Consider the following 106,819-nt stretch of genomic DNA (forward strand, 5'->3'; position numbering starts at 1 on the left):
GGGGGCGGGGGGTCTCCCCCCCCCCCCGCGTTCTTCGTCCCCCCCCACCCCCCCGGGGGGGGGCCCCCCCCCCCCCCCCCCCCCGGCCCCCCGGGGGGGGGGGGGGGGCGCCGCCCCGCCCCCCCACCACCCCTTCCCCGTTTCCGTGCCGACTGGAGAACCGCCCATGCGCACCCGCACCTCTCTGTACGGTCTGCTCGTCAGCCTGTTGCTGCTGGGCGCGGGCCTGCTCCCGGCCGCCACCGCGACCGCGGCGGACAACGGCACCTGGGGCGTCTTCCCCACGCCCCCGGCCGGTGCGGCGATGACCGACCGCGCGTACTTCTTCCACCAGGGCGAGGCCGGGACCACCGTCCAGGACAGCGCGACGATCCTGAACTCCTCCGACAAGGAGCTGACGTTCCAGATCTTCGCCACGGACGCCGTGAACACCCCGGTGGGCGGGGCGTTCGCCCTGCTGCCGGTGGAGACCCGGCCCAAGGACGTCGGCGCGTGGATCGCGCTGCCGCCGGAGACCGCGACGACGGTGACCGTGCCGGCCAAGGGCCGCAAGGACATCCCGTTCACCGTGAAGGTCCCCGCGGACGCGACGCCCGGCGATCACGTCGGCGGGATCGTCGCCCTGAACACCGCCGTGGAGGGCGTGCGGCAGGAGGGCAAGGTCCAGGTCGGGGTGAAGCGTTCGGTGGGCGCCCGGCTGTACTTCCGGGTGCCGGGTCCGCTGACGCCGGGGCTTAGCGTGGAGGACGTGATGGTCAGCCGGTCGGCCCCGCTGCTGCCCTGGGTCCGGGACGCCCGCGCCACGGTCTCGTACGCCCTGGTCAACCGGGGCAACGTGGTCGTCGAGCCGAAGGTGACGGTCTCCGCCGAGGGGCTGTTCGGGCGGGAGGTGCTGAACCGGCCGGCCCGCGAGCTGAAGCTGGTCCTGCTGCCGGGCCAGCGGATCGAGCTGACCGAACCGTGGCCGGACGCGCCGCAGTTGGACTGGGTGACCGTGACGATAGCCGCCGGGGCGAGCGCCCGTCCCGAGCTCGTCTCGGAGGCCGGTACGGACTTCGTCGCCGTGCCGTGGCCGGCGGCGGGCGCGGTCCTGGTGCTCGCGGGAGCCGGCATCGCCTTCCGGGTCGTACGGCGACGGCGCCGCAGGACCCCGGAAGACACCCCGGCCGCACCGGACTTGGCCCGCTCGCACGCGTAGGCAGGGATGGAAGCCGCGGAGGAAACGGCGGAGGAAACGGCGGCGGAAACGGACTCGCCCCCCGCGATGACGGTCGCGGGGGGCGAGCGGGCCTAGGGGCGGCGCGGTCAGTGGTTGCGGGGGAAGCCCAGGTCCACACCGGCCGGGGCGTCCGCCGGGTCCGGCCAGCGGGTCGTGACGACCTTGCCGCGCGTGTAGAAGTGGATGCCGTCGTTGCCGTAGATGTGGTGGTCGCCGAAGAGCGAGTCCTTCCAGCCACCGAAGGAGTGGTAGCCCACCGGCACCGGGATCGGCACGTTGACGCCGACCATGCCCGCCTCGATCTCCAGCTGGAAGCGGCGGGCGGCGCCGCCGTCGCGGGTGAAGATCGCGGTGCCGTTGCCGAACGGCGAGGCGTTGATGAGGGCCACGCCCTCCTCGTAGGTCTCGGCGCGCAGCACGCACAGGACCGGGCCGAAGATCTCGTCACGGTAGGCGTCGGAGTCGGTCTTCACACGGTCGAGCAGGGACAGGCCGATCCAGTGGCCGTTCTCGTTGCCCTCCACCGTGTAGCCGGTGCCGTCGAGGACCACGTCGGCGCCCTGGGCCGCCGCGCCCTTCACGTACGAGGCGACCTTGTCGCGGTGGGCGGCGGTGATCAGCGGGCCCATCTCGGAGGTCGGGTCGTTGCCGGGGCCGATCTTGATCTTCTCGGCGCGCTCGCGGATCTTGTCGACGAGGGTGTCGGCGATCGAGCCGACGGCCACGACGGCGGAGATCGCCATGCAGCGCTCACCGGCCGAGCCGTAGGCGGCGGAGACCGCCGCGTCGGCAGCCGCGTCCAGGTCGGCGTCGGGGAGCACCAGCATGTGGTTCTTGGCGCCGCCGAGCGCCTGGACGCGCTTGCCGTTGGCGGAGGCGGTGGTGTGGATGTGGCGGGCGATCGGGGTCGAGCCGACGAAGGAGACGGCCGCGATGTCGGGGTGCGCGAGCAGCGCGTCCACCGCCACCTTGTCGCCGTGCACGACGTTCAGTACGCCCGCCGGCAGCCCGGCCTCGCTCATCAGCTCGGCGAGCTTGTTGGAGGCGGAGGGGTCCTTCTCGCTCGGCTTGAGGATGAAGGTGTTTCCGCAGGCCACGGCCAGCGGGAACATCCACATCGGCACCATCGCCGGGAAGTTGAACGGGGTGATGCCCGCGACCACGCCCAGCGGCTGGCGGATGGAGGAGACGTCGACGCGGTTGGAGACCGAGGTCGACAGCTCGCCCTTGAGCTGGGTGGTGATCCCGCAGGCCAGCTCGACGATCTCCAGGCCGCGCGCGACCTCGCCGAGCGCGTCCGAGTGGACCTTGCCGTGCTCGGCAGTGATCAGCTCGGCGATGGCGTCGCGGTTGGCGTCCAGCAGGGCGCGGTAGGCGAACAGCACCTTGGTGCGGGCGGCCAGCGAGGACTGGCCCCAGGTCTGGAAGGCCTCCTTGGCGACCTGTACGGCCGCGTCGACCTCGGCGGCCGAGGCGAGCGCGACCTGGGTGGTGACCTCGCCGGTGGCCGGGTCGGTGACCGGGCCGTAGTTGCCCGACGCGCCCTCGACGGTCTTGCCACCGATCCAGTGGTTGACGGTCTTCATGCCTTTTGCTCCTTCACAGATGGCGACGTCGCTGCGCGGCTTGCCGGTCGTACTCTTCACGGGCCTGGGCCGCCGCCTTGCGGGTCGCGGTCTCGGCCACAGGAACATCCCACCACGCCTGTGCGGGGGGTGGGCCCGACACAGTGTCGGGCGTTCGGGTCTGTGTGTAGACACATGTGGGACGGTCCGCCGAGCGGGCCTCGGCGAGGGCTTCGCGCAGGTCACGTACGGTGCGGGCGCGGATCACGGCCATCCCGAGGGAGGCCGCGTTGGCCGCGAGGTCCACCGGAAGGGGCTCGCCCGTGTACGAGGCGTCCGGCGCCCGGAAGCGGTACGCGGTGCCGAATCCCTCGGCGCCGACCGCCCCGGAGAGGCCTCCGATCGAGGCGTACCCGTGGTTGTCGAGGATCACCACCTTGATCGGGATGCCCTCCTGGACGGCCGTGACGATCTCGGTCGGGTTCATCAGGTACGTGCCGTCGCCGACCAGCGCCCACACGGGGCGGCCGGGCGCGGCGAGGGCCACGCCGATCGCGGCCGGGATCTCGTAGCCCATGCAGGAGTACCCGTACTCCACGTGGTACTGGTCCGCCGACCGGGTCCGCCACAGTTTGTGCAGGTCACCGGGGAGGGAACCGGCCGCGTTGATCAGGATGTCGGTGTCGTCGGCGAGGGCGTCGAGCAGGCCCAGCACCTGGGCCTGGGTGGGCGGCAGGTCCTCGTCGGGGGCGGGCACGGCGTAGGCCTGGCCGACGCGGGCCTCCCAGCGGCCCCTGCCCTGCTGGTACGCCGTCTCGTACGCGGGATCCACGCGGTGGCCGGACACCGCCATCCGCAGTTCGTCGAGGCCTTCGCGGGCGTCGGCGACCAGGGGCAGGGCGGCGAGTTTGTGGGCGTCGTACGGGTCGAGGTTGAGGCCGATGAAGCGGACGGCCGGGTTCTGGAAGAGGGTCGCGGAGGCGGTGGTGAAGTCGGTCAGCCGGGTCCCGGCGGCGATGACGAGATCGGCCTCCCGGGCGAGGGCGTCGGCTGAGGCGGTCCCCGTGTGGCCGATCCCGCCCAGGTCGGCGGGGTGGTCGTACGGGAGGACACCCTTGCCGGCCTGGGTGACCGCGACCGGGATCCCGGTGGCCTCGGCGAACGCGGCGAGGGCCGCCTGGGCCGCGCTGTGCCGGATCCCGCCGCCGGCGACGATCAGCGGCCGCGTGGCCTCCCGTACCGCCCGGGCGGCCGTGGCGAGCTCGTGGCGGTCGGGGCGGGGCCTGCGGACGCCCCAGACGCGCTCGGCGAAGAACTCCTCGGGCCAGTCGTACGCCTCCACCTGCACGTCCTGCGGCAGCGCGAGGGTGACGGCGCCGGTCTGCACGGGGTCGGTGAGCACCCGCACGGCCTGGAGGGCGGCCGGGATCAGGGCCTCGGGGCGGGTGATCCGGTCGAAGTGGCGGGTGACGGGCCGCAGGGTGTCGTTGACGGAGACGTCCCCGGCGTAGGGGACCTCCAGCTGCTGGAGCACGGGGTCGGCGGGCCGGGTGGCGAAGGTGTCCCCGGGCAGCAGGAGCACCGGGATCCGGTTGATCGTGGCGAGGGCGGCGCCGGTGACGAGGTTGGTGGCGCCGGGCCCGATGGAGGTGGTGACGGCGTGCGCGGAGAGCCGTCCGCTCTGCCGGGCGTAGCCGACGGCCGCGTGCACCATGGCCTGTTCGTTGCGGCCCTGGAGGAAGGGCATGGCGTCGGGGCCGGTCTCCAGGAGGGCCTGCCCCAGCCCGGCGACGTTCCCGTGTCCGAAGATCCCCCAGGTGGCCGCGATCAGCCGGCGGCGCTGTCCGTCGCGCTCGGTGTACTGCCGGGCGAGGAAGGCGACGAGGGCCTGGGCGACGGTGAGTTTCATCGGGGTGCCTCCGCGTCGGGGAAGGGCAGCCGGGGGTCGATGTCCTGGCCGTCCCAGGTGGACCGGATCCAGCCGTGGTCGGGGTGGTCGCGGATCAGCCACTCCCTCGTCGCGCCCGGACCGGCCATCACGTTGAGGTAGTACATGTCGTGGCCGGGGGCGGCGATGGACGGCCCGTGCCAGCCGTCCGGGATGAGCACGGCGTCCCCGGTGCGCACCTCGGTGAGGATGTCGGTCTTCCCCGCCGGGGAGGGGGTGACGCGCTGGTAGCCGAGCCCGGGGGTGTCCCCGTGCGGGGCGATCTCGAAGTAGTAGATCTCCTCCAGGCGGGACTCCTCGCCGGGGTGGTGCTCGTCGTGCTTGTGGGGCGGGTACGAGGACCAGTTCCCGCCGGGGGTGAGCACCTCGACGGCGATGAGCCGGTCGCAGCCGAAGCCGGCGGGGCCGGCGGCGGCGAAGTTGTTGAGCTGGCGCGAGCACTGCCCGGCGCCGCGCAGCTCGACGGCCACGGCTCCGGCCGCCCCGTACCGGGCGGGCAGCCGGTTGTCGCACCGGGCCCCGGCAAGGGCGAACCTTCCCCCGTGGGCCGAGGTGACCTCCGCCCGTCCGTCCCGGGGCAGGTAGGCGAAGTCGCTGACGCCGTCGAACACTCCGGCCCGCCCCCGCAGTTCGAACACCTCCGGTCCACTGCTGGGGCTCCGCCCCAGACCCCGCGCCTCAAACTCCCCCAGACTCCGTCCGGGGGGACCCCCAGGCGGGGCCGAATACGGCTGATGTTGCTCGCCCTGCGGAGCCGGCTTGCTGCCGCCTGGCGAAGCCGGAATGGCGCTCCGCGCATTCCCTCCGTCGGGCAGCTCAGCGGGCTGATTGCCGCGCAGCGGCACATCCAGCCCCGCCTGGGGGCCCCTCCCAGCGGTAGCTGGGGGAGTTCGAGGCGCGGGGTGCGGGGCGGAGCCCCGGTCTTTGAGCCCCGCCGGCGATTGAGGCGCCGGGGCCCAGCAGTGGACCTCGCACCCGCCCGACAGGGGGAGGACGATCCACTCCGAGTCCCCGCACGCGTGCGCGTACACCTCCCCCGGCGCGAGGTCGAGGACGACCAGCCTCGTCCAGTCCATCCCCCACTCAGACACCACCGGCACGGCCCAGCACCTCCTCGACCTCGTCGGAGAACGGCATCGCGGTCGAGCACGCCAGCCGCGAAGCCACGATCGCCCCGGCCGCGTTCGCGAAGCGCATGACCCGCTCCAGCTCCCACCCGGCGAGCAGCCCATGGCACAGCGCACCCCCGAACGCGTCCCCCGCGCCGAGCCCGTTGACCACCTCGACCCGCACCGGCGGGACCTCCGCCACCGTCCCGTCGCGGTGGACCGCCAGCACGCCCTCCGGGCCCCGCTTGACCACCGCCAGTTCCACCCCGGCGGCGAGCAGCGCCCGCGCCGCCGCGTACGGCTCGGACTCGCCGGTGGCGATCGCGCACTCCTCGGTGTTGCCGACGGCCACCGTCGCGCCGGCCAGCGCCCGCTCGTAGTACGGCCCGGGCTTCTCGCGCCACAGCATCGGCCGCCAGTCCAGGTCGAAGACCGTGGTCCCGGACTTCGCGCGGGCCTCCAGCGCGGCCAGCGTGGCGGCCCGCGAGGGCTCCTCGCTCAGGCCGGTGCCCGTCATCCAGAGCACCCGCGCGGCCCGTACCGCCTCCAGGTCCAGCTCCTCCGCCGCGATCTCCAGATCGGGGGCCTTCGGCAGCCGGTAGAAGTACAGCGGGAAGCGGTCGGGCGGGAAGATCTCGCAGAAGGTGATCGGGGTGGGGAGTCCGGCCACCTCGGTCACCCACCGGTCGTCCACCCCGAACCCCCGCAGCTCGGCGCGCAGATACGTGCCGAAGGGGTCCGCCCCGGTGCGGCTGACCATCGCCACGCGCCGTCCCAGCCGGGCGGCCGCGACGGCCACGTTGGCAGGGGAGCCGCCGAGGAACTTGCCGAAGGCGTCCACCTCTTCCAGTGGAACACCGGTCGTGAGCGGGTAGAGATCCACCCCGATCCGCCCCATCGTGATCAGGTCGAACCCGATCGGATCGCCGGTCACATCCAGTCCTCCCACTCGTCCTCACCGTCCCTTCGAGCCTCGCACCCTAAGGTGGCCGCTATGACGTCCTCCCCGCCCGCGTTGACCCGTATCCGCGTCGGTTCGGCTCCGGACTCCTGGGGTGTCTGGTTTCCCGACGACCCCCGCCAGACGCCCTGGGAACGCTTCCTCGACGAGGTCGCGGACGCCGGGTACGAGTGGATCGAGCTCGGCCCCTACGGCTATCTGCCCACCGATCCCGCGCGACTCGCCGAGGAAACGGCCAAGCGCGGGCTGCGCGTCTCGGCCGGAACGGTCTTCACCGGACTCCATCACGGGCCCGCCGTGTGGGAGGACACCTGGGAGCACGTGTCGCGGATCGCGGCGCTCACCCAGGCCATGGGCGCGGCCCATCTCGTGGTCATCCCCTCCTTCTGGCGGGACGACAAGACCGGCGAGGTGCTGGAGGACCGCGTCCTCACTCCCGGTCAATGGCGTGAACTGGCCTCCCAGACCGAGCGCCTGGGCCGGGAGGTCCAGGACCGGTACGGGCTGCGGATCGTCGTGCACCCGCACGCCGACACGCACATCGACACCCCGTCGAACGTGGCGCGCTTCCTCGACGCCACCGACCCCGGCCTCGTCTCCCTCTGTCTGGACACCGGGCACTACGCGTACTGCGGGGGCGACAGCGTCCAGGCCATCGAGACCTTCGCCGAGCGGATCGGCTACCTCCACCTCAAGCAGGTGGACCCGCGGATCCTCGCCGAAGTGGTCGCGGAGCGGCTGCCGTTCGGTCCGGCGGTGGGCCGCGGGGTGATGTGCGAACCGCCGTCGGGGGTACCGGCGCTGGAACCGGTGCTGGCGGCGGCCCAGCGGCTCGGCGTGGACCTGTTCGCCATCGTGGAACAGGACATGTACCCCTGCGAGCCCGACCGGCCGCTGCCGATCGCCCGCCGCACCCGCGCCTACCTGCGCTCCTGTGGCGCCCGCTGACCCTTCCCGGGAGGAACACGACATGAGCACGCTCGGTATCGCCGTCATCGGCACGGGGAAGATGGGCGCCGACCACGTACGGCGGATCGGCCGGACCGTCGGCGGGGCCCGGGTGGTGGCCGTGGCCGACCCGGACGGGGACCGGGTCAAGGACGTCGCGGGCGCACTGGACGGCGCGAGCGCGCACACCGACCCGGCGGCGGCGATAGCCGCCCCCGGGGTGGGGGCCGTACTGATCGCCTCCCCCGGGCCCGCCCACGAGGAGGCCATCGGGCTGGCCCTGGAGCGGGGACTGCCGGTGCTGTGCGAGAAGCCGCTCACCCCGGACCCGGCCGGGGCGTTGCGCGTGATGGAGGCCGAGCAGCGGCTGGGGCGGCGCCTGGTCCAGGTGGGGTTCATGCGCCGGTACGACGCCGAGTACGGGCGGCTGAAGGAACTGCTGGACGCGGGCGGGATCGGGCGGCCGCTCTTCCTGCACTGCCGGCACCGCAACGCCGCCTCGCCGTCCTTCTTCACCAGCGACATGCTGATCAGCGACTCCGTGGTGCACGAGGTGGACGCGGCCCGCTGGCTGCTGGGGCAGGAGATCACGGCGGTCACCGTGCTCTCCCCCACTCCTTCCTCGGCGGCTCCCGAGGGACTGCGCGATCCCCGGCTGGTGCTGCTGGAGACGTCCGGCGGGGCCGTCGTCGACGTGGAGATCTTCGTCAACTGCGGCTTCGGCTACCAGGTGCAGTGCGAGGCGGTCGGCGAGTCCGGCAGCGCGCGGATCGGCGACGGCCACGCGATGGTGGTGCAGTCGGCGGGCCGGTGGGGCGGCGAGATCGACCAGGACTTCACGGTGCGCTTCGCCGACGCCTACGACCGGCAGCTGCGGAGCTGGGTGGCGGCCGCCGCGCGGGGCACGGTGGCCGGGCCGGACGCGTGGGACGGCTACGCGGCGGCCGCCGTCTCGGAGGCGGGCCTGGCGGCCGCGCGCAGCGGCGTACGGACCCTCGTGGACCTGGCGGAACGGCCGGCCCTCTACCGCTGAGCCCTTCTGCCTGCCTCCGTACCGGGCATGTCTGCCTTCGTACCGGGCGACCCCTGTGCCGCATCTGTCACAGGGGTCGCCTTTGTGTCACACATATCCGCATTACACGGGTGTTCCGTCACAAGCGATCTACAGCCCCTCCCCTGCCCTCACCTCGCGTCGTTCCCCGGGAACAACCCGAGTGATCGTCACTGTCCACGCGTCGGCTCCCCCGACGGCCTTCCGGCCGGCCCCGCGGCGTGGACAAGGAGGTGTCGTGCAATGAGCGACCGACAGCTGTGGTCGTACAAGGAGATCGCTGCGCACATCCGGGTCCAGCCGGACACCGTGCGCTCCTATCGCAAGCACGGACTGCTCCCCCCGCCCGATCACGTGGAGGGCGCCAAGCCCTATTGGTATGCCGACACGATCCGCGCCTGGGTGGCCCGCCGGCCCGGCAACCGGGGCCGCCGCGAGGACTGACCCCTTACCCCGTACCCCCATCCGTACGCCTCGCCCCTCGGCCCGTGGACGGGGCCCACCCGGGGCTCCGTCCCCCAGGACACCGCTAGGCGGTCCCGGCGGGCACCGGCTCCGGCTCGGCCGCCTCCGCCGCTGTCACCGCCGCTGCTGCCGCCGCCGCTGCCTCCGATGGCAACGACTCCCCCTCGCTCAGCCCGAACCTCTCGTGCAGCCTGCGCAGCGGGCCCGGCGCCCACCAGGTGGCCTTCCCGGTCAGCTTCATGACCGCCGGGACCAGGAGGCTGCGCACGACCATGGCGTCCATCAGCACCGCCAGCGCGATCCCGAGCCCGAGCATCTTGGTGTTGGTCACCCGCGAGGTGCCGATGGCCACCATCACCACGGCCAGGATCACGGCCGCCGCGGTGATCAGCCCACCGGTGCGGGCCAGTCCGGTGCGCACGGCCCCCTCGTGGTCCCCGGTCCGGTCGTACTCCTCCTTGATCCGGGATATGAGGAACACCCCGTAATCCATGGAGAGTCCGAAGGCGATGCAGAACATCAGCACCGGCAGGGTGGTCTCGATGTCACCGGTGGAGGTGAAGGAGAGCAGTCCGGAAAGATGCCCCTCCTGGAAGACCCACACCACCGCCCCGAACATCGCGGTCAGGCTCAGGGCGTTGAGGAGCACCGCCTGGACCGGTATCAGCAGGCTCCCGGTGAGCAGGAACACCAGCAGCAGCGTGGCGAGCACCACCAGGGCCAGCGCGACGGGCAGGGAACCCGCTATGGCCTTCTGGGCGTCGACGAGTCTCGCCGCCTGTCCGGTCACGGAGGTCCGGAAGTCGGCATCGACGTTGCGCACCTCGCCGACCAGGTCCTGGGCCTGCGGCCCCACCGCCTCGCCCTCGGTGGTCACCGAGAAGTACGCGTACCGCGCCCCGGCCCCGGTGCTCACTGGCCCGTCGACCCGGACCACCCCGGGCAGGAGAGCCACCCGGTCCCGGTAGGCGGCGAGCTCGGCCGGGCCGGCCGCCCCCTCGGCGAGCACGGTGAGCCCGCCGCCGGGGCTGCCCGGGAAGGCGTTCCGGATCTGCTGCTGGACCACATGCGACTCCGCGGTCTTCGGCAGCTGCCGGTCGTCCACGGTGCCGAACTTCACGCCGAGGAAGGGCAGTCCGAGGAGCAGCAACCCCGCCGTGGTGGCCACCGCGAACACCGGGGCCCGGCGCATGACCAGCGCGGCCGCCCGCCCCCAGCCCCGCCCCGGTTCCGCCGTGGCGTCCGCCGCGGGACCCCGTCGCCACAGCCGCCGCAGGTCCAGGGAGTTGACCCGCTCGCCGAGCAGCACCAGGGCCGCCGGCAGCAGGATCAGCGCGGCCGCCGCCGCGAGCAGGACCACCGCGACCCCGGCGTAGGCGAAGGAGCGCAGGAAGTACATCGGGAAGAACAGCATCGCCGAGAGGGAGACCGCGACGGTCAGCGCCGAGAACAGCACGGTGCGCCCGGCGGTGCGCAGGGTGGCCCCGACGGCGGCCACCGGGTCCCGTCCGGCGGCGAGTTCCTCGCGGAACCTGCGGACGATGAACAGGGCGTAGTCGATGGCGAGTCCGAGACCGAGCGCGGTGGTCAGGTTCTGGGCGAACACCGAGACGTCGGTGAACTCGGTGAGGCCGCGCAGCACCGCGTTCGTGCCGAGGATGGCCACGATGCCGACGCCGAGCGGCAGCAGGGCCGCGACCGCGCTGCCGAAGACGAGGACGAGCAGGACGAGAGTGACCGGCAGGGCGATCAGCTCGGCGCGCAGCAGATCCTCCTGGATGGTCGTCGTGACCTCGCGCTGGACCGCGACCGGCCCGCCGAGGGAGACCCGCACCGGCCCGTGGTCGCCCCGGTAGCGCGGGGCGATCCGGTCCAGCACGCCGGTGGCGGTCTTCTCGTCGCCCAGCACCCTGGCCGCGATCAGGGCCTGACGGCCGTCCTCGGAGCGCAGCGCGGGCAGCCCCGTGCGCCAGTACGAGCCGACGCCGGCGACCCCCTGCTCGGCGGCGAGCTGTGCGGTCAGCCGCTCCGCTTCGGCGGCGACGGCGGGATCGTCCACCCCGGCGGCTCCCGCCCCGGCGTCGACGAGCAGCAGCAGATTGGGCTGGGAGGCCGGGAACTCGCGCTCCAGGGCCTCGGCGGCGTAGGTGGACTGGGCGCCCGGGTCCTCCCAGCCGCCGCTGCCCATCCGGTCGGCGACGCCGCCGCCCGCGAACACTGCCAGTGCCGTGACCACCAGGGCGAGCAGCAGCGAGAGCCGCGGCCGGGCCGTGACGAACCGGGTCCACCCGCCGCTCTCCCCGGACGACGGCGGCCCGGACGACGGCGGCCCGGACGACGGCGGTTTCTTGACTTCGGACATGACTCGGTGTCCCCTTCACCGTGATTGCCAGGCCGAATAGACTGGCAAACACGAGCAGTCGCTCGCGTTTCCTCAGAATGCGAGCGACCACTCGCGTTTGTCAATCACCCACGGGAAGCAAGGGATTGGACATGCCGGGGACTCCCAAGGGCAAAACAGCGGAAACCGGTGAAACCGCCACCGCTCCGCGCCGCCGACAGGCACGCGGCGAGCGCCGGATCTCCCAGCTGCTGGCAGCCGCCGCCGGGGTGTTCTGCCGCACCGGGTACGCCGCGGCCAGCACCAACGCCATCGCCCGCGAGGCCGGCGTGTCACCGGGCACGCTCTACCAGTTCTTCCCGAACAAGGAGGCCATCGCGGTCGAGCTCGGCGGTCACCTGCTGCAGCGCGCGCACGAGATGCACGGACAGGCCTTCCTGCCCGAGAACCTGGACCGCCCCCTGCCCGAGCTGCTGGACGCCGTCCTGGACCCGGTCATCGCCTTCAACTGCGAGAACCCGGCCTTCTGGGCGCTCATGCACGGCTCCGGCATCCCGGGCATCGCACAGGAGCACGAGGAACTGCACTCCGGCCTGCTCACCCGGGTCGAGGGGGTCCTGCGGACCTTCTGCCCCGAGGCCGCGCCCGCCGAGCTCACGCGCACCGCGAACATGATCCTGGGCATCTTCAAGTCGTCCCTGGACCTGATCCTGGCCCACGAGGGCGCCGAGCGCGCCGCGTACGTCGCGGAGCTGAAGAGCGTCCTGCTGCGCTACCTGGAGCCGATGGTCACCACGCCCCGCTCCCACTGACGGTCCACCCGGCTCGGCCACCTCAAGAGAGCGGGCGCGCATACTCGCATCCATACCCCCTAGGGGTATAGTCTCGGAGTGTCGGGAGGACGGTGGAGCGTCGCCGTTCCCCCGGCGACCGCACACGCCCTTGAAGAGGAGAACGACATGACCGCCGAGACGGACACCCAGACCACCACCGTCTACCGGGTGACCGGCATGACCTGCGGGCACTGCGAGGGCGCGGTGACCACCGAACTCTCCGCCCTGCCGGGCGTCAGCTCGGTCAAGGCCGTCGCCGCGACCGGCGAGGTCACCGTGGCCTCCGCCGCCCCGCTGGCCGAGGAGGACGTACGCGCCGCCGTCGACGAGGCGGGCTACGAGTTCGCCGGCCGGATCTGAGCCCCTCCCGCTTCGCCGGATCCGAGCGTCTTCCCCTTCGGCAGTACCCCGCCGGGGCGTGCCGGCCAGCTCATACTGGTTCCGTACACCCCGGCCCTCCCCCTGGAGCCGGAACATGACCAGTACAGTGCACGACGGACCCATAACGGCGGTCGAACTCTCCATCGGCGGGATGACCTGCGCCTCCTGCGCGGCCCGCATCGAGAAGAAGCTCAACCGGATGGACGGCGTCGACGCCACGGTGAACTTCGCCACCGAGAAGGCCCACGTCTCCTACACCGGGGACGTCCAGGTCGCCGACCTGATCGCCACCGTCGTCAAGACCGGATACACCGCCGAGGAACCCGCTCCCCCGGCGGCGGCCGAAGAGCCGGAGGGCGGCTCCCCGGACCCGGAGCTGGCCGCGCTGCGCGGGCGGCTGCTGGTCTCCGCCGCCCTCGCCCTGCCCGTCGTCCTGCTCTCCATGGTCCCGTCCCTCCAGTTCGACAACTGGCAGTGGCTCTCGCTGACCCTCGCCGCGCCCGTCGTCGTCTGGGGCGCCCTTCCCTTCCACAAGGCCGCCTGGACCAACGCCCGGCACGGCGCCGCCACCATGGACACCCTGGTCTCGGTCGGCACCCTCGCCGCCTTCGCCTGGTCCCTGTGGGCCCTGTTCTTCGGCCACGCCGGGATGCCGGGCATGCGGCACGGCTTCGCCCTCTTCACAGTTCAGGGGGGCACCGTCTCCCGTACCGACGGCTCCTCCGCCATCTACCTGGAGGTCGCGGCGGGCGTCGTCAGCTTCATCCTGCTCGGCCGCTACCTGGAGGCCCGCTCCAAGCGGAAGGCGGGCGCGGCACTGAAGGCCCTGCTGGAACTGGGCGCCAAGGACGTCGCCGTGCTGCGCGCGGGCAGGGAGGTCCGCATCCCGGTGAGCGCGCTCGCGGTCGGCGACCGCTTCGTCGTCCGCCCCGGCGAGAAGATCGCCACCGACGGCACGATCGTCGACGGGAGCTCCGCCGTGGACGCGTCCATGCTGACCGGCGAGTCCGTCCCCGTCGAGGTCACGATCGGCGACCCCGTCACCGGCGCCACCGTCAACGCGGCCGGACGCCTGGTCGTCGAGGCCACCCGGATCGGCGCCGACACCCAGCTCGCCCGGATGGCCAAGCTGGTCGAGGACGCGCAGAACGGCAAGGCCGAGGTCCAGCGCCTCGCCGACCGGATCTCCGCGGTCTTCGTACCCGTCGTCCTGCTGCTCGCGCTCGCCACCTGGGTCACCTGGCTGCTGATCACCGACAACCCCACCGCCGCGTTCACCGCCGCCGTGGCCGTACTGATCATCGCCTGCCCGTGCGCCCTCGGCCTGGCCACGCCGACCGCGCTCATGGTCGGCACCGGCCGGGGCGCGCAGCTCGGCATCCTGATCAAGGGCCCCGAGGTTCTGGAGTCCACCCGGCGCGTGGACACCGTCGTCCTGGACAAGACGGGCACCGTCACCACCGGCCGGATGACCCTCGCCGGCGTCTTCACCGCCGCGGGCACCGACGAGCGCGAACTCCTGCACCTCGCCGGATCCCTGGAGCACTCCTCGGAGCACCCGATCGCCCGGGCCGTCGCCGTCGCGGCGGCCGAGAAGGCCGGCGCCCTGCCGGTGCCCGAGAGCTTCGAGAACGTCGCCGGGCTCGGCGTCCAGGGAGTCGTCGACGGACACGCCGTCCTGGTGGGCCGCGAACAGCTGCTGGCCGACTGGTCGATCGAGCTGCCGGCCGAGCTCAAGGAGGTCAAGGCCGCGGCCGAGGCGGCGGGCAGTACCGCCGTCCTGGTGGCCTGGGACGGCGCGGCGCGCGGGGTGCTGACCGTGGCCGACGCGGTCAAGGAGACCAGCGCCGAGGCCGTCGCCCGGCTGCGGGCCCTGGGCCTCACCCCGGTCCTGCTGACCGGCGACAACAAGGCCGTCGCCGAGACGGTGGCCCGCGCGGTCGGCATCGACGAGGTGATCGCCGAGGTGCTCCCGCAGGACAAGGTGGACGTCGTACGCCGCCTCCAGGCGCAGGGCCGTACGGTCGCCATGGTCGGCGACGGGGTCAACGACGCGGCCGCGCTCGCCCAGGCCGACCTGGGCCTGGCCATGGGCACCGGCACGGACGCGGCCATCGAGGCGGGCGACCTGACCCTCGTACGGGGAGACCTGCGGGTGGCGGCGGACGCGATCCGGCTGTCCCGCCGGACCCTGGCCACCATCAAGGGCAACCTGTTCTGGGCCTTCGGCTACAACGTGGCGGCCCTGCCGCTGGCGGCCGCCGGACTGCTCAACCCGATGATCGCGGGCGCGGCCATGGCCTTCTCATCGGTCTTCGTGGTGACCAACAGCCTCCGGTTGAGGTCCTTCCGCTAACGGTTCGCCTTCGCATCGCACACACCACTTCTTCACACGAGACGCAGATCACAGTGATCGCAACGTAACCATCCGGGGTCGTCATGGGTCTAATGGGGCGATGCCAGGAACGTCTTGGGGGACGTTTCACGGAGGTCTTGGGGGACGTCCGGGGGCATCAGCCGGCCGGGACGCGTGCCCGCGGGAAGCTTTGAGCGGCCCTCCCGACCCGAACGCGGTCCCGGCAGACACCGACGCCCCGGCTCGGGTCCCGTGGGGGGAATCCGTTCCGGGGAAAGGAAAGCGCCCCGACCGTCGACCCGTGGGGGGATCGGCGGCGGGGCGCTTTTCGTATGTCTATGCGCGAGTGTCTGTGCGCGAGCCTCGGGTCAGCGGGACTCGACCGGGACGAAGTCGCGCAGGACCTCGCCGGTGTAGATCTGACGCGGGCGGCCGATGCGGGAACCCGGCTCCTTGATCATCTCGTGCCACTGGGCGATCCAGCCGGGGAGCCGGCCGATCGCGAAGAGCACGGTGAACATCTCGGTCGGGAAGCCCATGGCCCGGTAGATCAGGCCGGTGTAGAAGTCCACGTTCGGGTAGAGGTTGCGCTCGACGAAGTACTCGTCGGCCAGCGCGTGCTCTTCCAGCTTGAGCGCGATGTCCAGCAGCTCGTCGCTCTTGCCGAGCGCCGAGAGGACGTCGTGCGCCGCCGCCTTGATGATCTTCGCCCGGGGGTCGAAGCTCTTGTAGACGCGGTGTCCGAAGCCCATGAGGCGGACGCCGTCTTCCTTGTTCTTCACCTTGCGGATGAAGGCGTCGACGTCGCCGCCGTCGTTCTTGATGCCCTCGAGCATCTCCAGAACCGACTGGTTGGCGCCACCGTGCAGCGGGCCCCACAGGGCCGAGATGCCGGCGGAGATCGAGGCGAACATGTTCGCCTGCGAGGAGCCGACCAGACGCACGGTGGAGGTCGAACAGTTCTGCTCGTGGTCCGCGTGCAGGATCAGCAGCTTGTCGAGCGCCGAGACCACGACCGGGTCCAGGTCGTACTCCTGGGCCGGCACGGAGAAGGTCATGCGCAGGAAGTTCTCGACGTAGCCGAGGTCGTTGCGCGGGTAGACCACCGGGTGGCCGACCGACTTCTTGTACGCGTACGCCGCGATCGTCGGGAGCTTGGCCAGCAGCCGGATCGTCGAGAGGTGGCGCTGCTTCTCGTCGAACGGGTTGTGGCTGTCCTGGTAGAACGTCGACAGCGCGCTGACCACGGAGGACAGCATCGCCATCGGGTGCGCGTCGCGCGGGAAGCCGTCGTAGAAGCGCTTCACGTCCTCGTGCAGCAGCGTGTGCTGGGTGATCTCGTTGCGGAAAGACGCGAGCTGGTCGACGGTCGGCAGCTCACCGTTGATCAGCAGGTACGCGACCTCGATGAAGGTCGAACGCTCGGCCAGCTGCTCGATCGGGTAACCGCGGTAGCGCAGGATGCCCTGCTCACCGTCGAGGTAGGTAATCGCGGACTTGTAGGCCGCGGTGTTGCCGTAGCCACTGTCCAAGGTGACGAGCCCGGTCTGGGCCCGCAGCTTCGAGATGTCGAAGCCCTGGTCACCGACGGTGCTCTCGACCACCGGGTAGGTGTATTCACCGTCCGCGTACCGGAGTACTACAGAGTTGTCGCTCACGTCATCCCTCACCGACGTAGTGCCTCTTCTTCGAGGTGCCCTGACTGCCTCTACCTTCCCCCATTTGGCGCAGGAGAGTGCACTCGGGGTCGGCGTTTGGTCCATTTGACGGCACTGAGTGCCTTCAAGCTGCTCATCCTGCCCCCTCCGCACCTCTTGTCGGAACCCCAAATGATCGATCATTTAGGTGATGTTTCCCACCGGTATCCGGCCGGACAGCCTGGGGGCGACCGCCGTATACCTCCTGCCTGCGGAAACGGTACGCACAGCCTGGCCGAGGGCCTTGCGGGACCCGACGAGGACAACCAGTTTCTTCGCCCTGGTCACCGCCGTGTAGAGAAGATTTCGCTGGAGCATCATCCAAGCGCCGGTGGTGACCGGGATCACCACGGCGGGGTACTCGCTCCCCTGGGAGCGGTGGATGGTGACGGCGTACGCGTGCGCCAGCTCGTCTAGCTCCGTGAACTCGTAGCCGATCTCCTCGTCCTCCTCCGTCCGCACCGTCAGGCGCTGTTCGTCCAGGTCGAGGCCGGTGACCACGCCGACCGTGCCGTTGAAGACGCCGTTGGCCCCCTTCTCGTAGTTGTTCCGGATCTGGGTGACCTTGTCGCCCACCCGGAAGACGCGGCCGCCGAACCGCTTCTCCGGCAGGTTCGGCCGGGCCGGCGTAATGGCCTGCTGGAGCAGGCCGTTGAGGTTCCCGGCGCCCGCCGGGCCCCGGTGCATGGGCGCGAGCACCTGGATGTCCCGGCGCGGGTCCAGCCCGAAACGCGCCGGGATCCGGCGGGCCGCCACGTCCACGGCGAGCGCCCCGGCCGCCTCGGTGTCCTCTTCGGGGAAGAGGAAGAAGTCCGGCAGCCCGTCGGTGATGGGCGGCAGGCCGGTGTTGATCCGGTGGGCGTTGGTGACCACGCCCGACTGCTGGGCCTGCCGGAAGATCCGGGTCAGCCGGACCGCGGGCACCGGGCCGCCCTCGGCCAGCAGGTCGCGCAGCACCTCGCCCGCGCCGACCGAGGGCAGTTGGTCCACGTCCCCCACCAGCAGCAGGTGTGCACCCGGTGCCACGGCCTTGACCAGCTTGTTGGCCAGCAGCAGGTCCAGCATCGAGGCCTCGTCGACCACGACCAGGTCCGCGTCCAGCGGCCGCTCCCGGTCGTACGCCGCGTCCCCGCCCGGTTTGAGTTCCAGCAGCCGGTGCACCGTGGAAGCCTCGGCCCCGGTGAGCTCGGCCAGCCGCTTCGCCGCCCGCCCGGTGGGCGCGGCGAGCACCACCTTGGCCTTCTTGGCCCGGGCCAGCTCGACGATGGAGCGCACGGTGAAGGACTTCCCGCAGCCGGGCCCGCCGGTGAGGACGGCGACCCGGCGGGTCAGCGCCAGCTTGACCGCGTCCCGCTGCTCCGGGGCGAGCTCGGCCCCCGTCCGCCCGGCGAGCCAGCCGAGCGCCTTGTCCCAGTCCACGTCCTGGAAGCCGGGCATCCGGTCGTCCTCGGCGTACAGGAGCCGGCGTACCTGCCCGACCAGGGAGAGCTCGGCCCGGTGGAAGGGCACCAGGTACACGGCGGTCAGCGGGTCCGGACCGCCCTGGGGATCGGGTACGGGCTCCCGTACGACGCCCTCCGGGTCGGCGGCGAGCTCGGCCAGGCAGTCGATCACCAGCCCGGTGTCCACCTGGAGCAGCTTGACCCCGTCGGCGATGAGCCGGTCCTCGGGCAGGAAGCAGTGGCCCTGGTCGGTGGACTGGGACAGGGCGTACTGGAGCCCGGCCTTGACCCGCTCGGGGCTGTCGTGCGGGATCCCGACGGCCTGGGCGATGCGGTCGGCGGTGAGGAAGCCGATGCCCCACACGTCGGCGGCGAGCCGGTAGGGCTGGTTCTTCACCACCGAGATGGAGGCGTCGGCGTACTTCTTGTAGATGCGGACGGCGATGGAGGTGGAGACCCCGACGCCCTGCAGGAAGACCATGACCTCCTTGATGGCCTTCTGCTCCTCCCAGGCGGCGCCGATGAGCTTCGTCCGCTTGGGGCCGAGCCCGGGCACCTCGATCAGCCGCTTCGGCTCGGCCTCGATGACGTCGAGGGTGTCGGTGCCGAAGTGCTCCACGATCCGGTCGGCGATCTTCGGGCCGATGCCCTTGATCAGACCGGAGCCCAGGTAGCGGCGTATGCCCTGGATGGTCGCCGGGAGGACGGTCCGGTAGTTCTCCACCGTGAACTGCCTGCCGTACTGCGGGTGGGAGCCCCAGCGGCCCTCCATGCGCAGCGATTCGCCGGGCTGGGCGCCCAGCAGTGAGCCCACGACCGTGAGGAGGTCGCCGCCGCCACGGCCGGTGTCGACGCGGGCGACCGTGTACCCGCTCTCCTCGTTGGCGTAGGTGATGCGTTCGAGCACCCCCTCGACCACCGCCAGTTGTACCGCCGTCCCGTTGGTTGCCATGGCACGAAGCTACCGTTCGGCGCCGACAACGCGTCAGGCCTGTGGACGGCACCGGGAGACCAGAAAGGGGTCCAGCCTCGCGGCCGGACCCCTATCACGGTTACCCCTCCCGTGTCGGACTTCCCGATCCCCCCAGATCCCCTCCCGGAAGTGCCGACGCACCCCATACGACTCGCGATTCCCGCGAGGGGTTGCACTCGGATCCACAGCTTTGCTTTTCCGTTACCCAACGCCTACTCAAGGTGCCGGCGAATCGGCACAGAAGTAGCGTTTCCGGCATGAGTGAATCTTCCTTCGAGGACGACGTGATCACTGAGCTCGGCGACGACAAGCTGACGGAGATCGCGGGACTGCTCGGCACCGACACCGACGGCGCCCGCGCGACCGTGGCGGAAACCGTCGGCGCGATGTCCGGCGACCTCCAGCAGAAGGCCGGCGCCGATGACGACGACGGCGTGGAGGTGCGCCAGGCCTTCGCGGAGGTGACCGAAGCGCCGCCGCAGGGCGTGGCCACGCTCGGCGGCGGCCTCGGCGGCCTGCTCGGCGGCGGGATGATGGCCGGGGTGCTCGCCAAGGTGAGCAAGCCCGTCGCCAACGCCGTCTCGAAGAAGACCGGCATCCCCGCCCCCACCATCAGCCGCGTCATCGAGATGCTGATCCCGGTGCTGCTGGCCGTCCTCGCCAAGCGCGCGGCCGCCGGCAAGGGCGCGGGCTCCCCGACGGCGGGCGCCCCGACCGCGGGCGCCGCACCCACTCCCGGCGCGGCCCCCGGCTCTGCCCCCGGCTCGGCGCCCTCGACGGGCTTCGACCTCGGCGAGCTGCTCGGCCAGATCATGGGCGGCAAGAAGTAGCCCGTCCGGGGGCCCTCGGCCATCCGGGCCCCCTAGAGTTGCCCCATGGCTGAGAGCGTGCGGCTGCGGGACCCGGAACCGGGTGACCTGGGGTGGATCGTGCAGCGCCACGGCGCGCTGTACGCCTCCGAGTACGGCTGGAACACCGACTTCGAGGGCCTGGTGGCCCGGATCGTCGCGGACTTCGCCGAGGACCACGACCCGTACCTGGAACGCGTCTGGATCGCCGAGCTGGACGGCCGCCCGGTCGGCTCGGTGATGTGCGTCCGCGAGGACGGCGCGCCCGGCACCGCCCGGCTGCGGCTGCTCCTGGTCGAACCGGAGGGGCGCGGCCGCGGCGTCGGCTCCCTGCTCGTCGACACGGTCGTCGACTTCGCCCGCTCGGTCGGCTACCGCGAGCTGGTGCTGTGGACCAACGACGTGCTGACCGACGCCCGCGCGCTCTACCTGCGGGCCGGCTTCACCCTGGTCGCCGAACGCCCGCACCGCTCGTACGGCGTCACCCTCACGGGGCAGGACTGGCGGCTGCCGCTGCAGGAGGGCTCCCCGCGCTGACGCCCCGCCCCGAACCGACCCCCGTACGGTTCGAGGCGCGCGCCGGGGCCAGCGAGGTGAGGGCCACCCCGCCGACCAGGAGTACGGCCGCCAGCCAGCGCGGTCCCGAGACGGACTCCCCCAGCACCAGGGCCGCCGAGGACATCCCGAACACCGGGACCAGCAGCGAGAACGGCGCCACCGAGGAAGCCGGGTAGCGGCGCAGCAGGTAGCCCCAGGCGCCGAAGCCGAAGACGGTGGACACCCAGGCCACGTAGCCGATGACGGCCGCCCCGGACCAGTCCAGGGACCGCAGCGCGGCCAGGTCCCGCCCGGGCCCCTCCAGCAGCAGCGAGAGCGCGAACAGCGGCAGCACCGGGACCGTGCACACCCACACCATGAAGTTCAGCGCGTCGGGCGGGGAGGCCTTGCGGGTCAGCACGTTGGAGACGCCCCAGCAGGCGGCGGCCGCGACGACCAGCGTGAAGCCGAGCACCGGCCCGGAGGTGCCCCCGTCCACGGCGGCCACCCCGATCCCGGCGAGCGCCACGCCCATGCCCAGCACCCGTACCCGGCCGGGCCGTTCGCGCAGCACGACCGCGGCGAGGACGGCGGTGAAGACCGCCTGGATCTGCAGGACGAGGGAGGACAGCCCGGCCGGCATCCCGGCTGCCATGCCGGTGAACAGCAGGCCGAACTTGGCGATGCCGAGGGCCACGCCCACCCCGATGATCCACTTCCAGGCGACCTTGGGGCGGCCGACGAAGAACACGGCGGGCAGCGCGGCGACGAGGAAGCGCAGGGCGGACAGGAGCAGTGGCGGGAAGTGGCCGAGTCCGATCTCGATGACGACGAAGTTGAAGCCCCAGACGGCGGCGACGAGCACGGCGAGTGCGGTGTGTACGGGACGCATGGTCCGAGCATCGGCGTCCCGATCGTGTAGCACCAGCGCGGATCTCTTTCGGGATGGATGAAGCACTGCTTACGATTGGCGCATGCTCGACCTGTCCCGGCTGCGCGCCCTGCACGCCGTCTCCGTCCACGGCTCGGTCGCCGGCGCCGCGGCCGCCCTCGGCTACACCCCCTCCGCGGTCTCGCAGCAGATCTCCAAGCTGGAGCGGGAGACCCGCACCACCCTGCTGGAGCGGCGCGGGCGCGGGGTCGCGCTCACCGAGGAGGCCCGCCATCTGGCGGACACGGCCCAGGAGTTGCTGGCGATCGTGGAGCGCGCGGAGACCACCCTGGAGGAGCGGCGCGGGCAGCCGAGCGGGCTGCTGACGGTGGCCGCGTTCGCCTCCGCGGCGCGCGGGCTGCTGCCGGGGGTGCTGGCCGATCTGGCCCGCCGTCATCCGGCGCTCGACGTCCGCCTCACCGAGGTGGACCCGCACCTGTCGGTGGACCTGGTGGCCCGGGGCGTGACCGACCTGGCCGTGGCCCACGACTGGGACATCGCGCCGCTGCCGGCCCCCGAGGGGGTCGAGCAGGCGGTGATCGGGGACGACCTCTGCGATCTGGTGGTGCCGGCCGGGCATCCGTTCACCGCTCGGCAGGTCGTCCGCCGCTCCGACCTCGGCGGCCAGCGCTGGGTGTGCCAGCCGCCCGGACGGGTATGCCACGACTGGCTGATGCGGACCCTGCGCACGGCCGGTTTCGAGCCCGACATCGCGCACGTGGCGGAGGAGAACCACACCATCGTCGCCCTGGTCGCGGCCGGGCTCGGGGTGGCCGTGGTGCCCCGGCTGGGCACCGGCGGGCTGCCGCCGGGCGCGGTGGCCGTGCCGCTGGAGCCCGGCCCCGTACGCCGGTTGTACGCGCTGTGGCGGACCGGTGCCGCCCGCCGCCCCGCGATCACCGAGGCCGTGCGGACCTTGCAGGAGCACTGGACCGCGTGACGCGTCATCCGGGGGACCTCCCGAGTGTCCGGGCCCCGTGGGGCGCGGCCCGGCAGTAGGGTCCGGCGCGTGCCGTACCACGCCTCCCGCCGGACCCTGCTCGCCGCGGCCGCCATGGCCGCCGTCACGGCCGGCGCCACGGGCGCCCGCCGGGCCCCCGGCCCGCTCCCGCCCGGCCGCGTGCCCGACGCGCCGCTGCGCCGCCTCGTGGAGCGGATGAGCCTCGCCGAGAAGGTCGGGCAGCTCTTCGTCTCCCGGGTGTACGGGCACGCGGCGACCGACCCCGACCCGGCGGACGCCGAGAAGAACCAGGAGCTGTTCGGGGTGCGCACCGCGGCCGAGGTGGTCTCCCGCTACCACCTCGGCGGGATCATCTACTTCGCCTGGGCGCACAACACCCGCACCCCGCACCAGATCGCCGCGCTGTCGGCCGGGCTCCAGCAGGCCGCCCTCGCCACCGGCCCCGGGATCCCGCTGCTGCTCTCCACCGACCAGGAGCACGGCATCATCGCCCGCATCGGCAAGCCCGCGACGCTGTTCCCGGGGGCGATGGCGCTCGGAGCGCAGCACAGGGCGACCGGTTCCGCCGCCGACGCCCGCCGGGCCGCGCGCATCGCGGGGGCCGAGCTGGCGGCCATGGGCATCCGGCAGGACTACGCGCCGGTGGCCGACGTGAACGTGAACCCGGCCAATCCGGTGATCGGCGTACGGTCCTTCGGCGCCGACCCGGGCTCGGTGGCGGAGCTCGTCGCCGCCCAGGTCCGCGGCTACCAGCGGGCCGGGGTCGCGGCCACCGCGAAGCACTTCCCGGGCCACGGCGACACGGAGACCGACAGCCATGTCGGGCTGCCGGTGATGCGGCACACCCGCGCCGTCTGGGAGGAGCTGGACGAGCCGCCGTTCCGGGCCGCGGTGGAGGCGGGCGTGGACGCGGTCATGACGGCGCACATCGTCTTCCCCGCCCTCGATCCCTCGGGGGACCCGGCGACCCTCTCCCGGCCGATCGTGACCGGGATCCTGCGCGAACGCCTGGGCTTCCGGGGGGTGGTGGTCACCGACGCGCTCGACATGGCCGGGGTCCGCCAGAAGTACGGGAACGAGCGCGTGCCGGTGCTGGCGCTGAAGGCGGGCTGCGACCAGCTGCTGAACCCGCCGGACCTGGGGCTCGCGTACCGCAGCGTGCTGGCGGCCGTGGAGACGGGCGAACTGACGGAGGAGCGGATCGACGAGTCGGTGCTGCGGATCCTGGAACTGAAGGCGCGCCGCGGCCTGTTCGACGACGCGGACACCTCGGCGGGGGACATGGGCACCTCGGCCGGGGAGGTGGACATCTCGGAGGCGGGCATCTCGGCCGGGGACGCGGGCACCTCGGACGACCAGGTCGACGCCGTCGTCGGCGTCCCGGAGCACCTGGCGGCGGCGGACGAGATCGCGGCCGCCACGACGACCCTGCTGGCCAATCCGGCCGGGCTGCTGCCGCTGGACGCCGCGGCCGCGCCCCGGCTGCTGGTCACCGGGGCGGACCCGGTCTCCCCCAGCGGCACCACCGGGCCGCCTACCGCCGTCCTCGCCCGGGAACTGACCGCGCTGGGCTGCCGGGCCACGGCCCTGCCGCCCGCCCGCGCGGCGGCCGCGGCTCCCGGGCACGCGGCGGTGGTGGTGTGCACGTACAACGTCCTCGAAGGGGACGATCCGCAGCGCGCTCTGGTGGCCGGCCTGCTGGCCACCGGGGTGCCGGTGATCGCGGTGGCGATCCGCAACCCGTACGACTCGGCGCGGCTCCCGGCCTGCGCGGCGGAGGTGGCGACGTACTCCTGGACGGATGTGGAGATGCGGGCGGCGGCCCGGGTGCTCACCGGGGCGGTACGGCCCGCCGGCCGCCTCCCGGTGCCGGTCCCGGGCCGCTACCCGCTGGGCCACGGGCTGACGTACTAGGCGTCGGCCCGCGGCCCGGCAGAGCGTGTTACGGCCGCAGCTGCGACTCGCGCTCCAGGTCGTGCTGGTCGAGCTGCGCGTCCGGAGCCGCCAGCGGCGCCGCCTGCCGCGCGTCGGCGAGCGAGGCGGCCGGGGCCACCCCCGCCCACTGGAGGATCTTCGCGGTCGCGAGGGCCCTCTCCTCGTCCAGGAGCTTGGCGACGTTCGCGCCGTGGTTGGCGCCCGGCGCGATCATCACGTAGCTGTCGCGCACCCCGTAGCCGAGGTGGAACGGCTCGGCGCCCCACGGGTCGTTCTGCCCGTACACGAACAGCATCTGGTCGGCGTTCTTGCGGACCCAGTTGTCCACGTCCCGCATGGCCGCCGGCTGGAAGGTCATGGGGATGTCGCGGGGCACGAAGTTGCGCGGCGGCTGGTAGCCGTAGTGGCTCAGGCCGGCCAGGTGCGGCTGCTTGATGTTCGGGGAACCGAGCTGCGTGCCCGCCTGGTAGTAGTACGGGGTGTACGTCTCCAGGCCCTGGTCGGTGTAGGCGGAGAAGCCGGAGATCGCGTCGACCGTGTCCCAGATCTCCTGGTCGCTCGCGGTCGCGGCGGCCGGGATGGCGGCGCAGTCGGAGAGCAGGCTGTACTGCCAGAAGGCCCACACGTAGTCGAGCACGACGGCCTCGTAGGCCTTGTCGAGGTTGCCGACGGTGGTGAAGGTCCAGCCGTTCTCGGCGGCGGCGGCCGCGTACTTGGCCTCCAGCGGCTCGCGGCGCACCAGCGCCTCGCGCTGCACCGCTTTCAGCTTGTCGCGGCACTCCTTGGTGCCGACCTTGGCGAAGAACCGGTCGTAGGCCGAGTCCTCGTTGTTGACGACGTCGTTGGGCGCGACGTACGCGACGATGCCGTCCATGTCGCGCGGGTAGAAGCGCTCGTAGTACGTCGCCGTCATACCGCCCTTGCTGCCGCCCGTGGCCAGCCAGTTCTTGGTGTAGATCTTCTTCAGGGCGGTGAAGATGCGGTGCTGGTCACTGGCGGCCTGCCAGACGTCCAGGTTCGCCCAGTTGGCCGGGTCGGGCCGGGAGGGCGTGAAGAATCGATACTCCAGCGACACCTGGTTGCCGTCGACGATGGTCGTCGGCTCACTGCGGCGCGGGTTGGGGTTGACGTTGTAGCCGGAGGTGAAGAACACCGTCGGCCGCGAGACGTCCTTGTGCAGCAGGGTCATGCGCTGCTTGAAGGTGCCCTTCCACGGCTGCCGGTGGTCGACCGGCTGCTCGTAGTTCAGTACGAAGAAGCGGTAGCCGGGGTACGGCTTCTCCTCGATCAGGCTCATCCCCGGAATGCCGAGGATCTGGTCCTTGATGTCCGTCGCGGCCGCCGGCCCCGCGGCGGTGGCCGCTTGTGCCGTGAAGCCGGCCGCGCCCATGGTGCCGATCAGCACCACGAGCGACAGCAGCCATCCGAGCGTCTTGCGCATTCACCCTCCCCTTGAGTTCACTTCGGTCGCCGTGAACCTAGCGGGGTGAACGCGCCGCTGAACAGACCTAGTTGGGCCGGTCACTCAGCACAGGATCCAGCCGGAATCAGCGGATCCGGCCCCCACACTCCCCTTTACATACACACACCGGCCGATCGCACCCACGGTGACAGGCCCGGCATACCGGGTGAATCGCCCGATATCGCGGATCGGGGCCCCGCCGCGCGGCTGAATGCTCACCGCCATGTCCCGCCGCTCGCCGGGGACCCGGGCCACGGCCACGGCGCACGCCTGGGTGCGGCTCTTGTACACGCGCACCTCACCCGCGGCGATCGGCAGCGTCCTGGCGAGCCGGCCCGCGCAGCCGCCGGTGACGGCCGGCGCACTCCGCCCGATCACCGCCCCTGTCCGGGCGGGCGACGCCGCCTGCGCGGACGGCGCCGCGAACAGCCCCCCGACCGAGAGCCACAACGCCGCCGCGAACACCCCGAGGGGTACGGCCCACCGGCGGCACCCCCTCCACCCCTGCAACACCCTGTCCCCCACTCGGCCGTACGTACCACGTGCGTACGCACGTACGACGCCCAGTCCGCCCGGAAGGTTGCGGTCGGCAAGGGTCCGGGGCCCCTACCTCGTACGAGTGCATCCCCAACCCGGCAGCGGGAGAACGCGAGTTCGCGATCCCGCGGCCGATTACGCTAGGTAACCAAGAGGCCTCTCAACGTAGTCACGAAGGGCAATTGCCATGACGAACGACCTGCTCGACCGCAAGCTGGAGCGCGCCTTCACGCACTTCGACGCCGACGGGAGCGGTGTGATCGACGCCGACGACGTCATCGCTCTCGGCTCCCGCCTGCTGTCCGCCCTCGGGGAGCAGCCCGACTCCCGGAAGGCGGAGCTGGTGATGAGCAGCCTGGCCGACTTCTGGCAGGACCTCTTCACCGAGCTGGACACGAACCGGGACGGCAAGGTCACGCCCGCGGAGTACAAGGCGGGCATGACGCGCCTGTACGCACAGGGCGGGCCCGCCTACGACCGGTCGTTCCGGCCGATGGTGCAGGCGATCCTGACCGTCGTCGACAAGGACGACGACCAGCGCATCAGCCCCGAGGAGTTCCACAGGGCCCAGGAGGTCTTCAACCCGGAGCTGAGCCCCGCCGACGCCGAGGCACTGTTCCAGCGGATCGACAAGAACGGCGACGGCACGCTGACCGTGGACGAACTCCTCGACGCCGTACGCGAGTACTACATCGGCACCGACGAGGACGCCCCGGGCAACCTGCTCTTCGGCGAGCTCTGAGCCATCGGCGGGCACCGGCCCTTCGGCCGTCAGGCCGCGGCGCGCTCGTCCTCGCCGGCGAAGGTGCGCCACAGCTCGGCGTAGCGGCCCCCGCGCGCCAGGAGTTCGGTGTGCGTGCCGTCCTCCACGATCCGGCCGCGGTCCATCACCACGACCCGGTCGGCGCGGGCGGCGGTGGTCAGCCGGTGCGCCACCACCAGGGTGGTCCGCTTGCCCGCGAGCCGGTCGGTGGCCTGGTTGACCTGGGCCTCGGTGGCCAGGTCCAGGGCGGCGGTGGCCTCGTCGAGCAGCAGCACGTCCGGGTCGACGAGTTCGGCCCGGGCCAGCGCGATCAGCTGGCGCTGGCCGGCGGAGAGGTTGCGTCCGCGCTCGGCGACGGTGTGCAGGTAGCCGCCGTCGAGCGTGGCGATCATGTCGTGGGCGCCGACCGCGCGGGCGGCGGCCTCCACTTCGGCGTCGCTCGCCCGGGGCCGCCCGTAGGCGATGGCGTCACGGACGGTCCCGGGGAAGAGGTAGGACTCCTGGGGGACGACACCGAGGCGGTGGCGGTACGCCGTCAGGTCCAGCTCCCGCAGATCGGCGCCGTCGGCGGTGATCCGGCCGGAGGTCGGATCGTAGAACCGGGCCACCATCTTGACCAGCGTGGACTTGCCGGCTCCGGTCTCGCCGACGAAGGCGACGGTCTGGCCGGCGGGTATGCGCAGGCTTATTCCGGCCAGCGCCTCGGCTTCCTTCCCGCGCGGCTCCCCCCGCTCCTCGGCGGTGCCGTACTGGAAGCGGACGTCCTCGAAGGCGATCTCCCCGCTCAGCTCCGGGACCTCGCGGGGCCGCTCCGGGCGGGGGGTGGTGGTGGGCTCGCGCAGCAGGCCCTGGATGCGGCCGAGGGAGACGGTGGCCTGCTGGTAGCCGTCGAAGACCTGGGAGAGCTGCTGGACGGGGGCGAAGAACAGGTCGATGTAGAGCAGGTACGCGACCAGCGCGCCGGTGGTCAGGGTCCCGGCCTCGACCCGGCCCGCGCCGACGATCAGCACGGCGGCCGCGGCGCCCGAGGACAGCAGCTGGACGAAGGGGAAGTAGACGGATATCAGCCACTGGCCGCGGACCCGGGCCTCGCGGTACGAGTCGCTGCGCTCCGCGAAGCGGCGGGCGCCGGAGCCCTCGCGGCGGAAGGCCTGGACGATGCGGAGCCCGGCGACGGACTCCTGGAGGTCGGCGTTGACCAGGCTGACCCGGTCGCGGGCGAGCTCGTACGCGGCGACCGACTTGCGGCGGAAGACGACGGTGCCGATCACGAGCACCGGGAGGGTGGCGAAGACGATCAGCGCGAGCTCGACGTCGAGGACGAGGAGGGCGACCAGAATGCCGAAGAAGGTGAAGACGGAGACGACGGCGGTGACGAGGCCGGTCTGCAGGAAGCTGGACAGGGAGTCCACGTCGGTGGTCATCCGGGTCATGATCTTGCCGGTCAGCTCGCGCTCGTAGTAGTCGAGGCCGAGGCGCTGGAGCTGGGCGAAGATCTTGACGCGGAGCGCGTACAGCACGCGCTCGCCGGTGCGGCCCGTCATCCGGGTCTCGGCGAACTGCGCGGCCCACTGGGCGACGACGACCGCGAGGGCGAGGGCCGCGGCGGCCCAGACCGCGCCGAGGGCGGCCTTCTCCACGCCCTGATCGATGCCGTGCCGGATCAGGATCGGCAGGAGCAGACCGGAGCCCGCGTCGACGGCGACGAGGCCGAGGCTGACGGCGAGCGGCGCCCAGAACCCGCGGAGCAGGCGGCGCAGGCCGTAGCTCTCCTCGGCGGCCGCGGCGCGGTCCTCGTCCACGTCGGGCTCGTCGTCGGCGGGGGGCAGGGCCGCCACCTGGGCGAGCAGTTCGGGGGTGGCCGGCATTCCGGCGACGGCCCCGGCCATGGAGTGTCCGGCTCCGGGCGCGCCGCTCCCGGCGGCGGGGGCGGTCCCGGCCTTGTCTTCCCGGCGCCGCCAGAGCTCGGGGGTGATCCCGCCCGCGACCCGGCGCTTGGCGTTGACGGGCTCGGAGTCGATCTCGGCTTCGAGTTCGATGTCCCGCTCGATGTTCCGGTCGAGCTCGCTCTCGAACTCGGCCATGGCCGGGGCGTCCGGGGTCCGCGGCGAACCGGCGCCGAGCGCGTCGGGGTCGGTGAGGAGCCTGCGGTAGAGGGCGGAGCGGCGCTCCAGCTCCTCGTGCGTCCCGATGTCGGAGAGCCGCCCGTGGTCGAGTACGGCGATCCGTCCGGCCAGCGCGAGCGTGGAGCGGCGGTGGGCGATCAGCAGGGTGGTCCGGCCGGCCATGACGCCGCGCAGGGCCTCGTGGATCTCGTGCTCGACGCGGGCGTCCACGGCGGAGGTGGCGTCGTCGAGGAGGAGCAGCCGGGGGTCGGTGAGGATGGCCCGGGCGAGGGCGATGCGCTGGCGCTGGCCGCCGGAGAGGGTGAGCCCCTGCTCGCCGACCTTGGTGTCGTACCCGGCGGGCAGGGCCTCGATGAAGCCTTCGGCCTGGGCGGCGCGGGCGGCGGCGCGGATCTGCTCCTCGGTGGCCTCGGGGTGCCCGTAGGCGATGTTGGAGCGGATGGTGTCGGAGAAGAGGAAGGAGTCCTCGGGCACGAGCCCGATGGCGCCGCGCAAGGACGCGTACGTCAGCTCGCGCACGTCGTGCCCGCCGACGCGGACCGCGCCGTGGTCGGCGTCGTAGAAGCGCGGCAGCAGGAGCGAGACGGTGGACTTCCCGCTGCCGGAGGACCCGACCAGGGCGACGGTCTCCCCCTCCTCGACGGAGAGCGAGAACCCGTCGAGGACGGGCCGCTCGGGGTCGTAGCCGAAGCGGACGTCGTCGAACTCGACGGTGGCGGGCGCGTCGGCGGGCAGCTCGCGGTCGCCGTCCTGGATCACGGGCTCTGTGTCGATGAGCTCGAACACCCGCTCGACGCCGGCGCGGGCCTGCTGGCCGACGGTGAGCACCATGGCGAGCATGCGGACGGGGCCGACGAGCTGGGCGAGGTAGGTGGAGAAGGCGACGAAGGTGCCGAGGGTGACCTGCCCCCGGGTGGCCATCCAGCCGCCGAGGGCCAGCATGGCGACCTGCCCGAGGGCCGGGACGGCCTGGAGGGCGGGGGTGTAGCGGGAGTTGAGCCGGATGCTGCGCATCCGCCCGGCGAACAGCCGCCGTCCGGCGGCGCGCAGCTTGGAGGTCTCCTGCTCCTCCTGCCCGAAGCCCTTGACGACGCGGACGCCGGTCACGGCGCCGTCGACGACGGTCGCGACGGCGGCGGCCTGGCCCTGGGCGTACCAGGTGGCGGGGAAGAGCTTCTTGCGGCTGCGCTTGGCTATGAACCAGAGGGCGGGGGCCATCAGCAGCGCGACGAGGGTCAGCAGCGGGGACAGCGACAGCATGATGCCGAGGGATATCCCGAACAGCAGGAAGTTCCCGATGGTCATCGGCAGCATGAAGAGCAGGCCCTGGATGAGCTGGAGGTCGCTGGTGGCCCGCCCCACGACCTGCCCGGTGGACAGCTCGTCCTGCCGCCGCCCGTCGAGGCGGGCGATGCTGTCGTACATGTCGGTGCGCAGGTCGTGCTGGACGTCGAGGGCGAGCCGCCCGCCGTAGTACCTGCGGATGTAGGTCAGCACGTACACGAGCAGGGCCGCGCCTATGAGCATCGCGGCCCAGGGCCCCATGGGCTTGGTCCTGCCCCCGATGACGTCGTCGATGATCACCTTGGTGACCAGCGGCACGAGCGCCATGACGGCCATACCGGCCAGCGAGGACCCGAGCGCGAGCAGCACATTGACCTTGTACCGCCAGGTGTAGGCGGCCAGCCGCTTGCCCCAGCCCTGTTTCTCCCCAGCCGCCGTCACGTGATGCCTCCCCGTTCGTCCTGTCCTGCCGGAAGCGCCAACGCCCCGACCGGCGGATTTCATCCCACCGCAACAATTCGAACGTGTACGCAGGGCGCCTCCGGCGCACCCGGGGAGCGCCCGATCGGGGCGAGCCCTAGTCCTTCCAGGGGTCCTTCAGCGGCAGGGCGCCGAAGCCGCGGAACCGGGTGTCCAGGTCCTTCAGCTCGCCGAGGCCCTTGCCGATCTTCTCCCACCCCAGGGCCTCCACCTCCCGCGCCTCGTCCTCGGGCAGCGGGGAGGCGGCCAGCGAGGAGGCGGCCAGGACGCTCGCCATGCCGCTGCGGGTGTGCTCCAGCGCGCTCGCCCACACCTCCTGGCTCGGGGCGTCGGGGATCTTCGGGTACGCCTCGGCCTCGCGGAGCGCGCCGGACAGGTACTGGAAGTCGATGACCGCCCGGCCCTGCTCGTGCGCGCCCTGGGAGGAGCGGGCCTCGTCGACCATCTTGTTGTACCGCTCGGAGCCGCCCTGCCCGTACCAGAGGACGACCAGCGCGCCGATCGGTGTCGGCTCGGGCTTCGCGGTCGGCGTCGGCGTCGGCGTCGGGGAAGCACTCGGGGTCGGGCTGACGCTCGGGCTCGACGCTTCGGCTCCGGATCCACCCGAGCAGCCGGAGAGCAGGGCGGCACCGCCCATGGTCAGTACCAGTACTAAGGCGCGGGCCCGCATGGTTTCCCCCTGGGTCGACCGGCCGACCCTCGACCGGTCCTCCCCTACGGTGCCCTACCGCAGCCCTCGCTAGGCCTCGAAGTCGTACTCCAGGACGTAGGCGGAGGCGTCGAGGACCATCTCGTTGACCTCGACGACCCGCCCGTCGGCGGCGAAGGCGGTACGGGCGACCAGCACGACGGGGGTCCCGGCGGCCAGCCCGAGGCTCGCGGCCTCGTCGGGACCCGGCATCCGCGACCGGACCTCCTCGCGGAACCGGGCGGGCCCGACGCCGAGCTCCGCGAGGCGGGCGTAGATCCCGCCGGGCCCGGTGTCGGGCTCGGTGATGGGCGTGCCGGCCACGAGGACGGCATCGAGGTACGAACGGGCAAGCCGTGTACGACCGGCGGACCGAGCTCGGGATCTCGCAGACCGAGCTCGCGCGGCGGGCCGGGATGACGCAGCCGCAGGTGTCCAAGCTGGAGCTCGGGGGCACCGTGCCGACGGTCCCGCTGCTGGCACGGCTGGCGCGGGCCATGGAGTCCGAGCTGAACCTCAAGCTCGTCGGCGAGACGTCCACGGTCGTGTTCACCGCTCAGGAGCACGAGGCGGCCTGACCGCGCCAGAGGCCGACGCGGCTCGGGGGCCGCCCCCTTACCTCACGGGCTGGGCGCCGGCTTGACCACGGGGGCCTGCTCCAGGGGCTTGTTCTCGCAGCCGAGGGCTTCGGTGACGCGACGGGCCATGAGGTAGGTGAGGGTCATACGCCGGCCTTTGGTCGCCTGGTCCACGTCCGGCCGGGACGGGCTGAACCTGTACGTGGTGTCCGCTGTGAGCCACACCTTCTGCGACTGCGCCCCGAGCTCACCGGGCAGGTCGCACGGGACGAGCAGCGTCGAGCTGCTGCTTCGCGCTACACCGCGCGCACCGTTCAATTCGTAGGACACGTCGTTGGGGAAAGAGGGCAGTTCGGAGGTCCGAAGAAGCCACCCGGCCAGGAAGGTCACACCGGAGTCGCCCTGCTCTCCACCCACGCTGTATCCGCATGCGTTCGTGTAGAACGTGTCCCTCTTGGGCATCTTCGGCAGCGCGCGCTCCATCTTGTCCACCAAGACGCTCGTGCTGCCGTAGGCCTTCGTCGCGAAGTCCTCTTTCCCGAGGACCTCGCGCACCAGCGATTCCTCCTCCGAGGACGGGCTGATCCCGCAGGGGTCCGCGGACTTCGACGCGGAATCGTCCGAGGTGCACGATGCCAGGGTCACTACGCAGAGGAGCGCGAGCGCCGACCCTGCGAAAGCCTTCCGCACGTCAGGGCCGGAGGTGCGCACGGGCAGCCTCCCGCCCGCTCGTGTAGGCCTCGCCCGCTTCGTTCTGAGCGTGTTCGGCCTCCGGGTTGCCGTCCATCTGCCGCTGGTCCCTCCATGCGTCGAACAGCTTGTTGGTCCCGTCCATGCCCGCCGAGTAGTTGTCGCTGGACTCCTTCTTGCTCAGTTCCTCGGCCGCGTCCTTGACACCCTCGACCCAGTCGTACTTGGCCGCGTCCATCAGCGAGCCACCGATCGTGCTCACCACCGGGATCTCGCCGATGAGCCCGTTCACGCTCGCGGCCGTGTACTCGGCCGTACCCTCGGCCCACTTGACCTTGTCGTCTTCCTTGTCCTTGTAGACGTCGGCCCCGATGCCGTTGAGGGCTCCGGATGCCGCTCCGATGTCGTGCGCACGGTTGTCCCAGTCGATACTGGCATCGTGTGGAGATCCGGCCTTGAACGGCACGGCAGTCGCGAGCTGTTCCGCCGAATACGCCCGCTCCGCCTGGACCATCAGGCCGTAGGACGGGCCGTCGTCCGCGATGCCGCGCATCACACGGATCAGACTGCCCTGTCCGACCGCGATCTGGGCCTTGTCACCCGAGCCATAGATGGAGTCGCTGCCCGCGTGACCGCCCAGATCGGTGTTCTTACCGCCGAGGATCTCGTGGGTGTCGGCCACGTAGTCCACCAGTGCCCTCGCCATCGGCTCGCGCAGGCCCTCCAGGTCCTCCTTGAACTCGTCGCCCTTCATGCCGTCGTCGAGCAGCTGGATCGCGTTGTGCATCACCCGCGCCTGGCCCTCGGTGTGCGGCCCGGGCGGGCCGAGCTTCTCGCCGTCCGCGTGGCCCGTGGCCGCCGCCTGGATGGCCGCGCCCAGGCCTTCCGCCTTGTTCGGGTTCTCGAGGTCCATGTTGCCGTAGCCGCCCGAGAGCCACTCGGTCGGCCATTCGCGGTCGGTGAGCATGTAGTCGAGGTGGTCGTTCTTGTTGCCGGGTGCGGCGGGGTCGAGGAAGTACTCGGCCGAGGCCGGGTCCTTGGCCATGATGCCGAGGAGGCTGTCCAGCGGGTCGGGGACCAGGTTCGGGCGGGCCGCGTCGAAGGCGTGGTTGAAAACGTACGGCTTCGACTTCTCGGTCTCGATGATGCCGTTGCCGATGTCGTTGAGGAACTGCTTGCCGTAGCCGTCGCCGTTCCCCATGAGGGTCACGAGGGCCTGGTACCCGTGCATCGGCCGCGCGCCCTTGGCGAGGTTGTCGTCGCCCAGCTCCTTGAGCCCGTTGACGAAGGGCTTGTAGGCGTAGCTCTCCGGGTCCTTCGTACCCGAGGCGATCGTCCCCGCGAGACCGGAGTTGATCGACTCGTAGAGCTTCTTGTCGGCCGCCGACGCACCGCGGTCGTTGGACGCCAGGTTCATCTGGTCCGCGAGCAGCAGGGTGTCCTTGGCCCCCAGCGAGTTCAGGTACGCCTCGCTGAAGTGCTTGTCCCCGGAGTTCTGCTTCAGGACGTCGTTGTAGTGCCGCAGCTCCTCCGGGGAAGCCTTGCCGTCACGGATCTTCTGGGTGAGGGCCAGCGCCTCCACGGCCTCGACGTCGTTGACGGGCTTGGAGTTGAAGCCGAACATCGCGGTGCCGTCGGCTCCGGACGCGCTCAGCAGCGCGGTCTTGACGTCCGCGTCGAATTCCGTGACCGCCTTGACCGCGTCCGCGATCCGGCTGGTCCAGGACTGCTCGACGTTCCGCAGGTCGGGATCGTGGCGCACCGCGTTCGCGGTTCCCGGGTCGGCCTTGCTGTAGTCGTAGCTCGCGATGCCCGCGTCCGAGACCTTCATGCCGGCCTCGACCGCGTCCGCGACGGCCGATGTCACCCGGCCCTTGAGCTCCGTGAACCGGGCGAACGCGTCACGGAGCAGCGACTCCATGGCCAGCGCCTCGGTCTGGGCCGCGTCGAACTCACCGCGCGTGATGGAGGAGTTGGTGGCTGCCGTCGTCGCGCTGCTGCCCAGCCAGCCGTTGCCGGCGGAGACGCTCTGGACCTCCTTCTCGTACACGTCCTCCATGGTCTTGAACTGCGTCGCCATCGACTTCCAGCCCTCGGCCGCCGTGGTGAGCGCGGAGAGGTCCGTCTGCATGATCTCGTGATAACTCGGCATGTCTCCCCTACACTCCCGAGACCTTGGACTGCACAGGCCGGAAGCCCTGCCCCGTCAGCTGGTCGGTCCCGGTGAACAGGTTCGACGCCCCGCGCAGGGCCGTCTTCTCCGAGTTCAGCCGCGCCATCAGGCGCTTCACCTGGTCGTCCCACTGAGTGTGGGCCTTCGACAGGCCCACCGCCGTGTCCCAGCCGCTGAATGCCTTGACCGCGTTCGTGGTCGGTTCGTCGGCCGCGTCCGCGGCCTTCGTCGTGCCGGGCTGCAGGACGTTCTCGATGGTGTTGGCCGCCTTCTTCTTCTCGGGAGGGGCCGTGGCCAGCACCCCGTACCCAGCGGGCGCCGAGCCGCCTTGATCGGCGGGGACCTGGTTCAGTCTCATCTGTGGCGACGGGGCCTCGGCCGCGGCCTGCTTGTGTCCGGCCCACTCCTGCTCGAACGACACTGCTCCCCCTTGAACCCCGCCCGACGTGATCACGTCACCCTAGCGAGCCGCGGACGTGCCCCCTAAACGTGCGTCGGGGCGAACATCTTGAGGGCCGTGGGGAGGACCAGGACCGAGGGGCCCGGCTCCGAGAGGGACTTGGACAGGTCTTCGCGGAGGGATTCCGCGGTGGTGGTCGACGCCGGGACGCCGAAGGACTGAGCCAGGGCCACGAAGTCGGGGCGGGTGAGGTCCGTGGCCGTCGCGCGGCCGAAGGAGTCCGTCATGTACTCGCGCAGGATGCCGTAGCCGCCGTCGTCCACGATCAGCCAGGTGACGGCCAGGTCGTGCTGCTTCGCCGTGGCCAGGTCCGCGATCGAGTACATCGCGCCGCCGTCGCCCGAGACGGCCAGGACCGGCGTGCCCGGCTCCGCGACGGCCGCTCCGAGGGCCGCCGGGAAGGCGTAGCCCAGGCCGCCCGCGCCCTGGGCCGAGTGCATGGTGTTGGGGTGCTTCGCGTCGAAGGCCGACCACGCCCAGTAGGACAGGATCGTCATGTCCCAGAAGGACGGGGAGCGGGCCGGCAGGGCCGCGCGGATGGAGGTCAGGAGTTCCTGTTCCAGGGCGACGTCCTGACCGGACAGCCGGTCCGCGATGGCCGAAAGGACCATGCGGACGCGGTCCGGGGCGTACGGGTCCTCGCGCTCGGCCACCGTCTCCAGCAGGGCCTGGAGCCCCAGGCGGGCGTCGGCGTGGATGCCCAGGCCCGCGTGGTTGGACTCCAGCTTGCCGAGGTCCGCCTCGATCTGGATGACCCGGCCCTCGGGGAAGAACGTGTGGTAGTTCGAGGACAGTTCGCCGAGGCCGGAGCCGACGACGAGGAGGACGTCCGCGTCCTCCAGGAAGTCGGTCATGTGGCGGTCCTCCAGCCAGGACTGGAGGGACAGCGGGTGCGTCCAGGGGAAGGCGCCCTTGCCGCCGAAGGTGGTGACCACCGGCGCGTGGAGGCGTTCCGCCAGCTGCTTGAGCTTGCCCGCCGCGTCCGCGCGGATCACGCCGCCCCCCGCGATGATCACGGGGCGGGAGGCCCGCGACAGCCAGTGCGCCGCCAGCGCCGTCAGCTCCGGGCGCGGGGCGAGCTCGTGCGGGGTCGCGTCCATGCCCGTGACCTGTGGGATCAGGGTTTCCGACCGGAGGACGTCCTCGGGGATCTCGACCCAGACCGGCCCGTGCGGGGCCGTGAGCGCCGACTCCCAGGCCGCGGCGACCACCGACGGGATCTGGGAGGGGGTGCGGGCCACGTGGACCGACTTCACCACCTCCCGGAAGGAGGCGGACTGGTCGCGCAGCTCGTGCAGGTACCCCTGCCGGCCGCCGCCCAGGCCCGCCACGGGCACCTGGGAGGAGATGGCGATGACCGGCGAGGACGCGGCCGCCGCCTCCGCCAGCGCCGGCAGGGCCATCAGCGCCCCCGGGCCCGTCGACAGCAGCAGCGGCACGGCCTCGCCCGTGATGCGGCCGTACGCGTCGGCGGCGAAGCCCGCGTTGTTCTCCGTACGGAGGGTGATGAGGCGGAGGTCCGAGCGGCCGACCGCGTCGAAGACGGCCAGCGCGTGCTGCCCGGGCAGCCCGAATACGGTGGTCGCGCCGAGTGAGCGCAGCGTTTCCACGACCAGGTCCCCGCCCGTCCGCCCCGGCGGCGGTGCCAGGGCGGCGGCCGTCTGGGCCTCGGTGGGACGGAGTACCAGGTCGTGGTCGTGCGTCACGCTCTCAGTTGCCCTTCGCGTTCGCCGTCACTTGGCCTTCGCCGCCGCGATCTGACGGCTCATGATCGTGGTGAGCTCGTACGCGGTGTGCGAGGCCGCGACCGAGGTGATCTCAGCGTGATCGTACGCCGGGGCGACCTCGACGACGTCGGCGGAAACGAGGTTGCAGGAGGACAGACCGCGGATGATCTCCAGCAGCTCGCGGGAGGTCATGCCGCCCGCCTCGGGGGTGCCGGTGCCGGGCGCGTGCGCCGGGTCCAGCACGTCGATGTCGATGGAGATGTACAGCGGACGGTCGCCGATGCGCTGGCGCAGCTGGTCGGCCACCTCGTCGGCGCCGCGCCGGTAGACGTCGGCGGAGGTCACGATGCCGAAGCCCATCTTGGCGTCGTCGTCCAGGTCCTGCTTGCCGTACAGCGGGCCGCGCGTACCGACGTGGGAGAGCGCCTCGGTGTCGAGGATGCCCTCCTCGACGGCGCGGCGGAACGGGGTGCCGTGGGTGTACTCGGCGCCGAAGTAGGTGTCCCAGGTGTCCAGGTGCGCGTCGAAGTGGAGCAGCGCGACCGGTCCGTGCTTCTTGGCGACGGAACGGAGCAGCGGGAGGGCGATGGTGTGGTCGCCGCCGAGGGTCATCAGGCGGGAGCCGGCGCCGAGCAGCTCGTCGGCCGCGGCCTCGACCGTCTCGACGGCCTCGTTGATGTTGAAGGGGTTCACGGCGATGTCGCCGGCGTCCGCGACCTGCGCGAGGGCGAAGGGGGAGGCGTCCTGGGCCGGGTTGTACGGGCGCAGCAGGCGCGAAGCCTCGCGGATGGCGTTGCCGCCGAAGCGGGCGCCGGGGCGGTAGGAGACGCCGGAGTCGAAGGGCACGCCGACGACGGCGACGTCGGCGGAGCCGACCTCGTCGAGGCGCGGCAGCCGGGCGAAGGTCGCCGGGCCCGCGTAGCGCGGGATGCGGGAGGAGTCGACGGGTCCGCGCGGCTGCGTGCTCATGAGGGGTGCCCTTCTGAAGGTCCTGCTGGTTCCTGCTGGTGCGGTCCTTCGAGCGTAAGCCGGTGCCCGCGCAGCGGCGAAGTGTACGTTCTATCCATAGACCGTTCCCGATGTGTAGGGAGTATCCATGGAGGCCCCGCCCACCCCGCCGGTCCCCCTCGGCGCGCTGCTCCCCGACCGGGAGCTGGGCCTGCGCCACCTCGCGGGGCCCGCCGAGGCCGATGTGCACGGGGTGCACGCCTCCGAGATGGCGGACCCGTCCCCCTACCTGCTGGGCGGCGAGCTGCTCCTGACGGCGGGGGCGGCGCTCGGCGATGGCGAGGCGTACGTCGCGCGGCTCTCCGAGGCGGGGGTGGCGGCGCTCGGCTTCGGCGTGGCGCCCGTGCACGAGGCGGTGCCGCCGGGCCTCGCCGAGGCGTGCGACCGGTACGGGCTGCCGCTGCTGGAGGTCCCGCCGGGGACCCCCTTCACCGCGGTGGCCCGTACGGTCTGGCGGCTGATGGCGGAGGCCCGTACGCGGGAGCTGCGCCGGATCACCGAGGCCCAGCAGTCGCTCGCCGCCGCGGCCGCGAGGCCCGACCCGGTGCCGGCGGTCCTGTCCCGGCTCGCCGCGAGCCTGGGGGGCTGGGCGGCACTGATGCCCCCGGCGCCTGCGGACACCCCCGCCCGTCCGGAGGGGCAGGCGCCTGCGGAGGCCCCAGCCCCTGCGGACGCCCCGGCCGCCCCGGCGGAGCCCGCCTCGCCCCTGCGGGCCGCCGGGCCCGGACCCGGCGACGACGTCCTCGCCGCCGTGGCCGCACTGGCCCGCCGCGTGTCCCCCGGCTCCGCCATGACGGCCACCGACACCGTGGGCGGCACCCACCTGGCCGCCTATGCGATGAGCGGCCGCCAGGTGCTCGCGCTCGCCACCCCCTCCCGTACGCCGGGCGACCACACCATCGCCTCGGTGGCCGCGGTCCTGCTGACACTGCTCACCGCCGACCGCCCGGCCAGGGCAGAGGCGGCCGCCCTCACCCGGCTGCTCCTCGACGGCGACCCCGCCGCGGCGCTGGCCCCCGGGCCCTGGCACGTCGTGCACGCCCGCGGCTCCGGCGACCCGCGGGCCCTGGCGGCCGCGCTGGGCACCGTACTGCTGGACCCGCGCACGGACCCCGTACGGCTGCTCACCGACCGGGATCCGGCTCCGCAGCCCGGTTGGCGGCTGGGGGTGAGCGCCCCGGCCGCGCCGGCGGAACTGGCGACCGCGACGGCCCAGGCCGGGCGGGCCCTGGACCGCGCGGAGGCGGCCCGCACCCCGCTGGTCCGGCACACGCGCGGCGGTCTGGCCGCCCTCGTCGACCCCGCGGAGGCCCGCGCCCACGCCGAGTCCCTGCTCGCCCCGCTGAACCCGGCGCACCGCGAGACCCTCCGCGCCTGGCTCGCCCACCACGGCAGCTGGGACCGCACCGCGGCCGCCCTCGGGGTCCACCGCAACACGGTCCGCCAGCGCGTCGCCCGCTGCGCGGCGCTGCTCGGCACGGACCTCGACGACCCCGACACCCGGATGGAACTGTGGTTTGCGCTACGTGGCCTGGACAGCGGCGATAACTCGTCGGTAACTTAATCTGAGCAAGCGCTTAGACCTCAACCATCAATTGAGGAACCACGACGGCGCGCAACCACCTCCGCGAGAGCGGCGGCGGTTTAGCCGCAGAGAGGGAGGCCGGCCGTGCGCCGTACCGTATTCAACGAGGACCACGAGGCGTTCCGCGAGACCATCCGCGCCTTCATCGAGGCCGAGGTCGTCCCCGTCTACGACGAGTGGTTCCAGGCCGGCCAGGCGCCGCGCGACTTCTACTACAAGCTCGGCGAGCTGGGCGTCTTCGGCATCAACGTGCCCGAGGAGTTCGGCGGCGCCGGCCTGGACACCCACAAGTTCGAGGCCGTCCTCTACGAAGAGACCTCCCGCGCGGGCGTCAACTTCGGCGGCTCCGGTGTGCACGTGCTGCTCGCCCTGCCCTACATCAAGATGCTCGCCGACGACGAGCAGAAGAAGCGTTACCTCCCGAAGTTCGTCTCCGGTGAGGAGATGTGGGCCCTGGCGATGACCGAGCCGGGCACCGGCTCCGACGTCGCGGGCATGAAGACCACCGCCAAGCTCTCCGAGGACGGCACGCACTACGTCCTCAACGGCTCCAAGACCTTCATCACCGGCGGCGTCCACGCCGACCGCGTGATCGTCTGCGCCCGCACCTCCGCCCCGAGCGAGCAGGACCGCCGCTTCGGCATCTCCCTGTTCGCCGTGGACACCAAGTCCGCGGGCTACTCGATCGGCCGCAAGCTGGACAAGCTGGGCCTGCGCACCTCCGACACCGCCGAGCTGGCGTTCGTCGACGTGAAGGTCCCGGTCGAGGACCTGCTCGGCGAGGAGAACAAGGGCTTCTACTACCTCGGCGCCAACCTGCCCTCCGAGCGCTGGGGCATCGCCTTCGGCGCGTACGCGCAGGCCAAGGCCGCCATCCGGTTCGCCCAGCAGTACGTGACGGAGCGCACCGTCTTCGGCAAGCCGGTCGCGCACTTCCAGAACACCAAGTTCGAACTGGCCGCCTGTCAGGCCGAGGTGGACGCCGCCGAGGCGGTCGCCGACCGCGCCCTGGAGGCCCTGGACGCCGGTGAGCTGACGGCGGCCGAGGCCGCGTCCGCGAAGCTGTTCTGCACCGAGGTCGCGCACCGCGTGATCGACAAGTGCCTCCAGCTGCACGGCGGCTACGGCTACATGAACGAGTACCCGATCGCCCGCCTGTACGCCGACAACCGCGTGAACCGCATCTACGGCGGCACCAGCGAGGTCATGAAGTCCATCATCGCCAAGTCGATGGGCCTTTGACGTGCCCCATGGCCTGACGGCCGGGGGGGCCTCCCCCGGCTAGATGGCCAACTGGGTGGCTTCCTGCTTCTACGCGCTGTGCCGGGACTCTTGTCCTGGTCTCACCTGCGCTCCACGAGGCGTTTAGCCTGTCCGCCCGTCCGGCGGCCAGGGTGTTGATCGCTGCGTTCTCGTCACGGTCGCGCACGGCCCCGCACCCCTTGCATGTCCATTCACGGACATGGAGGGGTTTGGGGCCGTCCCGACGCCCGCAAGTCGAACAGACTTGGGAGGTCGGCTCAAAGCGGCCGATCTTCCCGAAGTACCGGCCATGCTTGACGGCCTTGTACTCCAGCATGCTCACAAACGCGGACCACCCTGCGTCGTGAACCGACTTCGCCAGCCGCGTGCGGCCGAGGGCATGTACAGCAAGGTCTTCCACATACATCGCTTGGTTGTCGCGAATGATCTGTGTGGACGTCTTGTGGAGCCAATCCCTACGCTGGTCGGCCACCCGGGCATGCTGCCGGGCCACTTTGATCCGGGCCTTGGACCGATTCCTCGATCCCTTCGCCTTCCGCGACAGCTCGCGCTGTAGGCGCTTGAGCTTCTTCTCCGCCCGACGTAGAAATCTGGGCGAAGAGATCTTGGTGCCGTCGGAGAACACGGCGAAGGTTGTGAGGCCAAGGTCGATGCCGATCTCGGCCTCGTTCTCGGCCAGCGGGTCAAGGCCGGTCTCCACGACAAAACTCGCGAAGTACCTCCCTGACGAATCCTTCGTGATCGTCAGGGAGGACGGCGCCATCGGTAGCGAACGGGACCACTTGACCTTGAGGTCACCGACCTTGGCCACGTACACCCGGCCGTTGCGCTTCACGCTGAAGGCATTGGTGTTGAGGCGAATGGACTGGCGGGTGTCCTTCTTCGACTTGAAGCGTGGCGGCCCGACCTTGCGACCTTTGGATGCGTTACGTCCACAGCCTGACCGGGCACCTCAGGCTAGATATTGGTGAGGACACTTACCCTTGCAGAATATGAACGAGGCACTGACGACGCTCCTCGATCTGCTCGACCTGGAGCAGATCGAGGAGAACATCTTCCGCGGTACCAGCCGGCCTTCGCTGGTACCGCGTGTCTTCGGCGGCCAGGTCGCGGCCCAGGCCCTCGTCGCGGCCGGCCGGACCGTCCCCGCGGACCGCACCGCGCACTCGCTGCACTCGTACTTCCTGCGCACCGGGGACACCGGCGCGCCCATCGTGTACTCGGTGGACCGGATCCGCGACGGGCGCTCCTTCACCACGCGCCGGGTCGTCGCCGTCCAGCACGGTCAGCCGATCTTCCACCTCTCCGCGTCGTTCCAGACGTACGAGGATGGCCTCGACCACCAGGTCGCGATGCCGTCGGCCCCGGACCCGGAGTCCCTGCCGACCGCGGCCGAGTCGCTGCCCGCGTACCGGGAGATCTTCCGCGACCCGGGCACGGTGGAGCGGCTGATCGAGACCCGGGAGGCGGTGGACCTCCGGTACGCCACGACCCCGCCCTGGGGCAGCATCGGCGAACCGGTGGAGCCGCGCTCACAGGTGTGGTTCCGCACGGCCGGCAAGCTGGACAGCGCCGATCCCCTGCTGCACACGTGCCTGGCCACGTACGTCTCCGACATGACGCTGCTGGACTCGGTGCTGCTCGCGCACGGGCGCGGCGGGTGGGCGGTCGGCGACGTGGTCGGCGCCTCGCTGGACCACGCGATGTGGTTCCACCGGCCGTTCCGCGCGGACGAGTGGCTGCTGTACGACCAGGAGTCCCCGTCGGCCGCGGCCGGCCGGGGCCTCGGCCAGGCCCGCATCTGGACCCAGGACGGCCGCCTGGCCGTCACCGTGATCCAGGAGGGCGTGGTCCGCGTCCCGCGCGGCTAGACCGTCCGGCGTCCGGGCGGCTCAGTCCCACCAGAAGCCCCAGTGGGTGCCGGCGACGACCGCCTCGTCCGTGTAGGCGCGAAGGGTGCCCGAGCCCTGCCAGATGTTGTCGGGCGAGAAGGCGAAGTGCTCCGCCGCGACGGGGAGCGAGCGCACGACCGTACGGGGCGGGGCCGCCACCGAGACGTGGAGTTCGTCGAAGCCGAGGGCGACGACCCGGGCGCCGAAGCGGTCCTCCCAGGAGCGCAGGACCGTGCTGATGAGAGCGGTGTCGTTCTCGTGGTTGGTGGGCCCGCACCAGCCCATCGCGGTGGGTACGTCGGCCGGGCGGCCCGCGGCGACGAGGGCGAGCCGCGGGGCGGGCAGGGTGCCGTCCCCGATCAGCTCCTCCGCGAGAGCGCGGGCCGCCTCCTCGGGGTCCGGCCCGTCCTCCGCCGCGGCGCCCGGGTCCGCGAGGCCCGGCCAGTCCCGGCCGAAGGGGGCGATGAGCTCCTCGCCCTCCTCGCCTTCCTCGGGATCGGGGACCACCGCGTTCCAGAACTCCCGCAGGACCGGCTCGACATGGTGGTCGTCGGGGTCGGACATCCGCTCCGGCGCCAGCCCCTTGACCTCCCACCACCGTTCCAGGCCGCGCCGCTCCTGGAGCAGCACCGTCTGCAGCCCCGCGGCGGCCAGGGCGGGGCTGCCGCGGAACGCGGCGAACTCCCCGGCGCCCACGGGCCCGTCGGAGACCCACAGCAGTGGCTCCGGCCGCGCGCGGCGCGGGCGCCAGGTCCGCGCGGCCGGCCGGGAGACGAGCGTCCCGGGGGGCAACTCCAGCCCCAGGCAGCGCCCTTGGGGATCGTCGGCCAGCACGGACAGCGGGTGGTGCGCCTGCGGCGACTTCGGCGGTGTCGGCATGGGAGCGACCGTAGCCGCGGCCACTGACAACGCCCCCGGCCAGGCCTCAGCCGTCCAGCAGACCCGCCGCGTCCAGCAGGTACGCCACCATCGGGTCGTAGTGGCGCGGGTCGCGGACGTGGTCGTCCAGCGGGATCGCCACCTGGAGGGTGCCCTCGGCCTCGCCGAGGAAGAGCGCCGGGTCGTTGCAGTCGGCGTAGCCCACCGCGTCCAGGCCCCGCTGGGCCGCGCAGCCCGCCCAGCCGTGGTCGGCGACGACCAGGTCCGGCTGCGGGCGGCCCGCCGCCGTGAGCCCGTCCAGGATCGCGGCCATCGGCTCCGGCGAATGGGTGTGCCACAGGGTCGCGCCCCGCTCCAGCACGGCCACGTCCGCGAACTGCCACACCGACCCCTCGTCGGCCGTCAGGCCGGCGGGGATGACCACGATCTCGCACCCGGCCGCCCGCAGGGCCGCCGCCGTGACGCGGTGGACGTCCAGCAGCCCGCCCGGGTGGCCGGTGGCGAGCAGCACGCTCTGCCGGTCCAGTGCCGCCTTGCGCAGCCGCGCCGCCAGCCGGTCCAGGCCGGCCACCGTGAGCTCCGGGTCGATGGTGTCCTGGCCGAAGCGGACCTCCGGGTCGTCCACGACCCCGCACCGCTCCGCCATCACCGCGAGCACGTCCTGCTCGTCGGCCCAGCGGTCGCCCAGCTCCAGGCCGAGCCAGTAGTGCCGGTCGCCGTTGGCGAGCTTGCGGTAGTGGGAGAGGTTGTTCTCGCGCGGGGTGGCGACCTGCCCCGCGATCCGGGTGCGGACCAGGTGGTCGACGAGTTCTGCGCGGCTGGGTACGGGCGTCTCTATCGGCTTCGGCATACGGGCCATTCTGCCGCCGCCCAGGCGGAGCCGTCCCGTCCATCCCGACCCGCGGACGCGCCGGCTCACGCCGACAGCGCCCCGAACGCCCCGTGCGCGAGCCGCCGGAGCAGCGACTCCGTGGCCTCCCGCCCCAGGGCCGCCAGGTGCGGGGTGGAGTTCAGCAGGCCGAAGACCGCGTGCACGGAGACCCGTACCTCCGCCTCGGCCACCTCCGGGTGCAGTGCCCGTACGACGTCCACCCAGAGCTCCACGTACTGCCGCTGCAGCTGCCGGACGAGCTTGCGGTCGGTGTCCCGCAGCCGGTCGAGCTCCCGGTCGTGCAGGGTGATCAGCGCCCGGTCGTCGAGCGCGAAGTCGATGTGCCCGTCGATGAGGGAGGACAGGACCAGGGCGGAATCGCCCGCCGCCTCCTCCACCCGGCGCCGGCCGCCGGTCAGCAGCCGCTCGCTGATGCCGACCAGCAGCTCGGCGAGCATCGCGTCCTTGCCCGCGAAGTGCCGGTAGAGGCCGGGGCCGCTGATGCCCACCGCGGCCCCTATCTCGTCGACGCCGACGCCGTGGAACCCACGCGCGGCGAAGAGGCGGGCGGCCTCACTGAGGATCTGCTCGCGACGGGTCGGGGCGGCGGCCGCTCTGGTGCTCATGGGAAACCATTCTAGACAGGGCCGTTAGCGCTCGTTAACCTAAGCCGTACATGCGTTAACGCTCATTAACAGCGTGCACCGAGCAAGGGAGCTCGACCGATGCAGCAGGCACCAGTGCTGACGAGCGCCGCGGACCCGGCGTCCGAGGCCTGGCGGACCAACGAGGCCGCCCACCGCGAGCTGACCGAGGGGCTGCGGGCCCGGCTCGACGCGGCCCGGCTCGGCGGCGGCGAGAAGGCCCGCGCCCGCCACACCGCGCGCGGAAAGCTCCTCCCGCGCGACCGCGTCGACACCCTCCTCGACCCCGGGTCCCCCTTCCTGGAGCTGGCCCCGCTGGCCGCCGAGGGCATGTACGGGGGCGCGGCCCCCGCCGCCGGGGTCATCGCGGGCATCGGCCGGGTCAGTGGCCGCGAGTGCGTGATCGTCGCGAACGACGCCACCGTCAAGGGCGGCACGTACTACCCGATGACCGTCAAGAAGCACCTCCGCGCCCAGGAGGTGGCCCTGGAGAACCGTCTCCCCTGCCTCTACCTGGTCGACTCCGGCGGCGCCTTCCTCCCCATGCAGGACGAGGTCTTCCCCGACCGGGAGCACTTCGGCCGCATCTTCTACAACCAGGCCCGCATGTCGGGGGCCGGCATCCCGCAGATCGCCGCCGTCCTCGGCTCCTGCACGGCGGGCGGTGCGTACGTACCGGCCATGAGCGACGAGGCGGTCATCGTCCGCGGCCAGGGCACGATCTTCCTCGGCGGCCCGCCGCTGGTGAAGGCGGCCACCGGCGAGGTCGTCACGGCGGAGGAGCTGGGCGGCGGCGAGGTCCACTCCCGGACCTCCGGCGTCACCGACCACCTCGCGGAGGACGACGCGCACGCGCTGCGGATCGTACGGAACATCGTGGCGACCCTGCCCGAGCGCGCGGCCCTGCCCTGGTCGGTCGAGGCTCCGGAAGAGCCGAAGGTGGACCCGTACGGGCTGTACGGCGCGGTCCCCGTCGACTCGCGCACCCCCTACGACGCCCGCGAGATCATCGCCCGGATCGTGGACGGCTCCCGTTTCCAGGAGTTCAAGGCGGAGTACGGCCAGACGCTGGTCACCGGCTTCGCCCGGATCCACGGGCACCCGGTCGGGATCGTCGCCAACAACGGCATCCTGTTCTCCGAATCCGCCCAGAAGGGCGCCCACTTCATCGAGCTGTGCGACCAGCGCGGGATCCCGCTCCTCTTCCTCCAGAACATCTCGGGCTTCATGGTCGGCCGGGACTACGAGGCGGGCGGCATCGCCAAGCACGGCGCGAAGATGGTGACGGCGGTGGCCTGCACCCGGGTGCCGAAGCTGACCGTGGTGGTCGGCGGCTCGTACGGGGCGGGCAACTACTCGATGTGCGGGCGGGCGTACTCGCCGCGGTTCCTGTGGATGTGGCCGAACGCCAAGATCTCGGTGATGGGCGGCGAGCAGGCCGCGTCCGTCCTGGCGACGGTCAAGCGCGACCAGATCGAGGGCGCGGGCCAGGAGTGGCCGGCCGAGGACGAGGAGGCCTTCAAGGCCCCGGTCCGCGCGCAGTACGAGGAACAGGGCAACGCCTACTACGCCACGGCCCGGCTGTGGGACGACGGGGTCATCGACCCGATGGAGACCCGGCAGGTGCTGGGACTGGCCCTGACCGCGTGCGCGAACGCCCCGCTGGGCGACTCCGCTTTCGGCATCTTCCGTATGTGACGTGAGGACCTCTTCGATGTTCAGCACTGTTCTGGTCGCCAACCGGGGCGAGATCGCGGTCCGGGTCATCCGTACGCTGCGGGAGCTCGGGGTGCGGTCGGTGGCCGTCTTCAGCGACGCGGACGCGGACGCGCGGCACGTCCGGGAGGCCGACACGGCCGTCCGGATCGGCCCGGCGGCGGCCGCCGAGAGCTACCTGTCGGTGGAGCGGCTGCTCGACGCGGCCCGCCGCACCGGCGCCGAGGCCGTTCACCCCGGCTACGGCTTCCTCGCGGAGAACGCGGCGTTCGCGCGGGCCTGCGCCGAGGCCGGGCTGGCCTTCATCGGGCCGCCCGCTTCGGCGATCTCCCTGATGGGCGACAAGATCCGGGCCAAGGAGACGGTGAAGGCGGCGGGCGTGCCCGTGGTCCCCGGCTCCTCCGGGAGCGGCCTGTCGGACGCCGAACTGGCCGCGGCCGCGGCCGAGATCGGCATGCCGGTGCTGCTGAAGCCCTCGGCGGGCGGCGGCGGCAAGGGCATGCGGCTGGTGCGCGACGCGGCCGTACTGGCCGAGGAGATCGCGGCGGCCCGCCGCGAGGCCCGCTCCTCCTTCGGCGACGACACCCTGCTGGTCGAGCGGTGGGTGGACCGGCCGCGGCACATCGAGATCCAGGTGCTGGCGGACGCCCACGGGAACGTGGTCCACCTGGGCGAGCGCGAGTGCTCGCTCCAGCGGCGCCACCAGAAGGTGATCGAGGAGGCGCCGTCGGTCCTGCTGGACGAGAAGACCCGCGCGGCGATGGGCGCGGCGGCGGTGGAGGCGGCCCGCGCGTGCGGGTACGTCGGCGCGGGCACGGTGGAGTTCATCGTCCCGGGCGGGGACCCGTCCTCGTACTACTTCATGGAGATGAACACCCGCCTCCAGGTCGAGCACCCGGTGACGGAGCTGATCACGGGGCTGGACCTGGTGGAGCAGCAGCTGCGGGTGGCGGCGGGGCTGCCGCTCGGCTTCGACCAGTCCGAGGTCACCCTGACGGGGCACGCCATCGAGGCCCGGGTGTGCGCGGAAGACCCGGCGCGAGGGTTCCTGCCTTCCGGCGGTACGGTCCTCGCGCTGTCGGAGCCGTCGGGTGGGGCGGTGCGTACGGACTCCGGCCTGACGGCGGGTGTGCCGGTGGGCTCCACGTACGACCCGATGCTGTCGAAGGTCATCGCGTACGGGCCCGACCGGGCGGCTGCCCTGCGGGTGCTGCGGGGGGCTCTGGCCGACACGGTGATCCTGGGCGTCCAGACGAACGCCGGGTTCCTGCGTCGTCTGCTGGCCCACCCGGACGTGGTGTCCGGCGACCTGGACACCGGTCTGGTGGAACGGGACCTCCCGTCCCTCCTGCCGGAGGGGGTCCCGGCCGAGGTGTACGCGGCGGCTGCGCTGCTGGCCGAGGGTTCTTTCCCCCACCCCGCCCCTTCCCGAAACTGGGGCTGCGCCCCGGACCCCGCGCCTCAAACGCCGGCGAGGCTGGGAGGGTGGGTCGACCCGTTCGACGCCGCCAGCGGCTGGCGCCTCGGCGGCACGCCCGCCTGGACGGTCCACCACTTCCGCCTCCCGGGCCAGGACCCGCTGACGGTCCGCACCCGCCCAGCCGGCATCAACTCCGGCTCGGGCTCCGCCCCCAGCTCCGGCGCGGCCTTCAACTTCACGGAGGTCCTTCTGGCCGAAGCCGGGGCAAATCCAGCCTCGCCGGCGTTTGAGGCGCGGGGTCTGGGGCAGAGCCCCAGCGCACCGGCGCGCGGCCGGATCGTCAGCCGCACCACCGACTCCGTCACCATCGAACTCGACGGCGTCACCCACCGGTTCAGCCACGCAACCTCCCCGGAGGGGACCTGGCTCGGGCGGGACGGCGATTCCTGGCACCTCCAGGACCACGACCCCGTCGCGGCAACCCTCAGCGGCGCCGGACGCGGCGGCGCAGACACCCTCGCCGCCCCCATGCCCGGCACCGTCACCGTCGTCAAGGTGGCCATCGGCGACAAGGTGGTGGCCGGGCAGAGCCTCCTCGTCGTCGAGGCCATGAAGATGGAGCACGTCATCTCCGCCCCGCACGCCGGGACCGTCACCGAACTCGACGTCACCCCGGGCACCACCGTCGCCATGGACCAGGTCCTGGCCGTGGTCACCCCGGAACCGGAAGAGGAAGAGGAGGCGGCCAAGTGAACGGCCTGCCCATGACCGTCCCGGCCCCCGGCCTCCCGGCCCGCGTCCGGATCCACGAGGTCGGCGCCCGCGACGGGCTGCAGAACGAGAAGACGGCCGTTCCCACCGCCGTGAAGGCCGAGTTCATCCACCGGCTCGCCGCCGCCGGTCTCACCACCATCGAGGCCACCAGCTTCGTCCACCCCAAGTGGGTGCCGCAGCTGGCCGACGCCGAGGAACTGTTCCCGCTCCTCGGCGACGTACGGGCCGCCCTCCCCGTCCTCGTCCCCAACGAGCGCGGCCTCGACCGCGCCCTGGCCCTCGGTGCCACCCGCATCGCCGTCTTCGGCTCGGCCACCGAGACCTTCGCCTCCCGCAACCTCAACCGGACCGTCGCCGAGTCCCTCGCCATGTTCGAGCCCGTCGTGGCCCGCGCCCAGCAGGAGAAGGCCCACGTCCGCGGCTACCTCTCGATGTGCTTCGGCGACCCCTGGGAGGGCCCGGTCCCCGTCCACCAGGTGGTCTCCGTGGCCAAGGCCCTGCTCGACCTCGGCTGCGACGAGCTCAGCCTCGGCGACACCATCGGCGTCGCCACCCCCGGCCACGTCCAGGAACTGCTCAGCAGCCTCAACGAGGCGGGCGTGCCCACCGACCGGATCGGCGTGCACTTCCACGACACCTACGGCCAGGCCCTCTCCAACACCCTCGCCGCGCTCCAGCACGGCGTGACCACGGTCGACGCCTCCGCCGGGGGCCTCGGCGGATGCCCGTACGCGAAGAGCGCCACCGGCAACCTCGCCACCGAGGACCTGGTGTGGATGCTCGACGGCCTCGGCATCGAGACCGGGGTCGACCTGGCCGCCCTCACCGCCACGAGCGTGTGGATGGCCGAACAGCTGGGGCGTCCCAGCCCCTCCCGTACCGTCCGCGCCCTCTCCCACAAGGAGTAGTCACATCATGTCCCTCGACCACCGGCTCACCCCCGAGCACGAGGAACTCCGCCGTACCGTCGAGGAGTTCGCGCACGACGTCGTCGCGCCCAAGATCGGCGACCTGTACGAGCGCCACGAGTTCCCGTACGAGATCGTCCGCGAGATGGGCCGCATGGGCCTGTTCGGCCTGCCCTTCCCCGAGGAGTACGGCGGCATGGGCGGCGACTACCTCGCCCTCGGCATCGCCCTGGAGGAGCTGGCCCGCGTCGACTCCTCGGTCGCCATCACCCTGGAGGCCGGCGTCTCCCTCGGCGCCATGCCGATCTACCTCTTCGGCTCCGAGGAGCAGAAGCGGGAGTGGCTGCCGAAGATGTGCTCCGGCGAGATCCTGGGCGCCTTCGGCCTGACCGAGCCCGGCGCGGGCAGTGACGCGGGCGGCACCCGCACCACCGCCGTCCGCGAGGGCGACGAGTGGGTCATCAACGGCTCCAAGTGCTTCATCACCAACTCCGGTACGGACATCACCGGTCTGGTCACCGTGACCGCCGTGACGGGCCGCAAGGCCGACGGCCGCCCCGAGATCTCCTCGATCATCGTCCCGTCCGGCACCCCGGGCTTCACGGTGGCCGCGCCGTACTCCAAGGTCGGCTGGAACGCCTCGGACACCCGTGAGCTGTCCTTCGACGGCGTACGGGTCCCGCTCGCCAACCTGGTGGGCGAAGAGGGCCGCGGCTACGCCCAGTTCCTCCGGATCCTCGACGAGGGCCGCATCGCCATCTCCGCGCTCGCCACGGGCCTCGCCCAGGGCTGCGTGGACGAGTCGGTGAAGTACGCGAGGGAGCGGCACGCCTTCGGCAAGGCGATCGGCGACAACCAGGCCATCCAGTTCAAGCTCGCCGACATGGAGATGCGCGCCCACATGGCCCGCATCGGCTGGCGCGACGCCGCCTCCCGGCTGGTGCACGGGGAGCCGTTCAAGAAGGAGGCGGCGATCGCCAAGCTGTACTCCTCGACGGTGGCCGTCGACAACGCCCGCGAGGCCACGCAGATCCACGGCGGCTACGGGTTCATGAACGAGTACCCGGTGGCTCGAATGTGGCGGGACTCCAAGATCCTGGAGATCGGCGAGGGCACGAGCGAGGTCCAGCGCATGCTGATCGCGCGCGAACTGGGCTTCTCCGCCTAGCCGCAGCACTCGTACGGAAGCAGGACAGCGCAGGGGGCCCGAAAAACTTAGGGCCCCCTTACCGCTTTCGGCCAAGGTTAGGCTAACCTTCCCTCCGAACGGCCCAGTGATCGGCCGCCCTGCACGCACGAAAGCGGACATCGACATGCCCAAGTCCCGAACCTCCTCCCTGACCCGTCGCGGATTCATCGCGGCCGGCGGCGCCCTCGGCCTCGTCGCGGCACTCGCCGCGTGCGGCGGCACCGACTCGGCGAAGGGTGACGGCGGCAAGGACAAGGGCGCTGCGGCCTCGGGCCCCTGGACCTTCACGGACGACGCCCTGAAGAAGGAAGTCAGCCTCAAGGCCAAGCCGAAGAGCATCGTCGCGTTCACCGGCACCGCCGCCGCGCTGTACGACTACGGCATCCCGGTCAAGGGCGTCTTCGGCCCGACCAAGACCGCCGACGGCAAGCCCGACGTCCAGGCCGGCTCGATGGACATCTCCAAGGTCGAGATCCTCGGCAACGTCTACGACGAGTTCAACGTCGAGAAGTACGCGGCCCTCCAGCCCGACCTGCTCGTCACCAACACCTGGGACGGCAGCTACTGGTACGTGCCCGAGGCCTCCAAGGACAAGATCCTGAAGCTGGCCCCGGCCGCCGCCGTCTCCGTGGGCGGCGACGTCTCCATGGACAAGGCGCTGGAGCGCACCGCGGAGCTCGCCAAGTCGCTGGGCGCCGACATGAACGCCAAGGCCGCCGTGGACGGCAAGGCCCGCTTCGAGGCCGCGTCCGCGAAGGTCCGCGAGGCCACCAAGGCCAACCCCGGCATCAAGGTCCTCGTGGGCTCCGGCTCCGCCGACCTCTTCTACGTTTCCACCGCCAAGACCTCCGCCGACCTGAAGTACTTCGAGCAGCTCGGCGTCGAGTTCGTCACCCCGGAGAAGCTGGACGAGGGCGGCTTCTTCGAGAGCCTCAGCTGGGAGAACGCCGGCAAGTACAAGGCCGACGTCGTCCTGCTCGACAACCGCACCGGCACCCTGCAGCCGGCGGACCTGAAGGCGAAGGCCACCTGGGCCGAGCTGCCCGCCGTCAAGGCCGGCCAGGTCACCCCGCGCGTCACCGAGCCGATCTACTCGTACGACAAGTGCGCCCAGATCCTGGAGGACCTCGCGAAGGCCATCCAGAACGCCAAGAAGGTCAGCTGACCCCTGACCGCCCTTCACTCCGGCTGAATCCCAGGGGGGACTCTCCGTATGACCGCCACCGCGTCCGACGCCCCGGCCGTAGCGCACTTCCGGTTCTTCGCGCTCGAAGTGCTCCGCACCCGCCGCCTCGGCCACTCGTTCCTGCGGGTCACGTTCGGCGGTGAGTCCCTCGCGGACTTCCGCTCGGGCGGCTTCGACCAGAGCCTGTCGCTCTTCCTGCCGACGGGCGACCAGGAGCACACGGTGCTCCCGTCCACGGACGAGGACACCTGGTTCGGCGCCTGGCGCGGGATGCCGGACGAGGAGCGCCCGGTGATGCGCTCCTACACCGTGCGCGAGCAGCGCCGTACACCCGAGGGCGTGGACGAGGTCGACATCGACTTCGTCCTGCACGGGGACTCCTCACCCGCCTCCCGCTGGGCCGGGCGGGCGGTCACCGGCCGCCGGATCATGGCGATCGGCCCGGCCGTCGAGGAGAACAAGTCCGTACGGTTCCAGCCGCCGGCCGGCAGCGACGCGATCTGGATGTACGCGGACGAGACCGCCCTGCCGGCCGCGGCCGCGATCCTGGACCGGCTGCCCGCCGGGACCCGGGTCCGGGCCTGGCTGGAGGTCCCGCACGAGGACGACCGGCTGCCGCTGGACACGCTCGCCGAGGCGGACATCACCTGGATCGTGCGCGGGAGCGCGGGCCGGGAGCGGACCGAGCAGCTGCTGAGCGTACTGCGGGCCGACGACCCGGCCCCGGCCGAAGCCCCGTACGTATGGCTGGCGGGCGAGTCCGGCACGATCCGCGCCGTGCGCCGGCACTTCGTGCAGGAACGATCCGTCGATCGCCGCGCGGTGCGTTTCACCGGCTACTGGCGGCTCGGCGCGAGCGAGGAGCAGCTCCTCGCCGAGGCGTACGCGGGCCAGGCCCCGAGCGAGGACCCGGCTTCCGAGCTGTAGTCAACCCGCTTACGCCGTAGAGCAGTTGGAGATGGGCCCCGGCTTTCAGCCAGGGCCCATCTCCATTTGGCCAAATATTTAGGTTAGGCTAACCTAAGTCTTGCCACCCCACCCCACGTCCCCCTGCCCGGAGGAAAGTTGATGCGTTCGCATCTGCTGAATGAGACGACCGCGGACCTCTACCGGCGTTCCGTCACCGAGGGCGTCGAACGCGTCGCCGCCAAACTCGCGAGCACGCAGCGGCCCCACACCGGTATATCCGTCGACGAACTCGCCCCGGTCATCAACGGGATCGACCTCGACAAGCCGCTCGAAGACCCGGCCGCCGTCCTCGACGAGCTGGAGGACGTCTACCTGCGCGACGCGGTGTACTTCCACCACCCGCGCTACCTCGGCCACCTCAACTGCCCCGTCGTCATCCCCGCGGTGCTCGGCGAGGCGGTCCTCTCGGCCGTCAACTCCTCCCTCGACACCTGGGACCAGTCCATCGGCGGCACGCTCATCGAGCGCCGCCTCATCGACTGGACCGCCCAGCGCATCGGCCTCGGCCCCGGCGCGGACGGCGTCTTCACCTCCGGCGGCAGCCAGTCCAACTTCCACGCCCTGCTGCTGGCCCGGGACGAGGCCTGCCGGAGCGTGATGCAGCACGCTCCGAACGGCGCGACGGAACTCGCCAAGTCCGAGGTCCTCCCCAAGCTGCGCATCTTCACCTCCGAGGCCAGCCACTTCAGCGTGAAGAAGTCGGCCGCCATGCTCGGACTCGGCTACGAGGCCGTCATCGCCGTCCCGGTCGACCGCAACCGCCGCATGGACACCGCGGTGCTCGCCCTGGAGCTGGAGAGCTGCGCGCGCGAGGGCCTCTTCCCCATGGCCGTCGTCGCCACCGCCGGCACCACCGACTTCGGGTCCATCGACCCGCTCCCCGAGATCGCCCGCCTGGCCGCCGAGCACTCCGCGTGGATGCACGTGGACGCCGCGTACGGCTGCGGACTGCTGGTCTCCCCCACCCGCCGGCACCTCCTCGACGGCATCGAGCACGCCGACTCGGTCACGGTCGACTACCACAAGTCCTTCTTCCAGCCCGTCAGTTCCAGCGCGATGCTGGTCCGCGACCGCGACACCCTCAAGCACGCCACGTACCACGCGGACTACCTCAACCCGCGCAGGATGGCCGAGGAGCGCATCCCCAACCAGGTGGACAAGTCCATCCAGACCACGCGCCGCTTCGACGCGCTCAAGCTCTGGATGACCCTGCGCGTCATGGGCGCCGACGGTGTCGGCTCGCTCTTCGACGAGGTCGTCGACCTGGCCGCCGCGGGCTGGGACCTCATCGACGCCGACCCGCGCTTCGAGGTCGTGGTCAAGCCGCAGATCTCCACCCTGGTCTTCCGCTACGTCCCCGAGGGCGAGGTTCGGGCGGACCTGGTCGACGAGGCCAACCTGCACGCCCGCAAGGCCCTGTTCGCCTCGGGCGAGGCCGTCGTCGCCGGCACCAAGGTGGACGGGGACCAGTACCTGAAGTTCACCCTCCTCAACCCTCAGACCACGACGGCCGACATCGCGGCCGTCCTCGACCTTCTCGCCGCACACGCCGAGCAGTTCCTGGGAGAATCCCTTGCCGTCCACCGCTAAGCCCCACGACTTCATCGGCATCGGCCTCGGTCCGTTCAACCTGGGACTCGCCTGCCTGACGGCGCCGATCGAGGAACTCGACGGCCTCTTCATCGAGTCGAAGCCGCACTTCGAGTGGCACGCCGGGATGTTCCTGGACGGCGCACACCTGCAGACGCCGTTCATGTCGGACCTGGTCACCCTCGCCGACCCGACCTCGCCCTTCTCCTTCCTGAACTACCTGAAGGACCAGGACCGGCTGTACTCCTTCTACATCCGGGAGAACTTCTACCCGCTGCGGGCCGAGTACAACGACTACTGCCGCTGGGCCGCCGACCGGCTCGACAACGTCCTGTACTCCACCTCCGTCACCGAGGTCACCTACGACGAGCGGGCCGGCCTGTACGAGGTCCACACGGACCGGGGCGAGACCCACCTGGCCCGCCGCCTGGTCCTGGGCACCGGCACCCCGCCCTTCGTCCCGGAGGCCTGCGCCCGCCTCGGCGGGGACTTCCTGCACAACTCCGCGTACATGCAGAACAAGGCGGAGCTCCAGAAGAAGAAGTCGATCACCCTGGTCGGCTCCGGGCAGAGCGCCGCCGAGATCTACTACGACCTGCTGGCCGAGATCGACGTGCACGGCTACCAGCTCAACTGGGTGACGCGCTCACCGCGGTTCTTCCCGCTGGAGTACACGAAGCTGACGCTGGAGATGACCTCCCCCGAGTACGTGGACTACTTCCACGCCCTCCCCGAGGACACCCGCTACCGGCTGGAGACCCAGCAGAAGAACCTCTTCAAGGGCATCGACGGCGATCTGATCAATGCCATCTTCGACCTGCTCTACCAGAAGAGGATCAGCATGCCGGGCGCCGTCCCGACCACCCTGCTGACCAACACCTCGCTGAACAGCGCGGCGTACGACACCACCACGGGCACGTACACCCTGGGCCTGCGCCAGGAAGAGCAGGAGCGGGACTTCTCCCTCGCGACCGAGGGCCTGGTCCTGGCCACCGGCTACAAGTACACCGTCCCGGAGTTCCTCGCCCCCGTGCGCGACCGGCTGAACTTCGACGGCCGCGGCCGCCTCGACGCCGCCCGCAACTACAGCGTCGACACCACCGGCCGCGGGGTCTACCTGCAGAACGGCACGACCCACAACCACTCCCTCACCTCGCCCGACCTGGGCATGGCCGCGTACCGCAACGCGTACATCGTCGGTGAGCTCCTCGGCCGCGAGCACTACAAGGTCGAGAAGTCCATCGCGTTCCAGCAGTTCGCAGCCCCGGAAGGCATGCACGCATGAGCACCACCGAGACCCTCTTCACCCGCACCGACGCGGTCCTGGGCACCTTCTCCGTCCGGCCCCTGGACCCCTTCGCCGACGCGGAGCTCCTGCACGGCTGGGTCACGCACCCCAAGGCCTCGTTCTGGATGATGCAGGACGCCTCGCTGCCGGACGTCGAGCGCGAGTACATGAGGATCGCCGCGGCCGAGCACCACCAGGCCTTCATCGGCCTCCACGAGGGCCGGCCCGCCTTCCTGATGGAGACGTACGACCCGGCCGAGCTGGAGCTGGTCGGCCTGTACGACGCCCAGCCCGGGGACGTCGGCATGCACTTCCTCGTCGCGCCGAGCGACACCCCCCTGCACGGGTTCACCCGCGCGGTCATCACCACCGTCATGGCGGCCGTGTTCGCGGACCAGGCGGCCGAGCGCGTCGTGGTGGAGCCGGACGTCCGCAACACCGCCGTGCACGCCCTGAACGAGGCGGTCGGCTTCGTGCCGGACGGCCCGGTCCGGAAGCCGGAGAAGGAAGCCCTGCTGAGCTTCTGCACCCGCGCCGACTTCGAGACGGCCACCGGCATCAGCACCACGAAGGAGCTCGCGATATGAGCCTCGCCGACGCCGTCTCCCACCTGACCCCCGAGCTGTGGGCCCGGGCCAACCGCGCCCTGGTCCGCAAGGCCCTCGCGGAGTTCTCCCACGAGCGCCTGCTGACCCCGAAGCCGCTGGACGCCGGCTCCTACTCGGTCCTGAGCGACGACTCCACGGTCGAGTACCGCTTCAAGGCCGTCCGCCACGCCCTGGACCACTGGTCCGTGGACGAGGCCTCGATCACCCGGCACCAGGACGGCGCCGAGCTCCCGCTGGACGCCCTCGACTTCCACATCGAGCTCCAGCAGGCCCTGGGGCTCAGCGCCGAGGTCCTGCCCGTCTACCTGGAGGAGATCTCCTCCACCCTGGCCGGCACGGGCTTCAAGTACACGAAGCCGCAGATCCCCTGCGCCGTCCTCGCGAAGTCCTCCTTCCAGGACATCGAGACGGGCATGACCGAGGGTCACCCCTGCTTCGTGGCGAACAACGGCCGCCTGGGCTTCGGCGTGCACGAGTACCTCTCGTACGCCCCGGAGACGGCGAGCCCCGTCCACCTGGTGTGGGTGGCGGCCCGCAAGGACGTCTCCACCTTCACCGCGGGCGCGGGCCTGGACCACGACGCGTTCATGCGCGCCGAACTGGGCGAGGCCGCCCTCGCCGGCTTCTCCGCGAAGCTGTCCTCCCTGGGCCTGGACCTGGCGGACTACCACCTCCTCCCGGTCCATCCCTGGCAGTGGTGGAACAAGACCACGGTGACCTTCGCGGCCGAGATCGCGAACCAGCGCCTGGTCCTGCTGGGCGAGGGCTCCGACGCCTTCCTGCCCCAGCAGTCGATCCGTACCTTCTTCAACACGACCACCCCGACGAAGCACTACGTGAAGACCGCCATCTCGGTCCTCAACATGGGCTTCATGCGGGGCCTGTCGGCCGCGTACATGGAGGCCACCCCGGCCATCAACGACTGGCTCCACCAGCTGATCGAGTCGGACCCCGTCCTGAAGTCGGTCGACTTCTCGATCATCCGCGAGCGGGCGGCGATCGGCTACCACCACCGCCAGTACGAGCGCGCCACCGACCGGTACTCCCCGTACCGCAAGATGCTGGCCGCGCTGTGGCGCGAGTCCCCGGTGAACTCCCTGCGGGGCGACGAGCGCCTGGCGACGATGGCCTCGCTCCTCCACGTGGACGCGGAGGGCACGTCCTTCGTCGGCGCCCTGATCGCGGAGTCGGGCCTGACCCCTGCCGAATGGCTGCGGCACTACCTCCGCGCGTACCTGGTCCCGCTCCTCCACTGCTTCTACCAGTACGACCTCGCGTACATGCCGCACGGCGAGAACACGATCCTCGTCATCGAGGGCGGCGTGGTGAAGCGGGCGATCTTCAAGGACATCGCCGAGGAGATCGTGGTCATGGACCCGGACGCGGTCCTGCCGCCCGCGGTCGAGCGGGTCCGGGCGGACATCCCGGAGGACATGAAGCTGCTGTCGGTCTTCACGGACGTCTTCGACTGCTTCTTCCGCTTCCTCGGCTCGATCCTCGTCACGGAGGGCATCTGCGAGGAGGACACCTTCTGGCGGGCGGTCGCGGACTGCGCCCACGACTACCAGGACTCGATTCCCGCCCTGGCGGACCGCTTCGCCCGCTACGACCTGTTCGCGGACGAGTTCCAGCTGTCCTGCCTGAACCGCCTCCAGCTGCGGAACAACAAGCAGATGGTCGACCTCGCCGACCCGTCCGCCGCGCTCCAGCTGATCGGCACCCTCAAGAACCCCGTCGCGGCCTTCGCCCGGCGGTGAACAAGGAGGCGGGCACTCTCGAATACGGTCCCTTCGGGGAAGTGCCCGTCTCTACGGCGTGACGGCGGGGCCGCGAAGCCCTGACTGGCCCTCTTCGCGGCCCTGCCGTCCCGCGAGGTCGGTTCGGAGGCCGACGGGGCCGGAACCAGCTGCTGGGGCCCCTGACCGCGTCCCCTGACCACGGCCCCCGCCGGTCACTGCCACGGCACGTCCGGCGCCCGGTAGTAGCTGATGTCCTGCGCCTGCAGCCGCGGGCCCTGCGCCCCCAGCCGCCGGCTGTACGAGGCCCAGTCGTGCGAGGCCGCGGGGGACCAGCCCAGTTCCGCCAGGCCCAGCACCCGTGGGAACGCCATCAGTTCCCAGTCGCCCCGCGTGGCGATGGTCTCCGTCCACAGCGCGGCCTCCACTCCCAGGACGGCGGACTCCGGCACGCCGGCCAGATAGGCCCCGGGGTTCCAGGAGTACGCCCGCTTCACCGGGACCAACCCGGCCCACACCTGGCCCGGCTTCGTGGCCAGGCCGTACTTCATGTCCAGGTACAGCCGGTCCGCCGGCGACAGGATCAGCGGGTGCCCCGCCTTCGCCGCCGCGACGACCGCCGCCTTCTCCGCGGCCGGTGTCCGGTCGTGCCCCCAGTACTGGAGCACCGCTCCCGCCGCCGGCTGCGCCGTCGCCAGCTGGTGCCAGGCGACCACCGTCTTCCCGTACCGGCCCACCACCGCCTGAGCCCGGTCCATGAAGGCCGCGTAGTCCGCGGCGGGCGTCGAGTGCGCCTCGTCGCCCCCGAGGTGCAGGTAGCGGCCGGGCGTCAGCTCCGCCAGCTCTCCGAGCACCTGGTCGATGAACTCGTACGTCCGCTCCTTGCCGACGCACAGCGAGCTGAAGCCGACCTTGATCCCCGTGTACCGCTCCCGGACCTTGCCGTCGCAGTTCAGCTCCGCGTACGAGGCGAGCGCCGCGTTCACGTGCCCCGGCATGTCGATCTCCGGGACCACGTCGACGTACCGCCGCCCCGCGTACGCGACGAGTTCCCGGTACTCGTCCTTCGTCCAGTACCCGCCGGGTCCGCCGCCGACCTCGCTGCCGCCCCCGTACTCCGCCAGCCGCGGCCAGGAGTCGACCGCCAGGCGCCACCCCTGATCGTCGGTCAGGTGCACGTGCAGGGTGTTGACCTTGTACTGGGCGAGCTGGTCGACGTACCGCTTCACCTGCTCCACCGTGAAGAAGTGCCGCGCGATGTCCACCATCGCCCCCCGGTACGCGAACCTCGGCCGGTCGGTGACCGTCCCGCCCGGCACCGTCCCGGGGCCCGCCACCGGCAGCAGCTGCCGCAGCGTCTGGCCCGCGTGGAACAGCCCGGCCGGGGTCCGCGCGGTGAGGGTGATCCCGCCCGGGCCGGACTCCAGCCGGTACCCCTCGTCGCCGACCCCCTCGGCCTCCTCGTCGATCCGGAGCCGGATCCCGTCCCCGCCGGGCCCGTCGACCACCGGCAGCGGCAGCCCGCTCGGGCCGCGCAGCTGTTCCGCGAGGAGTTCGCCGACCTGCCGGACGTCCTCGTCCGGTCCCGGGCCGGTATGGATGACCGTGCCCGGCCCGACGGCGTACCCCGGGCCGTCGGCGCGTGCGGAGGCGGGCGCCGGCAGCAGCCGTTCGAAGGGGGCCAGGGCGGCGGGGGGATCGTCGCCGGGCCTGGCGTCGTCGCCGTGGGCGGCGGTACACGAGACCGAACCACTGAGGACGCCGAGGACGCCGAGGAAGGTGCCGAAGGTGCCGAGCGTGCGTCGCAGGACTCTCATGGGCCCAGGTATAGGCCAAGTGGCCCGTCTCGGCCGGTGCGAGAATCGTCGGATGGCGGAAATCATCCAGAAGGACGGCACTTGGACCTTCGACGGGGACACGGTGCGCATCGTGCCGGGCCGCGACAAGGGGGTGGGCCTCTTGCGGCAGACCCTGGGCGAGGTGGCCGTACCGCTGCGCGCGCTCGCGGGGATCTCCTACGAGCCGGGCCGCAAGGCGGGCCGGCTGCGCCTGCGGCTGCGGGACGGCGCGGACCCGCTGCTCCAGGTGACCGGCGGGCGCCTGCCGGAGGCGTCCGACCCGTACCGGCTGACCGTGGAGCAGGACCGGACCGGGGTGGCGGAGTACTTCGTGGACGAGGTGCGCAACGCGCTGCTGCTGGAGCAGGTGGAGGCCGGGCCCACCCGGGAGTACCTGCTGCCGGGCCCCTCGGTGCCGATCACGGTGGCCGCGGGCGACGGGAAGGTGGCCTTCGACGGGGACCGGGTGACCCTGGAGTGGAACTGGACGGCCGAGGAGGCCAAGCGTTCCGGTGGGACGACCGGCTTCCAGGTGGCCGACCTCCGGACGGTGGAGTGGTCCCCGTCGAAGGGGCTGAGCAACGGCTGGCTGCGCTTCGTCCCGGCGGGCGTCCCGTCCACCGCCGCACCCAAGTACGACCCCTTCACGGTGGAGCTCTTCGGCTTCAAGTACGACCCGGTGATGGCGCTGGTCGCGGCGGCCGTGGCGCTGCGGCTGCCCCACCCGGCGGCGGCCGCCGCCGATGGCGCTCCCGCCGCGGTCGCCGCCCTCAGTGCGGCCGGGGCGCCGCCGGAGGAGACCGCGGCGGACCACGACACGCTCCTGCGCCGGCTGCGCGAGCTCGGCGAGCTGCATCAGACGGGGATCCTCACGGCCGAGGAGTTCGCGGCGGCCAAGCAGGCCGTTTTGCGGCGTTTCTGACCGGATCCATCCATTCCGCTGGTCCGTACCAGAAGGATCCTGCCCGGATTCGGGCAGGATCTTTTGCATTCGGCGCATTCACCCGCCAGTATCTACGGGTGCTCGATCGCCGCCCGTCACATGACGACCTCGTCGACCACCTGGTGCGCAGCACCGCGCTGCAGCGCGGCGAGGCAGCCCGGGTGGTACTCGACGTGCTCGCGTACTTCGACGAGACGACCGAGGAGTTCGTCCGCCGCCGCCACCGGGAACTGCAGTCCGGCGGAGCGGTGAACGCGGAGATCTTCGAGCGGATCGCGGCCGAGCTGCCGCACCGCGCCGTGGCGCCTCCGGAGCTCTCGCTCCGGCAGCTGCGCCGCATCGTCTACGGCTGAGCCGCCGGCCGCCGCACGCGGCCGCGGACGAGTACAGGAACCGAACTTCAGGAGGGGCAGAACCGTATGTGTGGAATCGTCGGTTACATCGGCAAGCGTGACGTGGCACCGCTGCTGCTGGAAGGCCTGCAGCGGCTGGAGTACCGCGGATACGACTCCGCGGGCATCGTCGTCAACACCCCGAAGGCCCCCGCCCTGAAGGTGGTCAAGGCCAAGGGCCGGGTCCGCGAGCTGGAGTCCCGCGTCCCCAAGCGCTTCGCCGGCACCACCGGCATCGCCCACACCCGCTGGGCCACGCACGGCGCCCCGAGCGACATCAACTCCCACCCGCACCTGGACCCGGAGAACAAGGTCGCCGTCGTCCACAACGGCATCGTCGACAACGCCTCCGAGCTGCGCGCCAAGCTCGAGGGCGAGGGCGTCGTCTTCGTCTCGGAGACCGACACCGAGGTCATCGTCCACCTGATCGCCCGCTCGCAGGCCGACTCCCTGGAGGAGAAGGTCCGCGAGGCGCTCAAGGTCATCGAGGGCACCTACGGCATCGCCGTCATGCACTCCGACTTCGCCGACCGCATCGTCGTCGCCCGCAACGGCTCCCCCGTGGTGCTGGGCATCGGCGAGAAGGAGATGTTCGTCGCCTCGGACGTCGCCGCGCTGGTCGCCCACACCCGCCAGGTCGTCACCCTCGGCGACGGCGAGATGGCCACCCTCAAGGCCGACGACTTCCGCACCTACACGACCTCCGGCACGACGACGACCGCCACCCCGGAGACCGTGGAGTGGGAGGCCGCCTCGTACGACATGGGCGGCCACGACACGTACATGCACAAGGAGATCTCCGAGCAGCCCGACGCGGTCGACCGCGTGCTGCGCGGCCGGATCGACGACCGCTTCAACACCGTGCACCTGGGCGGCCTGAACCTGGACCCGCGCGAGGCGCGCGGCATCCGCCGGGTCAAGATCCTGGGCTGCGGCACCTCGTACCACGCGGGCCTCATCGGCGCCGGCCTCATCGAGGGCATGGCCCGGATCCCCGCGGACGCCGAGCCGGCCTCCGAGTTCCGCTACCGCAACCCGGTCGTGGACCCCGACACCCTCTACATCGCGGTCTCCCAGTCCGGTGAGACGTACGACGTGCTCGCGGCCGTGCAGGAGCTCAAGCGCAAGGGCGCCCGCGTCCTCGGCGTGGTCAACGTGGTCGGCTCGGCGATCGCCCGCGAGGCCGACGGCGGCGTGTACGTGCACGCCGGCCCCGAGGTCTGCGTCGTCTCCACCAAGTGCTTCACCAACACGGTCGTGGCCTTCGCGCTGCTCGCCGTGCACCTGGGCCGGATCCGGGACCTGTCGGTCACCGACGGCAAGCGGATCATCGAGGGCCTGCGCAAGCTGCCCGCGCAGATCCAGGAGATCCTCGACGGCGAAGAGGACATCAAGAAGCTGGCGGCCGAGTACGCCGAGGCCAAGTCGATGATGTTCATCGGCCGGGTGCGCGGCTACCCGGTGGCGCTGGAGGCCTCCCTGAAGCTCAAGGAGATCTCCTACATCCACGCCGAGGCCTACCCGGCCTCCGAGCTCAAGCACGGTCCCCTCGCCCTGATCGAGCCCTCGCTGCCGACGGTCGCGATCGTCCCGGACGACGACCTGCTGGAGAAGAACCGCGCGGCGCTGGAGGAGATCAAGGCCCGCAGCGGCCGGATCCTGGCGGTCGCGCACCGCGAGCAGGAGAAGGCGGACCACACCATCGTGGTGCCGAAGAACGAGGACGAGCTGGACCCGATCCTGATGGGCATCCCGCTCCAGCTGCTGGCGTACCACACGGCCCTGGCCATGGGCCGGGACATCGACAAGCCGCGCAACCTGGCGAAGTCCGTCACCGTCGAGTAGTCACGTGATGTACGAGGACCCCCGTGCGCCCGGCGCACGGGGGTCCTTGTTTTTACGGTGTTCAGCCCGCGGCGACCGCGCCGCGTCCCGAGGCCCTGCCCAGTGCCATCGGCCAGTGCGCCAGCGCCGCGGTGGCTCCGTACCAGGCCAGCAGGCCGGCTACGGCGGCCACCCAGCCGGCGGCCTTGCCCAGAGAGCCGCTGTCGGCGAAGGCACCTATCGCCAGGAGCAGCAGGGAGAGGGTGAACAGGCCGTACACGCCCTGTCCGAACAGTCCGCCCGAGGCACCCATGGTGAGGGTGAGCCCGAGCAGGGCGAACAGGATCAGGAACAGTCCGGCCGCGTCTGCCGAAACCTTTCCGTCGGCTCCGGCGGCCCAGGTGAACCAGAAGGCGCCGAGGCCCGCGAACGCCGTGCCGTTGAACCCGTTGCCGCCGCGGAACTCGAGGAGTCCGAGGACGAACAGGGCGAGACCGCCGACGTAGGTCGCGAGCGATACGGAATTGGCAGCGGTCACGCCGTCGATGACACCGGTGTGGCCGATACCGAACGCGAGAAGGGTGAGACCCAGGGCGATGTGCCCGAGGGTCGAAGTCGAGGCCGTGCTTCCCGCAGAGACACCATTGTCCACGGCGGGCTCCCTTCGATCTGCAGTTGTTTGCTGCGTCCCAGCAGCATTTATCTACCCTTTACACGGGTGCACAACCGCACAATCGGCTTAACAACCGGTCACGGAATGACAACGACCGGTCGCTGTGCGCGCTTGGCCAGCCGGCCCGCCACCGATCCGAAGATCCGCCCCACGATCCCGTGCGTGGAGCCGACGACGATGGCGTCGGCCGAGTACTCCCGGCCGACCTCCTCCAGCTCGTGGCAGATGTCCCCGCCCCGCTCGACCAGGATCCACGGCACCTCGGACAGATAGTCCGCGCAGGCGAGTTCCAGCCCGAGCACCTCGGTGCGGTGATCCGGGACATCCACGAAGACGGGAGGCTCGCAGCCGGCCCACACGGTGGTGGGCAGCCGGTTGGCGACATGGACGATGATCAGACCGGATCCGGAGCGGCGGGCCATGCCGATCGCGTACGCGAGGGCGCGCTCACTGGACGTGGATCCGTCGAATCCCACAACGACCCCGTGCCGGAAGGCCGGATCGCAGGGAAGGCGTGTCTGTTCCACCGCGCGCAGATCGGCGTCCGACGCGCGGTCGGCGAGGCGTTTGCGCTTGCGGTCCGCGGGTTCGGAGAATTCGTGACCGGCCATGGGTGTCTCGGCGAAGAGGTCCTTGGAGGAAGCAACAGGGGCGGAAATCGGCGACGCTGGGTGACGGAGCTCTGTCCGGGAAGCATCTTCCCAAGCCCTTACCCACCAGGGTACGGCGACACTCCTGTCCTGCACAGGGCAGCAGAGGGCTTGCCGCCCTTGGAGAGCGTCCCAGGGAGCATGCCGGAGCGAGCGCGCCTTGGCAATGGCCGCTGTCCCCTACAGCCAGTGACATTCGGCCCGGGCGCCACCCGTGCGCGCAGTGACCGAGCCCGACCCGGCGGCGTTGGGCATGCGTCCGACCGTCCAGGAAGAGCCCGCAGGGAGTACGCCGTGCCCGGCCATCCGGTTCACCCCGTCCAGCCAGCTCAGCCGACGCAGTCCATCCACTACGCCGACACCGTCCCGCAGTACCCCGCTCCCGCCCGCCCCCCTCTTCACTCGTCCGTGCACCCCGCGAGGCGCCCTCACGACGACCCCGCGGGTGACGTGGTGCGCTGGGCCGCCTTCAGCTGCCTGCTGGTTCCCGTGGTCCTCGTCGTCTACGGGACCTCCTTCGGCGGGGCGGCCGTCGCCACCCTCGGCCTGCTCGCCGTCACGGCCGCGTGCCGGACGCTGCTGCGCCGGTCGGAGCGGACGGAGCGGGCCACGGCCCGGATCCGGGCGGAGGAGCGCCTTCCGTCCGGCCACCGGGGCCGCCACTCGCGCGGCGGGTCCGGGACTCACCGGGTCTGCGGCGGCTCCGAGCGCCTGTCCCCGCACGACTGACTCATTCGCACACCCACACCCGCATGTTTTCAGCCAACTTCCCGACAGGGTGCCCCCCTTGCCGGAATGTCACCCCAACCCCCCTACCACCAGCGACGACAGACGCCGGGGGGCGTGGCGACCCTACGGGTACTGGCCACGACCGGACGGAATGGCCCTCCGGCAGGTAGCGGAGCGGAACCGTTCCTGATCGAATGCTTTTCGCCAAGTTGAGAAGTCGACATAGCGCTGCGTGCTGAACTTGTCACGCCGACACCACGGGACGCAGTAGATTCGATCATGTATTTACGGCGGGGGATCCACGTGCAAGGCCGAGGGGAAACGTGCAGGTGCGACCAGACCAAGGAGTCGCGACACCCAAGGGGGGCTTAGCGCCATGAGCCAGGATTCCACCGCCGTCGTCGCGGACGCCGGCCGGAAGCTCGCGGGGCGTCGCCGCAGGGAGATCGTCGCGGTGCTGCTCTTCAGCGGCGGACCGATCTTCGAGAGCTCCATTCCACTTTCCGTGTTCGGCATTGACCGGCAGGACGCGGGAGTTCCACGCTACCGATTGCTCGTGTGCGCCGGTGAGGACGGTCCGCTCAGGACCACCGGCGGACTCGAACTGACCGCGCCGTACGGGTTGGAGGCGATCGCCCGGGCAGGCACGGTCGTCGTGCCCGCATGGCGTTCCATCACTTCACCACCGCCCCCCGAGGCGCTCGACGCACTGCGTCTGGCGCACGAGGAGGGAGCCCGGATCGTCGGACTGTGCACGGGAGCCTTCGTGCTCGCCGCCGCCGGTCTGCTGGACGGCCGGCCCGCGACGACGCACTGGATGTACGCGCCGACGCTGGCCAAGCGGTACCCGTCCGTCCATGTCGATCCGCGCGAACTGTTCGTCGACGACGGCGACGTGCTCACGTCCGCGGGCACGGCGGCCGGAATCGACCTCTGCCTGCACATCGTGCGCACGGACCACGGCAGTGAGGCGGCCGGGGCTCTGGCCCGCCGGCTCGTCGTACCGCCGCGCCGTACGGGCGGCCAGGAGCGCTATCTCGACCGGTCGCTGCCGGAGGAGATCGGCGCCGACCCGCTGGCCGAGGTCGTCGCCTGGGCGCTGGAACACCTCCACGAGCAGTTCGACGTGGAGACCCTGGCGGCCCGCGCCTACATGAGCAGGCGCACCTTCGACCGCCGGTTCCGCTCGCTGACCGGCAGCGCGCCGCTCCAGTGGCTGATCACCCAGCGGGTGCTCCAGGCACAGCGGCTGCTGGAGACCTCCGACTACTCGGTCGACGAGGTCGCCGGGCGCTGCGGGTTCCGGTCGCCGGTCGCCCTTCGCGGGCACTTCCGGCGGCAGCTGGGGTCTTCCCCGGCCGCCTACCGCTCCGCCTACCGGGCACGGCGGCCACAGGCCGACGTGGCTCAGGTGTCCCAGCTCTCGGAGAGCCCGGTCCCGCACCAGCGCACTCCGCAGCCCCAGCGGGCGGCGGCGGCCCTGGCCGCGGCGGGCCCGACGGTGACGGAGCTGTACGCCCCGGGCCGGGTCCTGCGGGAACACGCGTAACCGTTCCTTATTCAGTGAGCAGGAGTGAGTCTTGGACCCATTCCTGCTCACTGCGGACATCCCGAACGGTTTTGGGTGTCCTGGTCACCCGCGTTCGCTCCGCGTCCGGTGACACGCATCGTGTGCGTGGTCCGGGGATGCGGGGGCGGGGTTCCTCACGCCCGAGGGAGCCCGGTCGGGCCTGGACGGTCCGATGCCCACGACGATCACTCTGGTCGTCGTGGGGCGGTGCCGTCCGTCGCCGGATCGGGTGCCCTTGGGCGCGCCTGCCGATCGCGATGCTCGCCGCATCGTGACGGGTGGCCTTGCGAGTCTTGGTGGTGAGGGGCTTCTGCCAGTGCTGGGCTCCCCACTTGCTGGTGTAGGCAGGGTCGACGGCGATGACCGTGATGCCGGTCTGGTCGGCCATGGAGGACAAGCGGGCGCGCAACTTCCCGGTGGGCATGCCGGAGATCAACTGGCGGAAGCGGCGCTTGCGGCCGTGCTTCTCCCGCGTCTTCTCCGCTCCGAAGTCCAGGTCCTCGACGGCGATCGCCGCGATGCCGCAGGTGCGGGCCCAGTGCAGCAGCCGGGTCAGGGCGTGCCGGACCTGGGCATCACGATGATCCGCCGGCCCGCTGAGGTCGTAGAAGAAGCGACGCGGCTGCCCAACGGGGTTGCCGTGGGTGTCGAGGCGCCAGGCGGCGAGGTGGTCGGCGTTGGTGTCGACACCGATCACACCCTGCGCAAGGGCCGCTTCGAGCGGGATGGTCTGCGTCGGCGGGTATTGCCAGGAGGCGGTCAGATACCAACGGCCCCGGTCCGTGTCGCAGTGGATGCGGTAGCCGACGGCCCGGTTCGCTTCCACACGGTCGGCCCACTCCGCGCCCCGGTGCGGAAACGCGACACGGCAGGCCAGGACGTACCGGCCATGCTCAGCGTTGGCCAGACCTGCGAGCGGGACCGGCAGCTTGATACTCACTTCGCCGTCGGGCGTGACGCGGATCGTCTCGTTCCCAAACCTCTTACCCGACTCCCCGTCCGCCTGGAGGAACCAGCGTCCGGCTTCCCACCGCTCGCGCCACTCGGTCTCGGTGAGCTGGGCGGCATCGAGGTGAAGCCGGGTGCCCAGCATACGTTTGCCGCCCCGCACGATCCGGACCCGCCCGGCCTCGCGGTCGGCCCGCAGACGGGCCAGCCGGTCTTCCAGCACATGCAGGCGGCGGGCCTTCGCGAACCATTCCCACTTGCTCCCGTAACCGCCCGGTGCACGCTTGGAGCCCTTCTCCCCAACCGGCAGCGCCAGCCGGTGCGTGATCGTCCGGATCCCGGCTTCCAGGTTCTGGATGTGCGCCGTCTGGCCACGCCGGGCCAGCGCCCACTGGTCATGCGACGCTTTGGTGACCGACCCCGCCCACCGCGACGACGACACGGCGGTGAGTTCCCGCTTGCGGGCCGCCCACGTGTCCGTGGAGTGATCCAGCCCGTCGGCGCAGCGCGCCTTGAGATCGCGGGACGCCAGGGCACCGAGGTGCGCGCCCGTCAGGCGCAGCACCTCCTCATCGCGGGCTGTGAGGTTCTTCAGCCGGGTCCGCACCGCGACACCGGCGGGCCCGAGCGCGACGAACGGCGCCGACACCTCCCGCAACCCGCCCACCCTCGCACCCCCTCAGCCGCCGAAAGCCGTCCCCATGGCCAACGACCACCACCCGCGAAGGTCGCCCATTCGATCCGAGAACTCCCGTTCCAACCCCGTCACCAACCCATCCCCTGCCGACGAGACGCTCACTCACACATGCCAGAACACACTCACAGCCCGTCGAAAAGCAGCAGTTCCAACCCTCACGGCGGGTACGACAACAGGAGGTCCTCCATCGGTCACCACGGGTGGGGGACCTCCTCTTAGCTCCCTCGTACGTTCCGCATAGGCGGTCCGGGCCCCGGACAACCGCATAAGGTGGGACACATGAACGATCGCATGGTGTGGATCGACTGCGAGATGACCGGGCTCTCGTTGACGGACGACGCACTTATCGAGGTGGCCGCACTGGTCACCGACTCGGAGCTCAACGTGCTCGGCGAAGGCGTGGACATCGTGATCCGCCCGCCGGACGCCGCGCTGGAGACCATGCCCGACGTGGTGCGCGAGATGCACACCGCCTCCGGACTGCTCGACGAGCTGGCCGGCGGGACCACCCTCGCGGATGCCGAGGCCCAGGTCCTGGCGTACGTACGGGAACACGTCAAGGAACCCCGCAAGGCCCCGCTGTGCGGAAACTCGGTCGGCACCGACCGCGGCTTCCTGCTGCGCGACATGGCCGCGCTGGAGAGCTACATGCACTACCGGATCGTGGATGTGTCCTCGGTCAAGGAGCTGGCGCGCCGCTGGTACCCGCGGGCGTACTTCAACAGCCCCCCGAAGAACGGCAACCACCGGGCGCTCGCGGACATCAAGGAGTCCATCGCCGAGCTGCGCTACTACCGGGAGGCGGTCTTCGTCCCGCAGCCCGGACCCGATTCGGACACGGCTCGGGCCATCGCCGCCAAGTACGTCCTGCCCGCCGAATAGCCTCCCCGGAGCGAGGGCGGCTAAAGGGGGGAGCGAGCACCCTCCCGGACCCTGTACCCTTTTCTTCGGCCGGTCGGTTCTCCGACCGGACATGGTGGGTGTAGCTCAGTTGGTAGAGCACCTGGTTGTGGTCCAGGTGGCCGCGGGTTCAAGTCCCGTCACTCACCCTGCGAGGAGGCCCCGGTCCGCGAAAGCGGACCGGGGCCTCCTGCGTTTCCTCCCGGGCACGCTCAGGACGATTCCCGGACCACCAGCCGGTTCGGCAGTACGACGGCCGCCGCCCGGCCCCCCGGCTCCCCCGAGATCCTCTCCAGCAGCACCCGCGCCATGGTCCGGCCCATCTCCTCGATCGGCTGCCGGACGCTGGTCAGCGGCGGGTCCATGTGCCGGGCCACCACGGAGTCGTCGAAGCCGACCAGCGCCACGTCCTCCGGGATCCGGCGCCCGGCCGCGCGCAGCTCCCGCCGGGCGCCCGCCGCCATCACGTCCGAGGCCGCGAAGACCGCGTCCAGCGCGGGACGGCGCTCCAGCAGCTCCCGCATGGCCCGGCGGCCGCCGTCCTCGGTGAAGTCGCCGACGGCGATCAGCGTCTCGTCGACGGGGTGCCCGGCGACGGCCAGGGCCTGCCGGTAGCCGTCGAGGCGGCACTGGGCCCCGTACACGTCCAGCGGCCCGGTGATCGTGGCGATCGCGCGGCGGCCCCGTCCGAGCAGGTGGCGTACGGCCTCGGCGGCGCCCGCCAGGTTGTCGGAGTCCACGGAGGGCAGGCTCTCGGCGGCGGAGCGGCGGCCGCTGATCACCGTCGGGATGCCGAGCTCGGCCAGCAGCTCGGGCAGCGGGTCCCCGGCGTGGACGGAGACGAGGAGCACCCCGTCGACGCGGTGCCCGGACAGGTACTGGGCGAGGCGGCGGCGCTCGCGCTCGCTGCCGGCCAGCGTGAGGACCAGCTGGACGTCGGTCTCGGCGAGCGCGGCGCCGACCCCGCGGACCACGTCCGAGAAGTACGGCTCGGCGAAGAACCGGGCCTCCGGCTCGGGGATCACCAGGGCGACGGCGTCGGTGCGGTTGGCCGCGAGGGCGCGGGCGGCGCGGTTGGGCACGTACCCCAGCTCCGCGACGGCCGCCTCGACGACGGCCCTGGTGTGCTCGCTGACCTTGGAAGAGCCGTTGATCACCCGGGAGACCGTGCCGCGCCCGACCCCGGCGCGCGCCGCGACCTCTTCAAGGGTCGGCCGTCCCCCACCGCGCGCATGCCCGTTCATGGCTTCCTCCCGGATGTGAATCTACCTCTTGACGACCGTGGGAGCGCTCCCACACTGTGACACACGACAACCGGCACGTCTCCGTCCTTCAGGGAGGATGCACATGCGAGCCCACACCCGAACCCGAAGAGCCCTCGCCACGGCCGTCACGGCGGCGGGAGCGACGGTCCTGCTCCTCGCGGGATGCGCACAGGACCCGAAGGAGGGCCCGGACAAGGGCGCCCCGGCAGGAGCCAAGGCACAGACCACCCTCACCGTCGGGGTGTTCGGGGCCTTCGGCCTCCAGGAGGCCGGCCTCTACGACGAGTACATGGCGCAGAATCCCGGGATCCGGATCGAGCAGACCTCGATCGAGCGCAACGAGAACTACTACCCCCAGCTCCTCACCCACCTGGGGACCGGCAGCGGACTCGCCGACATCCAGGCCGTCGAGGTCAACAACATCGCCGAGATCACCTCCACCCAGGCCGACAAGCTGGTGGACCTGGGCAAGGCGCCCGGGGTGGACAAGGCCTCGTACCTGCCGTGGAAGTGGGCGCAGGGCACGGCGGGCGCGGCGAAGGGCGGGGCCACGGTCGGCCTCGGCACCGACATCGGGCCGCAGGGGATCTGCTACCGCAAGGACCTCTTCGAAGCGGCGGGGCTGCCGGGCGACCGGGCGGCGGTCGGGGCGCTGTGGGCGGGCGACTGGAACAAGTACCTGGAAGCGGGCAAGGCCTACAAGGCGAAGGCGGGCGAGGGGAAGGCCTTCGTGGACTCCGCCTCGGGCGTGATGGCGGCGGTGACCGGGAGCAGCGCCCAGCGGTTCTACGACGACCAGGGCAAGGTCGTCTACAAGACCAACCCGGCGGTGCGCGGGGCCTTCGACCTGGCGGCCTCCTTCTCCACCGAGGGGCTGAGCGCCAAGCTCCAGCAGTTCACCCCGGCCTGGGACCAGGGCTTCGCCAACGGCTCCTTCGCGACCGTCTCCTGCCCGGCCTGGATGCTCGGCTACATCCAGGACAAGGCGGGTCCGGCGGGCAAGGACAAGTGGGACGTGGCCCAGGCGCCGAAGCCGAGCAACTGGGGCGGCTCGTTCCTGGTGGTGCCGAAGGCGGGCAAGCACACCGAGGAGGCGGCGAAGCTGGCGGCCTGGCTGACGGCTCCGGCGCAGCAGGCGAAGCTCTTCGAGAAGCGGGGCAGTTTCCCGAGCGCGAGCGCCGCGTACAAGCTGCCGACGGTGTCGGGCGCGCAGCACGCGTACTTCGGCGGCGCCCCCATCGGCGAGATCTTCGCGAAGGCGGCCGAAGGGGTGCCCGTGACGGTGGTCGGTCCGAAGGACCTGGTGATCGCGCAGAACCTGGCGGACATCGGAATGCTCCAGGTCGACCAGAAGGGGCGCAGCCCGCAGGAGGGCTGGGAGGCAGCCGTGAAGGCGATCGACAACGCCCTGGACCAGTGAGGCGCCGGTGACGGACGAGACGGCTGTCCTGTCCCCCTCGTCCTCCCGCTCCGTGCGGGGGGACGAGGGGGGCGGCCGGGGCCAGGTGTGGCGCTCGCGCCGCTACCGCTGGGACCTGCGCTGGAGCCCGTACGCCTTCGTGGCGCCCTTCTTCCTCTTCTTCGCCGCCTTCGGGCTGTTCCCGCTGCTGTACACGGGCTGGGCGGCGCTGCACCAGGTGGAGCTGACCGATCCGGACTCCATGACGTGGGTGGGGCTGCGGAACTTCACCCGGCTGTGGGACGACGAGTTCTTCTGGAACGCGCTGCGCAACACCGTGACGATCGGGCTGCTGTCCACGGTGCCGCAGCTGGCGATCGCCCTCGGCCTGGCCCACCTGCTCAACTACAAGCTGCGCGGCTCCGCCTTCTTCCGGGTCGCGGTGCTCACCCCGTACGCGACCTCGGTGGCGGCGGCCACGCTCGTGTTCGTGCTGCTCTTCGGCCGGGACTACGGGATGGTCAACTGGGCCTTGTCGACGATCGGTTTCGAGGCCGTGGACTGGCAGAACGGCACCTTCGCCTCCCAGTTGGCGGTCTCCACCATCGTGATCTGGCGGTGGACCGGCTACAACGCCCTGATCTACCTGGCGGCCATGCAGGCCGTGCCGGGTGAGCTGTACGAGTCCGCCGCGCTGGACGGGGCCTCGCGGTGGCAGCAGTTCCTCCACGTGACGGTGCCCTCGCTGCGGCCGACGATCTTCTTCACCTGTGTGGTGTCGACGATCGGGGCGACCCAGCTGTTCGGCGAGCCGCTGCTCTTCAACGGCGGGGCGGGCGCGACGGGCGGCTCGGAGCACCAGTTCCAGACGCTCGGGCTGTACCTGTACGAGCAGGGCTGGGTGAACCTGCACCTGGGGCGGGCCTCGGCCATCGCCTGGGCGATGTTCCTGATCCTGCTGGTCATCGCGGGCGCGGCGCGGCTGCTGCGCGGACGGGAGGGCTCCCGATGAGATCCCTGCGCGCGGGCAGACTCACGTACGCGGTGCTCGTCCTGTTCACCGCCGGCTCGCTCTTCCCGCTGGTGTGGACGGCGATCGCGGCCTCCCGCAGCAATACGAGGCTGGCGCAGACCCCGCCGCCGTTCTGGTTCGGCGGGAACCTGGGCCGCAACCTGCGGGTCGCGTGGACCGACGCGAACATGGACGCGGCCCTGCTGAACACGGTGATCGTGGCGGGCACGGTGGCGGCCGGGACGGTCGTCTTCTCCACCCTGGCGGGCTTCGCCTTCGCCAAGCTCCGCTTCCGCGGCCGCCGGCTGCTGATGTCGCTGGTGATCGGGACGATGCTGATCCCGCCGCAGCTGAGCGTGGTCCCGCTGTACATGCTGATCGCCCAGCTGTCCTGGACCGACCGGCTCCAGGCGGTGATCCTGCCGACCCTGGTCTCCGCCTTCGGGGTCTTCTTCATGCGGCAGTACCTGGCCCAGGCGCTGCCGTCGGAGCTGGTGGAGGCGGCGCGCACGGACGGCGCGAGCTCGCTGCGGATCGTGTGGCACGTGGTGTTCCCGGCGGCCCGGCCGGCGATGGCGGTGCTGGCCATGCTGACCTTCGTCATGGCCTGGAACGACTTCTTCTGGCCGATCGTCGCGCTGACCCAGAACGGCAGCCCGACGGTGCAGGTGGCCCTGACCGGGCTGGGCCGGGGCTACGTCCCCGACCAGTCGGTGATCATGGCGGGTGCGCTGCTGGGCACGCTCCCGCTGCTGCTGGTGTTCCTCGTCTTCGGCCGCCAGATCGTCGGCGGCATCATGCAGGGAGCGGTCAAAGGATGACGGATATTCGGTTCCCGGCGGACTTCCTCTGGGGCACGGCCACGGCGGCCTTCCAGATCGAGGGCGCCGCCGGGCTGCGCGGCCCTTCCATCTGGGACACCTTCTGCCGTACACCCGGCAAGGTGTACGGCGGCCACACGGGCGAGGTGGCCGTGGACCACCACCGGCTGTGGCGGGAGGACGTCCGGCTGATGGCCGGCCTGGGGCTCGGGGCGTACCGGTTCTCGGTGTCCTGGCCCCGCGTGCTCTCCGGCGGGATCGGCTTCTACGACGCGCTCGTCGACGAGCTGCTCTCGTACGGGATCCAGCCGTGCGTGACCCTGTACCACTGGGACCTGCCGCAGGAGCTGGAGAGCGCGGGGGGCTGGCCGGAGCGGGAGACGGCGTACGCCTTCGCCGGGTACGCCGAGCAGGTCGCGAAGACCCTGGGCGACCGGGTGGAGCTGTGGACCACCCTCAACGAGCCCTGGTGCAGCGCGTTCCTCGGTTACGCCTCCGGGGTGCACGCCCCCGGCCGGACCTCCGCCGCCGACTCGCTGCGCGCCGCCCACCACCTCAACCTGGCGCACGGGCTGGCCGCCGCCGCCCTGCCCGCCTCGGCGCGGACCGGGATCGCGCTCAACGCGAGCGCGGTCCGGCCGCTGACCGGCTCGGCGGCCGACCTGGACGCCCGGCGCCGGATCGACGCCCTGGCCAACAGGATCTTCACCGGGCCGCTGCTGCACGGGGCGTACCCGCAGGATCTGCTCTCGGACACCGCCGCCGTGACGGACTGGTCCTTCGTCCGCCCCGGCGACGAAGCGCTGATCCACCAGCCGCTGGACTTCCTCGGCGTGAACTACTACACCCCGGCCGTGGTTTCGGCCGCCCCCGGCGGGAGCGGCCCGCGCGCCGACGGCCACGGGGCCGCCGAGCACTCCCCCTGGCCCGGCGCCGACGCGGTGGCCTTCCACCAGCCCCCGGGCGAGCGGACCGACATGGGCTGGTCGATCGACCCGACGGGCCTGTACGACCTGCTGATGCGCTTCACCGGGGAGGCACCCGGCCTGCCGCTGCTGGTCACCGAGAACGGAGCCGCGTACGCCCCGGACGTGCACGATCCCGAGCGCATCCGCTATCTGGAGGCCCACCTGTCCGCCCTCCACCGCGCCCTGGCGGACGGCGCCCCGGTGAAGGGCTACTTCCTCTGGTCGCTGCTGGACAACTTCGAGTGGGCCTACGGCTACAGCAAGCGCTTCGGCATCGTCCACGTGGACTACGAGACCCAGGCCCGCACCCCGCGCTCCAGTGCCCGCTGGTACGCCCGGCTGGCCCGCGGCGGCGTCCTCGGCGCGCGGTGACGTACCCGGCCGGGCGGTGACGTACCCGGTCAGGCGAGGTCGCCCTGTTCGCGGTGCATCCGACCGCGCCGGGCCCCAAGGCGGCCACGGACGTACGGTCCAGCGCCAGCTGTGGTCGCCGGGGCTGGTCCTGCTGTTCACGATGGCCGTGATGCAGGGGGCCGCCTGACTGATCCTCGGCCAGGCGGCGGCAGCGGCGGTTGCGGGGCCGCCGGCGGAGGCGTACGGGTACCGGGCGGCGTTGGCCATCTCGTGCGCGGCGCCCGCCGCCTCCGCCGTCCTGGCGGTGGCGGCCGCCGGGCAGGTGCGGTTCGGCTCCCCGCCCCTGCCACCGCAGTTACGAAGACTGCAACGCCCCCAGAGCCTTCGCCATGCCCTCGGCGGTCATGACGGGACCGACCTCGATCTCGGCGTTGAACTGGAACAGTTCCCAGGTCACCGACGGCATCTGCGTGCTGTCCTGGACGTCGAAGACCAACCAGCAGGACCGTACGCCCTCCTGCAGCCCGAAGTAGGCCGACTCCGGCTTGACTGTGTCCATCAGCTTCTTCAGCGCCTGGGGCAGGGCGCCGCTCTTGATGCCCTCATTGGCGGCAGCCGTGTCGAAGTGGGCCCTGAGCATGACTCTCATGCATGACTCCTTCCCTCGGGGCCACCCTCCGCGCAGGCCGGGGGCGTGGCAACATTTGCGCCCCCGTCCGGGGCAGGGGCCGGGCCCGTCAGGCGCCCTGGATGTGGAAGTTGAAGTCGGTGTGGCCGAGGGTGCCCATCAGGCGGAGCCAGACCGGGAGGACCATCTCGGCGCCGCGCGCCGTCTCGATGCCGCCGAGGTCGAGGATGCTCCGCTCCGGCCAGCCGAAGGAGTGGAGCAGCTCGCGTACGGCCTTCTTCGCGTCCGCGTCCTCGCCCGAGAGGAAGACGTGGTGCTCGCCCGCGACCCGGGCCGGGTCGACCATGATCCGGCAGTTCATCGTGTTCAGCGTCTTGACCACCCGCAGTCCCGGGAAGGTGCGCTGGATCAGCTCGCCCAGGCTGTCGGTGTTCACCGGGTCCAGGCTCGGTGGGAAGCCCTGCGAGAAGTCGAGCGGGTTCGCGATGTCGATCAGGACCTTGCCGTCGAGGTGCGCGGCGTCCGCCTCCGTCAGGGCGGCGATGCTGACCTGCCCGCCGGTGGCGTTGACCAGGGTCTCGCCCTCCCCCGCGGCCTCCGCGAAGGCGGCGAGCCGCACCCGCGGCTGCCCCGCCTGCCAGTCGGCGTACTCGTCGCGGGCCGCGGTGGCGGCGGGGTCCCGGGTCCCGATGACCACGTCGTGGCCGAGCTCGGCGAGCCGGGCGGCCACCGTCCGGCCGACGATCCCGGTGCCGAGGACTGCGTAGCGCATGCCTGATTCCTTCCGGTCAGCGGTGTCCGGCGCCAGGGGGCGCTGCCTGGTCCAGGATCCCCACGTCGTAGAGGAACTGATACCGGTTCGGGTCGTCCGGCAGGAACCAGTGGAAACCCTCCTCGAAGAAGACGGCCACCAGGTTGACGGCGATCACCAGGCCCAGGAAACCCAGTACGAACAACCCGGCCGTCCGCAGCGGCCCCGGCCCGGTCGCCGGGACGGAGGGGTCGGCCGTCGAGTGGGCGAAGGCCAGAGCGATGCCGATGGCGACCACCGAGGCCTGGAAGAGGATCCACGCCCACGCGTACAGGTGCAGGCCGAGCACCTCGCTCCCGTACCCCTTGTCCCCCGGCAGGACGTGCAGCATCGTCTGCCGCCAGGACGCGAAGGACCCCGCGATCACCGCGACCAGGGACAGGCCCCAGCCCATCATGTAGTCGCGGCCGGTCACCGCGCCGTGCGCCAGCGCCGTCCGGACGATGTACGCCGCGCCCATCGCGGCCAGCAGCATGAACATCCGCTGCACGATGCAGAGCGGGCAGGGGTACTCCCACAGCCCGAACTGGTAGAAGAGGCCGCCGCAGACCACACCCGTCCAGCCGATGGCGAAGAGGCAGGCGAACCAGTACTGGGCGCGGCCGAGCAGGCCGCCCGTCGGTGTCTCCTCCGCGAGGAGACTGTGCATCACGGCCACCGTCAGTAGCTCAGCGTCAGGGCGAGGCCGCTGGTGATGTGGTGCGCCATCAGCAGGATCACGGCGAGCAGCATGGTCCACCACGCGCCCAGCACGACCGTCCGGGACGACTCCCGGTACATGGCGATCAGCGTGGCGAGGAGGCCGCCGAAGATGAGGGTGTCCATGCCGCGGACCGTACCGACGTAGGGACATACCGCCCGCGAGGCGCGCCCCCGGCCCTCCCCCGTTACGTCAGTTGCTGCGCCGCTTGCGCCGGCCGTGCCGGGTGCGCACGCCGCCCGCGCGGCCGCGGGCCCGGTCGTCCAGGGCGATCCAGACCCGCACCTCGGTGCCTCCGAGCACCGAGCGCCCCAGCCGGACGTCGCCGCCGGTCGATTCCGCGACCCTGCGCACGATGTCCAGGCCCAGGCCGGTCGAGCCGTCCCGGCCGCCGTCGTTGCCGCGGCGCAGGGCGGCGTCCGGGTCGGCGATACCGGGCCCCGCGTCCGAGACGAGCACGATGACCGCGTCCGAGGCGTCGTGGACGTCGACGGCGAAGGGGGTGCCCTCGGGGGTGTGCCGGAAGACGTTGCCGAGCATGGCGTCGAGGGCCGCGGCGAGTTCGGGCCGTGCCACGGGGATCCGTACCGTACGGTCCACCCCCGCGAGCCGCACCTCGCGGCCCTCGTCCTCCGCGAGCGCCGACCAGAAGGCCATCCGGTCGCGGATCACCTCGGAGGCGTCGCATCCGGCGCCGGCTCCGCCGCCCGCGGTGGCGGGGGCGCGCTGTTCGCGGGCCGTACGGATGATGGTGTCGACCTCGCGCTCCAGCTGCTCCACCGCCGCGCGGGTCTGCTCGGCGGCCGGACCGTCCCCGAGCGAGGCCGCGTTGAGCCGCAGCACCGTCAGCGGCGTCCGCAGCCGGTGCGACAGGTCGGCGGCCAGTTCCCGCTCGTTGGCGAGGAGTTCCACCACCTGGTCCGCCATCGCGTTGAACGCGACGGCCGCCGACCGGAGTTCCTTCGGGCCGCCCTCCGGCACCCGGGCCCCGAGCCGGCCCTCGCCCAGCTGGTGGGCGGCGTCCGCGAGCCGCTCGGCCGGCCGGACCAGCCGGGCGCCGAGCCGGTCGGCGACGGCCACCGAGCCCACGATCAGCGCCAGTGCGACGCCCGCGAGCACCAGCCAGGCGGTCGCGACGCCGTTGCTGACCTCGCTCTCCGGTACGAAGACCTCCACCACCGCGATGTCCCCGGAGCCCAGGGCGGTCGGCTGGAGCAGCGCCGAGCCCCCGCCCGCCACCTTCGTCGTGGTGGCGCGCCCGATCCGCCGGGTCTCCGCGACGGCGTGCTCGCCCGCCCGGCCCTCGCCGACGTCCACGGGTTCGCTGTCGCCGATGGCGGGCACGTGGACGGCCATCCGCCGGGCCGCGCCCATCTGCGTGGACTCCACCGCCTTGCGCAGCTGCGCCGGGTCGGTGGTGATGGACAGGGTCGGCCCGATGGTGGCGGCCTGCCGCTCGGCGTTGGAGAACGCCCGGTCGCTGGCCATCTCCTGGACGACGAGCCCGAGCGGCACGGCGAAGGCCACGACCACCATGGCCGTGACCGCGAGGCACACCTTGACCAGGGCCCACCTCATCGCGGCATCACCGGGGCGGCTCCAGCTTGACCCCGACACCCCGCAAGGTGTGCAGGTAGCGGGGGCGGGCGGCCGTCTCGCCGAGTTTGCGGCGCAGCCAGGACAGGTGGACGTCGATGGTCTGGTCGTCCCCGTACGACTGCTGCCAGACCTCGGCGAGCAGCTCGCGCCGGGCCACGACCACCCCGGGCCGCCCGGCGAGGAAGGCCAGCAGGTCGAACTCCCGCCGGGTGAGGTCCAGCACCGCCCCGTCGAGCTCGGCCTGGCGGCGCAGCGGGTCGATGGCCAGACCGCCGACGCGCAGGACGCGCGAGGGGGGCTCCGCTCCGGCGGCGGCGCGCGAGCGGCGCAGGACGGCGGCCATCCGGGCCGAGAGGTGCTCCACGGAGAAAGGTTTGGTCAGGTAGTCGTCGGCGCCGTCGTTGAGCAGCCGGACGATCTCCGCCTCGTCGTCGCGCGCGGTCGCGATGATCACCGGTACGTCGGTGATGCCGCGCAGCATCTTGAGCGCCTCCGACCCGTCGAGGTCGGGCAGTCCGAGGTCGAGGATGACCACGTCGAAGCGGTGGTGGGCGACCTCGCGCAGGGCCTCCAGGGCGGTGCCGACGCTCCGCACGGTGTGCGAGGCGTCGGTCAGGTGCCGGATGAGGGCGGAACGTACGAACTGGTCGTCCTCGACCACGAGCACACTTGCCATGGCCCGCACGGTAGCCCATTCGGGGGACCCCCCGGGGTGTCGGGACACTCTTGTGGCGGGTGGTGCAGTATGTCGCCTGATGCGAAGAGGACTTGTACACGCCATGGCTTGGACGCTGGCGACCGGGGCCGCGGTGACGCTGTCGTGGTGGGGCGTGCACTCCGTCATGTCCGGCACGGCCTACGATCCTCCGCTCGCGGTGCCGCTGGCCACGCGGCCGCTGTCCTCCTCGACCCACCGGGACGGGCCCCCGCCCTCGTCCCCGGCGCCCTCCCCGACCCCGTCGGCCTCGCAGAGCCCCACGCGGTCCCCGTCGCCCTCCCCGTCCCCCTCCTCGCCGAAGCCGCCGCCGGGCCCGAGCCCGTACCCGCAGCCGGACGCGGGCGCCTCGGGGAACGTGAAGGCCTACCCCGTCTCCGGCGGCCGGGCGGTCTTCGACCTGGGCACCTCCTCGGCCGAGCTGGTCTCCGCGACCCCGGCGGCCGGCTGGCGCATGCAGGTGTGGAAGCAGGACTTCTGGATCCGGGTCACCTTCACCCGGGACGGCCGTGAGGTGTCGGTCTTCTGCACCTGGCACGACCACCCGCCGGCGGTGGAGATCGTCGACCCCTAGGCAGGCCCCTGGGGTCCGCCGGGATCGTCCCACCACTACGAACTCGTTGTACGGGAAGAGCTACCGGAAGACCGAGGGCGGCGGCTGCGGCGAGGCCACCGCCGAGGCGTCGGCGACCGGCGCGGCGCCGCCCGTGAAGTCCGCCAGGGCCCGGCCGTGCTCGACCCGCCCCGGGTGCGGGTCGCTCGCGACCCGGCGGGTGAACTCCGCGACGGGCAGCTCACGGTCGGCCGCCACCAGCACCGCGTTGCCGAAGCGCTTGCCCCGCCACACCACCGGATCAGCCGCCAGCGCCAGCTCGGCGAAGCGGGTCGCGGCCGTCGCGACCTGCCCCCGCAGATGCGCCAGCGGCGGGCCGTCCGCGAGATTGGCCACGTACCAGCCGGTGGGCGCGAGGGCACGGCGTACGTCGTCCAGGAACTCGGTGCTCGTCAGGTGCGCCGGGGTGCGCGCACCGCTGAACACGTCCGCGATCACCAGGTCCGCCCAGCCGTCCGGCACCTTGGCCAGGCCCGCCCGGGCGTCCACCGCGCGGACCCGGACGCGCGCCTGCGGATCCAGCGGCAGGTGTTCCCGTACGAACGCCACCAGCTCGGCGTCGATCTCCACGATCTGCTGGGTGGAGCGGGGGCGGGAGGCGGCGGTGTAGCGGGCGAGGGTGAAGGCGCCGCCGCCCAGGTGCACGACGTTCAGGGGCTGCCGGGCGGGCGCGACGAGGTCGATCAGGTGGCCGATCCGCCGCTGGTACGCGAAGTCCAGGTACCCGGGGTCGGCCAGGTCCACGTGCGACTGCGGGGCGCCGTCGATCAGCAGGGTCCAGGCGTCCGCGCGCTCGCGGTCGGGCTCCAGCTCCGCCCGCCCTCCGGCCACCTGCCCGGAAACCGCTTCGGCGCCGCCGCGCCCGCGCTGATCGGCCTTGCCTCGCTGCTCGGCCTTGCCCCTGCCCTTGCCTCTGTCCTTGCTCGCCACCCACCCATTGTCGCCGGTCAGCGGTGGTCGTCAGGCCTGGTCGTCAGCGGTGGTCGTCAGGCCTGGTCGTCAGCGGTGGTGGTCGCCGGTCGTCAGCGGTGGTGGTCAGTGCCGGTCGTCAGCGGTGGTGGTCAGTGCCGGTCGTCAGCGGCAGTTGTCCGCGGCCTCGATCAGCCGGGCGGCCTCGCCTAGCGCCGCGCGCAGCACCTCGGGGTCGGTGACCGGCCCGACGGCCTCCGGCGGGAGCAGCCAGCCGGTGTCCCCCGCGATGGGCGAGGCCTGGTCGCCGAAGCGCATCCCGCGCCCGTTGGTCTGCGTACACGCGCTGCCGGGCAGGTCCCAGGCGTCGGCGGTGCCGGGCGGGACGAGGAAGCCGAGGGTGTCGCCGGATCCGTCGTGCAGGACGGGCCCGACCCCGCCGGCCACCTGACTCGCGGCCCGGCGGATGATGTCCACCGCCTCCAGCCCCTGCCGGGTGGGCACGGTCACCAGGTCCGGAGCGGCGGTCGCGGTCGCACCGGGCTCGGGCGCGGTGTTCGTTCCAGTGCTCTCCATGCCGGCCTCCACCAAGGGAACCCCTCCTCGATCCGCGTACGAGCCGGGAGCGGTCAGTCGCCTCCCACTCCGCATGGGTTCAACGCACGGGAACGTCAACGGGTGCGGCGGCAAGACGCTGCAAAGGATGGCAGTTCATGGCGGATCGTGGGTGAGATATCCGTTTTGTAGCCAATAACCGCGTGAACGTCCCCTCGCTGGCGGTACGTTCATGCGCGCCGGTCCACACCCTCACACGTCACGCACCGGCGCTGCGTTCCTTGCCAGAGAGGCCACGTCCATGGCGGCGTCCCCCCACTCACCCAACTCCACGTTCCGGCGGCTGCGCGGGCAGCACTCCCCGGCCGAGTTCGCGGCGCTGGTGCGCCGGGCGGCCAAGGAGATCGGAGAAACGGTTTCCTGCGACGCCCGCTACATCGGCCGCGTCGAGTCCGGCGAGATCCGCTGCCCCAACTACGCGTATGAACGGGTCTTCCTCCATATGTTCCCCGGCCGCGCCCTGGCCGACCTGGGCTTCTCACCGCGCGAGGCCGTACGCGGCCGCTCCGCGCAGCGCGACCCCCGCACCACTTCCCACCTCACCAGTTCCAAGGAGAGCGACGTGCTGCGTCGCGCGTTCATGGCGGGCGGCTCCGCGACCGTGGCGGCCGCGACGATCGGCCTGACCCTGCTCGGCGACACCCGCCGACTGCCCTCCCGCGCCGGCGAGTCCGAGGCCGCGGCCGTCGAGGACGCCGTACGCCAGATCCGGCTGCTCGACGACAGGCACGGGGCCGATGCCCTGTACCGCAGGGCCGCCGAGCCGCTGCGGGCCGCCTACGCGCTGCTCGACGCGGGGGCGACCCGGCAGTCCACCGAGGACCGGCTGCACTCGGGCGCCGGCGAACTGGCCGTCTCGGTCGGCTGGCTGGCCCATGACTCCGGCCGGTTCGACGACGCCCGCTCGCACTACGCGGAGGCCCTGGCGACGGCCCGGGTGTCGGGGGACGCGGGCCTGGAGGCGCACGCGTTCAGCAACATGGCCTTCCTGGCCCGGGACTGCGGCCGCTCCCGCGAGGCGGTACGGGCGGCCCAGGCGGGCCGCCGCGCCGCCCGCTCGCTGGGCTCGCCGCGGCTGCTCTCCCTGCTGGCCCTCCGGGAGGCGGGCGGCTGGGCCGGACTGTCCGAACGCCGGTCCTGCGAGGAGGCGCTGACCCGGGCCCACACCGAGTTCTCCCGGGGCGAGACGGGCGCGGACCCCGAGTGGATGTCCTTCTTCGGCGAGGCCGAGCTGGAATCGCTGGAGGCCAGGTGCTGGGCGGCGCTCGGCGAGCACGCCCGCGCGGCGCGGCACGCCCGGCGCGCCGCCGACCTCCAGGATCCGCACTTCGCCCGGAACGTGGCCCTCTACACCGCCGAACTCGCCGGTGACCTGGCCCACGCGGGAGCCCCCGACGAGGCCGCCTGGGCGGGCGGCCGGGTGCTGGACCTCCTGACCGAGGTCCAGTCCACCCGGGTCCGGTCCATGCTCTCGGACACGGCCCGCGCCCTGGTCCCCCACCAGCCCTCACCCCGCGTGGGCGCGTTCCTCACCCGACACGCGACCGCCTGACGCACCACTGCCGGCGGGGCCGGCTCGCGCCCCGCCGTGCCGGCATCAGCCAAATCCAGCCCCGCCGCCGTTTGAGGCGCCAGGCACGGGGCCGCACCCCGACCCTGACCCCGCCAGGCCCAACCCGGCCCCGCCGGCGTTTGAGGCGCCAGGCACGGGGCCGCACCCCGACCCTGACCCCGCCAGGCCCAACCCAGCCCCGCCGGCGTTTGAGGCGCGGGGTGCGGGGCGGAGCCCCGGTCTTTGAGCCGTGCCGGCGATCGAGGCGCGGGTTCGGGCAGCGCCCGGAAGGGCCGCGCAGCGGGGCCGGCAGGCCTGGCGGCCGCGCCCGGCTACGCGTCGAGGTGACCGGTGTCGTTCCAGCGCTCCAGCGCAGGGGCTCCGTACGCCCAGCCGAGCACCGACAGCGAGGTCGGCTCCAGCCGGATCCGGGCGCCGAAGGAGGCCTCGAAGCCGAGCCAGCGCGCGGCCAGCGTCCGCAGGATGTGCCCGTGCGCGAAGACGAGGACGTCGCGCTCCGCCGACCGCGCCCACGCGACCACCTCGTCCGCCCGCGCCGCGACATCGGCGACGGACTCGCCGCCCGGAACCCCGTCCCGCCAGATCAGCCAGCCCGGCCGGACCGCCTGGATCTCGGCCGGCGTCATGCCCTCGTAGTCCCCGTAGTCCCACTCCATCAGCGCGTCCCACGGCTCCGCCTGGACGCCGAAGCCCGCCAGGTCGCAGCTCTCGCTCGCGCGGACCAGCGGACTGGTGCGGACCTCGACCCCGGGCAGGCCCTTCCACGGGTCGCGGGCCAGCCGCTCGCCGAGCAGCTCCGCCCCCCGCTTGCCCTCCTCCAGCAGGGGCACGTCCGTGCGTCCGGTGTGCTTGCCGAGCTGGGACCACGCCGTCTGGCCGTGGCGGGCCAGCAGGATGCGGGGGGCCATGTGAGTTCTCCCGGTACGGTTTTGTCAGAGTTCGCGCGCTTTTACGCTGATTCCGTCGTCCGTACATCATCCAACACATGAACGGCGGGCAGCTCACCGCCGCTTTCCGCCGTAAGTCCACGATTGTCAGTGGCGGATGGGACACTTCCGCCCGTGAGCTCCTACCCGCCCAGCAGCGCTCCGCAGACGACACTGCGGCAGCGGCTCGCCGGCCTGCGCGGTCCGGCCGTGCCGCCCCGCCCGCTCGACGCCCGGGCGCTGGCGGCCCTCGCCGCCAACCCCGGCTGCGGCAGACGCGCCCTGCTCGACGGCGCCGGCGTGGACAAGACCGCCCTCGCCTCGGCCCTCGGCTCCCCCGCCCCCTTCGGGCAGTCGCAGTTCGCCATCGTCCGCGGGAACTCCTTCGAGGCCAAGGTCAAGGGCGACGGCGGGGCCGAACTGCTGCGGCTGGTGTACGAGCACCTCGGCGCCGGGTCCGAGCCCCCCGGCCCGGCCGCCCACGTCCCCGACCTGACCGCCGCCGGCCCCGAGGGCCGCGCCGCGCGGACCGCGCTCGCCCTGCGCGAGGCCACGACCACCGGGCGCGGCACCGGGGCCTGGACCCTGCTGGACCACCCGATGCTGGCCCTGGAGGTGGCCGGCTCCCCCGCCTATCTGGAGCCGGACGCCGTCGTCGTGCATCCCGACGGCCGCTGGACCGTCGTGGAGATCAAGTCCTTCCCGATGATCGACGGGGCCGCCGACGCCGCGAAGGTGGGCGCCGCCGCCCGCCAGGCCGCCGTCTACGTGCTGGCCCTGGAGAAGACCGCCGAGAAGCTGGCCGGCGCCGAGGTCGGGCACACGGTGCTGCTGGTCTGCCCCAAGGACTTCTCCAACCTGCCCACCGCCGCGCCCGTCGACATCCGCCGCGAGCGCTCCGTGACCCGGCGCCAGCTGGACCGGCTGACCCGGGTCGAGGAACTGGCCGCGGCGCTGCCCGAGGGGCTGAGCTTCGACCCGGCGCGCACCGCCGAGGAGCTGGCCGAAGCCGTCTCCGCGGTGGACGCCGCCTACGCCCCCGAGTGCCTGGCCGCCTGCGAGCTGGCCTTCCACTGCCGGGAGCAGGCCCGCGCAGCGGACGAGGTGACCGCGCTGGGCCGTTCCGTACGGGGTGAGCTGGGCGCGCTGACCACCGTCGAGGCGGCCCTCGCGGCGGCCGCCGGGAAGGGCTGCGCCGAGGATCCGACCGCCGATGCCCTGCACCGCGCGGCCCGGCTGCGCACCGAGGCGCTGGAGTGCGCCGCCGCTCCTCCTCCGCACCACGTCCCGGAGGCCCCCGAATGCCCCTGCTGAGCACCCTGGCCCGGCTGGAGGCCGTCCGCGCGGGCCGCGCCCAGCCGCTCGCGACCGTCCGGCACCGCCACCTGGGCGAGACGCCGATGGTCTTCGTGCCGCTGACCACGGCCGGTGAGGCCGGGGCTCCGCTGGGCGCGATGGTCGGGACCGACCGGCACGAGCCGCGGGTGTTCGTGATACCCCAGCCGCGCGACCGGGACCTGCGCTGGACGTTCCTCGCCGACCTGGCGGTCCATGTGCTGGCCCACATCGACGCGTACGCGGACGCCGTGGAACCGGCCGAGCGCAGCGAGACCGACCCGGAGACGGGCAAGAGGGTCAAGGTCGAGACCGAGCTGTGCGTGGACGCGCCGCAGCTGATCGTGCCGAGCCGGGCGGGCATCGAGTACGTGCGGCTGCTCGGGCGGTCGATGCGGTTCCGGCGGACGGCCGAGGAGGATCCGGAGAATCCGTATCCGGCGCCCGCGCGGGTGCCGATGCTCGGGCGCTGGTTCACCCACCTCGCCGAGCGCTCGCGGGTGCCCGGGTCCTCGATGCTGCTGTCGGCGACGGACCTGCTGTCCCGGCACTGGGCGACCGGCCAGAGCAACCTGGAGGACCAGCACCTCGGCGCGCTGCTGGGCTGGATCGACCCGCCGGAGGGCCGGTCGGGGGCCGAGGCTGCGTTCCAGGCGGAGCTGGGCCGCGACAGGGACGGCCAGCTGCTGTGCCCGCCGGCCGGTCCGGCGACGGACCCGGCCTTCGACAACAAGCTGCTGGCCCCGGCGATCGCCCGCTACGACGCGGCGCGCGCGGCCCTGGCGGCCCGGCCCGAGGACGACGACCGCGAGGTGCGGACGGCCGAGGAGACCGTGCGCCGGCTGGTCGTGTCCCAGATGTCGAGCACCTGGTGGATGACGTGGGAGGCGATCGACCTGCTCCGCGGCCTGCCGCCGGGCGAGCGCGCGGACGAGCGCTGGACGCGCGACCGCTGGTCGTACACCGGCCACCGGGACCGGGTGCGGGCGGGCGAGCCCCCGCAGCCGCGCCGCGACGACGCGGTGACGGCGGCGCAGAAGCTGGCCACGCGGGAGACCGAGCAGGTGCGGCTCGACGCCCAGGAGGCGCTGGACGACCCCCTGGTGATGGCGGGCCGGCGGCTGACGGGCGAGGCCTTCGCCGGTGAGGTCACCGAGGTGGTGATGGAGTGGACGGAGTCGAAGCGGCCGAGTCCGCGCCCGCTGGTGACGGTGGCCACGGAGGACCGGCCGCAGCTCGCGGAGGGCGGCGGCGGGAAGGTGTTCCGCTCGCTGGACGGTCGCCCGCAGTCCGCCGCCTTCGTACGCTACGAGGAGGACGGGCAGCTCGTGCTGCGGCTGCTGGACAAGATGGGCCGCGGCAGGGATCCGGAGCCGGGCTCGGTACCGGAGAAGGGCGACCGGGTGTGCTGGACGCTCTTCGAGCACGACGCGCGCGGCGGCCCGAAGCTCCCGGACCCGGAGCAGACCCCGTGGACGCACGGCGGCCCGCCCGGACACCTGACCGCGCCCGCACTGCCCGACCCCGTGACCGCCGAGGACGTGCTGTGAACTCCTTCGACCCGGGGGCCGCGGCCGCCCAGGCGACCGCCGCCATCCTGCACGACACCCTGCACGGGACCGAGCGGGGCGTGGTCGTCGACTCCCCGCCCGGGGCCGGCAAGTCCACGCTCGTCGTCCGGGCGGCCCGGGAGCTCGCCGCGGCCGGGCGCCGGCTGATGGTGGTGGCACAGACCAACGCGCAGGTGGACGACCTGGTGCTGCGGCTCGCCGACAAGGACCCGGAGCTGAAGGTGGGCCGGCTGCACAGCAGCGACGGGGACGCCTACGACCCCGCGCTGCGCGAGCTGCCCTCGGTGACGCTCTCCGCCAAGCCCGGGGATCTCGCGGAGCTGCCGATCACCATCTCCACGGCGGCGAAGTGGGCCTTCGTCAAGGACGCCGAGCCCTGGGAGCACGCGATCGTCGACGAGGCGTACCAGATGCGCTCCGACGCGCTGCTGGCCGTGGCCGGGCTGTTCGACCGGGCGCTGTTCGTGGGCGACCCGGGGCAGCTGGACCCCTTCAGCGTGGTGGGCGCGGAGCAGTGGGCGGGCCTGTCCTACGACCCGTCCGCCTCGGCGGTGACCACCCTGCTCGCCCACAACCCGCAGCTGCCGCAGCACCGGCTGCCGGTGTCCTGGCGACTCCCTGCGACGGCCGCGCCGCTGGTCTCGCGGGCGTTCTACCCGTACACGCAGTTCCGCAGCGGTACGGGCCCGGGCGAGCGGCGGCTCTCGTACGGCGTCCCCTCGGACGGGTCGGGCCCCGACCGGGTCCTGGACGAGGCCGCCGAAGCGGGCTGGGGCCTGCTGGAACTGCCCGCGCGGCACACCCCGCGCACCGACCCGGAGGCGGTCCACGCGGTGGCCCTGGTGGTCCGCCGGGCCCTGGACCGCGGGGCGGTGACCTCCGACGAGCAGTCCTCGGGGCCGGCTCCGCTGACGGCCGACCGCATCGCGGTGGGCACCGCCCACCGCGACCAGGCGGCCGCGATCCGTGCGGCCCTGGCCTCGCTGGGCGTCACCGGGGTGACCGTGGACACCGCGAACCGCCTCCAGGGCCGCGAGTACGACCTGACCGTGGTGCTCCACCCCCTGTCGGGCCGCCCGGACGCGACGGCCTTCCACCTGGAGACGGGCCGCCTGTGCGTGCTGGCCTCCCGCCACCGGCACGCCTGCGTGGTCGTGGCCCGGGCGGGCATAGCGGAACTCCTGGACGACCACCCCTCGACGGAGCCGGTTCAGCTGGGGGTGACGGTCAAGTTCCCGGACGGCTGGGAGGCGATGATGGCCACGTGGGACTTCTGGTCGAACCACCGCGTCCGGTGGCGACCATAAGGCAAGGGTGATTCGGGACCCCATGCGCCTCTAGGTGGGCAGGGCGCGTGGGTCTCACTCAAGAGGCACTGAAATCCCCGCCCGCTCTGGCAGCGCGATCGAGGCCCCGCCAGCCCTCCTAGGCCTTCCGCTCGATGCCCATGCGGGTGCGCAGGACCTCGCCCACCTCGGCGAGGGTGCGCAGTTGCTCCGGGGTCAGGATGTCGATGAGGTGGCGGCGTACGGACTCCACGTGGAGGGGGGCCGCCGAGGTGATCGTGCCCAGGCCGGCCTCGGTCAGGACCACCTCCGCGCCCCGGGCGTCGGCCGGTACCTCCTCACGGCGGACCAGGCCCCGTTGCTCCATACGGGTGAGCTGGTGGGACAGTCGGCTGCGCGACCACTGCATCAGGACCGCCAGGGCGCTGATCCGCATGCGGTGGCCCTCCGTGGAGCCGAGCACCGACAGGACGTCGTAGTCGGCTTCGGAGAGGCCGCTGTCCTGGTTGAGGTCGCGCGCGATCCCGGCGTTGACCAGGGGAAACATCCGCCGCCAGGCGTACCAGGCGTCCATCTCGGGCTCGGTGAGCCAGCGGGGCTCGGGTGCGGTCATGGGGGCACTCTAATCAGATTGATGACACATCACCTATCTGGTTGACATGTCACGCACTCGCGGGTTTTATAGGTGACACATCAACAACCGCACCGAACGGGGAGCCCACTCCTATGACCCGCCTGCACGTCATCTCCGCCGCCACCCGCCCCACGTCCGCCGGACGCCCGCTGTCCCGGTGGGTCACCGAGCAGGTCCGCGCGCGGGGCGGCTTCGAGGTCACGCCCGTCGACCTCGCCGAGATCGCGCTGCCCTTCCTGGACGAGCCGGAGTACGCCTCCACCGGCGTCTACACCCACCAGCACACCCGCGACTGGAGCGCCCTGGTCGACTCCGCGGACGCCTTCCTCTTCGTCCTGCCGATGTACAACGGCGGCTTCACCGCGCCCTTCAAGAACGCCATCGACTTCCTCTACAGCGAGTGGCGGGACAAGCCGGTCGGCCTCGTCAGCTACAGCGCCGGCCCCACCGGCGGCGCCCCGGCCGCCGAGATGCTGCTGCCCGTGCTCAACCGGCTCGGCATGCGGCCCGCCGAGCGGTCCGTCGCGATCCCCGGCATCTCCGGGCTGGTCGGGCCGGAGGGGTTCACCGCGCCGGAGGGGCTCGCGGGTGAGCTGGCCGGCGTGCTCGACGACGTGGCGGAGCTGGCCGCGCGCCGCGCCGCGGAGGCCGTCACGGTGTGACGGACCGCCGAGGGAACACCCCGCGGCCGATCACGTGGTCGACTCCCCCGCCACTGGGCCCGTCGGCCTCCTCCCGCACCTCATCGGCCGTACGGGTGTTCCACCCGGCCGCTGTGCGCTCTTGCGCGGCGTTGGACAATGGACGGTGGCCCGGAAGGATTTCGCACGCAGCAGGAGGACGCGCATGGCAGAGCCCGAGCGGACCGAGCGGAGGCTGCGGCCCGCGCCGTTGCTCTTCGAGCCCTCGGAGGCCGCCACGGACCCGGAGCACTTCTTCGACCTGGAGTCGATCGAGGACCCTCGCGAGCTGCTGGCCCGTGCGACCGAGCTGACGCTGGCCTTCAGAGCGGCGCAGGATCGGGCGGTGGAGTTCCAGGCCCTTGCGGCGGCGCAGCTGGCGGACCCGCGGCGGTTCGACCGGCTCTCGCCGGCGGTGATCGCCGAACAGGCGGAGTGGACAGAGGACTACGCCCGCAAGATGATCGAGTTCGGCGAATCCCTCCAACGAGGCCCGGACACCCTCTGAGAAATCCCGCCCGGGCGGCCGCGCAAGCTCCCGGGGCTCCACCCCGGACCTCCCCCAGACTCCATCCGGGGGGACCCCCACGCCTCAATCGCCGGCGGGGCTTCCTGCTGCCTCCGGCGGCGCCTCAAATGCCGGCGGGGCTGGATTGGGCCGACGTCAGCCTGCGGGTGCGCGCGGCGCAGGGCGGGGCCGAGCTTGCGCTGCGCGCAGGCAGCGCGGCACCGGCCAAGTCCAGCCCCGCCGGCGTTTGAGGCGCGGGGGTTCGGGGGCGAAGCCCCCCACAACGGCGCGGCACCCGCCGACACCCGCACGGCCAAGCGCAGCGGACTGGCAGCGGACCGGCGGAACATACCCCAGCAACACCCATCCTGTCCCGGTTTCCGCTAACTCCAGGAAACCGGCCCGTTACGCCCAGTACACCTGGGCATATGACAACCCTGACGACCGCCGCCGGCTGCCCCGCCCACGACGTACGCACCGCGCCCGCGACCCACGTCACCCCGCAGGGCGCCGCCTGGCTCGTCTCCGCGTGCGCCCACCCGCGGAGCACGCTCGCGGCCTGGGAGGCCCGGCCCACCGCGCCGGCCGTGCTGCCCTGCGGGAACGCCTTCGACGTCGTCAACGTCCCGGTCGTCCTCGGCCGCCGCATCGTGGACCTGCTCCGGGCCCAGGGTCCGGGCTCCGGCCCGGTCGCCGTGCACCGCGGCCGCATGCTGCTCTTCGCGGCCGCCGGCACCGCCCACCGGCTGCCCGCCCTGCTGGCGTGGGAGGAGTGGGGAGGCTCCCGTACCGTCCCGGCGCCGCTGTGCCACGGACTCGGCGACGCCGTCACCGTGCCGCCGCTGACCGGCACCCCCGGCCCCTCGCGCTGGCTGGTCGCCCCCGACGCGCGCCTGCCCTGGCTGCCCGGACCCGAGGCCCTCCTCTGGGCCTTCGTCCGCGCCGCCCGAGCTGCGGATATCGATTTTTCGTTCCGCGGATCCGGATGCTAATGTCTACGACGTCAGCAGGCGCCGCTAGCTCAGTTGGTTAGAGCAGCTGACTCTTAATCAGCGGGTCCGGGGTTCGAGTCCCTGGCGGCGCACAGACGGAGGAAGGCCCCCACTCATCGAGTGGGGGCCTTCTTCGTATCCCCTCCGTCCCCTCCGTCACGTCGTGATCTTCACCGTGTACGCGCCCGACCGGGTCCGGTCCGCCACCTCGATGGTGATCCGCTCCCCCGGAACGGTGTACGTCTCGCCCACCTCCAGCGGCGCGTCCGCCAGCGGCGGGTACACCGAGCGGTCCCAGCACGCCTCCGTCGACGGATGGGCGTCCAGGACCTCGATCGGGCCGCCGCCCGAGGCCGCCTCGTTGCGGACCCGGTAGACCAGGACCCCTTCCGTGCAGGTGTCCCCGTCGTTGCCGGCGGAGCCCCGCGCCTCGACGGCGATCGCGCTGCCGGGGCCCGTACGGACCACCGCGAGCCGGGTCCCGCCCGTACCGCCCGTCGCCGGGGCCTCCGCCAGCGGCAGCAGGGTGTGCAGCGAGGAGCCCGACTGCACGCAGTCCACCTGAGCGGCCTCCAGCCAGCCCAGCTTCCACTTGTGCCAGGCGAAGAGGTCCGGGGACATCCCGAACTGGCTGCCCATCACGTCCCAGTCGCCGACGTACGTGTCCCAGTCGCCCTTGCCGTCCGTCGGCCGGTGGTAGAGGTCGGGCAGGTCGAAGACGTGCCCGGTCTCGTGGGCGAGCACGTTGCGGTCCGGCGGATGCCGCTCGAAGACGGTGACGATCCGCCGCAGGTCCGTGCCGTCGGCGCGGATCGGACGGTCGAAGTTGACGACCTTCGTGGCGTCCGAGTCCACCCCGGGCGCGTCCGGGTCGGCGACGAAGTAGACGACGTCGTACTTGGCGAAGTCCACCCCGGGGTCGGCGGCGGCCACCGCGTCCCGCAGGTACGCCGCCCGGTCCTCGGGGGCCCAGTCGCGGTGTATCCCGTACGCGACGGACGGCTTGGGCATCCGGATCCACTGCTTCTGCGGGTGCGGGACCAGGTTGAAGCGACCGTACGAGGCCTTCTCGAAGAAGTCGCTGGTCGCGGGGAAGTAGTCGCCGGCGATCTCCTCCGGCCGCAGGGTGGTCCGGTGGTCGGGGAAGGAGAGGAAGACCATGACCGCGTTGAGGGTGCGCTCGGGTCTCGGGTAGGCGCGGTTCCACGAGTCGAGGCCCAGCGAGTGGTGGGCGTCGGTACGGGTCAGCGCGCAGGGCCCGGACCCGGGTTCGGCCACCGCGGGTCCCGCGACGAGCGACATGGCGGCGAGCGCCGTCAGGGAGGTGAGCGCCGCCGCCGCGCTTCGGATGCGGGAGCGTTCCACTCCCCCGGGTGTCTCCTGTCGCGGCACATCGACCTCCGGTGGTGGATTCGTACCATCTCGTCCACCTTGAGGCGCTTGTCTTACTAATGCCCTGTTCCGCTGCCCCACACGAGTGAGCAATACGGCAAGCCGGTGACCCCCGGGATTCACGCGACTGCCTACAGAACGTCACGACCGATCACGCGAGATCAGCAGCCGTCTCCGCACGCTCAGAGCCGCGCAGAAACGATCGCGCGCGCTTCGGCCGCCAATCCGTCATCACGCCGAACTCCCGCCCCTCGCGCGGCGACGCCGCTGGATGGGGCCTCCCGGCAGCCTCTATGATCGGCACACTTTCCTGCACGGACACTCACGAGCACTGCGGGAGCCAACGGTGAGCGGAACCTCAGAAGGAACCGGTTCGGCGGCCGACAGCATCCGATCGGCCATTACGGAGCGTCACGCGGCAGTGTCGGCGACGGCAAGCCCGTCGCGAGCCCCGTCGCGCGACGAGTCCGAACGGCGCGACTACCGGGCCGCGTTCAACGCGGCCCACCTCCCCATGGCCGTCGTCGACCGCGACGGCTACGTCGTCGCCGCCAACCAGGCCTTCGCCGGCCTGCTCGGCGCCGAGCCCCACGCCCTCGTCCACCGGTGCGCCGCCGATCTGGTGGACCTGGCCGCCGAGGCCCGCACCTGGGCCGCGTACCAGGAGGTGCTCCGCGGGCGGCAGGCCCGGCTGCGCTGCACCCGCCGCCTCAAACACCCCGACGGGCATTCGCTGTGGACCGAGGTCACCCTGGGGCCCGTACCCGGGACCGGCGACGTCCTGCTGTCCGTCGCCGACATCAGCGACCGGCGCGACCTCCAGGCGCGCCTGCGGCACCTCCAGATGCACGACCCGGTCACCCGGCTGCCCAACCGGGCGCTGTTCTTCGAGCGGCTCTCCGCCGCCCTGGAGGCGGACTCGTACGACCACGGCGGCGGCACCGGCCGGATCGGGCTGTGCTACCTGGACCTCGACGGGTTCAAGGCGGTCAACGACACGCTCGGCCACCGGGTCGGCGACCGGCTGCTGGCCGCCGTCGCCGCCCGGCTGACCCAGTGCGCCGACCAGTCCGGGTACGGGCGCACGAGCGGGCACCTGGTGGCGCGGCTCGGGGGCGACGAGTTCGCCCTGCTCGTCGAGGACTCCACCGGCACCGAGCAGCTCGCGGACCTGGCGCGCAGCGTGCTGGCCTCCGTCCAGGAGCCGTTCGACCTGGCCGGTCAGCGGCTGTCGGTCTCCGCGTCGATCGGGGTGGTGGAGCGGGCGACGGCCGGGACCTCGGCGACCGGGCTGATGCAGGCCGCCGACACGACGCTGTACTGGGCGAAGGCGGACGGCAAGGCCCGCTGGACCCTCTTCGACCCGGAGCGCAACGCGCACCGCATGACGAGGCAGGCGCTCAGCTCCACCCTCCGGCCGGCCGTCGAACGGGGGGAGTTCGAGCTGGAGTACCAGCCGCTGGTCGACCTGGAGAGCGGATCGGTGCGCGGGGTGGAGGCCCTGGTGCGCTGGAACCACCCGCAGTTCGGCACGCTCACGCCGAATCGGTTCATCGGAATTGCGGAAGAGGACGGATCCATCGTCCAGTTGGGGCAGTGGGTGCTGCGCACGGCCTGCCGGCAGGCGCGGCGCTGGCAGATCGAGCAGCCCAGCGACTCCCCGGTCTTCGTGTCCGTCAACGTCGCGGTGCGGCAGGTGTGGGACTCGGACCTGGTGGGCGATGTCGCGGAGATCCTGGCCGAGACGGGGCTGGCGCCGCAGCTGCTCCAGCTGGAGCTGACCGAGTCGGCCGTGATGGGCTCGGCGGGCCGGCCGCTCCAGGCCCTCCAGGCGCTGAGCGACATGGGGGTGCGGATCGCGATCGACGATTTCGGCACCGGGTACTCGAACCTGGCCTACCTCAGCCGGCTGCCGGTCTCCGTACTGAAGCTGGACGGCTCCTTCGTACGGGGCTTCCGCTACGAGGAGGGAACCCACCCGAACCCGGCCGACGAGACCATCGTCGAGGCGCTGGTCCAGCTCGCGCACCGGCTGGGCCTGACGGTGACGGCGGAGTGCGTGGAGACCGCCGGGCAGGCGGCCCGGCTGCGCCGCGTCGGCTGCGACACGGGACAGGGCTGGCTCTACTCCCGCGCGGTGGCCCCGGACGTGATCGCCCGCATGATCGACCGCCAGGTGGCGGCCGCCGCCGCTGCCGCTGCTGCTCCGGCCGCCACCGCTGCCACGGCTGCCACTACGGCCTCTGCCGCCGCGCCCGCTGCCCCCGCGCCCGCGCCGTCCGACGGAACTGCCCCGCACCCTCTGGTCTGAGGGGGCGGGGCAGGCCGTCGCTCGGCGCGGGGTGGGGGGAGTTCAGCAGGCGCCGAGGTCCTTCCAGACACCCCATTCACCGGTGGTGCCCGGCGTCTCGTTCTGCGTCCACCACTGGGCCTTCCACTTGTGCCCGTTGTACGAGACCTCGCTGCCGCCGGTGTAGACCGTGCCCGCGACGTACGCCGGGGTCGAGCCGCAGCCGGTCGGCGGGGTGGTCGTGGGCGTGGCGGTCGGGGTCGCGGTCGCCGTCGGCGTCGCGGTGGGCGTGGGAGTGACCGGCGGCTGCGTGCTGCCGCCGAGGGCGTCCGAGATCTGGTTCAGCAGCGTGGTGTTGTTGTCCAGGCCGAGCAGGGAGTACATCATCGCGCCGGCCAGGCCGCGCTGCTTGCCGTAGTCGACGCGGGCCTGGACGGACCGCTGGTTCAGGCCGGTGAAGAACTCGCCGTCCTTGTAGAAGTACGAGGCCTTGGCCTGGTCGTCCCAGAAGGTGGTCGCCGGGTTGTCGACGATCCCGCCGAGCTCCTTGTACAGCGCGATGCCGGCCTGCTGGCTGGTGGGCCGGGCGCCGGAGGCGCCGGTGGCGGACTGGGCGAGGCCGTTCGTGGTGCCCGCCGGAACGCCCTTCCAGCCGCGGTAGTAGAACTCGTAGCCCAGGGTCAGCTTGTTGGCCGGGAAGCCGCCCGCGATGCCGTAGGCCGCGTTGCCGTCGATCCAGGAGTCGATCGCGTTGTCGATGCTGTACTTCTCGGTGCCCGGCGCGATCGGGTCGGTCGGGTCGCCCGCCGAGGGCTGGAGCGGGGACTGGTGGTACGTCGGCCCGTCGCCGTCCCAGGCGCCGTGCATGTCGTACGTCATGATGTTGGCGTAGTCGAGGTACTGACCGATCTTGTCGGTCTCGATGTACTTGATCTTGTCCTGGCCGGCCGGGAGCGCCGAGGTCAGCAGGTACTTCTTGCCGCCGTTGGCCGCGCCGTAGGCGTCGAGCTGCGTACGGAACTCCTTGAGCAGGAGCGTGTAGTTGGCCTTGTCCTCGGGGCCGTAGTTGTTGCCGAGGTGGCCGCCGGAAGAGCCGGGGTACTCCCAGTCGATGTCGATGCCGTCGAAGATCCCGGCCGCCGTGCCCGCGCCGCCGTAGCCGCCTTCGACCGGCAGGTTGCCCTTGATGTACTGGTCGATGCAGGAGGAGACGAACTTCTTGCGGCTGGCGTCGGTGAGCGCCGCGTTGTGGAAGTACTTCGAGTACGTCCAGCCGCCCAGCGAGATGTTGATCTTCAGGTGCGGATATTTGGCCTTCAGCTGCTTGAACTGGTTGAAGACGCCGACGATCGGCTGGTTCCAGGTGTCGGCGACCCCGCTGACGCTGTCCGCCGCGCCGAAGGACTTCTGGTAGTCGGCGTACGAGTCGCCCGCGCCGTCACCGGCGTTGGGGTTGTTGTCGTCACCCGCCGCCTTGTTCGCCTCGAAACAGGTGAGGTCGGTGGGGTGGATGTTGCCGAACGAGTAATTGATGACGTCCAGCTTGCCCGCTATGCCGCGGGTGTCGAGGTGCTTGGGGTAGAAGGCGTTCCCGTACACGCTCCACTGGTCGTAGTAGGCGATCTTCACGCCGCCCGCGCTGACGGTGGCGGAGGCGTCGGCGGCCTGGGCGGTGCCGAATCCCGCGAAGGAGGCGAGCGCTCCGGCTGCCAGCGCGGCCGTGGCGGCGGCCGCGATGAGGGGTTTACGGATGTGCATGAACTGCCTCCGGGGGGTGGGAGGGGAGGGCATCAGCTTCAGGTGAGAGAAGAGATAGCGATCACTCCGCACCCCAGTCAATGGTTTGGACCAAAGAAGGACTAGACCACTGAAGGGCCAAACGCCCTCGTCAGAGACCTGAGCGCGCGTCAAAAACCGCTCGCCACCCCGGGTGACGAGCGGTTTAAGGATCCCTTAGGCCATGCTCCGGCAAGGTTTCGGCAACGAACCAGCCAAACCCCGTTCGTATGCGGTCAGGTCCGGTCCGAGCCCGCCGCCGGCATCCCGTACGCATCTGCGACGAGCCCGTAGGAGTGCAACCTGGCCGCCCCGCTGTGGGCGTTGGCGGTCAGCATCAGCTCGTCCGCGCCCGTCCGCCCGGCGAGGTCGTCGAGCCCGGCGCGGACCTCGTCGGCGGTCCCGTGGACGATGTTCGCGAGCCAGCCGTCCACGAATTCCCGCTCCAGCGGGGAGAAGGGGTACGCCGCCGCCTCCTGCGGCGTCGGGACCAGCCCGGGCCGCCCGCTGCGCAGCCGCAGCATCGACAGCGCGCCCGTGAGCACCTGGGCGCGCGCCTCCGCCTCGGTGTCGGCGGCCAGCGCCGAGACGCCGATGACGGCGTACGGGGCGTCCAGGACGGCCGAGGGGCGGAAGCTCTGCCGGTAGAGGTCGAGCGCGGGCAGGGTGCCGGCCGCCGAGAAGTGGTGGGCGTAGGCGAAGGGCAGGCCCAGCTCGCCCGCGAGGCGGGCACTGAAGCCGGAGGAGCCGAGCAGCCACAGCGGCGGCCGCCCGACGGGACCCTGCACCGGGCCCGGTACGGCGTGCACGCGGGCGTACGGGTGCCCGTCGGGGAAGTCGTCGTCGAGGAACCGGGTGAGCTCCGCGAGCTGCCGGGGGAACTCCTCCGCGGCCTCGTCGAGCCGCCCGGGCCCGCGCAGCGCGGCGGCCGTGCGCCCGTCGGTGCCCGGCGCCCGGCCGAGTCCGAGGTCGATCCGCCCCGGGGCGAGCGCCTCCAGGGTGCCGAACTGCTCGGCGACGGCGAGCGGGGCGTGGTTGGGCAGCATGATCCCGCCCGAACCGAGCCGGATGCGGGAGGTGTGCGCGGCGAGGTGGGCCAGGATCACGGCCGGGGAGGAGCTGGCGACCCCGGGCATGGAATGGTGTTCGGCGACCCAGTGGCGGTGGTAGCCGCGGGACTCGGCGAGCCGGGCGATCTCCACGCTGGTGCGCAGGGAGGCGTGGGCGGTGCTGCCGGCGCCCACGGTGACGAGGTCCAGGACCGAGAGCGGTACGGGCGCCCGCCCCCGCGCGGTGCCGCGGATCCCGTCGCGGCCCTCCTGCCGACCGGCGTCCTGATCGGCGTCCCTGGCGTCCCCGGCGTCACTCATCGTCGCTCCCGTCTCGCTCTCACGTCCGTACGACGCCCGTACGGCACCGTACGAGGAATTCGAACCATGGCCGGACGCCGGGCATTCCCGGCACACCGGGGCGACGCCCGTGACCATGGCATATGCCAGCGGCGTAGACCCAGGCAGGAGGCAATGATTGAGCCATCAATCTCCCCAACAGGCGCTCCACATGGGCCTCTTGATGGCTATCGTGGTAGGGCAAGCGGTAACAACCTGGTAGGGGGAAACCGTGGCGCTGAAGCCCGAGCCGACCGCGCCGTTCCACTCGGTGCAGTACGCACTACGCGTACTCGAAACGATCGCACGGCACACCGGCGGTGTGACCGACGTGCAGATCGCGCGTGAGACCGGCCTGCCCGCAGTCCATCTCGCCCCGATGCTGCTCATGCTGCGCCGGGAGGGATACGTACTGCAGGTGTCCGACGGCGCCTATGCCATAGGCGATTCCCTCGTCCTGCTCGGCTCCGGCGTCGACCGGCAGCAGGCCCTGACGGACAAGCTGCAGGAGACGCTGGACCGGCTGCGGGACTCGGTCGGCGCGGCCGTCTACATCAGCCGGTACGTGGACGGCGAGGTCAGGATCACGCAGTTCGCGGACAGCCCGCGTACCCCGAAGGTGCACGAGTGGGTCGATTTCCGCTCCGCCGCGCACGCCAGCGCGGTCGGCAAGTGCCTGCTGACGCAGCTCGACCTGAACGGGCGGCGCGACCACCTGTCCCGCCACAAGATCGCGCGGCTCACGTCGAAGACGATCGTGAACGAGCGGATCCTGTTCTCCAAGCTGGACGCCCAGCCGGCCACCGTGCCCGTCCTGGACCTCCAGGAGTACGCCGTGGGCACCGTCTGCGCGGCCGTCCCGATCACGGCCGGGGCCTCGGTGGGCTGCCTGGCCCTGTCGATGCCGGTCGAGCACGCGCACCGGCTGCGTGCCGCGGCGGAGGTGCTGAACCGCAAGGCCGCGCCGCTGCTGCTGTCGCTCACGCTGTAGCGCTCGGGGCGCCGACGCTCCGGCGGGCGTCGGCCCGGAAAACGTCGGGGAAAACACTTCGGGCGGTTCCCGGTGAACCGGAAACCGCCCGAAGGACAGGTGCGCCGCCAGGGACTCGAACCCCGGACCCGCTGATTAAGAGTCAGCTGCTCTAACCAACTGAGCTAGCGGCGCCTGCTGACAGAGAAAATACTACCTGGTCCTCAGGGGTGCTCAAAACCATCAGCCGCGGAGGTACGCGAGGACCGCCAGCACCCGGCGGTGGGTCTCCTCGGCGGGCGGCAGGTCGAGCTTTCCCAGGATGTTCCCGATGTGTTTGCCGACGGCTGCCTCGGACACCACCAGGTCCCGGGCGATGGCTCCGTTGGACTTCCCCTCCGCGACCAGGCCCAGCACCTCCCGCTCGCGCGGGGTCAGCGCAGAGAGCGGATCGCGCCGCCGGCGCAGCAGCTGGCGTACGACCTCCGGGTCCACCACGGTGCCGCCGCCGGCCACGGTGACCACCGCGTCGAGGAACTGCTCCACCTGCCCGACGCGGTCCTTCAGCAGGTAGCCGACGCCGCTGCCGTCGCCCGAGTCCAGCAGGTCGGCCGCGTACGAGCGCTGCACGTACTGGCTGAGCACCAGTACCGGGAGGGCGGGGCGGGCGGCCCGGAGCTCCACGGCGGCGCGCAGTCCCTCGTCGGTGAAGCCGGGGGGCATCCGTACGTCGGTGACGACGATGTCCGGCGCGTGTTCGGCGACGGCGGCGCGCAGCCCGTCCGCATCGCCCACGGCGGCCTCCACCCGGTGGCCGAAACGCGTCAGCAGGCCGACGAGGCCCTCGCGCAGCAGCACTCCATCCTCGGCGAGGACGACTCTCAGGGACTCACCGGGCACGGGATCTCCAGGCTCAGGACGGTCGGCCCGCCGGGCGGGCTGGTGATCGTCAGTGTGCCATCGAGGACCGCGATCCGGTCGGCGAGTCCGGTCAGTCCGCTGCCGGCGGCCGGGTCGGCGCCGCCGCGGCCGTCGTCCCGTACATCGATGAGCAGCGCGGTGCCGGTGTGCCGGGCGGTGAGCGCGGCGCGGGCGGCGCCGCTGTGCTTGCCGATGTTGGCGAGGGCCTCGCAGACACCGAAGTAGGCGGCGGCCTCGACGGACTCGGGCAGGCGGGGCAGGCCGGGATCGATGGCGTCGGTGTCGACGGGGAGGGCGGACCGCTCGGCGACGTCGGCGAGGGCGCCGGTGAGCCCGTAGTCGGTGAGCACCTGGGGGTGGATGCCGTGGATCAGTTCGCGCAGCTCGGTGAGGACCTTGCCGGCCTCGTCGTGGGCGGCGGCCAGCTGGTCGGCGAGCGGTCCGGGCGGGGCGTCGAGGCGGGCGAGGCCGAGGCTCATGGTGAGGGCGACGAGCCGCTGCTGGGCGCCGTCGTGGAGGTCGCGCTCGATCCGGCGGCGCTCGGCCTCGAACGCGTCGACGAGGCGGGCGCGGGAGCGGGTGACCTCGGCGAGGCGGCCGCGGAGTTCGCGCTCGCGGGGGGCGAGGAGCGCGCGGGTGAGGGCGGCGCGGGCGCCGGCGAAGGCACCGAGGGGATAGAGGAGCGCGGGGAGCAGCACGGCCCCGGCGGCGGCGCAGGCGAAGGCGGCGGGAGCGGAGGTGACCAGCCAGACCTTGAGCACCTTGACCTCGCCGTCCCCGGCGAGGGCGAGCTGGAGCGGGGTGGTGAGGAGGACGAGCGGGACGCCGAGGAGGACCGCGAGGGCGGAGAGGTCCACCCACCAGAGCAGGAAGCCGTGCAGGAGCGCGTAGCCGAGCTCGCGCCAGGTGGCCTGCTCGCGGTAGCGCAGCCGGGCCCAGGCGGCGAGGCCGGGCTCGGCGGGGGTGCGGTGGGGGCTGGGGGCGGGGTCGGGGTCGGGGTCGGGGTCCACGAGGCGCAGCCGGCGGCGTTCGACGGCGCCGAGGGGTAGTCCGGCCAGGCCGAGCAGGGGCAGCCCGATGAGCAGGATGCCGGTGCCGGTCAGGAGGACGAGGGCGAGCAGGACCGGGATGCCGGTGAGTACCCCGCCGGCCAGATAGCCGGCGGCGCGCCAGGGCCATGCGGAGCGGAGGTATCGGCCGCGGGCCATCGCCTGCCAGGGGCTGCGCGCGTCGTCGTGGTCCATGCGGACCAAATTAGGCGGGCCGGGGCCGGCCGGACCATGGCCCCAGGGGGTGTCCGGAGGTATCCCTGGCCCTACCCCGCCCTACCCCGCCCGATCCTCCGCCCGACCCGCTGCCCGGTCGCCGCCCGGCCGCTGCGCGGAGCCGTTCCCCTACCCACCCTTCCCCCGTTCCCCGAGCTCCGCCCGGCCCCGCGCCTCATACGCCGGCGGCGGCTCAACCGCCTGGGGCTCCGCCCCAGCCCCCGCGCCTCAAACGCCGGCGGGGCTGGGTTGTGCCCGGCGGGGCTCGCCGGTGCGGCGCCGCTACCGGGGGGCCGGCCCCCGGACCCCCGCGCCTCAAACGCCGGCGGGGCTGGATGGTGCCCGGCGGGACTGGATTGCCCGCAGGGCAATTCCAGCCCGCCCGGCGCTTGAGGGCGTACCCGCGCCGAAGGCACCGGTCCGGAGCGCAGCCATACCCAGCCCCGCCGGCGATTGAGGCGGGGGGCTCGGGGCGGAGCCCCCGGTCTTGAGCCCCGCGGGCACAACCCAGCGCCGCCGGCGATTGAGGCGTGGGGCAGAGCCCCGGTCCTCAGCCTCGCGGGCACAACCCAGCCCCGCCGGCGTTTGAGGCGCGGGGCGCGGGGCGGAGCCCCGGTCCTCAGCCTCGCGGGCACAACCCAGCCCCGCCGACGTTTGAGGCGCGGGGCGCGGGGCGGAGCTCCGGGTCTTGAGCCCCGCCGGCGATTGAGGCGTGGGGCCGGAGCGCCCGGCAGGGGTGCCGCACCCGCTAGTGGTCCAGGAGCGGCAGGCGGCCCTGGGAGTCGTACGCCGCCAGCAGAGTGGACAGGGCGGGCTCGTCCAAGGGGCGGTAGCCGTCGGTCGGGGACCGGAACCAGACGGGGTCCCCGCAGCGGAAGCCCGCGCGGCGGAGGGCCGCGCGGTGGATCTTGTTCGTCGCCGTGACGGGCATGGTCGGGACCAGCCGGATGTACCGCGGGGACATCTTCGTGCCCAGGTCCGGCTGCGCGGACAGGAACGCCGCGAAGGCGTCCGGGTCGAAGACCGCGCCCTCCCGGAGGGACAGCGCCGCCATGACCTGGTCACCCGCCACCTCGTCCGGGACGGCGTACACCGCGACCGCCGCCGCGTCGGACCACCGGGCCAGGATGTTCTCGATCACCGCGGCCGCCAGGTTCTCGCTGTCGACCCGGAGGCGGTCGTCCGTGCGGCCCGCGAAGTAGAGGAATCCGTCGGCGTCCCGGAAGAAGAGGTCGCCCGTCCAGTACCAGCCGTCCCGCGTACGGGCGGCCTCCGCGTCCGGGTTGCGCCAGTACCCCTCGAACAGGCTGCGGCCCCGGTTGACCAGCTCCCCGATCGCCGCGGAACCGTTCAGCAGGCGGCCTCGCGGGTCCAGCACCGCGGCCGGGCACTCCTCGCCCGTCTCCGGGTCGATGACCGCCAGGTCGTCCCCCTCCCCCGCCCGGCCCAGGGCGCCCGGCGGGGTGTCCGGGGTGTGCTGGACCGAGGCGCCGCCCTCGGTGGCCCCGTAGCCCTCCACCAGCCGGACCCCGAACCGCTCGGCGAAGCGCGCCGCGTCCACCGCCCCGGCCTCGGTGCCGAAGCCGAGCCGCAGGGTGTGCTCGCGGTCGTCGGCGCGCGGCGGCGTGGCCAGCAGGTACTGGACGGCCCGCCCGACGTAGGTGAAGTACGTCGCCCCGTACGCGCGTACGTCGTCCAGGAACGCGGAGGCCGAGAAGCGCCGGCGCAACGCCACCGCGGCCCCGCCCGCGAGCGCCGGGAGCCAGTCGGCGATGACGGCGTTGCCGTGGAAGAGCGGCATGCAGACGTAGTGGACGTCCCCGGGCGTGACCGTGAACCGGCGGGCCAGCGCGGACCCGGCGGCCGCCAGCCGGCCCTGGGTGCAGATGGCGGCCTTGGGGGCGCCGGTGGAGCCCGAGGTGAAGTAGAGGAGCAGCCGGGTGGCCGGGCCGGGGGCGGCGAGCGTCGCTTCGCCCGGCTTGGCGGCCGCGTACGGGGCGAGCAGGGCCGCGTACTCCTCGGTGCCGGTCACCAGGAGCCGTACGCCCGGCAGGTCGAGGCCGCGCAGCAGCGGCAGGTGGGCTCGCTCGGTGACCAGGATCCGGCAGTCGGTGTGCAGGATGTCGCGTGCCAGCTCGGGGCCGCGCCGGGTGGGGTTGATCCCGGCGACGGCGGCCCCCGCGAGGGCCGCCGCGCCGAGCCAGAACGGGAACTCGGGGGTGTTGTCCAGCAGCACCCCGACGTGCGGTTCGGCCCCCGGAGGCATGAGGTCGACGAGGAGCGCGGCGCGCGCGGCCGCCTCCTGGGCGGTCCGGTGGTGGGTGAGGATGCCGTCCTCGTGCTTCAGCCCCGGCCGGTGGTCGCCCCATTGGCGCGCCATGAGCTCCGCGACGGTCTCGGGTGCAGTCGTCGTCCGCATGCCGCCGGAGAATAGCTGACGCTTCGTCAGAACTGAACGTCGGAGCAGGCGTAGAAGGCGTTGGCCGTGTCGTTGATGGTCCAGACGGCCAGGATCACGTGCCGGCCGGTCCGGCCACTCGGCATGGCGCCCTGATGGACGGTGGTCATGGCGGGCCGGGCGCCGTTGTAGGCGACGGTGAGGAAGGGCTGGGGTTCGAGGTCGGCGCGGGTGAGGGCCTTGGTGCCGTTCCATCCGTTCTTGGTGACGTAGTACTTGAAGTCGGTGGTGGAGTGGTTGGCGGTGAACTGCCACCGGAAGCCGTAGCTCTGCCCGCTGGTCACCTTGGTGGCGGGCCAGGCGCCGCCGCGGGGGTCGTCGAGCTCCGCGAACTGCGGCAGGCCGGCGGAACATATCTTGCCGTCGGCGGGGCCGGCGGCCGGGAACCCCTTGAGGCCCTCGACGCTCTGCGGCTCCCACTGGATGGCGCCGCAGTTCGGGACGGTCTTGTTGGCGCAGAGCTTCTGGCGGCTGATGGGGGTGTCGGTGTAGCCGTGGCCGCTGGCGCTGGGGGCGCCGAGGAGGGTGATTCCGGCGACGAGGCCGAGGCCGAGCGCGGCGGCGCCGGCCCGTCCGGGCATGCGGAGGTTACGCATGATGCTCCTTGAACGTGGGGGGAGTTCGACGAGAGCGTGCGCACGCGTGGGGATACTTCAGGTCTAGACCAAGTCTCAGATTATTGACGAGAGTTGGCCATGTCCATACCAATGGAAGAACGGGTGGTCCGGTCCGTTCCGGCCACCCGTTCCCGTGTCCCCCGTGTCCCCCGTGTCCCCCGTGTCCCTCATGTCCCCCGGGCCCACCGCGTCCCCCGCGGCCCCCGCGGCCCTACTCGGAGCGCCCCGTGTAGAAGGCGACCGTGAGGTCCTTCACCAGCGCCTTGCGCTCGTAGTCGTCGAGCTCGACGAGCCCGCGCGAGGTCAGCCGGTGGACGGTGTCGTCGACGGCGTCCACGACCGAAGTCAGCACGGTGTCGCGGTGCTTGGCGTCGATCGCCGCGACCCGGCGGCGGCGCATGGCCTCGGCGACCTCGGCCGCGTACTCGATCCGGGTCGGCTGGGCCGAGAAGACCTCGATCCCGACGGCCTCGGTCTCCGCCGCCAGCATCCGGGTCAGCGCGTCGCCGACGGCCTCGGCGTCGCGCAGGGTCGGGGCGTCCTCGTGGAAGGCGTCGGCGGGCAGCTGGGACAGCACGCGGGCCATGGCGGATTCGACCTGTTCGGCCAGGTACTCCACGTGGTCCCCGACGGCGAGGGTGGCCCTGGCCGTGTCCTTGACCTGCCAGACGACCTGCACGACGACCTGGAGGGCGAGGCCGCCGGAGTCCACGGCGGGCATGGGGTCACTGCGCCAGTGGCGCAGCCGTACGTCGATCCGGCGGCGCAGGAGGAGGGGGCTCACCCAGGTCAGGCCGGTACGGCGGACCGTGCCGCGGTAGCTGCCGAAGAGGGTGAGCACCCAGGCGTGCCCGCTGCGGATGCGGCCGAGGCCGCCGAGGGCGAGGAGGGCGACGATGCCGAGGAAGGCGAGCGGGGGCCAGTGGGTGGCGCGCAGGCCCTGGTAGGCGCGGGGGGCGGCCCCGAACGCGGCCACGATCACCGGGGGGACGACCCCGGCCCGCCAGAGCACGGCCGCGCAGCCCGCGAGGGCGAGGCCGCCGACGCCCACGCCGATCCAGCCGGGCAGCACCGGGCCGCGGTGCTCCCGGAGCCGGTCGTCGCCCCGGGGGACCCGGCGGCCGGGAGCGGGGCGGGGGGTGACGGACCGGGCGCGCGTGCCCGCGCCCGCGGCGGGCTCGGCGGCGGGGACCGGCATGCGGTTCGGCTCGCCGCGGAAGGGCAGGTGCACCGGCACCTCGGTGACCGCGGCGCCGCGGCGCCGCCCGAAGCGGGGGGCGTGCTGGGTGTGCTCCTCCCCCGGCTTCTCCAGCCCGCGCGCCACGGCCTGGGCGACGATCTCGGCCACCCCGGGGCCGGGCACGCCGGAGCGCTCGGACTCGTGCCCGGCCACGACGACGGCCTCCGCCTCGGCGGCCCCGAGCTCCGCCTGCGGGCCGGCTCCCTGCGGTTGAGCCGCGGCGATCTGTGCAGCCCTCGCCTCCGGCGCCCGCTCCGGTCCGGAGCCCTGCGGACGCACCGCGGCGGCCTGGGCAGCCCTCGGCTCCCGCTTCGGTCCGGGGTCCTGCGGACGCGCCGCGGCGGCCTGGGCAGCCCTCAGTTCCAGCGCCCGCTCCGGGCCGGGACCCTGCGGACGCGCCGCAGCGGACTCGGCTTCGGCGAGCCGCAC

Annotated in this window: 86 protein-coding genes, 3 tRNA genes and 5 pseudogenes; 48 read left to right on the plus strand and 46 right to left on the minus strand. The window is 72.2% G+C overall.

Annotated features, from left to right (window positions below):
* Positions 1 to 166: 166 nt before the first annotated feature.
* The gene (locus tag ACGFYQ_RS25620; RefSeq protein WP_393747662.1) at positions 167 to 1,198 is read left to right on the plus strand and encodes a WxL protein peptidoglycan domain-containing protein; all 1,032 of its coding nucleotides are present in this window, start codon (positions 167 to 169) and stop codon (positions 1,196 to 1,198) included.
* A gap of 107 nt (positions 1,199 to 1,305) precedes the next feature.
* Here the strand turns inward: ACGFYQ_RS25620 and ACGFYQ_RS25625 are convergent, their stop codons facing one another.
* The 4 genes from ACGFYQ_RS25625 to iolC all read right to left on the minus strand — a co-directional run bounded on the left by ACGFYQ_RS25625 (position 1,306) and on the right by iolC (position 6,775).
* Entirely contained in the window at positions 1,306 to 2,805 is a 1,500-nt protein-coding gene (locus tag ACGFYQ_RS25625) for a CoA-acylating methylmalonate-semialdehyde dehydrogenase (protein WP_393747664.1), read from the minus strand.
* A 13-nt stretch (positions 2,806 to 2,818) separates the two neighbouring features.
* The gene (gene iolD / locus ACGFYQ_RS25630; RefSeq protein ID WP_393747666.1) at positions 2,819 to 4,693 is read right to left on the minus strand and encodes a 3D-(3,5/4)-trihydroxycyclohexane-1,2-dione acylhydrolase (decyclizing); all 1,875 of its coding nucleotides are present in this window, start codon (positions 4,691 to 4,693) and stop codon (positions 2,819 to 2,821) included.
* Entirely contained in the window at positions 4,690 to 5,577 is an 888-nt protein-coding gene (iolB, locus tag ACGFYQ_RS25635; RefSeq protein WP_393748086.1) for a 5-deoxy-glucuronate isomerase, read from the minus strand. Before iolB ends, iolD begins: the two co-directional genes overlap by 4 nt.
* A 238-nt stretch (positions 5,578 to 5,815) precedes the next feature.
* A complete protein-coding gene (iolC, locus tag ACGFYQ_RS25640; protein WP_393747668.1) occupies positions 5,816 to 6,775 on the minus strand; it encodes a 5-dehydro-2-deoxygluconokinase in 960 nt (319 codons plus the stop codon).
* A gap of 60 nt (positions 6,776 to 6,835) precedes the next feature.
* Here iolC and ACGFYQ_RS25645 point away from each other — a divergent pair, with 60 nt between their 5' ends.
* The 3 genes from ACGFYQ_RS25645 to ACGFYQ_RS25655 all read left to right on the plus strand — a co-directional run bounded on the left by ACGFYQ_RS25645 (position 6,836) and on the right by ACGFYQ_RS25655 (position 9,245).
* Complete coding sequence (locus ACGFYQ_RS25645) at positions 6,836 to 7,750, plus strand: sugar phosphate isomerase/epimerase family protein (protein WP_393747670.1); 915 nt, start codon at positions 6,836 to 6,838, stop codon at positions 7,748 to 7,750.
* Positions 7,751 to 7,772: 22 nt separating this feature from the next.
* Positions 7,773 to 8,783 (plus strand): Gfo/Idh/MocA family protein, encoded by a 1,011-nt coding sequence (locus tag ACGFYQ_RS25650; RefSeq protein WP_393747672.1) that lies wholly within the window; start codon positions 7,773 to 7,775, stop codon positions 8,781 to 8,783.
* A 261-nt stretch (positions 8,784 to 9,044) separates the two neighbouring features.
* Complete coding sequence (locus tag ACGFYQ_RS25655) at positions 9,045 to 9,245, plus strand: AlpA family transcriptional regulator (RefSeq protein WP_073915333.1); 201 nt, start codon at positions 9,045 to 9,047, stop codon at positions 9,243 to 9,245.
* An 85-nt stretch (positions 9,246 to 9,330) separates the two neighbouring features.
* Here ACGFYQ_RS25655 and ACGFYQ_RS25660 read toward each other — a convergent pair whose 3' ends face one another.
* On the minus strand, positions 9,331 to 11,628 hold the full coding sequence (locus ACGFYQ_RS25660) for an MMPL family transporter (RefSeq protein ID WP_393747675.1): 2,298 nt from the start codon (positions 11,626 to 11,628) through the stop codon (positions 9,331 to 9,333).
* A gap of 131 nt (positions 11,629 to 11,759) precedes the next feature.
* Between ACGFYQ_RS25660 and ACGFYQ_RS25665 the strand changes: the two genes are divergently transcribed.
* The 3 genes from ACGFYQ_RS25665 (at position 11,760) to ACGFYQ_RS25675 (ending at position 15,177) form a co-directional block, all read left to right on the plus strand.
* A complete protein-coding gene (locus tag ACGFYQ_RS25665; RefSeq protein WP_393747677.1) occupies positions 11,760 to 12,419 on the plus strand; it encodes a TetR/AcrR family transcriptional regulator in 660 nt (219 codons plus the stop codon).
* Between the two features lie 147 nt (positions 12,420 to 12,566).
* Positions 12,567 to 12,800 (plus strand): cation transporter, encoded by a 234-nt coding sequence (locus tag ACGFYQ_RS25670; RefSeq protein ID WP_362391854.1) that lies wholly within the window; start codon positions 12,567 to 12,569, stop codon positions 12,798 to 12,800.
* Between the two features lie 115 nt (positions 12,801 to 12,915).
* Positions 12,916 to 15,177 (plus strand): heavy metal translocating P-type ATPase, encoded by a 2,262-nt coding sequence (locus ACGFYQ_RS25675; RefSeq protein ID WP_393747680.1) that lies wholly within the window; start codon positions 12,916 to 12,918, stop codon positions 15,175 to 15,177.
* 368 nt (positions 15,178 to 15,545) lie between these two features.
* On the opposite strand, the gene ACGFYQ_RS25680 is transcribed toward ACGFYQ_RS25675, so the two are convergent.
* Together ACGFYQ_RS25680 and ACGFYQ_RS25685 are read right to left on the minus strand one after the other, a co-directional pair.
* Positions 15,546 to 16,835, minus strand: coding sequence for a citrate synthase (locus ACGFYQ_RS25680; protein WP_393747682.1), 1,290 nt, complete (start codon positions 16,833 to 16,835; stop codon positions 15,546 to 15,548).
* A 183-nt stretch (positions 16,836 to 17,018) separates the two neighbouring features.
* Positions 17,019 to 19,268 carry an ATP-dependent RecD-like DNA helicase gene (locus ACGFYQ_RS25685; protein WP_393747684.1) on the minus strand — a complete coding sequence of 750 codons (2,250 nt, stop codon included), beginning with the start codon at positions 19,266 to 19,268 and terminating at the stop codon, positions 17,019 to 17,021.
* A gap of 278 nt (positions 19,269 to 19,546) precedes the next feature.
* On the opposite strand from ACGFYQ_RS25685, the gene ACGFYQ_RS25690 reads away from it, so the two are divergent.
* Both ACGFYQ_RS25690 and ACGFYQ_RS25695 read left to right on the plus strand, forming a co-directional pair.
* The gene (locus tag ACGFYQ_RS25690; protein ID WP_393747686.1) at positions 19,547 to 20,119 is read left to right on the plus strand and encodes a DUF937 domain-containing protein; all 573 of its coding nucleotides are present in this window, start codon (positions 19,547 to 19,549) and stop codon (positions 20,117 to 20,119) included.
* Positions 20,120 to 20,161: 42 nt separating this feature from the next.
* Positions 20,162 to 20,674, plus strand: a pseudogene (locus tag ACGFYQ_RS25695) (GNAT family N-acetyltransferase); the annotation flags it as partial.
* Here the strand turns inward: ACGFYQ_RS25695 and ACGFYQ_RS25700 are convergent.
* On the minus strand, positions 20,625 to 21,566 hold the full coding sequence (locus ACGFYQ_RS25700; protein ID WP_393747688.1) for an EamA family transporter: 942 nt from the start codon (positions 21,564 to 21,566) through the stop codon (positions 20,625 to 20,627). The pseudogene ACGFYQ_RS25695 and the gene ACGFYQ_RS25700 sit on opposite strands and share 50 nt — an antisense overlap.
* Positions 21,567 to 21,648: 82 nt before the next feature.
* On the opposite strand from ACGFYQ_RS25700, the gene ACGFYQ_RS25705 reads away from it, so the two are divergent.
* The gene (locus ACGFYQ_RS25705; protein WP_393747693.1) at positions 21,649 to 22,545 is read left to right on the plus strand and encodes a LysR substrate-binding domain-containing protein; all 897 of its coding nucleotides are present in this window, start codon (positions 21,649 to 21,651) and stop codon (positions 22,543 to 22,545) included.
* 114 nt (positions 22,546 to 22,659) lie between these two features.
* A complete protein-coding gene (locus tag ACGFYQ_RS25710; RefSeq protein ID WP_393748088.1) occupies positions 22,660 to 24,480 on the plus strand; it encodes a glycoside hydrolase family 3 protein in 1,821 nt (606 codons plus the stop codon).
* Positions 24,481 to 24,508: 28 nt separating this feature from the next.
* On the opposite strand, the gene ACGFYQ_RS25715 is transcribed toward ACGFYQ_RS25710, so the two are convergent.
* Entirely contained in the window at positions 24,509 to 25,942 is a 1,434-nt protein-coding gene (locus ACGFYQ_RS25715; protein WP_393747695.1) for an aminopeptidase, read from the minus strand.
* An 84-nt stretch (positions 25,943 to 26,026) separates the two neighbouring features.
* A complete protein-coding gene (locus ACGFYQ_RS25720) occupies positions 26,027 to 26,428 on the minus strand; it encodes a hypothetical protein (RefSeq protein ID WP_393747697.1) in 402 nt (133 codons plus the stop codon).
* A 259-nt stretch (positions 26,429 to 26,687) separates the two neighbouring features.
* Between ACGFYQ_RS25720 and ACGFYQ_RS25725 the strand changes: the two genes are divergently transcribed.
* Complete coding sequence (locus ACGFYQ_RS25725) at positions 26,688 to 27,242, plus strand: EF-hand domain-containing protein (protein WP_393747699.1); 555 nt, start codon at positions 26,688 to 26,690, stop codon at positions 27,240 to 27,242.
* A gap of 29 nt (positions 27,243 to 27,271) precedes the next feature.
* On the opposite strand, the gene ACGFYQ_RS25730 is transcribed toward ACGFYQ_RS25725, so the two are convergent.
* From ACGFYQ_RS25730 to ACGFYQ_RS25740, 3 genes and pseudogenes are all read right to left on the minus strand, one after another.
* Positions 27,272 to 31,177, minus strand: coding sequence for an ABC transporter ATP-binding protein (locus ACGFYQ_RS25730; protein ID WP_393747701.1), 3,906 nt, complete (start codon positions 31,175 to 31,177; stop codon positions 27,272 to 27,274).
* Positions 31,178 to 31,250: 73 nt separating this feature from the next.
* Positions 31,251 to 31,823, minus strand: a complete 573-nt coding sequence (locus ACGFYQ_RS25735) for a hypothetical protein (protein WP_393747703.1) — start codon at positions 31,821 to 31,823, stop codon at positions 31,251 to 31,253.
* A gap of 69 nt (positions 31,824 to 31,892) precedes the next feature.
* A pseudogene (locus ACGFYQ_RS25740) lies at positions 31,893 to 32,195 on the minus strand (UTRA domain-containing protein); the annotation flags it as partial.
* On the opposite strand from ACGFYQ_RS25740, the pseudogene ACGFYQ_RS25745 reads away from it, so the two are divergent.
* Positions 32,189 to 32,419 (plus strand): annotated as a pseudogene (locus ACGFYQ_RS25745) (helix-turn-helix domain-containing protein); the annotation flags it as partial. The pseudogenes ACGFYQ_RS25740 and ACGFYQ_RS25745 overlap by 7 nt on opposite strands.
* 42 nt (positions 32,420 to 32,461) lie before the next feature.
* On the opposite strand, the gene ACGFYQ_RS25750 reads toward ACGFYQ_RS25745, so the two are convergent.
* The 5 genes from ACGFYQ_RS25750 to speB all read right to left on the minus strand — a co-directional run bounded on the left by ACGFYQ_RS25750 (position 32,462) and on the right by speB (position 38,438).
* Positions 32,462 to 33,064 carry a hypothetical protein gene (locus ACGFYQ_RS25750; RefSeq protein ID WP_393747705.1) on the minus strand — a complete coding sequence of 201 codons (603 nt, stop codon included), beginning with the start codon at positions 33,062 to 33,064 and terminating at the stop codon, positions 32,462 to 32,464.
* 46 nt (positions 33,065 to 33,110) lie between these two features.
* On the minus strand, positions 33,111 to 35,261 hold the full coding sequence (locus ACGFYQ_RS25755) for a hypothetical protein (protein ID WP_393747707.1): 2,151 nt from the start codon (positions 35,259 to 35,261) through the stop codon (positions 33,111 to 33,113).
* Between the two features lie 7 nt (positions 35,262 to 35,268).
* A complete protein-coding gene (locus tag ACGFYQ_RS25760; protein ID WP_393747709.1) occupies positions 35,269 to 35,703 on the minus strand; it encodes a hypothetical protein in 435 nt (144 codons plus the stop codon).
* A 62-nt stretch (positions 35,704 to 35,765) separates the two neighbouring features.
* Positions 35,766 to 37,448, minus strand: coding sequence for a thiamine pyrophosphate-binding protein (locus ACGFYQ_RS25765; protein WP_393747711.1), 1,683 nt, complete (start codon positions 37,446 to 37,448; stop codon positions 35,766 to 35,768).
* Positions 37,449 to 37,475: 27 nt separating this feature from the next.
* Complete coding sequence (gene speB / locus ACGFYQ_RS25770) at positions 37,476 to 38,438, minus strand: agmatinase (protein ID WP_362587276.1); 963 nt, start codon at positions 38,436 to 38,438, stop codon at positions 37,476 to 37,478.
* Positions 38,439 to 38,565: 127 nt separating this feature from the next.
* Here speB and ACGFYQ_RS25775 point away from each other — a divergent pair, with 127 nt between their 5' ends.
* Both ACGFYQ_RS25775 and ACGFYQ_RS25780 read left to right on the plus strand, forming a co-directional pair.
* On the plus strand, positions 38,566 to 40,041 hold the full coding sequence (locus ACGFYQ_RS25775) for a PucR family transcriptional regulator (RefSeq protein WP_393747713.1): 1,476 nt from the start codon (positions 38,566 to 38,568) through the stop codon (positions 40,039 to 40,041).
* Positions 40,042 to 40,146: 105 nt separating this feature from the next.
* A complete protein-coding gene (locus ACGFYQ_RS25780; RefSeq protein WP_393747715.1) occupies positions 40,147 to 41,304 on the plus strand; it encodes an acyl-CoA dehydrogenase family protein in 1,158 nt (385 codons plus the stop codon).
* Here the strand turns inward: ACGFYQ_RS25780 and ACGFYQ_RS25785 are convergent.
* Positions 41,279 to 42,244 (minus strand): annotated as a pseudogene (locus tag ACGFYQ_RS25785) (RNA-guided endonuclease InsQ/TnpB family protein); the annotation flags it as partial. The gene ACGFYQ_RS25780 and the pseudogene ACGFYQ_RS25785 overlap by 26 nt on opposite strands.
* A 73-nt stretch (positions 42,245 to 42,317) precedes the next feature.
* Between ACGFYQ_RS25785 and tesB the strand changes: the two are divergent.
* Positions 42,318 to 43,196: an acyl-CoA thioesterase II gene (gene tesB / locus ACGFYQ_RS25790; RefSeq protein ID WP_393747717.1), complete on the plus strand. Its 879-nt coding sequence runs from the start codon at positions 42,318 to 42,320 to the stop codon at positions 43,194 to 43,196.
* Positions 43,197 to 43,217: 21 nt separating this feature from the next.
* Here the strand turns inward: tesB and ACGFYQ_RS25795 are convergent, their stop codons facing one another.
* Genes ACGFYQ_RS25795 through ACGFYQ_RS25805 form a run of 3 tightly spaced genes read right to left on the minus strand, consistent with a single transcriptional unit; the run spans position 43,218 to position 45,593 of the window.
* Positions 43,218 to 44,096 (minus strand): DUF4253 domain-containing protein, encoded by an 879-nt coding sequence (locus ACGFYQ_RS25795; RefSeq protein WP_393747719.1) that lies wholly within the window; start codon positions 44,094 to 44,096, stop codon positions 43,218 to 43,220.
* Between the two features lie 46 nt (positions 44,097 to 44,142).
* On the minus strand, positions 44,143 to 44,955 hold the full coding sequence (locus tag ACGFYQ_RS25800; protein ID WP_393747721.1) for a phosphatase: 813 nt from the start codon (positions 44,953 to 44,955) through the stop codon (positions 44,143 to 44,145).
* A 56-nt stretch (positions 44,956 to 45,011) separates the two neighbouring features.
* Positions 45,012 to 45,593 (minus strand): TetR/AcrR family transcriptional regulator, encoded by a 582-nt coding sequence (locus tag ACGFYQ_RS25805; protein WP_393747723.1) that lies wholly within the window; start codon positions 45,591 to 45,593, stop codon positions 45,012 to 45,014.
* Between the two features lie 99 nt (positions 45,594 to 45,692).
* Between ACGFYQ_RS25805 and ACGFYQ_RS25810 the strand changes: the two genes are divergently transcribed.
* The 10 genes from ACGFYQ_RS25810 (at position 45,693) to ACGFYQ_RS25855 (ending at position 59,016) form a co-directional block, all read left to right on the plus strand.
* Positions 45,693 to 47,309 carry a carboxyl transferase domain-containing protein gene (locus ACGFYQ_RS25810; protein ID WP_393747725.1) on the plus strand — a complete coding sequence of 539 codons (1,617 nt, stop codon included), beginning with the start codon at positions 45,693 to 45,695 and terminating at the stop codon, positions 47,307 to 47,309.
* Positions 47,310 to 47,325: 16 nt separating this feature from the next.
* Positions 47,326 to 49,500, plus strand: coding sequence for a biotin carboxylase N-terminal domain-containing protein (locus ACGFYQ_RS25815; protein ID WP_393747727.1), 2,175 nt, complete (start codon positions 47,326 to 47,328; stop codon positions 49,498 to 49,500).
* A gap of 11 nt (positions 49,501 to 49,511) precedes the next feature.
* Positions 49,512 to 50,429, plus strand: coding sequence for a hydroxymethylglutaryl-CoA lyase (locus ACGFYQ_RS25820; RefSeq protein WP_393748090.1), 918 nt, complete (start codon positions 49,512 to 49,514; stop codon positions 50,427 to 50,429).
* Between the two features lie 7 nt (positions 50,430 to 50,436).
* On the plus strand, positions 50,437 to 51,597 hold the full coding sequence (locus tag ACGFYQ_RS25825) for an acyl-CoA dehydrogenase family protein (RefSeq protein WP_393747729.1): 1,161 nt from the start codon (positions 50,437 to 50,439) through the stop codon (positions 51,595 to 51,597).
* 145 nt (positions 51,598 to 51,742) lie between these two features.
* A complete protein-coding gene (locus ACGFYQ_RS25830) occupies positions 51,743 to 52,783 on the plus strand; it encodes an ABC transporter substrate-binding protein (protein WP_393747731.1) in 1,041 nt (346 codons plus the stop codon).
* A gap of 48 nt (positions 52,784 to 52,831) precedes the next feature.
* A complete protein-coding gene (locus tag ACGFYQ_RS25835; protein WP_393747733.1) occupies positions 52,832 to 53,731 on the plus strand; it encodes a siderophore-interacting protein in 900 nt (299 codons plus the stop codon).
* Between the two features lie 141 nt (positions 53,732 to 53,872).
* Positions 53,873 to 55,363 carry a pyridoxal phosphate-dependent decarboxylase family protein gene (locus ACGFYQ_RS25840; protein WP_393747735.1) on the plus strand — a complete coding sequence of 497 codons (1,491 nt, stop codon included), beginning with the start codon at positions 53,873 to 53,875 and terminating at the stop codon, positions 55,361 to 55,363.
* On the plus strand, positions 55,347 to 56,648 hold the full coding sequence (locus ACGFYQ_RS25845; protein ID WP_393747737.1) for a lysine N(6)-hydroxylase/L-ornithine N(5)-oxygenase family protein: 1,302 nt from the start codon (positions 55,347 to 55,349) through the stop codon (positions 56,646 to 56,648). Before ACGFYQ_RS25840 ends, ACGFYQ_RS25845 begins: the two co-directional genes overlap by 17 nt.
* The gene (locus tag ACGFYQ_RS25850) at positions 56,645 to 57,238 is read left to right on the plus strand and encodes a GNAT family N-acetyltransferase (protein WP_393747739.1); all 594 of its coding nucleotides are present in this window, start codon (positions 56,645 to 56,647) and stop codon (positions 57,236 to 57,238) included. The genes ACGFYQ_RS25845 and ACGFYQ_RS25850 overlap by 4 nt, the downstream gene beginning before the upstream one ends.
* Entirely contained in the window at positions 57,235 to 59,016 is a 1,782-nt protein-coding gene (locus ACGFYQ_RS25855; protein ID WP_393747741.1) for an IucA/IucC family protein, read from the plus strand. Before ACGFYQ_RS25850 ends, ACGFYQ_RS25855 begins: the two co-directional genes overlap by 4 nt.
* 194 nt (positions 59,017 to 59,210) lie before the next feature.
* Here the strand turns inward: ACGFYQ_RS25855 and ACGFYQ_RS25860 are convergent, their stop codons facing one another.
* Entirely contained in the window at positions 59,211 to 60,812 is a 1,602-nt protein-coding gene (locus tag ACGFYQ_RS25860) for a beta-N-acetylhexosaminidase (protein ID WP_393747743.1), read from the minus strand.
* 52 nt (positions 60,813 to 60,864) lie between these two features.
* Here ACGFYQ_RS25860 and ACGFYQ_RS25865 point away from each other — a divergent pair, with 52 nt between their 5' ends.
* The 3 genes from ACGFYQ_RS25865 to glmS all read left to right on the plus strand — a co-directional run bounded on the left by ACGFYQ_RS25865 (position 60,865) and on the right by glmS (position 64,013).
* Complete coding sequence (locus ACGFYQ_RS25865; protein ID WP_393747745.1) at positions 60,865 to 61,755, plus strand: DUF4429 domain-containing protein; 891 nt, start codon at positions 60,865 to 60,867, stop codon at positions 61,753 to 61,755.
* 98 nt (positions 61,756 to 61,853) lie between these two features.
* Complete coding sequence (locus ACGFYQ_RS25870; protein WP_030008735.1) at positions 61,854 to 62,129, plus strand: hypothetical protein; 276 nt, start codon at positions 61,854 to 61,856, stop codon at positions 62,127 to 62,129.
* 66 nt (positions 62,130 to 62,195) lie between these two features.
* The gene (glmS, locus tag ACGFYQ_RS25875; protein WP_393747747.1) at positions 62,196 to 64,013 is read left to right on the plus strand and encodes a glutamine--fructose-6-phosphate transaminase (isomerizing); all 1,818 of its coding nucleotides are present in this window, start codon (positions 62,196 to 62,198) and stop codon (positions 64,011 to 64,013) included.
* 61 nt (positions 64,014 to 64,074) lie between these two features.
* Here the strand turns inward: glmS and ACGFYQ_RS25880 are convergent, their stop codons facing one another.
* Positions 64,075 to 64,644: a GPR1/FUN34/YaaH family transporter gene (locus tag ACGFYQ_RS25880; protein ID WP_393747749.1), complete on the minus strand. Its 570-nt coding sequence runs from the start codon at positions 64,642 to 64,644 to the stop codon at positions 64,075 to 64,077.
* Positions 64,645 to 64,742: 98 nt separating this feature from the next.
* Positions 64,743 to 65,276: a universal stress protein gene (locus ACGFYQ_RS25885; RefSeq protein WP_393747751.1), complete on the minus strand. Its 534-nt coding sequence runs from the start codon at positions 65,274 to 65,276 to the stop codon at positions 64,743 to 64,745.
* Positions 65,277 to 65,609: 333 nt separating this feature from the next.
* Between ACGFYQ_RS25885 and ACGFYQ_RS25890 the strand changes: the two genes are divergently transcribed.
* Together ACGFYQ_RS25890 and ACGFYQ_RS25895 are read left to right on the plus strand one after the other, a co-directional pair.
* Positions 65,610 to 66,044, plus strand: coding sequence for a hypothetical protein (locus ACGFYQ_RS25890; RefSeq protein ID WP_393747753.1), 435 nt, complete (start codon positions 65,610 to 65,612; stop codon positions 66,042 to 66,044).
* Between the two features lie 376 nt (positions 66,045 to 66,420).
* Positions 66,421 to 67,593 carry a helix-turn-helix domain-containing protein gene (locus ACGFYQ_RS25895; protein ID WP_069920377.1) on the plus strand — a complete coding sequence of 391 codons (1,173 nt, stop codon included), beginning with the start codon at positions 66,421 to 66,423 and terminating at the stop codon, positions 67,591 to 67,593.
* A gap of 7 nt (positions 67,594 to 67,600) precedes the next feature.
* On the opposite strand, the gene ACGFYQ_RS25900 is transcribed toward ACGFYQ_RS25895, so the two are convergent.
* Positions 67,601 to 69,229 (minus strand): IS200/IS605 family accessory protein TnpB-related protein, encoded by a 1,629-nt coding sequence (locus tag ACGFYQ_RS25900; protein WP_393747756.1) that lies wholly within the window; start codon positions 69,227 to 69,229, stop codon positions 67,601 to 67,603.
* Positions 69,230 to 69,538: 309 nt separating this feature from the next.
* On the opposite strand from ACGFYQ_RS25900, the gene orn reads away from it, so the two are divergent.
* Entirely contained in the window at positions 69,539 to 70,141 is a 603-nt protein-coding gene (gene orn, locus ACGFYQ_RS25905) for an oligoribonuclease (protein WP_393747758.1), read from the plus strand.
* A gap of 94 nt (positions 70,142 to 70,235) precedes the next feature.
* Positions 70,236 to 70,308 (plus strand) — tRNA-His (locus tag ACGFYQ_RS25910).
* Between the two features lie 63 nt (positions 70,309 to 70,371).
* Here the strand turns inward: ACGFYQ_RS25910 and ACGFYQ_RS25915 are convergent.
* Positions 70,372 to 71,403, minus strand: a complete 1,032-nt coding sequence (locus ACGFYQ_RS25915; protein ID WP_393747760.1) for a LacI family DNA-binding transcriptional regulator — start codon at positions 71,401 to 71,403, stop codon at positions 70,372 to 70,374.
* 103 nt (positions 71,404 to 71,506) lie between these two features.
* On the opposite strand from ACGFYQ_RS25915, the gene ACGFYQ_RS25920 reads away from it, so the two are divergent.
* Genes ACGFYQ_RS25920 through ACGFYQ_RS25935 form a run of 4 tightly spaced genes read left to right on the plus strand, consistent with a single transcriptional unit; the run spans position 71,507 to position 75,996 of the window.
* Entirely contained in the window at positions 71,507 to 72,844 is a 1,338-nt protein-coding gene (locus tag ACGFYQ_RS25920) for an ABC transporter substrate-binding protein (RefSeq protein ID WP_393747762.1), read from the plus strand.
* 52 nt (positions 72,845 to 72,896) lie between these two features.
* The gene (locus ACGFYQ_RS25925) at positions 72,897 to 73,835 is read left to right on the plus strand and encodes a carbohydrate ABC transporter permease (RefSeq protein WP_393748092.1); all 939 of its coding nucleotides are present in this window, start codon (positions 72,897 to 72,899) and stop codon (positions 73,833 to 73,835) included.
* Complete coding sequence (locus ACGFYQ_RS25930) at positions 73,832 to 74,656, plus strand: carbohydrate ABC transporter permease (protein WP_393747764.1); 825 nt, start codon at positions 73,832 to 73,834, stop codon at positions 74,654 to 74,656. Before ACGFYQ_RS25925 ends, ACGFYQ_RS25930 begins: the two co-directional genes overlap by 4 nt.
* Positions 74,653 to 75,996, plus strand: coding sequence for a GH1 family beta-glucosidase (locus ACGFYQ_RS25935; protein ID WP_393747766.1), 1,344 nt, complete (start codon positions 74,653 to 74,655; stop codon positions 75,994 to 75,996). Before ACGFYQ_RS25930 ends, ACGFYQ_RS25935 begins: the two co-directional genes overlap by 4 nt.
* 337 nt (positions 75,997 to 76,333) lie before the next feature.
* Here the strand turns inward: ACGFYQ_RS25935 and ACGFYQ_RS25940 are convergent, their stop codons facing one another.
* The 6 genes from ACGFYQ_RS25940 to ACGFYQ_RS25965 form a co-directional block, all read right to left on the minus strand.
* Positions 76,334 to 76,627: a hypothetical protein gene (locus tag ACGFYQ_RS25940; protein WP_393747768.1), complete on the minus strand. Its 294-nt coding sequence runs from the start codon at positions 76,625 to 76,627 to the stop codon at positions 76,334 to 76,336.
* Positions 76,628 to 76,715: 88 nt separating this feature from the next.
* Entirely contained in the window at positions 76,716 to 77,378 is a 663-nt protein-coding gene (locus tag ACGFYQ_RS25945; RefSeq protein ID WP_393747770.1) for an NADPH-dependent F420 reductase, read from the minus strand.
* Positions 77,379 to 77,394: 16 nt separating this feature from the next.
* Positions 77,395 to 78,066: a disulfide bond formation protein B gene (locus tag ACGFYQ_RS25950; RefSeq protein WP_393747772.1), complete on the minus strand. Its 672-nt coding sequence runs from the start codon at positions 78,064 to 78,066 to the stop codon at positions 77,395 to 77,397.
* Positions 78,067 to 78,077: 11 nt separating this feature from the next.
* A complete protein-coding gene (locus ACGFYQ_RS25955) occupies positions 78,078 to 78,242 on the minus strand; it encodes a DUF5993 family protein (protein ID WP_393747774.1) in 165 nt (54 codons plus the stop codon).
* Between the two features lie 67 nt (positions 78,243 to 78,309).
* Positions 78,310 to 79,695, minus strand: a complete 1,386-nt coding sequence (locus ACGFYQ_RS25960) for a sensor histidine kinase (protein ID WP_393747776.1) — start codon at positions 79,693 to 79,695, stop codon at positions 78,310 to 78,312.
* 7 nt (positions 79,696 to 79,702) lie between these two features.
* Positions 79,703 to 80,392, minus strand: coding sequence for a response regulator transcription factor (locus ACGFYQ_RS25965; RefSeq protein WP_388560754.1), 690 nt, complete (start codon positions 80,390 to 80,392; stop codon positions 79,703 to 79,705).
* Positions 80,393 to 80,471: 79 nt separating this feature from the next.
* Here ACGFYQ_RS25965 and ACGFYQ_RS25970 point away from each other — a divergent pair, with 79 nt between their 5' ends.
* Positions 80,472 to 81,005, plus strand: coding sequence for a hypothetical protein (locus ACGFYQ_RS25970; RefSeq protein ID WP_393747779.1), 534 nt, complete (start codon positions 80,472 to 80,474; stop codon positions 81,003 to 81,005).
* Between the two features lie 60 nt (positions 81,006 to 81,065).
* On the opposite strand, the gene ACGFYQ_RS25975 is transcribed toward ACGFYQ_RS25970, so the two are convergent.
* Together ACGFYQ_RS25975 and ACGFYQ_RS25980 are read right to left on the minus strand one after the other, a co-directional pair.
* A complete protein-coding gene (locus ACGFYQ_RS25975) occupies positions 81,066 to 81,974 on the minus strand; it encodes a spermidine synthase (protein WP_393747781.1) in 909 nt (302 codons plus the stop codon).
* A gap of 144 nt (positions 81,975 to 82,118) precedes the next feature.
* Positions 82,119 to 82,529 (minus strand): hypothetical protein, encoded by a 411-nt coding sequence (locus ACGFYQ_RS25980; protein ID WP_393747783.1) that lies wholly within the window; start codon positions 82,527 to 82,529, stop codon positions 82,119 to 82,121.
* Between the two features lie 280 nt (positions 82,530 to 82,809).
* Here ACGFYQ_RS25980 and ACGFYQ_RS25985 point away from each other — a divergent pair, with 280 nt between their 5' ends.
* The gene (locus ACGFYQ_RS25985; RefSeq protein WP_393747785.1) at positions 82,810 to 84,120 is read left to right on the plus strand and encodes a tetratricopeptide repeat protein; all 1,311 of its coding nucleotides are present in this window, start codon (positions 82,810 to 82,812) and stop codon (positions 84,118 to 84,120) included.
* 332 nt (positions 84,121 to 84,452) lie between these two features.
* On the opposite strand, the gene ACGFYQ_RS25990 is transcribed toward ACGFYQ_RS25985, so the two are convergent.
* Complete coding sequence (locus tag ACGFYQ_RS25990) at positions 84,453 to 85,049, minus strand: histidine phosphatase family protein (protein WP_362391952.1); 597 nt, start codon at positions 85,047 to 85,049, stop codon at positions 84,453 to 84,455.
* A gap of 153 nt (positions 85,050 to 85,202) precedes the next feature.
* On the opposite strand from ACGFYQ_RS25990, the gene ACGFYQ_RS25995 reads away from it, so the two are divergent.
* The 3 genes from ACGFYQ_RS25995 to ACGFYQ_RS26005 are packed head-to-tail and all read left to right on the plus strand — an operon-like array spanning position 85,203 to position 89,280.
* Positions 85,203 to 86,381: a hypothetical protein gene (locus tag ACGFYQ_RS25995; RefSeq protein WP_393747787.1), complete on the plus strand. Its 1,179-nt coding sequence runs from the start codon at positions 85,203 to 85,205 to the stop codon at positions 86,379 to 86,381.
* A complete protein-coding gene (locus tag ACGFYQ_RS26000) occupies positions 86,369 to 87,952 on the plus strand; it encodes a hypothetical protein (protein ID WP_393747789.1) in 1,584 nt (527 codons plus the stop codon). Before ACGFYQ_RS25995 ends, ACGFYQ_RS26000 begins: the two co-directional genes overlap by 13 nt.
* A complete protein-coding gene (locus ACGFYQ_RS26005; protein WP_393747791.1) occupies positions 87,949 to 89,280 on the plus strand; it encodes an AAA domain-containing protein in 1,332 nt (443 codons plus the stop codon). Before ACGFYQ_RS26000 ends, ACGFYQ_RS26005 begins: the two co-directional genes overlap by 4 nt.
* Before the next feature lie 118 nt (positions 89,281 to 89,398).
* Here the strand turns inward: ACGFYQ_RS26005 and ACGFYQ_RS26010 are convergent, their stop codons facing one another.
* On the minus strand, positions 89,399 to 89,872 hold the full coding sequence (locus ACGFYQ_RS26010; RefSeq protein ID WP_393747793.1) for a MarR family winged helix-turn-helix transcriptional regulator: 474 nt from the start codon (positions 89,870 to 89,872) through the stop codon (positions 89,399 to 89,401).
* A 113-nt stretch (positions 89,873 to 89,985) separates the two neighbouring features.
* Between ACGFYQ_RS26010 and ACGFYQ_RS26015 the strand changes: the two genes are divergently transcribed.
* The 4 genes and pseudogenes from ACGFYQ_RS26015 to ACGFYQ_RS26030 all read left to right on the plus strand — a co-directional run bounded on the left by ACGFYQ_RS26015 (position 89,986) and on the right by ACGFYQ_RS26030 (position 92,165).
* On the plus strand, positions 89,986 to 90,555 hold the full coding sequence (locus tag ACGFYQ_RS26015; protein ID WP_393747795.1) for an NADPH-dependent FMN reductase: 570 nt from the start codon (positions 89,986 to 89,988) through the stop codon (positions 90,553 to 90,555).
* 184 nt (positions 90,556 to 90,739) lie between these two features.
* On the plus strand, positions 90,740 to 91,081 hold the full coding sequence (locus tag ACGFYQ_RS26020; RefSeq protein ID WP_393747797.1) for a hypothetical protein: 342 nt from the start codon (positions 90,740 to 90,742) through the stop codon (positions 91,079 to 91,081).
* Between the two features lie 428 nt (positions 91,082 to 91,509).
* Positions 91,510 to 92,101 (plus strand): annotated as a pseudogene (locus tag ACGFYQ_RS26025) (hypothetical protein).
* A tRNA-Lys gene (locus ACGFYQ_RS26030) sits at positions 92,092 to 92,165 on the plus strand. Before ACGFYQ_RS26025 ends, ACGFYQ_RS26030 begins: the two are co-directional and overlap by 10 nt.
* A gap of 64 nt (positions 92,166 to 92,229) precedes the next feature.
* On the opposite strand, the gene ACGFYQ_RS26035 is transcribed toward ACGFYQ_RS26030, so the two are convergent.
* The gene (locus ACGFYQ_RS26035) at positions 92,230 to 93,465 is read right to left on the minus strand and encodes a M6 family metalloprotease domain-containing protein (protein WP_393747799.1); all 1,236 of its coding nucleotides are present in this window, start codon (positions 93,463 to 93,465) and stop codon (positions 92,230 to 92,232) included.
* A 346-nt stretch (positions 93,466 to 93,811) separates the two neighbouring features.
* On the opposite strand from ACGFYQ_RS26035, the gene ACGFYQ_RS26040 reads away from it, so the two are divergent.
* On the plus strand, positions 93,812 to 95,776 hold the full coding sequence (locus ACGFYQ_RS26040) for a putative bifunctional diguanylate cyclase/phosphodiesterase (protein ID WP_393747801.1): 1,965 nt from the start codon (positions 93,812 to 93,814) through the stop codon (positions 95,774 to 95,776).
* Between the two features lie 42 nt (positions 95,777 to 95,818).
* Here the strand turns inward: ACGFYQ_RS26040 and ACGFYQ_RS26045 are convergent, their stop codons facing one another.
* Together ACGFYQ_RS26045 and ACGFYQ_RS26050 are read right to left on the minus strand one after the other, a co-directional pair.
* Positions 95,819 to 97,513, minus strand: a complete 1,695-nt coding sequence (locus ACGFYQ_RS26045) for a glycosyl hydrolase family 18 protein (RefSeq protein WP_393747803.1) — start codon at positions 97,511 to 97,513, stop codon at positions 95,819 to 95,821.
* A gap of 254 nt (positions 97,514 to 97,767) precedes the next feature.
* Positions 97,768 to 98,901 carry an LLM class flavin-dependent oxidoreductase gene (locus ACGFYQ_RS26050; protein WP_393747805.1) on the minus strand — a complete coding sequence of 378 codons (1,134 nt, stop codon included), beginning with the start codon at positions 98,899 to 98,901 and terminating at the stop codon, positions 97,768 to 97,770.
* A 250-nt stretch (positions 98,902 to 99,151) separates the two neighbouring features.
* Between ACGFYQ_RS26050 and ACGFYQ_RS26055 the strand changes: the two genes are divergently transcribed.
* Positions 99,152 to 99,910 carry an IclR family transcriptional regulator C-terminal domain-containing protein gene (locus ACGFYQ_RS26055; RefSeq protein WP_362391974.1) on the plus strand — a complete coding sequence of 253 codons (759 nt, stop codon included), beginning with the start codon at positions 99,152 to 99,154 and terminating at the stop codon, positions 99,908 to 99,910.
* A 100-nt stretch (positions 99,911 to 100,010) separates the two neighbouring features.
* On the opposite strand, the gene ACGFYQ_RS26060 is transcribed toward ACGFYQ_RS26055, so the two are convergent.
* From ACGFYQ_RS26060 to ACGFYQ_RS26085, 6 genes are all read right to left on the minus strand, one after another.
* A tRNA-Lys gene (locus tag ACGFYQ_RS26060) sits at positions 100,011 to 100,084 on the minus strand.
* A gap of 48 nt (positions 100,085 to 100,132) precedes the next feature.
* Positions 100,133 to 100,789 (minus strand): LuxR C-terminal-related transcriptional regulator, encoded by a 657-nt coding sequence (locus tag ACGFYQ_RS26065; protein ID WP_393747808.1) that lies wholly within the window; start codon positions 100,787 to 100,789, stop codon positions 100,133 to 100,135.
* Entirely contained in the window at positions 100,771 to 102,054 is a 1,284-nt protein-coding gene (locus ACGFYQ_RS26070) for a sensor domain-containing protein (protein WP_393747810.1), read from the minus strand. The genes ACGFYQ_RS26065 and ACGFYQ_RS26070 overlap by 19 nt, the downstream gene beginning before the upstream one ends.
* Positions 102,055 to 102,823: 769 nt before the next feature.
* Positions 102,824 to 104,494, minus strand: coding sequence for an AMP-binding protein (locus tag ACGFYQ_RS26075; protein ID WP_393747812.1), 1,671 nt, complete (start codon positions 104,492 to 104,494; stop codon positions 102,824 to 102,826).
* A gap of 26 nt (positions 104,495 to 104,520) precedes the next feature.
* The gene (locus tag ACGFYQ_RS26080) at positions 104,521 to 105,114 is read right to left on the minus strand and encodes a lytic polysaccharide monooxygenase (protein ID WP_393748094.1); all 594 of its coding nucleotides are present in this window, start codon (positions 105,112 to 105,114) and stop codon (positions 104,521 to 104,523) included.
* Positions 105,115 to 105,361: 247 nt separating this feature from the next.
* Positions 105,362 to 106,819 (minus strand): SPFH domain-containing protein (locus ACGFYQ_RS26085; protein WP_393747814.1); only part of this gene is annotated, 1,458 nt, incomplete at its 5' end.

It is taken from the genome of Streptomyces sp. NPDC048258 (genome assembly GCF_043201995.1).
GTDB lineage: Bacteria > Actinomycetota > Actinomycetes > Streptomycetales > Streptomycetaceae > Streptomyces.

Excerpts from the sequence above, each read along its gene's own strand:
- ACGFYQ_RS25840 (WP_393747735.1), top strand. The coding sequence starts at position 53,873 with ATGCGTTCGCATCTGCTGAATGAGACGACCGCGGACCTCTACCGGCGT.
- ACGFYQ_RS26070 (WP_393747810.1), bottom strand. The coding sequence starts at position 102,054 with ATGGACCACGACGACGCGCGCAGCCCCTGGCAGGCGATGGCCCGCGGC.
- speB (WP_362587276.1), bottom strand. The coding sequence starts at position 38,438 with ATGAGCACGCAGCCGCGCGGACCCGTCGACTCCTCCCGCATCCCGCGC.
- ACGFYQ_RS25940 (WP_393747768.1), bottom strand. The coding sequence starts at position 76,627 with ATGAGAGTCATGCTCAGGGCCCACTTCGACACGGCTGCCGCCAATGAG.
- ACGFYQ_RS26050 (WP_393747805.1), bottom strand. The coding sequence starts at position 98,901 with ATGAGTGACGCCGGGGACGCCAGGGACGCCGATCAGGACGCCGGTCGG.
- ACGFYQ_RS25735 (WP_393747703.1), bottom strand. The coding sequence starts at position 31,823 with ATGCGGGCCCGCGCCTTAGTACTGGTACTGACCATGGGCGGTGCCGCC.
- ACGFYQ_RS25830 (WP_393747731.1), top strand. The coding sequence starts at position 51,743 with ATGCCCAAGTCCCGAACCTCCTCCCTGACCCGTCGCGGATTCATCGCG.
- ACGFYQ_RS26080 (WP_393748094.1), bottom strand. The coding sequence starts at position 105,114 with ATGCCCGGACGGGCCGGCGCCGCCGCGCTCGGCCTCGGCCTCGTCGCC.
- ACGFYQ_RS25795 (WP_393747719.1), bottom strand. The coding sequence starts at position 44,096 with ATGCCGACACCGCCGAAGTCGCCGCAGGCGCACCACCCGCTGTCCGTG.
- ACGFYQ_RS25815 (WP_393747727.1), top strand. The coding sequence starts at position 47,326 with ATGTTCAGCACTGTTCTGGTCGCCAACCGGGGCGAGATCGCGGTCCGG.
- ACGFYQ_RS25865 (WP_393747745.1), top strand. The coding sequence starts at position 60,865 with ATGGCGGAAATCATCCAGAAGGACGGCACTTGGACCTTCGACGGGGAC.
- ACGFYQ_RS25915 (WP_393747760.1), bottom strand. The coding sequence starts at position 71,403 with ATGAACGGGCATGCGCGCGGTGGGGGACGGCCGACCCTTGAAGAGGTC.
- ACGFYQ_RS25920 (WP_393747762.1), top strand. The coding sequence starts at position 71,507 with ATGCGAGCCCACACCCGAACCCGAAGAGCCCTCGCCACGGCCGTCACG.
- ACGFYQ_RS25690 (WP_393747686.1), top strand. The coding sequence starts at position 19,547 with ATGAGTGAATCTTCCTTCGAGGACGACGTGATCACTGAGCTCGGCGAC.
- ACGFYQ_RS25700 (WP_393747688.1), bottom strand. The coding sequence starts at position 21,566 with ATGCGTCCCGTACACACCGCACTCGCCGTGCTCGTCGCCGCCGTCTGG.
- ACGFYQ_RS25885 (WP_393747751.1), bottom strand. The coding sequence starts at position 65,276 with ATGGCCGGTCACGAATTCTCCGAACCCGCGGACCGCAAGCGCAAACGC.
- ACGFYQ_RS25725 (WP_393747699.1), top strand. The coding sequence starts at position 26,688 with ATGACGAACGACCTGCTCGACCGCAAGCTGGAGCGCGCCTTCACGCAC.
- ACGFYQ_RS25950 (WP_393747772.1), bottom strand. The coding sequence starts at position 78,066 with ATGCACAGTCTCCTCGCGGAGGAGACACCGACGGGCGGCCTGCTCGGC.
- ACGFYQ_RS25895 (WP_069920377.1), top strand. The coding sequence starts at position 66,421 with ATGAGCCAGGATTCCACCGCCGTCGTCGCGGACGCCGGCCGGAAGCTC.
- ACGFYQ_RS25675 (WP_393747680.1), top strand. The coding sequence starts at position 12,916 with ATGACCAGTACAGTGCACGACGGACCCATAACGGCGGTCGAACTCTCC.
- tesB (WP_393747717.1), top strand. The coding sequence starts at position 42,318 with ATGAACGAGGCACTGACGACGCTCCTCGATCTGCTCGACCTGGAGCAG.
- ACGFYQ_RS25715 (WP_393747695.1), bottom strand. The coding sequence starts at position 25,942 with ATGCGCAAGACGCTCGGATGGCTGCTGTCGCTCGTGGTGCTGATCGGC.
- ACGFYQ_RS25810 (WP_393747725.1), top strand. The coding sequence starts at position 45,693 with ATGCAGCAGGCACCAGTGCTGACGAGCGCCGCGGACCCGGCGTCCGAG.
- ACGFYQ_RS25985 (WP_393747785.1), top strand. The coding sequence starts at position 82,810 with ATGGCGGCGTCCCCCCACTCACCCAACTCCACGTTCCGGCGGCTGCGC.
- ACGFYQ_RS25860 (WP_393747743.1), bottom strand. The coding sequence starts at position 60,812 with ATGAGAGTCCTGCGACGCACGCTCGGCACCTTCGGCACCTTCCTCGGC.
- ACGFYQ_RS25710 (WP_393748088.1), top strand. The coding sequence starts at position 22,660 with ATGGCCGCCGTCACGGCCGGCGCCACGGGCGCCCGCCGGGCCCCCGGC.
- ACGFYQ_RS25855 (WP_393747741.1), top strand. The coding sequence starts at position 57,235 with ATGAGCCTCGCCGACGCCGTCTCCCACCTGACCCCCGAGCTGTGGGCC.
- ACGFYQ_RS26010 (WP_393747793.1), bottom strand. The coding sequence starts at position 89,872 with ATGACCGCACCCGAGCCCCGCTGGCTCACCGAGCCCGAGATGGACGCC.
- ACGFYQ_RS25775 (WP_393747713.1), top strand. The coding sequence starts at position 38,566 with ATGGAGGCCCCGCCCACCCCGCCGGTCCCCCTCGGCGCGCTGCTCCCC.
- ACGFYQ_RS25970 (WP_393747779.1), top strand. The coding sequence starts at position 80,472 with ATGCGAAGAGGACTTGTACACGCCATGGCTTGGACGCTGGCGACCGGG.
- ACGFYQ_RS25990 (WP_362391952.1), bottom strand. The coding sequence starts at position 85,049 with ATGGCCCCCCGCATCCTGCTGGCCCGCCACGGCCAGACGGCGTGGTCC.
- ACGFYQ_RS25645 (WP_393747670.1), top strand. The coding sequence starts at position 6,836 with ATGACGTCCTCCCCGCCCGCGTTGACCCGTATCCGCGTCGGTTCGGCT.
- ACGFYQ_RS25685 (WP_393747684.1), bottom strand. The coding sequence starts at position 19,268 with ATGGCAACCAACGGGACGGCGGTACAACTGGCGGTGGTCGAGGGGGTG.
- ACGFYQ_RS26075 (WP_393747812.1), bottom strand. The coding sequence starts at position 104,494 with ATGCGGACGACGACTGCACCCGAGACCGTCGCGGAGCTCATGGCGCGC.
- glmS (WP_393747747.1), top strand. The coding sequence starts at position 62,196 with ATGTGTGGAATCGTCGGTTACATCGGCAAGCGTGACGTGGCACCGCTG.
- ACGFYQ_RS26020 (WP_393747797.1), top strand. The coding sequence starts at position 90,740 with ATGGCAGAGCCCGAGCGGACCGAGCGGAGGCTGCGGCCCGCGCCGTTG.
- ACGFYQ_RS25620 (WP_393747662.1), top strand. The coding sequence starts at position 167 with ATGCGCACCCGCACCTCTCTGTACGGTCTGCTCGTCAGCCTGTTGCTG.
- ACGFYQ_RS25755 (WP_393747707.1), bottom strand. The coding sequence starts at position 35,261 with ATGCCGAGTTATCACGAGATCATGCAGACGGACCTCTCCGCGCTCACC.
- ACGFYQ_RS25960 (WP_393747776.1), bottom strand. The coding sequence starts at position 79,695 with ATGAGGTGGGCCCTGGTCAAGGTGTGCCTCGCGGTCACGGCCATGGTG.
- ACGFYQ_RS25660 (WP_393747675.1), bottom strand. The coding sequence starts at position 11,628 with ATGTCCGAAGTCAAGAAACCGCCGTCGTCCGGGCCGCCGTCGTCCGGG.
- ACGFYQ_RS26015 (WP_393747795.1), top strand. The coding sequence starts at position 89,986 with ATGACCCGCCTGCACGTCATCTCCGCCGCCACCCGCCCCACGTCCGCC.
- ACGFYQ_RS25805 (WP_393747723.1), bottom strand. The coding sequence starts at position 45,593 with ATGAGCACCAGAGCGGCCGCCGCCCCGACCCGTCGCGAGCAGATCCTC.
- ACGFYQ_RS25800 (WP_393747721.1), bottom strand. The coding sequence starts at position 44,955 with ATGGCCCGTATGCCGAAGCCGATAGAGACGCCCGTACCCAGCCGCGCA.
- ACGFYQ_RS26000 (WP_393747789.1), top strand. The coding sequence starts at position 86,369 with ATGCCCCTGCTGAGCACCCTGGCCCGGCTGGAGGCCGTCCGCGCGGGC.
- ACGFYQ_RS25850 (WP_393747739.1), top strand. The coding sequence starts at position 56,645 with ATGAGCACCACCGAGACCCTCTTCACCCGCACCGACGCGGTCCTGGGC.
- ACGFYQ_RS25935 (WP_393747766.1), top strand. The coding sequence starts at position 74,653 with ATGACGGATATTCGGTTCCCGGCGGACTTCCTCTGGGGCACGGCCACG.
- ACGFYQ_RS25980 (WP_393747783.1), bottom strand. The coding sequence starts at position 82,529 with ATGGAGAGCACTGGAACGAACACCGCGCCCGAGCCCGGTGCGACCGCG.
- ACGFYQ_RS25820 (WP_393748090.1), top strand. The coding sequence starts at position 49,512 with ATGACCGTCCCGGCCCCCGGCCTCCCGGCCCGCGTCCGGATCCACGAG.
- ACGFYQ_RS25650 (WP_393747672.1), top strand. The coding sequence starts at position 7,773 with ATGAGCACGCTCGGTATCGCCGTCATCGGCACGGGGAAGATGGGCGCC.
- ACGFYQ_RS25945 (WP_393747770.1), bottom strand. The coding sequence starts at position 77,378 with ATGCGCTACGCAGTCCTCGGCACCGGGATCGTCGGCCGGACGGTGGCC.
- ACGFYQ_RS25625 (WP_393747664.1), bottom strand. The coding sequence starts at position 2,805 with ATGAAGACCGTCAACCACTGGATCGGTGGCAAGACCGTCGAGGGCGCG.
- ACGFYQ_RS25730 (WP_393747701.1), bottom strand. The coding sequence starts at position 31,177 with ATGAAATCCGCCGGTCGGGGCGTTGGCGCTTCCGGCAGGACAGGACGA.
- ACGFYQ_RS25665 (WP_393747677.1), top strand. The coding sequence starts at position 11,760 with ATGCCGGGGACTCCCAAGGGCAAAACAGCGGAAACCGGTGAAACCGCC.
- ACGFYQ_RS25930 (WP_393747764.1), top strand. The coding sequence starts at position 73,832 with ATGAGATCCCTGCGCGCGGGCAGACTCACGTACGCGGTGCTCGTCCTG.
- ACGFYQ_RS25670 (WP_362391854.1), top strand. The coding sequence starts at position 12,567 with ATGACCGCCGAGACGGACACCCAGACCACCACCGTCTACCGGGTGACC.
- ACGFYQ_RS25705 (WP_393747693.1), top strand. The coding sequence starts at position 21,649 with ATGCTCGACCTGTCCCGGCTGCGCGCCCTGCACGCCGTCTCCGTCCAC.
- orn (WP_393747758.1), top strand. The coding sequence starts at position 69,539 with ATGAACGATCGCATGGTGTGGATCGACTGCGAGATGACCGGGCTCTCG.
- ACGFYQ_RS25955 (WP_393747774.1), bottom strand. The coding sequence starts at position 78,242 with ATGGACACCCTCATCTTCGGCGGCCTCCTCGCCACGCTGATCGCCATG.
- ACGFYQ_RS25965 (WP_388560754.1), bottom strand. The coding sequence starts at position 80,392 with ATGGCAAGTGTGCTCGTGGTCGAGGACGACCAGTTCGTACGTTCCGCC.
- ACGFYQ_RS25835 (WP_393747733.1), top strand. The coding sequence starts at position 52,832 with ATGACCGCCACCGCGTCCGACGCCCCGGCCGTAGCGCACTTCCGGTTC.
- ACGFYQ_RS26045 (WP_393747803.1), bottom strand. The coding sequence starts at position 97,513 with ATGCACATCCGTAAACCCCTCATCGCGGCCGCCGCCACGGCCGCGCTG.
- ACGFYQ_RS25655 (WP_073915333.1), top strand. The coding sequence starts at position 9,045 with ATGAGCGACCGACAGCTGTGGTCGTACAAGGAGATCGCTGCGCACATC.
- iolD (WP_393747666.1), bottom strand. The coding sequence starts at position 4,693 with ATGAAACTCACCGTCGCCCAGGCCCTCGTCGCCTTCCTCGCCCGGCAG.
- ACGFYQ_RS25825 (WP_393747729.1), top strand. The coding sequence starts at position 50,437 with ATGTCCCTCGACCACCGGCTCACCCCCGAGCACGAGGAACTCCGCCGT.